Here is a 115343-nt window from a genome sequence, read left to right on the forward strand (position 1 = left end):
CGCCCTGGGCGAGGGCATGAACGTCCTCCAGCGCCGTTTCGATGCGCTTCAGCCCCAGTTCCAGCGCCGCGCGATAGCCGGAAAACTCCTGGCCGAGCGTCAGCGGCGTGGCGTCCTGCGTGTGCGTGCGGCCGATCTTGACGATGTCGTCGAACTCCGCCTCCTTGGCCGCGACCGCCTCGATCATGTGGTTCAGGGCCGGGATCAGCCGCCGGGCCGTCTCGACGGCGACGGCAATATGCATCGCGGTCGGGAAGGTGTCGTTGGAGGACTGGCTCTTGTTGACATGGTCGTTGGGGTGAACCGGATCCTTGGAACCGATCGTGCCGCCGAGCAACTCGATGGCGCGGTTGGCGATCACCTCGTTGGCGTTCATGTTCGATTGCGTGCCGGACCCGGTTTGCCAGACGGCGAGCGGGAAATTGTCGTCCAGGCTGCCATTCGCCACCTCGCCCGCCGCATCGACAATGGCAGCGGCGATCTCGCGGTCAAGGGTGCCAAGCCCCAGATTGGCAAGCGCCGCCGCCTGCTTGACGATGCCCAGCGCATGGATCAGCGGCACCGGCATCTTTTCGGTGCCGATCGGAAAGTTGACGAGAGAACGGCCTGTCTGCGCACCCCAGTAGCGGTCGGCCGGCACCTCGACCTCACCCATCGTGTCCGTTTCCTTGCGCATCGCTTCACTCATGGCTTTCTCCTTTGTCCCGATATGGGGCCTGGATGCGCGCGCGCCAACCGGTCGCCGCCGGATGTGTAACCGTCACGCCGCAGGAAAACCCGTTTCGCCGATTTCGCATCGGCCGGTCCGCCGACACGGCGCGACCGAAAAGCCGAGGCGCGAGTAAGCGCTACTTGACCGTCAGGACGGCGCAGGGCGCGAGCTGGGAGACCTTCGTCGTCGTCGAGCCGACCAGCAGCCCGGAAAGCGAACCGAGGCCACGGCGGCCCATGACGATGAGGTCGGACTTGTGCGCCTTGGCTTCCTCGACGATCGCATGGGCCGGATCGCCCGACACGAGCTGGCTGGTGAAGTCGGTGATGCCTGCTTCGCGCACCTCGGATTCGGCCGCGCCGATTACTTCGCGGCCGGATTTCTCTATCTCTTCCTTGGTCGGCGGCACGGGCACGGCGGTATAGCCGACGATCAGCGTATCGCCGATGGCTTGCGGCGTGTGAACGATGTGCAGCTTGGAATTGTATTTCTTCGCGAGATCGCAGGCGATCCGGATCGCCTCGCTCGCGTGATCCGATCCGTCGGTTGCGACAGTGATTTTCTCAAACATGATCTTCTCCAGTTCCGGGGTGCAGACACTCTCACGACGCGCGGGTCGCGACATTGATTTCTGTCATATGCCCGAGCAAGCCCCTCGGGCCTCAGCAATAACGTTCCGGACCGACCGACTGGCCGTCGGAATAGCGATCGCCATAGGCGAAGCCTACCGGCAGCAACCGGTCGATCTCGGCGATTTGCGCATCCGTCAGCACGACATCGGCGGCAGCGGCGTTTTCCGCCAGATGGTCAGGCGTCCGGGTGCCCGGGATGGCGATGACATGGTCGCCCTGGTGCAATACCCATGCATTGGCCATGGTCGCCGGCGACATGCCCTGACTGTTGGCATATTCGTTGAACTTCGAGATGATCGCCTTGTTGAGCGTATAATTCGGCTCGGCGAAACGCGGATTGGAGGTCCGGAAGTCGCTGTCCGGCAGTGCCGGTACGTCCGGCATCCGGTTGGAGAAAACACCCCGCCCTACCGATGAAAAGGAAACGAATGTGGTTCCGAGTTCCGCGCAGGCCTGCAGCAGGCCCAGTTCGGGTAGCCGGGTCCACAGCGAGTATTCGTTCTGGACCGCCATGACCGGGTGCACCGCCGCCGCCCGGCGCAGCGTGTAGGGTGCGATCTCCGAAAGGCCGATGCCGCCGATTTTGCCTTCCTGCTTGAGTTTCACCATCGTCTCCATGACATCCTCGATCGGGATGTCCTGCTGGCGGCGGTGAATATAGAAAAGCTCGACATGCTCGACGCCGAGCCTCTTCAGCGAGCCTTCCAGGGACTCGCGCAGATAGGCTTCGGTGTTATCGAAACGGCGCTCCGGCTTGGTGATAATCCCGGCCTTTGTGGCGATGCTGAACCGGTTCGGATGGTCCTTGATGAACGAGCCGATATAGCTCTCCGAAACGCCGCCGCCATAGAGCGCGGCCGTGTCGAGATGCGTGACGCCGAGATCGATCGCCGCTTCCAGGGTGCGGTGCGCCTCCGCCTCGGAAATCTTGCCATAGGCGCCGGCAAAACTCATACAGCCGAGCCCGATCGCTCCGACCGAAGGTCCGTCTCTGCCGAGTTTGCGCTGCTGCATCGATGCTCTCCGATTGTCATTTACGGGAATATGGCGGCCTTCATCCTATGCCGAAAGCGCGATTGCAACCCGTCATGATCGCGCAGGCGATGGCGACGTTCCTGACGATCTCGCCGGTTTTCGTCGCGACCGACAAATGGCTGCCTGCACTCAGAAGCTGACGCTTTACTCAGCAGCCAGAAGCGCGTCGAGACGGGACGGCCGTGCATCCGGGACACCATCCGGCTTCGGCCCGCCATAGGCCCAATCAAGCAGTTCGACCGTATGGAGGATCGGGATACCGGTGCCCGACCCGATCTGCGTGATGCAGCCGATATTGCCGGTGGCAATGATATCGGGTTTCGTCGCCTCGATATTGCGGACCTTGCGCGCCTTCAACTGATCCGCGATCTCCGGCTGCATGATGTTGTAGGTCCCCGCCGAGCCGCAGCACAGATGGCCTTCCGCCGGATCCCGAACCGAGAACCCCGCCGCCTTGAGAAGATTTTTCGGCGCTGCCGTGATCTTCTGGCCATGCTGCATGGAGCAGGCCGAATGATAGGCCACCGTCAGGTTCGCCCGCACTGCCGGGTCCGGCAGGTCGATGGACGCCAGATATTCGGTAATGTCCTTGGCAAGCGCCGAAACCCGCTTCGCCTTGTCGGCGTAGGCAGCGTCCTCCCGCAGCATCCAGCCATAGTCCTTGATCGTCGTGCCGCACCCCGATGCCGTGACGATAACGGCGTCGAGCCCGCCCGCTTCGATCTCCCGCGTCCAGGCATCGACGTTGCGGCGCGCGTCTTCCAGGGCCCGTTCCTCGCGGCCCATGTGGTGAACCAGCGAGCCGCAGCAGCCTTCGCCTTTCGGCACGACAACCTCGATGCCGAGCCGGGTCAGAAGCCGGATCGTCGCTTCGTTGATGCCCGGTTTGAGAACCGGTTGCGCACACCCTGTCAGGATCGCGACACGGCCGCGTTTTTCGGCGGTCGGCGCATGCGTGCCGGGCTCCGCGAAACGCGACGGCTTTTCGATCGTCTTTGGCGCCAGATCGAGCATCGCACCGAATGCCTTCAGCGGCGCGATCGCCTTGAACAGTCCGGCGAACGGACGCCCGAGACGCGCGGCATGGAGCGAGGCGCGAAAGCGGGCCGGATAGGGCAACACCAGCGCCAGCACATTGCGCGTCAGCCGGTTGAAGAAGGGCCGCTTGTAGGTCTTTTCGATATGCGCGCGGGCATGGTCGACCAGATGCATGTAATGCACGCCCGACGGGCAGGTCGTCATGCACGACAGGCACGACAGGCAGCGGTCGATATGGGTCACGACCTTCTCGTCGGCCGGCCGGTCGTTTTCCAGCATGTCCTTGATCAGGTAGATCCGCCCGCGCGGGCTGTCGAGCTCGTTGCCGAGCGTGACATAGGTCGGACAGGTCGCCGTGCAGAACCCGCAATGCACACATGTGCGCAGGATCTTCTCCGACGCGGCAACGCCGGGGTCCTGCAATTGTTCTGGCGTAAAGCTCGTTTGCATTGCGACCTGTCTTTATCGGTTCGTCAGATCCACCAGGACTGGGGATCGGCGATCGGTTCGTTCTTGTTGAGCGCCATCAGGCCCTTGACGACGCGGATGATGACCCACACCGCCACGGCAAACATCAGGATGAAGCCGATGCCGATGATGAAAAGAAGCGCCGAAACCAGAGACGCGAGAAGCGCGATCCAGAAGGTGCGGATCTGCCACGTGTAGTGGGATTCAACGAATCCGCCTGCCTTGTTGCGATTCAGATAGGCCATGACGATGCCGACGATCGCCGTGATGCCGATCACGAAGCCGACGAGATAGAGAATGTAGATGACCAGCGCGTTCTGCGGGCCGGGCTCAAGCCATCCGTCGGTCTGGCGCGGCGTGATGGGTGGCGGGGTCTGGGGGTCGGTCATGATGCTCTCTCCGGTTTTGGTTCATGCAGCCTTGCGGCCACCATGGAACACCATTCTTCCCGGATTGAAAACGCCTGCCGGATCGAGCGCCGCACGCACCCGTTCCGAGAGCGCGGCAACCGGTGCGGCTTGCGGCTGGAATACCGGCACCGAGCGTCGGACTGCTTCCGGGGCGCGCACCAGCGTCGCATGACCGCCGCCGCATTTCGCCACCGCGGCGCGCACCCGCTCGGCGCTGGCGTTGCTTTCATCGGCCAATTGCAGCCAGACAAGCCCGCCCTGCCAGTCGAAAAAGGCCTCTCCGTCGACATCCCGCAGGACGATCGCCGCGACGTCGTGGCCCGCCATCGGCGCGACCGAAATTCTCCAGAGCGGCGAGACCGATCCGGCAAATGGCGCGACATCGCGAATTTGCGCCCAGAGCGGCCGGGATTGGGCCTCCGGCAATTCATCGGCGTCCGCGCCTCCCGGCAGAGCCGCCCGCAGCCTGTCCAGCCGTGCCGCGACAGAATCGGCGAACCCCTCCAGCCTCAGCAGCGTGGCCGAGCCCGCACCGACGCCCAGCCGCTTCGCGACGGTTTCAGGCGCATGCGCCGCGCCGGACACTTCGGCGCTCGTCTGGAGGGCCGCGGCCATCAGATTCGCGCCGTCGCTGTCGGTTGCGCCATGGATGACCAGCGTCGCCTCGGTCTCCGTGCGTGGCAGCACCTTGAAGGACACTTCCGTCAGCAACCCCAGCGTGCCCCAGCTTCCGGCCATCAGCTTGACGAGATCGAGACCGGTGACATTCTTCATCACCCGGCCGCCATTCCTGATCACCTCGCCCGAGCCGTTGACGAAACGCACGCCAAGCAGCCCGTCGCGCGCCGCACCGGCGGAAATCCGCCGCGGACCCGAGATGTTGGCGGCGGCAACCGCGCCGATGGTCGGCACGCCGTTCGCGCCGGTCAGCCCGCGCCAGTCGCCCGGTTCGAACGCCATCATCTGGCCCGCTTCGGCCAGCGCCGCCTCGATTTCGGCGACCGGCGTCCCGGCTTTCGCCGTCAGCACGAGTTCGGCCGGGTTGTATTCCGTGATTCCGGAGAGCTTCGCCATCGACAGCGTCCGGTCGGCCTCGAAGGGCTGGCCGATGCCGCGTTTCGTGGCACCGCCGGCGATTTCCAGCGTTCCGCCTTTCGCCGCCGTCTCGCGGATGATCTCGGCGGCTTCGTCCTCCGAAGCCGGTGTCAGCACCTCATTGGTCATCATCATACCGCCTTGCGCATCGCGAGATCGAGCGGGAAGACCTTCGACGGATTGAGCATCCAGCCCGGATCGAAGGCGGCGCGCACGCGCATCTGCTGGTTGAGGTCGGTTTCGGAGAACTGGTGCAGCATCAGGTCCCGCTTCTCGATGCCGACGCCGTGTTCCCCCGTCAGGCATCCGCCCGCATCGACGCAGAGCTTGAGGATTTCCATCCCCGCGGCCTCCGCCTTTTCCGCCTCGGCCGGATCGTTGACGTTATAAAGGATCAGCGGGTGCATGTTGCCGTCGCCGGCATGGAACACATTGGCGACTCGCAGGCCGAATTTCTCGATGATATTCGACGTCTCCCGAAGCACGTGGGACAGCTGGCCGAGCGGCACCGTGCCGTCCATGCAGATATAATCGGCGATGCGGCCCGTCGCGCCGAAGGCGGATTTGCGGCCCTTCCAAATCTGGGCGGCTTCGAGCGCGGACTGGCTTTCCTTGACGCGCTTCACATTGTGCCTGCGCGCGATCTCGATGATCCGGGCAAGCATCGCATCCATCTCGTCATCGGACCCTTCGACCTCGACGATCAGCAGCGCCTCGACATCCATCGGATAACCCGCATGGGCGAAGGCTTCGCAGATGTCGATGGCCTCCTTGTCCATGAATTCGATGGCCACCGGAATGATCCCGGCGGCAATGATATCGGCGACGCATGCGCCGGCGACCTCCGAAGAATCAAAGCCGAACAGAACCGGTCGCGCGCCCTCCGGCTTGGCGATCAGGCGCACCACCGCATCGGTGATAATACCGAGCTGCCCTTCCGAGCCGCAGACCAGGCCGAGCAGGTCGTAGCCTTCCGCGTCGAGCGCCTTGCCGCCGAGTTCGACGATCGTGCCGTCATGCAGCACCATCTTCACGCCGAGCAGATTGTTCGTGGTCACCCCGTATTTCAGGCAATGCGCGCCACCGGAATTCATGCCGATATTGCCGGCGATCGTGCAGGCCAGCTGCGAGGACGGGTCCGGCGCGTAGAAGAAGCCGTCGGCGGATACCTCGTCGGAAATGCGCAGATTGGTGACGCCGGCCTGAACACGCGCCGTGCGGTTCTCGAAATCGACTTCCAGAATGCGCGTCATCTTGGACACGCCGACCACCACCGCATCCTCCTGCGGGATGGCACCGCCGGAAAGCGATGTGCCGGCCCCGCGCGGAATGACGGGAACGCCGCGTTCCGAGCAATATTTCATGACGGCGGCTACCTGCTCCGTCGTTTCAGGCAGGACCACGGCGAGCGGCACGCGCCTGTAGGCGGTAAAGGCGTCGGTCTCGAAGGGCACGAGCTCGCGCTCCTCGGTGACCAGACAATCAGCCGGGACCAGGTCGGCAAGGCCGGCACGAATCTCGTCGCGCCGGGCGACGACGTCGGCGCGCGGTTCGAGAAAGCGGATCTGGTTCATGCAGTCCTCCCGACAGTCACTCGGTGCCAAGTGGTAAAAATAACTTACCACTTGGCATTCCGACGCGCAACACGACCGGCGGATGCGAAACCGCCCCTCCGGCAAGAAGCAGTTTCGCCGTCCCGGAAAAGATGCCGGCGCGGTGCGCTAGCCGAAGACCTGCCGCGGCAGCCAGAGCGCCAGTTCCGGGAACAGCACGACGAGCGCGAGCGCCAGTAGCTGGATCAGCACGAAGGGAATGATCCCGAGATAGATCTTCTGGATCTTGATCTCCGGCGGGGCCACCGCCTTCATGTAGAACAGCGCAAACCCGAAAGGCGGCGTCAGGAATGAGGTCTGCAGGTTCACGGCTAGCAGGATCGCGAACCAGTAGGTGACCTCGCTGCGCATGACGTGATCGCCGAAATCGAGTCCGGCGACGACCGGCGCGAAGACCGGCAGCACGATCAGCGTGATCTCGATCCAGTCGAGGAAGAAGCCGAGCACGAAGACGATCGCCATCAGCATGAACAGCAGGCCCCAGGGGCCAAGACCGAGATGCTCGATGAAATTGTCCACCTGCGCCTCGCCGCCCAGCGCGCGGAACATGTAGGAGAACAGCGTCGCGCCGACGAAGATGCCGAACAGCATGGCGTTTGTCAGGCCGGTGCGAACGACGACATCCTTCAGCACGCCCCAGAAATGCGCGAGATCGGCGCCGGACCCCTGCCCCGTCGCGTGGTCGTCGAGATCGGCCTTCGCCTCACCCTCGAAATGGAATTCGGGGATCTTGAGCGCCGGAAGCAGCACGAGATTGATGAAAGCGAGGATCACCGAACCGATGGCGCCGACACCGGCGGCCTCGGTCGGCGTGGCGAAACCGCCGAGAATGGACCCGAGCACGCAGAAGATCAGGAAGACAGGTGGCAGGAAGGACCGCGCGAGCATCAGCACATAGGCGCCCGCCGATCGCGGCCCCAGCTCGGGCGGCAATTTCGGCGCGAGCTGCGGCTTCAGCATCGACACCACGACGATGTAGATCACATACATGAAGGACAGCATGAAGCCCGGGATCACGGCCGCGACGAAGAGATTGCCGACGGACCGCGACAGCAGGTCGGCCATGATCACGAGCATGATCGACGGCGGGATGAGAATGCCGAGCGTGCCCGACGCGGCAATCGTGCCGGTCGACAGCGTCTGCGCGTAGCCGCGCTGGATCATGACCGGCAGGGCCAGCAGGCTCATCATCACGACCGATGCGCCGATGATACCCGTCGTCGCGGCGAGGATTGTGCCCATCAGGGTCACGGCCAGCGCGAGACCGCCGGGAACGCGGCGCAGCAGCACCTGCAGGCAGTTCAGCAGGTCGCGCGCGACGCCTGATTTCTCGAGCATCGTTCCCATGAAGATGAACATGGGAATGGCGGTCAGGATCAGGTTCTCGGCGATCGCGCCGAAAATGCGAGACGGCAAGGCTCCGAACTGCGCGAGATCGAACAGCCAGGGGTCGATCCAGTAGGCGATGAAGCCGAAGCCGAGACCGATGCCGCCGAGAACGAAGGCGACGGGAAAGCCGGAAAACAGGAAGATCGCCAGCGAGGCGAACATCAGTGCCGGCAGGTAGGGACCGAGCCACTCCATCAGCCCTCACTCCCCAGCGTTTCGGCGATCATCTCCTTGGGCAAAACGCCCCGGAACCCGGCAAGCGCCTTGATGAATTGCGATATGGCGGCGAACCCCATCAGGATGAACATCAGGACGAGCGCCGACTTGACGATCCAGATGTTGGACAGGCCGATCGTCGACTTGGACATCTCGTGTTCGAGGAAGGAGGACAGCGCGTATTTGTAGGTGTACCAGGCACCGAGCAGCGAATAGGTGAACAGGAAGATGGTGATACCGACCATCTCGACAAGATATTTCACCTTGATCGGAAAGTTTTCGCGCACGAGGTCGATACGGACATGGGCCTGCCGCGTGTAGGCGTAGCCGATCATCAGCGCGAAGAGGAAAGTATGCAGCCAGTATTCGGATTCCTGCAGCTGCGTCGAGTTCCAGCCGAACGGTTTCGGCACACCGAAATAGCGTGTGACCACGTCGATGCAGACGGCGAAGATCAAAAGGAAGCCGGCCCAGGCGCCGACCTTGCCGAAAAAGGCAAGCATCTTGTCTATGGCCGCGCTGACGCCCAATAGCGATTGCATGAATTGTTTCCTCCCGATGCCGCGACATCCCGGAACAGGTGTTCCGGCCTCCCCGTCGCGGACCTGATCGCCAACGGCCGTTCGTGGCCGCCGGCTGGCGGGAACCGGCGCCGGAAAGGCGCCGATCCCTGTCGTCAGGCGATGCCGCCTATTTCAGGTAGCCGAGTTCGGCCCAGACCGCATATTCGGCACGGAAGGCCTGGAGCGATTCCCAGGTTTCCTTGAAGGTGGGATCGGCCGCGGCCTGTTCCGCGGCGACCTCGTTCCAGGTCACCTCGAGCGTGTCGAGGATTTCCTGCGGCCAGCGGTGGATCTGCACGCCCTTTTCCTTGAGCTCGGCAAGCGCCTTGCCCTGGATGGCCTCACCCTCGGCGAGACCGAGCGCGATGTTGGCGCGGCAGGTGGTCGTGATCAGCTTCTGCTGCGACGCGCTCATGGCGTTCCACTTGTCCATGTTGATCATCAGTTCGAACATGGTCGACTGCTGGTGCCAGCCCGGGAAGTAGTAATGCTTGGCAACCTGGTAGAAGCCGAGATTGAGGTCGATGGCCGGCATCGAGAACTCGGTCGCGTCGATCGTGCCGCGCTCGAGCGCCGGGTAGATGTCGGCGCCCGCGAGAAGCTGCGTGTCGACGCCGAGCTTCTGCATGACCTTCGCGCCGAGGCCGAAGAAGCGCATCTTCTTGCCCTGCAACTGGTCGAGAGAGGTGATCTCTTCACGGAACCAGCCCGACGCCTCCGGCGCGATGACCGCGCAGATGATGGAGTGGATGTTATGCTTGGCATAGACTTCCTGCATCCTGGCTTCGCCGCCGTCATAGAGCAGCCATGCCAGGAACTCGCCAGCCGACGGACCGAACGGAACGGCCGCGAACAGGGCCAGCGACGGCTCCTTGCCCTGCCAGTAACCCGGCGTGGACCACGCCGCGTCGACGGAACCGTTCTTGACGGCATCGAACACCTCGAGCGCGGGCACCAGCGCGCCCGGTTCGAAGAACTTCAACTGCACATCGCCGCCGGAAGCCTCGGTGACATTCTCCTCCAGAAGCTTGCCGAGAGTTCCGAGCTGGGTCAGGCTCGACGGATAGGTCGACGCCATCTTGAGGCGAACCGGTTCGGCTGTTGCCAAACCGGCAGTGAGAAGGCAGGCGGCGCCTGCCAGCAGCAGTTTCTTGAACATGTTGTCTCCTCCCATGTGCGAGCTTGAACGCTCGAAGACGAGGTTACGCTACAGAACAAGCGCCAGAAAGCAACAATTCGGTAACAAAAATCCGCGTCGCACGACTTTCATCTACGTAACCCTTTGCCTAAATAGAGCCTTCTTTTGATCCAGTTCGCGACCTGGATCGTAAGGCCCCCTCACAAAATGGAAAAAATACCTTCCCATTTACCTCAAAATGCGGCTAAATGAGTACCTGCCGTTAGGTAATGTGGCGGGACAGTCAGACGGAAAACGATAACAAAATGAGCAATTTCGGCGATCTTGAAATCTTTGCCCGGGTTGTGTCGGCGGGCAGCATGTCGGCAGCCGGGCGCGAACTCGGCCTGTCACCCGCCGTCGTCTCGAAACGGCTTCGCCGGCTGGAAGACAGGCTCGGGACGCGGCTGCTTCAGCGTACGACCCGGCAGATCGCGCTGACGGAGGCCGGCCAGGGCTATTACGAGCGCGTCGTGGCGATCCTCGCCGGCGTCGAGGAAGCAGAAGCATTTGTCGCGCGCCGATCGGCCACCGCACGCGGGACGCTGAAGGTTTCGGCGCCGACTTCCTTCGGCCGGATGCATATCGCGCCGCATCTCGGCGCATTCATGGAAGCCAACAGCGACCTCTCGATCAATCTCGTCCTGTCGGATTCCTTCGTCGATATCGTCGGCGAAGGGTATGACGTCGCGATCCGCATCGCCGAACTGGCCGATTCCAGCCTCGTCGCACGCAAGATCGCGCCGGTGCGGCGGGTGCTGTGCGCGTCGCCGAAATATCTGGAGCGCCGCGGCACGCCGCAAACGCTGAGCGATCTCGAAGATCACAACTGCCTGACCCATCTCGCCGGAGAGGCATGGCGGCTGGAAGGGCCCGAGGGTCCGGTCTCCATCCGCCCGAATGGCGCGCTCAGCACCAATTCGTCGGAGGTCGTGCGCGAAGCCGTCCTGGCCGGCATCGGCATCGGGTTGCGCTCGACATGGGATGTCGGCCCGGAACTCGCCAGCGGCGAACTGGTGCAAATCTGTACGGATTACGAGGGATCGCGAAGCATCGCCATCCATGCGATCTACCCGACCCGGCAGTTCCTGCCGGTCAAGGTGCGCCTGTTCATCGACTATCTGGCCGATCTCTATGGCGGCGTGCCCTATTGGGACGCCGGACTGGAACACGCCGCCGGCGAAACGGAACCGGCGCGTCTTTCGGTCGCCCGGTAGATTTTCGGCTGCGTCAGTGCGATCCGTCGCTGTGGGAGCGGCGGATTCGGCGGACGAGAAGCCAGATGACAATCAACACGATCGGCACGGCCATCGCCGTCACGGTCGAATCCTTCAGGCCGAAACGCTCCGCGCCCGCGCCCTTCGCCACATAGCCGATCAGCCCAACGACGTAATAGGACACGGCGGCGACAGACAGCCCCTCCACGGTCTGTTGCAAACGCAATTGCAGCTTTGCGCGCGTGTTCATCGAATGCAGCAGGTCGCGGTTCTGCTTTTCCACCGCCACGTCGACCTTGGTGCGCAGCAGCGTGGCGGCGCGCGCCAGCTTGAGTGACAGGTTGGCCAGCCGATCCTCGACGGAACGGCATGTTCGCATGGCCGGCGCGATACGGCGGCCGAGAAATCCTCGCCAGGTCTCGAAACCGGTCACCGGCTCCTCGGAGAGCGCATCAAGCCGGTCTTGCACGATTTCGTCATAGGCGCGGCTGGCGCCGAAACGGTAGAGGCTCGACGCGGCGTCGGCCTCGAGGTCGGCAGCGAGCGACGTGATGTCGTCGAGCAGCGGTTCCGCGTCCCCGGCCTCGACCGAGCGCATGCGATCGGTCAGGGCGGCAAGTTGATCCTCCGCCTTGCGCATGCGCGGCGAAAGCCGCTGCGCCAGCGGCAGGCCGAGCATGGCCAGCGTTCGATAGATTTCGATGTCGAACAGCCGTTGCGCGAGCGCGCCCGTGCGCTGCGGCGTCATGCCCTTGTCGAGAACCAGAATCCGCGTCAGCCCGGAGGCATCCTGCCAGAAATCGGTGACAACGGTCGCCAGCCCGCCCTCCACGGAGGAACAGCAGATCGTCGCCTGGTCGAAATGGGCGATCAGATCCAGCGACGGCTGCGAATGCTCGCGGATTTCCATGCGCACCCCGGCGATCAGCGTTCCCGGCGCGGGAAACTCCTCTCCAAAGGGATGCCCCATGAGCTGCGCGCCGAATTCCGCGGGCAGAGGTCCCTGCCACAGATAGGTCGAGGCCTCGGTATGGCGCTCCCATTGCAGCGTGCCGTTTCCGGTCACGATCGTGTGGTGGCGCGCCGATTTTTCGGGCGGCGCTGCGCCGTGCCGCCGTGACAATTCCGACAAAACGGCATGATCGACGGTGGAGCCGCCCTCGGTCATGAAACACAGCTTGACCAGCGCGCGCGGCGCGGAGACCGACGGTGCGGGGCGGGAGTGGATTTCCCCGAGCGCGGCGGAACGGTTCACATGCAGCGGAAAACCGAATGCACCGCGCCGTTCGACTCGCTGCGTTACATCGTCTCTTTCAGGTGTGGAGGAAGGCATGGTGGGGTCGTTCATAAGCAAGCCGTGACAAAATCGATCCGACTATAACGCGAGAACTTGCGAATGATACTGACGCAATGGCCGCACCCGGGACTTGCCGCGCGTTCCGCGGCTCATTCATCGGGATATCTGGCAGCGACATAATCCTTCAGGCCCGGTCGCGCTTCGTTGAGCGAGTTGAAAATCTGCGATTCCGGCCAGCGGGCGTCGGTTTCCTTCTGCCACGTCATGTGCACCCATGCGACGCGTCCGTCGCGCGCCATGAACAGCACGTCATCCAACCCGTCGACCCGTCCGATGGCGCGCCACCGGCCGGACCGAAGCCGGTGTTTCGGGGGAAGCTGGTCCTTGAGTGCGCCTGTAAAGATGGCCCCGGTCCAGGCGTCGATACCGATCCAGCCCTCGGCGGGATTCCGGTCGAAATCCTCGCGCGCATGGCGAACCCAGCGCGGTTCCATCCATGCCGCCAGCCTTTGCGTGAAACCCATCGTCGCCTCGCCATTTGCCGCCCCGCGATTGTCATGACGCATGCCAGACATGCAAGTCCGCACGTTGCTCACGCGGATTGGACAAGAAAATTGACCAATTAGCCCCACCCCCGCTACTTTGGTGGCCGTTGAGGAGCGCAGAGAATGTCCGAGGGCTTTTATTCGCCGATCGATCACGTGCGCACGGCTGACGAAGTCTGCGCCCAGATCGAAACGCTCGTGCTCGAAGGGGTGCTCCGCGTCGGCGACAAGCTGCCGGGAGAACGCGAATTGTCGCGCCGGTTCGACGTCTCCCGCCCGGTCCTGCGCGAAGCGATCAAGCAACTGGAAATGCGTGGCCTCGTCGTCACCCGCCACGGCGGCGGCACATTCGTCGCCGACGTCATCGGCGACGTCTTCTCTCCGGTGATGCTCGAACTGATCGCGCGCCACCCCAAGGCGACACATGACTATCTCGAATATCGCCGCGACGTGGAGGGCATCGCCGCCGCCTATGCGGCCGAACGCGCGACCGAACACGACAAGGCGCTGCTGGCCGACATCATGAGACGCATGGAAGCCGCCCACGCCGATGACGATACGCGCGAAGAAGCCGAGATCGACATCGAGTTCCACAACGCGATCTGCGAGAGCGCGCATAACCTGCTTTTGATGCACGCGCTGCGGTCCTGCTATCGCGTGCTCGCGAACGGCGTGTTCTTCTCGCGCGCCCTCGTCTACGGCCTGCCGGGTGCGCGCGACGAACTGCTCAAACAGCATCGCGCCGTGCATGACGCCATCATGGCCGGCGATGCCGCCGCCGCGAAACGGGCGGCGGAGGCGCACATGGAATTCGTCGAGAAATACAGCCTCGAAGCCGAGCGCGCGAAATCCCGCGAAACGGTCTCCCGCCTCCGCCGCGCACAGCGACTGCAGGGGGCGGACTAGCTCTCGGTTTTCTTGCTCGCCGGTTTGCGCCGCGCGGTTGTCCGTTTCGCGGTCGTTTTCGCGGCCGCGGCGGTTTTCGACTTGGCGGCAGCCGGCTTGGCCGCTGCTGGCTTGGCGCTCGGCTTTGCCGGTGCTTTCGCTTCCGGCTTGGCTTTCGGTACGAAGACCTTGCGGGCGGTCGCCGGCGGCGTCAGCAGGTTCTGATAGCCAACTTCGTTGATGTCGGTCTCACCGGCCAGCGCCATGGTCAGGTCGAGTTCCTTCTTCAGCAACTGGAGCGCCTTGGTCACGCCGGCCTCGCCGGCAGCGCCGAGGCCATAGACGAAAGCGCGGCCGATAAAGGTCGACTTCGCGCCGAGCGCGATTGCCTTGAAGATGTCCTGGCCCGACCGAATGCCCGAATCGAGATGGATTTCGATCTGGTCGCCGACCGCGTCGACGATCGGCGGCAGCATGTCGATGGTCGCCGCCGCGCCGTCGAGCTGGCGTCCGCCGTGGTTCGACACGATGATCGCATCGGCGCCCAGCTTGGCGGCGATCTTCGCGTCCTCGACGTCGTTGACGCCTTTCAGGATCAGCTTGCCGTCCCAGTGCTTCTTGATCCACTCGACCGATTCCCAGTCGAGTGTCGGGTCGAACTGGCTGTTGGTCCAGTCGCCGAGCGAGGACATGTCCTCGACGCCCTTCACATGGCCGACGATGTTGCCGAAGCTGCGATTCTGCGTTTGCAGCATGCCAAGGCACCAGGCCGGCTTGAAAGCCAGATTGATCAGGTTCGCGATGGTGGGCTTGGGCGGCGCCGACAGGCCGTTCTTCACGTCCTTGTGGCGCTGGGCGAGAATCTGCAGGTCAAGCGTCAGTACCAGCGCGGAGCAGCCCGCCGCCTTCGCACGGCCGATCAGATCGGCGGCGAAACCGCGGTCGCGCATCACGTAGAGCTGGAACCAGAACGGCTTCGACGTCGCCTTGGCGACTTCCTCGATGGAGCAGATGCTCATGGTCGACAGGGTAAAGGGCACGCCGAATTTCTCGGCGGCGCGCGCGGCGTGGATTTCGCCGTCCGGATGCTGCATGCCGGTCATGCCCACCGGCGCGAGCGCGGTCGGGATCGAAACATCATGACCGATCATGGTGGTCGATACCGAGCGGTTGTCGATGTTGCGCGCAACACGCTGGCGCAGTTTGATCTTTTCGAACGCGTCGGTGTTGTCGCGATAGGTCGATTCGGTCCAGGCACCGGAATCCGCGTAGTCATAGAACATGCGCGGCACGCGCCTGCGCGCGATCTTCTGCAGATCGTAGATGTCGGTAACCTTGTCGAGGGTCATGCGTGCGTGTCTCCAGCCTGGATGTTCGCACGGTCATAGCCGCAACGCGGCGCGAGGAAAAGACATCGCCCGGTCCGCGGATTGCGAAACGGGCGTAAAAAGAATCGAAATTTTGCGGAGGATGGCGTCAGTTGACGGAAACGAGTTCGCCCATCGAAACGCCGTAGCCATCGCTCGGAACCTTGCCGGCAAGCGCTCCGTCCGTATAGACCGCGAGGCCCCAGAAAGAGATTGCAAGCAGCGTGGCCGCCGACAGGAATGCAGCGCGGACGGACATGTCGAACTCCTGAAAGTATAATTTTCCTGGGGGCATGTAACCATGCCGGTCGGATAGGATCAGTGCTGTCCGTCACACATCAGAACCGCACGTGACTGCCTATAGGGATTACGTTGGGAAAACGCCATAGGCTTTTCTACGTTCCATAAAAATTTCACAAAGGAAAAAACGAACGGTTAAGGGCCGCCTCATGCCGCTGCAAAATCGTGTCACGCCCTTCGGCGAGATCGTCGCGCACCCCGCGCGCGGGCTCTTCACGGGCAATCGCGGCATCCTGCATGACGCCACCACCCGCACGCTTCATCCGCGCCGACGCTGGACGAACAAGGCGTGGATTTGCTGCCTGTGCGATTTTCGCGAGATCCGCCGCGACGTGATGGGGTTCAACGGACCGAACGGGCGTGAGGGATGGACCGAACTGTTCTTCCTTGATGAGGCGACCGCGCTGGCCGCCGGGCACCGCCCCTGTTTCTATTGCCGCCGCGCCGACGCGCTTCGCTTTCAGGCGACGTGGGCCGCAGGCAATGGCGGGGATGCGCCGAAGGCCGTCAATATCGACGCCATGCTGCACGCCGAGCGGCTCGACGGCCGCGCCAAACGTCTGCATGAGTTGTCGGTCCCCGCCGAATCGCTCCCGGACGGTGCGATGATCACCGATGGCGGTGATGCTTTCCTGCTCGCCGGGGGCAAGGCACGGCGCTGGTCGTTCGACGGCTATGGTCCGCCGATTCGGCCGCCACGTTCAGGCCTGTCTCTCCTGACGCCGCCCTCGACCGTCGCGGCGCTCGGCGCCGGCTACAGCCCGGTGCTGCATCCAACGGCGCGCGACGATTGACCTTTCGGGCCTGCCGGGCCATGCCTTCGCCATGCGCGCCAACTACCGAATGCAACGCCTTTTCATTGACGCTCCGCTCGCCGCGGGCACCGCCGTCGAGCCCGACAAGGCACAGTCGAACTATCTTCTCAACGTCCTGCGCCTGTCCGAAGGCGCAGAACTGCTGGTCTTCAACGGACGCGACGGCGAATGGCGCGCAACCCTGCGCCAGCCCGGCAAGAAACAGGCGGCGCTCGATCTCGCCGAACAGGTGCGCCCGCAGCCCGAACCGTCCGGTCTCGTCTACTGTTTCGCGCCGCTGAAATCGGGTCGGCTCGACTACATGGTCCAGAAGGCCGTCGAGATGGGCGCGGGCGTGCTGCAGCCGGTGATGACGCACCACACCCAGGTGCCGAAGATCAATGTCGAGCGCATGGCCGCCAATGCGCGCGAGGCCGCCGAGCAATGCGGCATCCTGTCGATCCCCGACTGCCGCGAGCCGCAGAAGCTGGGCCGCCTCCTCGCGGACTGGGACCCGGAGCGCCGGCTGATCTTCTGCGACGAGGACGCCGCGACGAACAATCCGCTGGCGATCCTGCAAGGCATTCCCGACGCGCCGCTTGGCGTTCTTATCGGGCCGGAGGGCGGTTTTTCGGACTTGGAACGCGAGCAGCTGCATGCCCTGCCCTTTGTGACGGCGATTCCGCTCGGCCCGCGCATCCTGCGTGCCGACACCGCCGCCGTCGCCGCGCTCGCGGTGATACAGGCGACAGCGGGAGACTGGGATTGATTCAATATATCTTGACGCTGGATGCGAAAAAACGCGCTTGCCCGGAGCAGCGCGAATGTCCATCTAGGCGACCGGACCAATGCGAAGGGCGGCCCGATGGCGCGTGATACCACAGACGAAACACCGATTTCCTCCGTCGAGGAACTGGCCGACTATCTGGCTTCGGGCTGTAAGCCGAAGGACGACTGGCGTATCGGGACCGAGCACGAGAAATTTCCCTTCTTCATCGAGGACAACAGCCCGGTTCCCTATGACGGCGAGCGCTCGATCCGCGCCCTGCTGGAGGGCATGAAGGAGACGCTGGGCTGGACGCCGATCATGGATGAGGGCCGCATCATCGGGCTCTACGAGCCGACCGGCATGGGCGCGATCAGCCTCGAACCCGGCGGCCAGTTCGAACTGTCCGGCGCGCCGCTGGAGACGATCCACCAGACCTGCCGCGAGTCCAACGCGCATCTCGCCCAGCTTCGCCAGATCGCCGATCCGCTCGGCATCAAGTTCCTCGGCCTCGGCGCAAGCCCGAAATGGACGCTCGCCGAAACGCCGCGCATGCCTAAGTCGCGCTACGACATCATGCGCAACTACATGCCCAAGGTCGGCAAGGACGGCCTCGACATGATGCACCGGACCTCGACGATCCAGGTCAATCTCGACTTCGCGTCGGAAGCCGACATGCGCAAGAAGATGCAGGTCTCCTACCGGTTGCAGCCGATCGCCACCGCATTGTTCGCCAATTCGCCCTTCACCGAGGGCAGGCCGAACGGCCTCCTCTCCTGGCGCGCCGACATCTGGCGCGACACGGATAACGACCGGGCCGGTGTGCTGCCATTCGTCTTTTCCGACGATTTCGGCTTCATGGACTACACCCAGTGGGTGCTCGACGTGCCGATGTATTTCGTGCTGCGCGAAGGCAAGTACCGCGACTGCACCCATGTCACGTTCCGCCAGTTCATGGACGGTGCGCTGGAGGGCGAAATCCCGGACGCGCGGCCCAATCTGGGCGACTGGACCAACCATCTTTCCACCGTCTTCCCGGAAGTGCGGCTGAAGAAATTCATGGAGATGCGCGGAGCCGATGGCGGCCCCTGGCGCAAGATCTGCGCCCTGCCCGCGCTTTGGGTCGGGCTGACCTATGACGAGAATGCGCTGGAGGCGGCCGACGCGCTGACCCGCGACTGGACCTTCGAGGACGTCGTCGCCGCGCGTGACGCCGTGCCCCGCGAAGGGCTGAACGCCAGGATCAGAAACCGCACGGTGCGCGAGATCGGCTATGATGTCCTGCGCATAGCCCGCGCCGGCCTGCAATCGCGCGCACGGCCGAATTCCGAAGGGTTCGACGAGACGCATTTCCTCGCGCCGCTGGAGGAGATCGTCGCGCGCGGCACCACCACCGCCGAACAGATGGTCACCGAATACCACTCGGTGTGGGGCGGCTCCATCGAGCCCGTGTTCATGGAATACGCCTACTGAAGGCATCGGGAACCGGCCGGCGCTTTCGTGATCGCGCCAGACCGGCTCCCTTGCCGGATTGCCGCAAGCGCGCCGCGTGTTATGGTCTCTCCATAGCCACGGAGGAATGCCCATGCTGCCGCTGTTCGATATGTTCGCCAATGCCCAGAATGGCGATGCGATCAACCAGATGGCCCGCCAGTTCGGCCTGACGCAGAAACAGACCGAGGATGCGCTTGCCGCGTTGATGCCGGCCTTTTCGACCGGGCTGAAACGCAACGCCTCCGACCCGATGGGCGTCGGCAATTTCCTGCAGGCGCTGGCCGGCGGCGACCACGCGAAATATTTCGAGGACATGACCCGCGCCTTCTCGCCCAAGGGCATCGACGAGGGTAACGGCATTCTCGGCCATCTGTTCGGCTCCAAGGAGGTCAGCCGCGCCGTCGCGGCCCAGGCCGCGCAGGCCACGGGCATCGGCCAGGAAATCCTCAAGCAGATGCTGCCCGTTATCGCTTCGACCATGATGGGCGGGCTGTTCAAGCAGTCGACGGGCCAGATGAACGCCATGTCCGGCTACGGAGCGGCGCAGGGCAATGTCATCGGTCAGGTGATCGAGCAGATGATGCGCCAGCAGGCGGAGATGGCGGAACGCATGCAGCCGCGCCGGCAGGAGCCGGAACCGGCGGCAAACCCGTTCGAGAACCCCTTCGGCAAGGCGCTGGAACAGATGTTCGGCGGCGCGGCGCAATCGAAACCGGAGCCGCAAAAGCGCGCGGAGCCGGATTTCGATCCGATGAACCCGATGAACAATCCGCTCGGCCGTATCTTCCAGGACATGATGAAGGGCGGTTTCGCGCAGCCGCAGGCGCGGCAACCCGAACCGGAGCCTGAGCCTGAACCCGAACCGACGTCAGGCAATCCCTATGGCGACCTGTTCGGCGAGATGTTCGAGGCCGGACGCAAGACGCAGTCGCAGTACCAGAAGTCGATGGAACAGATCTTCGACAGCTATCTGGACGGCATGAAACGGCGGTCGTGATCGCTCGCGACCGCCGCAAGTCGAGGCGTTACGGCTGACGCGGTTCCGGTGCGCCGGTCGCCATGTTGGTGCCGATATAGGGCAATCCCGCAGCCTTCCAGCCGCCGAATCCGCCTTCCATGTGGGCGATTTTGGAGAAGCCCGCCTCCAGGCACATCGTTGCGATTTTCTTCGAACGCACGCCCGACCCGCAATAGAAGACCACCGGGCGCTTTTCGTTGTCGGGAATGTTCTTGACCTTCAGGAAGGACATCGGCGCAAGCATCGCGCCGTCGACATGTTCGAACATGTACTCGGCCGGCGTGCGCACGTCGATCAGGACGATCTCGCCCTTGTCGTAGGCCTCCGCCACCTCGTTTGCGGTCCATGTGTCGAGCGTGCCATTGGCGAGTTTTTCGGTCTGCATGATGTCTTCCTCGGTTGGGGGCATATGTTGAAAACGACATATTCAAGAATGCTTATATAAAGAAGCCGCGCGCGGTTTCCAGTCCCGCCGAACGGAAAATCCGCAATGACGGCCGACCTTGACCGCGCGGCATCCGTCGGCGTTATTGGCGTCATGAACGATCAACCGGCACCCACCGATTCCCCACGCTCGAATGTCGCCGAATTTTCGGTCTCGGAAATCTCCTTCGCGGTCAAGCGGACGATCGAGGACCGGTTTGACCGCGTGCGGATTCGCGGCGAGGTGTCCGGCTGGCGCGGGCCGCATTCGTCAGGCCACGCCTATTTCACGCTCAAGGACGAAAAGGCGCGGATCGACGCCGTGATCTGGCGCGGCGCGTTTTCCAAGCTTTCCTTCCTGCCCGAGGAAGGGCTGGAAGTCATTGCCACCGGCAAGCTGACGACCTATCCGGGGTCCTCGAAATACCAGGTCGTCATCGACAATATCGAGCCAGCCGGCGCCGGCGCGCTAATGGCGCTGCTGGAGGAGCGGCGCAGGAAGCTCGCGGCCGAAGGCCTTTTCGCCGAGGAGCGCAAACAGCTTCTGCCCTACATGCCGCGTGTCATCGGCGTCGTCACCTCGCCGACCGGCGCGGTGATCCGCGACATCATGCACCGGATCAACGACCGCTTTCCGCTGCATGTGATCGTCTGGCCCGTGCGCGTCCAGGGTGATACCTGCGGCGCGGAAGTCGCCAATGCGATCCGCGGCTTCAACGCGCTCGACGGCAGCCAGGGCATCGCGCGCCCGGATGTCCTGATCGTGGCGCGGGGTGGCGGAAGCCTGGAAGACCTCTGGGGATTCAACGAGGAAGCCGTGGTGCGCGCGGCGGCGGAATCGATGATTCCGCTCGTCTCGGCTGTCGGCCATGAAACCGACTGGACCCTGATCGACCATGCGGCCGATGTCCGTGCGCCGACACCGACGGGCGCGGCCGAGATCGCCGTGCCGGTCAGGGCGGAACTCGAGGCCAACATCGCCCAACTCGGCGCGCGGCTCAAATCCGGGATCGGACGTCTTGCCGATCGCAAGCGCGACGCACTGCGCGCGGCTTCGCGCGCCCTGCCCGCGCCGGACGGCCTGCTGGCGATGCCACGGCAGAGTTTCGACAATCTGGAGCGGCGGCTCGCCCAGGGGCTCGGCACCAACGTTACCGCCAAGCGCAGCGCCTATGCGTTGGCCGCCGGACGGCTCAATCCGAACCGGCTCGCCGCGCTCGCCGATCGCGACCGGCGCTCGCTCGAGCGCTTCGAACGCGACCTCCCGCGCGCGCTGCGCCGCGTCGCCGACCGCAAGGGCGAGGCGCTCAAGCTGCGCGCGTCGCGGCTGACCATATCGGGGATCGACAGGCAGCGGCGCCTGGGTTCCGACCGGCTGGGCGACCTCTCCGCCCGGCTTTTCCGGGCGCTCGACCTGCGCCTGACGGACGCCCGCAACACGCTCGACCAAAAGGGGCGGCTGCTCAAGACGCTGTCCTACGAATCCGTTCTCGATCGCGGCTTCGCACTGGTGCGCGACGACAAAGACCAGCCGGTCAAACGGGCATCGGGCGTGAAGAAAGGCGCGACGCTCACGATCGAATTCGCCGGCCGCGAGCGGGTCGGCGTTGTGGCCACGGAGGGGTCCGGGTCCACACCGCCGAAACCGAAGAAGAAACCGCCGCAGCAGGGCGACCTCTTCTGAACGCGCAAGTGTCCCGGTACATTTCAGGTCTCGATAGAAACTTCAGCAGCGACATGCGCGGTCGAGCCAGAGGCGAGAGGCAGCGCATTTCGATTCCACTGCAACCGGAAGTACACTCAGACAATCTGCCCGACATTGGCGATCGGCGCACCCGCGCGGGACACCTTTGTCGCAAGATCCTTCGAGATGGCCGCGTCGAGCGCCAGATTGAAACGCGGGCTGCGTTTTGCCTTGCGCCGGAGGGTATCGACATCCCACTCCAGGACATCGCTTCCGGCGGCGAGCGTCGTGGTCGCCGATGCGGCGTTGCACGTCAGGTAGCCGATCTCGCCGACGAATATCCCGTCGGACAGCGAAAAACTCTGGCCGCGCTTGCAAGCCTCGACCTTGCCTTCGACAACGAAATAGAGCTTTCGGACCGGCGCGTCCTCCGCGGTCATCTCGATTTCGCTGTCCGCGACATACCGTTTCGACAGCCGCATCAGGGTGCGAAAGTCGCCGGGCTGGAGAACGGAAAACAGCGGATATATGTCCCGGTATTGCTGCGGGATGATCAGCTTCGAGCCGCGCAGCAACAGCATTGCGAGACCGGTCGAATTCGCGAGAAAGATGGCAAAATTGCTGAAAATCGCCGCCCAGAGCGGCACGTCCGCGACGATGAAGTAGTACCAGACGTAGAAGACTGATCCCACCAGCAGGGTGATGCGAAGGAAGATCTGGTTGATGATCAGGAAAGCGCACACGTAGATCACGCCAGCGCATGCAACCAAGTACTCGGGCGCTATTTCCACTCTGCCTCCAACACTCGGCAACCGCTGTTACGCTTCGCCCATGGCAGTCGCCGGGTTTCCGCGTGACGCGAATCCTTACCGTTTGGTCAATCCGCGCTCAACCATGCCGAGGGAAAAAATTACATCGCCAGCATTGCCGCCGGGACGCGAAAAGCTCGAATTCGGGACAAGGGAGGAGATGGTACGAACGGGTGGATTTGAACCACCGACCTCTGGAGCCACAATCCAGCGCTCTAACCAACTGAGCTACGTTCGCATGGGATCAGCGATACCGGCGCGTCGAATACGCGTTCATCGGCCGTTTTGCAAGACCGGATCGTCCGGCGGGCACGCAATTGCCAAAAGAAAAAGGCCGGACGAATCCGGCCTTTCTCTTATGCACTGGCCGCCGGGAGGAGATGGCGGCGATGTGCGATGCCTCAGGCAGCCTTGATGGACGCCATGGCCTTTTCAGTCGCGGCCTTGACCGGCGCGGACATCGCATCGACGGCTTCCTTGGAAACGGTCTGCATTTCCTTGGCCTGGTCGACGGCCATCTCGGCCTGCTTGCGAACGAAGGCGGTCTGGATCTCGAAAGCTTCGGCAAGCGTCTTCACGCCGAAGAGCTTTTCGAGATGCGCGAAGCCAGCTTCGGTGTTGGCGCGCATTGCGTTGAGAGCGGTGAGCGAAACCTTGGTGCCCTGCGTCTGTGCGGTTTCCATCGAGGTCTCGACAGCCTTCTGGGCTTCTTCCACGGAGGTCTTCATGTTGTCGTAGGCTTCCTTGGATTTCGACATGCCCTGCTCAGCGAAGGTGCGGAACTGGTCGGCGAACGGAGCGGCGTCGATACCCGGAAAGGCAAAGACGTCGGCGGTTTCGGTTTTCGGAGCGGCTTTGGCCATAATCATAATTCCTTCGAATTCGTGTGACTTGAACTGTGAGGCGTATATAGCACTTTTTTTGTGCATTGCAACATTATATTGCACTGCACAATAAGCATGGCTGCCCTGCGCGTTCATGTTAACTACATATGGAACTTGAAACGGCCGACCTGCCCGGTGCGCTGGACGCGCCGGGGCCGAAATGGCAATTAATCTTTCATTAACCGGAGCCTTCCGGGCATTTGCCGAGAGTGACACCATGGCCGACGCCAGCACCCGCTATTCCTTTATCGACATCGCCACATGGGACGGCGTGAGAGAAAACTTCCTGTCCGGCAAACCGATCGCCGTCTTCTCCGGCGACATGGAAGACCTCTTGTGGGCGAATGGAAGCGCGGCATCGCTGTTCGGCTTTTCCTCCATCGGCGAATTCGAGGCGGAGGGACCGTCCGGGCTCGGCACGGCGTTGCGCCAGATCAGGACCGCGGCGTCCCGCGTCACGGGAAATGCCGAGATAACAACGCATATTCGCGTGACATCGGGCATCAAGAGCAAGCTGCTTCCCGCAAAGGTCCGCCAGAGCCGCGGCAATGACGGCTCATCCTGCATCGTCACGGTTATCGAGACGGGCGAAACAAAAAGCGACGCGGACGATACAGCGCTTGCCTCGATTTCCGGTCTGGCGACGGAAGGCGCGGGCGCTGCCATCGTGGACGCCAATGGCATGCTCGTGGCCGCCGATCCGCTGTTCTCAGGCATTTCCTTTCCCGCCGATGCGATCAGCGCGCTCGTTCACGACGTGCGCGACGAGAAGGACCGGCTGGTCAAGCGTCTCGTCACGCCGCGCCCTGCTGTCCCGGTCGCCGTGGCGATCGCCCGCCTGACCGACACGCCACCGTTTCATCTGATCATGGCCGTCACCTCTGGCGATGCCTTCGACCAGCCTGAAAAAACGGCAATCGCTGCTCCCGAAACGAGCAACATCATCGACGAGACTCCGGAACCGGCTACTCCGGTTACGATCGAGGCGCCCGTCGTACCGGACGAGGCGGAAGCCGTTCCGGAAGCAGTCGCCGAACCGGAAGCCGTGGAGATCGAGACGGAGACGGAAGAAACACCCCGTTTCGAAGAAGAGGCCAAGGGTGCGGACGAAGCGGAAGCCCATGCGGCCGCTGCGGAGGAAGCGGAAGCCGAAACAGCGCCGGCTCCGGCATTCGTCGCCGACTTCGAAAACGCCCATGGCCCTGTCCGCTTCGTCTGGAAGACCGACAGCGACGGCACTTTCAGCGACATCTCGCCGGAATTCGCCTCGGCGGTGGGGCCCCATGCGGCCGACATCGCCGGCCGGACTTTCGAGGACGTTGCGCGCGTGTTCGAACTCGATCCCTCGGGTGAAATCAGCGCCTCGCTGAAACGCCACGATACCTGGTCCGGCAAGAGCGTGTTGTGGCCCGTCGAAGGGACCGCCTACCGCGTACCGGTCGATCTCGCCGCCCTGCCTTCCTACAACCGCCAGCGCGAATTCGAGGGCTATCGCGGCTTCGGTATCGTGCGCATGGGCGAACGCAAGCCGGATCCCGAGAAGCTCGGCCTGGCGCTCGTCGCCCAGGGCATGCCCGCCGCCCCCGAACATCAGTCCGAGCCGGTGAACGAAGACACCGTGAGCCCGGAAATCGAACAGGAGCCTGAATCCGCGCCGACATCCGAAGCGGGCGAGACGACGCCACCGGCCGATCCGTTCGGCGGCGAGGTCCCCGCCCTTTCCTCGGTCGCGCCCGTTCCCCTGCGGCGCGAAAGCGACAAGATCATCGATCTCCAAAGCAAGCGCCGCAGCCAGACCTCGATGGATGCGCTCAACGCCAACGAACAGGCCGCGTTCCGCCAGATCGGCGACGTGCTGGGATGGGCACGCAAGCAGGAGGGTGACGCGGAAGCTTCGGCCGGCCGTGAAATGCCGTCCGAAATCCGCGACGACCACATCAGCGAGGACGTTCCGGACGAAAGCACCATCGAAACGGACGCGACAGACGAACCGATCGCGGAACCGGAAAGCCCGGTCGAAAACGTGATTGACGAAGCCGATGCGGCTCCCGAACGTGATGAAGATACCGAAGCCGTTTCCGAGGACGAGAGCGAGGCGGAGACGCTGCACGACTACATGCCCTCGGCCTTCGCGACCGGGCCGCATGACGAGCAGGATCGCGACGGACTGACGCCGGGCTTCCTCGACGCCCTGCCCCTGCCGATCCTCATCCACCGCGACGACGTGGCGCTGTTCGCCAACGAGGCCTTCGTGGAGATGACCGGCTATCGCGATGCGGGCACGTTGAACGAAGCCGGCGGAATCGACGCGCTGTTCATGGGCGAGGCATCGGAAGACGGTGTGCTGGCGCTGCGCACCGCCAATGACGCCACCGTGTCGGCGCGGGCGCATATGCAGGCGGTGCCATGGCATGGCCGCACCGCGCTGATGTTCGCCTTCGAACCGCAGACCGATACGGACGACGACGCTGCGGATGCGACCGACAGCACCGTGTCGGAAGCCGAGGAACTGCGCGCCATACTCGACACCGCGACGGACGGCGTGGTGGTGCTCGCCAAGGATGGCGTCATCCGCTCGCTGAACGGCTCGGCGTCCGCCCTGTTCGGCTATTCGGGCGAGGAAATCGAAGGCAAGAGTTTCGGCACGCTGTTTGCCCAGGAGAGCCAGGCAGCGGCACTCGATTACATCAGCGGACTCGCCAATAACGGCGTGGCCAGCGTTCTCAACGAGGGGCTGGAAGTGCTCGGCCGCGAGAAGAATGGCGGCTTCCTGCCGCTGTTCATGACCATTGGCCGGCTGGAGACCTCGAACGGCTTCTGCGCGGTGGTACGCGACATCACCGCCTGGAAACAGACCGAGCAGGCGCTTCGCGACGCACAGCGCGAAGCCGAGAGTGCATCGAGCCACAAGAGCGAGTTCCTCGCCAAGATCAGCCACGAGATCCGGACCCCGCTCAACGCGATCATCGGCTTTTCGGAACTGATGGCAGAGGAACGTTTCGGCCCGATCGGCAACGAGCGCTACAAGAGCTATCTCGTGGACATCAACAAGAGCGGCAAGCACGTGCTCGACCTGGTCAACGACCTGCTCGACATCTCCAAGATCGAGGCCGGCAAGCAGGAACTCGAATTCGAGAGCGTGCCGCTCAACGAGGCGGTCAACGAGGCGATTGCGATGATCCAGCCGCAGGCCAACCGCAACAGGGTCATCATCCGCTCTTCGCTGGACGAGGATCTGCCGGATGTCGTCGCCGACATGCGCAGCCTCAAGCAGATTGTCCTGAACGTGCTGTCGAACTCGGTCCGATTCACCCATTCGGGCGGACAGGTCATCGTCTCCACGACCTACAATGCGCGGGGCGAAGTGGTCCTTCGCATCAAGGACACCGGGATCGGCATGTCGACCAAGGAAATCGAGACGGCGCTGCAACCGTTCCAGCAGGTCGCATCGCTCGGCCGGGCGCGCGGCGATGGCACCGGTCTCGGGCTGCCGCTGACCAAGGCGCTCGTGGAAGCGAACCGCGCGGAATTCGCGATCCAGTCGGAGCCGGGCCGCGGCACGGCGGTGGAAATCGTCTTCCCGCCTTCGCGCGTTCTCGCCAGCTGAACCGGCCAAAAAGAAAGGCGCCTCGCGGCGCCAAAAAAGTTGTCTGCTGGAATTTCGAGCGGCTCAATCTGGAACGCGGACGTCTCCAAATCTGTTAGGAGACCATTAACGACCGCTCCTTAACAGACCGTTAACGGCCGCCCCGCCTGTCCGATACCGGAACGAAACATTTGCGTTTGGTTAACGCGCGAGGCGTGCCCATTCACGATACCGCTCAGCCCTGCAGTTCCAGCAAATCCGCAAACAGGGCCAGCGCTTCCGGGTTGGCCAGCGCCTCCTTGTTCTTGACCGGCCGGCCGTGAACCACCTCGCGCACGGCGAGTTCCACGATCTTGCCGGACTTGGTGCGCGGGATGTCCGCGACCGCCACGATGCGCGCCGGCACGTGGCGCGGCGAGGCGCCGGTGCGGACCCTCGTGCGGATCGCCTTTTGAAGATCGTCATCGAGCACGACGCCCTCGGCGAGGCGCACGAACAGGACGACGCGCACATCATTGTCCCAGTCCTGGCCGATGCAGAGCGCCTCCAGCACTTCCGGCATCTGTTCGACCTGATTGTAGATCTCCGCCGTCCCGATGCGCACGCCGCCGGGATTGAGCGTCGCGTCGGATCGGCCATGGATGATCATGCCGCCGCGCTCCGTCCACTCGGCGAAATCGCCATGGCACCAGATATTGTCGAAACGCTCGAAATAGGCGGCGCGATATTTCGCTCCGTCCGGATCGTTCCAGAAACCGACGGGCATCGCGGTGAACGCCTTCGTGCAGACCAGTTCGCCCTTCTCGCCGACGACCGGTTTGCCTTCATCGTTCCAAACCTCGACCGCCATGCCGAGGCCTGGACCCTGGATCTCTCCGGTATAGACCGGCAGGATCGGCACGCCGAGAACGAAGCACGAGACGATATCGGTGCCGCCGGAAATCGAGGCGAGGTGCACGTCTTTCTTGATCGCGTCGTAGACGAAGGCGAAGCATTCGGGCGACAGCGGCGAACCGGTGGAGGAAATGACGCGCACCTTCGACAGGTCATGCGTCTCCATCGGCCGCAGGCCCTCCTTGCGGACGGCGTCGATATATTTCGCCGAGGTGCCGAAATAGGTCATGCCTTCGTCCTGCGCGTAATCGAACAGCACATTGCCATCCGGCGCGAAGGGCGAGCCGTCGAAGAGAAGCAGCGTCGCGCCGCTGGCGAGCGCGGAGACGAGCCAGTTCCACATCATCCAGCCGCAGGTGGTGAAGTAGAACACGCGGTCGCCCGCCTCGACGCCGGCATGATAGCGGTGTTCCTTGAGATGCTGCAGAAGCGTTCCACCGGCCGAATGGACGATGCATTTCGGGATTCCGGTCGTGCCGGAGGAGAACAGGATATAGAGCGGGTGCTCGAAAGGCAGACGCTCGAATTCCAGCGGCTTTTTCTCGTAGCTGCCGAGGACGGCGGCAAGCGGCTCGGCGTTGTCGAGGTCGGCCGCCACGGCTTCCGCATTGCCAAGATAATCGACAATGATGGCGTTCTTCACGGTCGGCAGGCCCGGCAGGATCTCCGCCAGCTTGCCGGAAATGTCCTGCTTCTTGCCGTTGTACCAATAGCCGTCGCAGGCGATGAAAATCACCGGCTCGATCTGCGAGAACCGGTCCAGCACGCCCTTCGGTCCGAAATCCGGCGAGCAGGACGACCAGACCGCGCCGATCGATGTCGCCGCCAGCATCGCGGCGACCGTTTCGGGCATGTTCGGCATCATCGCGGCGATCCGGTCGCCCTTGCCGACACCGAGCGCCCGGAAATGCTGCTGCAGGCGCGAGACCATCGCGTGCAGCTCCGCCCAGGAAACCCGCTTTTCATGCTTGTCCTCGCCGCGAAAGACCATGGCATCGCCCTCGCCCGCCTTGGCGAGCAGGTTTTCGGCGAAGTTCAGCCGCGCATCGGGAAAGAACCGCGCGCCAGGCATCCGGTCACCATCGACCAGCACCCGGTCTCCCTTGTCGCCCACGACGCCGCAATCATCCCAGACGAGCGACCAGAACGGCTCGCGATTTTTGACGCTCCATGTGTGAAAGGACTGATAGTCACCCGACGGCGCGCCGTAGCGGGCCTCGGCCGCTTGCATCAGCCGCATCATGGCGGACGCGCGCACGGCGTCCTCGCTTGGCGTCCAAAGGGGGGCTGGCGTCGTCATTCGGGCCTCTCTCGATCTTTCAGTGGGCGCTCTCTGGTAAAATGTCCGATTGCGGGCAGCAAGCCTTGAATTGACCTCACTTCCGTATAGGCTCCGGCGCAAAAAGGAAAACCGGGCGGTTTCGCACCGGCAGGATGGCGAATCAGGCATGACGGCAAGAGCGACGCGGATCGGTGTTTGGCTTGTCGGCCTTTCTGCACTCGGCTTTGTCGCGTTCTGGATGCTTCTGCCGGTCTTCGTCTCCAGCGAATTCGTCCGGACCGGCATCGAGCGGGAACTCGCCGACATCACCGGCCAGGAAATCCGTGTCGAAGGCCGCGTCGATATCGACCTTTTCCCCAATCCGGTCGCGCGCCTCAATGATTTGCGCATTCCGAGCGACACCCGACAACAGGGCGAAACCCCGTCCGATTTCCTCGTCGTCGACAGTGTCGAGGTCTCCATCCCCGTAACGAGCCTTTTGGCGCGCAAGCCGGAATTCACCCAGTTTCATTTCATTCGGCCGGTCATGCGCGTGCTGGTGGACGATCACGGCCGGATCGATCTCGGCGCGATCGGGGGTCGGCTCGGCCGGGAAATCACGCGCGTGCGTGAAGAAATCAGCGAAGCGGAAGACGCCGGTGAAACCCCGCCGCCGCAATCCACGGCTTCGGCGCGCCAGCACCTCGGAACAGTGACCATCGACAACGGCATCGTGGAGTTCGTGACGCCCGCCGGCGAACAGCCGGAACGCATCACGGCCGTCAATGGCGTGGTCTCATGGCCACGCCTCGACGACAGGCTGACCGCCACGCTGCAGGGCATCTGGCGCGGCGCGGCTTTCCAGCAGAAAGCCGAAATCGACAACGCCCTGATGTTCTTGTCCCGCCGGATCAGCGGCGTCCGGCAATCCATTACAAGCGACATCCTGACCTACTCCTTCGACGGCAGGCTCGGCATCGGCGAGGCCCCCTTTGCCGAAGGCGAGGTGTCGGTGAAAACGCCCTCGCTGCGGCAGTTGCTCGAATGGGTCGGCGCGGACATCACCACGGGCGGTGCGGTCGGCAGCCTCGCGCTGACCGGCGCCATTCGCGGCGACGCCAAGAAGATCCGGTTCGAAAACCTCAGCGTCACCATGCAGGAAAGCACCGGGACAGGCGTTCTGGAACTCGCACAGACGGAAACCGGCAAGCCTTTCGTCACCGCCACGCTGGATTTCGAGCAGATCGACATTCTCGCTTTCCTGTCCGCGTTCTCCGGGTTGCCGCGGACGCCGGAATCGATGGCGGAACCGGTCTACAAGGAAATCCTCGAACAGATGGATGTCGACTTGCGGCTGTCGGCAAAAAGCGCGGCGGCGGGAGCCCTGCAATTCACCGACATCGCGGCGGTGACCCAGATCCGCAATGGCGGCGCCGTCTTCGAACTGCCCGACGCGACGGCCTATGGCGGCCGGCTGCAGGCGCATCTCAAGCTCATGCCGGACGATGGGCAACTCGTCGGCATGCTCGGCGCGACATTGACCGACGTGAACGGCGGCGCGGCTGCCGACGCGCTTCAACTCAACGGCCTGTTCCCGCGCGGCACGACATCGGGCAACGTGACTATCCAGTCGCCCATTTCGCACTGGAGCGACCTGTTCAGGCGCGCCAATGGCGAGATGTCGCTCGTCGTGACCGGCGGGCAGTTGAACGGCGTCGCGTTCCGCACTTTCGGCGGTGAGGGAGAGCGCCAGACCTTTTTCCGCCTTCAGGACAACACCGTGACGAGCGAGGTTTTCGACCGCCTCGAAATCAACGCCGCGATCCAGGAAGGCGTCATCATCGTCGACAAGGGCGCTATCGATTATCCCAGCGGGACAGTGCAGTTGAACGGTGTCATTCCCTACGGCACCGCGAGCCTGGCGCTCACGACCATCGCCGAGCCGCGCAGCGAGGCCGAAACCCGGATACCGCCCGTGCAGCATTTCATCGGCGGATCGTGGGACAACCCCTATGCGACGCCGGTTCTGATACCGCACGAGCCCTGATCGCGTGCTTAACGGGCGGTTAACGCGACGCGACGATTTTTAAACAGTTTTTAGGCGTTTGGCCTTTAGGTTGCCCCGGGGTTTTTCAGGGGCTCGGAGCTTCGTGTTTCATATTCTGTCGATGTCGATCAAGATCGCGCTCGCGTCGCTTTTGTGCGGCGCGTTGCTGTCGGCCTTCGACATGTCGGCTGCCGAGATGCTCGCAAAGGTGGGCATGACACCCGAACACATCGCCGAACTCGCGCAGAAGGCGATTGCCTGGGCGCTTCCGAACATGGTCCTCGGATCGATGGTCATTATCCCGCTTTGGGCGATCGCCTACATGCTGCGCCCGCCACGCGGCTAGCGCTGCCCTACTCGTTGTTGCCCAGAAACGCCCGGCGCTTTTGCAGGAGCGCCGCGATCAGCACGCCGGTCGTCACGATGGCAATCAGGATCGTACAGACCGCGTTGATTTCCGGGGTCACGCCAAGCCGGACCTGGCTGTAGATCTTCATCGGAAGCGTCGTCGCGCCCGGCCCCGAGGTGAAAGAAGCGATCACCAGATCGTCGAGCGACAGGGTGAAGGCGAGCATCCAGCCGGAAATGACGGCCGGGAAGATCACCGGCAATGTGACCTTCATGAAGGCCTGGAAGGGCGGACAACCGAGATCCATCGCCGCCGCCTCCAGCGACTTGTCGAAACTGACCAGCCGCGACTGCACGACCACTGCGACGAAACACAGCGAGAAGGTGATGTGCGCCAGCGTCACGGTCCAGAAGCCGCGGGCGAAGTTGATCGCCACGAAGAGCAGCAGCAGCGACAGGCCGGTGATGACCTCCGGCATGACCAGCGGCGCATAGACCATGCCGGTGAAGACGGTGCGGCCGCGAAAACGCGTGTAGCGGACCAGCGCAACGGCGGCCAGCGTTCCGAGAACCGTCGCGACACTCGCCGAGATGAAGGCGACGCGCACGGTCACCCATGCAGCATCGAGAATGCCCTGGTTCTGGAACAGCTCGCTATACCACTTGGTGGAAAAGCCGGCCCAGACCGTGACCAGCCGGGATTCATTGAAGGAATAGACGATCAGCAGGACGATCGGCAGGTAGAGGAAGGCAAAGCCGACGACGACCGACGATATGTTGAACCATGACCAGCGTGCCGTCATCCGCCCGCCTCCGTTGCTTTCGCCTGCGCGTTCTGGAACCAGACGATCGGCACGACCAGGACGATCAGCAGGATGATCGCGATGGCCGACGCCACGGTCCAGTCGCTGTTGTTGAAGAACTCGGTCCAAAGGGTCTTGCCGATCATCAGCGTTCCGGACCCGCCGAGCAGATCGGGGATCACGAATTCGCCGACCGCCGGAATGAACACCAGGAGGCATCCGGCCATGATGCCGGGAACCGCAAGCCGCGCGGTCACCTTCCAGAACGCGCCGATGCGCGTGCAGCCGAGATCGCGCGCCGCCTCGACAAGCGATTCATCCAGCTTCTCCAGCGTCGAATAGATCGGCAGCACCATGAAAGGCAGGTAGGAATAGACGATACCGATATAGACCGCCTTGTTGGTCGATAGGATCTCAAGCGGCGCGTCGATGACGCCCAGCCAGAGCAGAAGCTGGTTGAGCAGGCCTTCCTGCTTGAGGATACCGATCCAGGCGTAGACGCGGATCAGGAACGACGTCCAGAACGGCAAGATCACCAACATCAGCAGGATCGGCCGCACTCCATCCGGCGCACGCGCCATGCCATAGGCCAGCGGGAAACCGAGCAGAAGCGTGAGGAACGTGGAGACCAAGGCGATCTGCAGGCTCGACAGGTACGAGTTGATATAGAGCGAGTCGCTGGCGAGAAAGGAGAAATTCTCAAAATCGAGAGCGGACAGCTTCTCCCAGATCACGCTCCAGCCGTCGGAGAAGCTGAATTGCGGCGTATATGGCGGCGCACCGTATTCGAGATCGGACAGCGATATGCGCAGCACGATCAGGAACGGCAGCAGGAAGAAGAACAGCAGCCAGACATAGGGGATCAGGATGACCAGCCGGTTGGTGAGCGCGCGCATCATGGTGCTCAGCGCTCCAGCATGATGCCGGAATCGGCGCTGAAGGAGAGCCAGATTCGCTCGTCATAGCCTATCGGGTCGTCGACGAGGCGCGACCGGTTGATCATCGCGGCCTGCACCACATTGCCGGATTCGAGCTTGACGTTGATGATCGTCATGTCGCCGAGATAGGCGACGTCCCAGACCTCGCCCTCCAGCGCATTGGCGGCGTCCGCCGGCTTCTCCCGGCTGACCTGCATCTTCTCCGGCCGGATCGCGAACCACACGGTCTGGCCGTCGGCAGGAGCCTTGCTCCCCCTCAGTCCCCCGACGATCCGGCCGTCGGGCCCTTCGATGGTGACATGCGCCTCATCCGAGGAAACGACCTTGCCCTCAAGGGTGTTCACCGACCCGATGAAGTCGGCGACGTAACGCGAATCCGGGGCCTCGTAGATTTCCGCCGGCGTGCCGATCTGCGCGATGATGCCCTTGTCCATCACCGCGATGCGGTCGGACATGGTCATCGCCTCTTCCTGGTCGTGGGTCACGATCATGAAGGTCAGGCCCAGTTCCTGCTGCAGGTCCATCAGTTCGAACTGGGTTTCCTCGCGCAGTTTCTTGTCGAGCGCACCGAGCGGCTCGTCGAGGATCAGAAGTTTCGGGCGCTTCGCGACAGCGCGGGCAAGCGCGACGCGCTGGCGCTGGCCACCGGACAATTGATGCGGCTTGCGGCGGGCGAATTCTTCCAGCTTCACGAGCTTGAGCATCTGCGCCACGCGCTCGTCGCGGGCGCCTTTTTCCATGCCGTCCTGCTTCAGGCCGAAGGCAATGTTGTCGGCAACGCTCATATGCGGGAACAGCGCATATGACTGGAACATCATGTTGACCGGCCGCTTGTGCGGCGGCACGCCCTTCAGCGGCTGGCCGTCGAGATAGAGTTCGCCCTCGGTCGGCTCCTCGAAGCCGGCCAGCATGCGCAGCAGCGTGGTCTTGCCGCAGCCGGACGGACCGAGCAGCGAGAAGAATTCGCGCTCGTAGACGTCGAGCGAGAGATTGTCGACGGCGACGAAATCGCCGAACCGCTTGGTGACGTTCTTGAAGGAAATATACGGCTTCGCCGCGGGATCGTCCCAGGGCGCGAAAGAGCGCCTAATGCTTCCAAGCGATGGCATGATGTCCCCAATCTGCCGTTGAAGGAAAACGGCTCCGGCGCATGCGCCGGAGCCGATGAGGATTACTGGCCCGACTTCACCGCGGTCCAGGTCCGGTTGAGCATGCGCTTCTCGCGGGCGTTTTCCGGAGAGACCGTATAGAGACGGTCGATCGTCTCGTCGCTCGGATAGATCGCCGGGTCGCCGATGACGTCCTCGGCGAGGAATTCCTTCGAGGCCGCGTTGCCGTTGGCGTAGTAGACGTAGTTCGACGCCTTCGCCATGACCTCCGGACGCATGATGTAGTTCAGGAATTCATGCGCTTCCTCGACATGCTGCGCATCGGACGGAATCGCCATGTTGTCGAACCACATCAGGGCGCCCTCTTTCGGGATGATGTATTCGACCGTCACGCCGGCATCGGCTTCGGCCGCACGATCGCGCGCCTGCAGGATGTCGCCCGACCAGCCCATCGCCATGCAGATGTCGCCATTGGCGAGAGCATTGATGTATTCCGATGAGTGGAACTTGCGGATGTCGGGCCGGATCTCGCTCAGCTTTTCCTTGGCCGCGTCGTAGCCTTCCTGCGTCTTCAGGTCCGGGTCCATGCCGAGATAATTCAACGTCGCCGGGATCGTTTCGGTCGGCGCGTCCAGCATGAAGATGCCGCAATCGGCCAGCTTGTCGGCCGTCTCCTTGTCGAACATCAGGTCCCATGTGTTCAGGACGGCGTCCTCGCCGAGGCGCTCCTTGACCATGTCGACATTGATGCCGAGACCGGTCGTGCCCCACATGTAGTTGATGGCATACTCGTTGCCCGGATCGTATTTCTCCAGGCGCTCGGAGATCGCCGGGTCCATGTTTTCCAAGTTCGGCAGCTTCGACTTGTCGAGCTTCTGGAACACGCCCGCCTTAATCTGGTTGGCGAGGAAGGTCCCGGTCGGCACGACGATGTCGTAGCCGGTCGAGCCGGCGAGAAGCTTGGTTTCCAGCACCTCGTTGGAATCGAAAACGTCGTAAACGACCTTGATGCCGGTCTCTTCCGTGAATTCCTCGAGGATGGATTCATCGATGTAATCGGACCAGTTGTAGATGTTCACGACGCGGTCCTGAGCGTCGGCCGTCACGGCCATCGTCGCAATGGCGGCAACGGTCGCAAGTAGCATTTTCGAACGGATCATCTCATACTCCCTGATGTTCGAGACGGAGCGGCGTGGTGACTGCCCCATGATAGTCCCGCCGAAAGACTATTGGGGATTTCGCGGACGCACAAGGAATTTCCAATCTTCGAAACTGCCGTAAAAACAGGCATTTTTCGGAGAAGATCAGAGATAGGTGGTGCGTTCGAGAGGCGTGATCTCGGCCCAGAACGCGAGGATTTCCGCACGTTTGAGGTCCTTGTAGATCTTCGACAGTTCCGGCCCGAGCGCGCGGTCGCAAAACGCGCCCGCCTGGGTCAGCTGCAGCGCCTCGTCCATGTCGTCGGGCAACTGCTCCGCCTCCAGATTGTCGTAGGCGTTGCCCGTCACCGGAGGTGGCGGGGGCGCCAGTTTTTCCAGCCCGTCCATCATCGCCTGCAGGATCGCGCAGAGCACGATATACGGATTGGCGTCGGCGCCGGCGATGCGGTGCTCGACCCGCCGGTTCGCATCCGTCGAGGCGGGAATGCGCAGCGCGACGGAGCGGTTGTTCTCCGCCCAGACCGCGCGCGTCGGCGCATAGGACCCCGGCTGGATGCGCCGGAAACCGTTCCACGTGTTGATGAACAGCAGCAAGGCCTGCGGCATGGTGCGGATCAGTTCGGAAATCACGCCTCCGAGGTTTTTTTCGCCCGCCTCGCCCGAAAAGACGTTGTTGCCCTCGGCGTCCAGCACCGAAGCGTGCACATGCATGCCGTTGCCCGCATATTCGATGAAGGGCTTGGCCATGAAGGTCGCCTGCAATCCATGCTTTCGGGCGCAACCGAAGACGATACGGCGCAGCATGATCACGTCGTCGGCCGCGCGCAGCGGGTCGTTGCGATGCTTCAGATTGACCTCGAACTGGCCGGGAGCCGCCTCCTTGACGAGGGTGTCGATCGGCAGGTTCTGGTCCTCGGCCGCGTTGCGGATATCTTCGAACAGCGCGCCATATTCGGCGAGATCGTCGAGACCGTACATGCGCTGGCGGTCCGGGCCGGAATTCGCGCCGACGGGTGCCGGCATGCCGTCATCCCAATCGGTGCCCGGCTCCAGCAGGTAGAATTCCAGTTCGAAGGCGACGACCGGATAGAAGCCGCGCTTGGCGAGCGCCTTGGTGATGCGCCCCAGCGTGTTGCGGCAATCGAAGCGCAGCGGTTCGCCTTCCGGCGTGAAACCGCGCAGCAGCACCTGCGCCGTCGGGCGACCGGCCCAGGGCACGAGGCTCAATGTTCCCGGCACGGCGCGGAAATAGCCGTCGCGGTCGCCGCTTTCGATATGCAGCCCGGTCTCCGAGACCTCGCGGCCCCAGATGTCCAGCCCGTGGATCGACATCGGGAAATTGACGCCTTCCTCGAAGGCCTTCTTCAGGCTGTCGGCGGGCGCCCATTTGCCGCGCATGACGCCGTTCGGGTCGACGAGCAGAAACTCGACAGCCTGCAAATCGGGATTTGCGGCCATGAAGGTCTCGTATTCTTCGATTGTCGGGGGTTGGTCGAAAGAGATGAGATCGGCGGGATCGAACGACGGCAATTTTGCACCGGCTGCTGTTGAAGTCGCGCCAAATTGGCGCGCCGTGTCGCGCAATGTCAACGTGGAGATGCGCGAAACATCCGACGGCTTAAGTCAATGTGCACCATTTCGTTAGAGCGGATCTTAACGCTGCGGGTGCTAGCGCTGTCGCGGGCCGCATGCAGGCCGGGCTCCCCGGTCATGAGGCCCGGCGCGTATAAAATCGAAAGCAAGCCGCATGACCGCTTCACCGGCCCATATCGATCCACGAAAGCTCAAGGCGCTTTCCCGCCTCTCACCATGGCGCACGGCGCTGGCTCTGGCGGCGGACTGGTCCGTCATCGCGCTTGCAATCGCCATCGCCGAATGGAGCGGCAACTGGCTCGTCTATTTCGCCATAATACCGGTCATCGCGGGCGGCATGCACGGCCTCGGCGCGCTGATGCACGAATTCGCGCATTTCCGGTTCGTTGCGAACAAACGGTGGAGCGACGCGATCGGCGACGTCTTCGTCGCATGGCCACTCCTCGCGACGACGGCGGGCTACAGACGCAACCATCTCGACCACCATCGCTACACCAGCACCGACAAGGATCCGGACTGGATCCTCAAGGTCGGGACGCGGCAATTCACCTTTCCGCAGGAAATGCGCTTCGCAGTGCTGAACGTCCTCGGCTATTTCGTCGGCGTCAGCTCGGTGCGCGACATGCGCGCGGCGCTGCACCGCATCCAGGCGGACAACCCCGCCAATCGCGGCTACAAGATCGCGCGGCTGTCCTATTATCTCTGCCTGATCGCGGCATTTGTCGCGTTGGGCTGGTGGCAGGAGGCCCTGCTCTACTGGCTCGTCCCCTATTCCACCCTGTTCTTCCTGTTCCTCTATGTCCGGGTCGTGGCGGAGCATTTCGGCCCGGGCCTGACCGGCGAAGGCGAACTGGGCAAGACGCGCACGGTCATCCCGAATTTTCTCGAAGCCTGGTTCCTCGCCCCGCACGGGCTCAACTATCACATCGAGCACCACCTCTATCCGAGCGTGCCGTTCTACCGGCTGGGCGACCTGCATCGGACCCTGATGCAGGACGAACACTTCGCCGCACGCGCCCACATCACCCGTGGCTACCTGACTGGGCTGCTCGGCGAGATCTGGCTGGACGGCTGGCGACGCCAATCCGGGCAAACCGGCCGGGCGATCCCGGCGGAGTGACGGGGTCTCTGGAGCGAACTCGCTGAGGGCACGCGCACAAGGCTGCCACCCTTTGGCATCCGTTGTTCCTTTGCAGGCCTAACCGAAATCGAAGGCGCTCAAGCCGGTCACCATCTCGTCGAGGCCGAGGGGGCGTGTGATCGGGGGTTCGGCGCGGGCAAGACAACCCGCCCTCTCGCAGACCCGGCAGGCAGGCCCGACCGGCACTGTGACAGGCTCGTCGGTCGGGCCGGCCAGCGCCGTTCCGTAGATCACCCGATCGCGGTGGGCGATATCGCAGCCGAGCAGCATCGCGGTGCGCCGCGGCCGCTCGTGAAAGGCGCCCTGCGGGCCTTCCAGCGTGCGCGCGATCACGAGGAAGCGGGCTCCGTCCGGCATCTCCACCGCATCGACGGCGATATGGCCCGGCTGCGAGAAAACCGAATGGACCGGCAGCTTCGGGCAGCCACCGCCGAAGCGCGCCTGCGGGTAGCCGGTCGCGCCCGCGCGGCGGAAGCGGTTTCCGGCATGATCGACCTCCAGCATGAAGAACGGGATACCGGCCGCGCCCTGGCGCTGCATCATCGTCAGGCGGTTCGCCGCCTGTTCGAAGGACACGTTGAACCGCGAGCGCAGGACATCGACATCATATTGCGTGCGCTCGCAGGCCGTCAGGAAAGGCTGGTAGGGCATCATCAGCGCATGCGCCGCATAGCGGGCGAGTTCAAAGCGGGCGATACGGCGCGCCTCGTCGCCGGAGAGTTTCAGCGCGGCCACCTCGGCATCGATGGCGACGCGCATGCGCAGCAGCGCGGCTTCCATGGCGACCTCGCGCAGTTGGTCGTGCGAGGACAGCCGCTCGGAGATGAAAAGGCGGTTGGAATGGCGGTCGTAGCGACGCCGCCATTGCGGCATGGTGGCGACCGGCAGAACCTTGACCGCGATGCCGTGATCGGCGCGCAGCCAGGATTTCAGCGCGCCGAGCAGGTCGTCGCCCGGCGAAAGCAGCTTGACGAAGGCCTCCGCCTCTTCCTCGATTCCGGCGAAATGATTGGCGCGCTTCTCGAACGCCTCCCGCGCTTCGTCCACCGGCAGCCGCGCGCCCGACAGGCGGGTCTCGTGCCCTTCCCGCGCCAGCAGGTCGGAAAGGTCCGTCAGCCGATCCTGTCCTTCCCGATAGGCGCGGTAGAGCTTCAGCATCGCGGAGGCCACATTGGGCGCGGCGTCGGTGACTTCGACGAGTTCCTGATCGCCGGGCAATTCGCCGACGAGAAGCGGATCGGCAAACATCTCCTTGAGCTGCGGCAGATGCGAGTCACCACCGGCCTGCAGTTCCTCGAGATCGATCTTGTAGACCGAGGCAAGCTTGAGAAGGAGTTGCACCGTCAGCGGGCGCTGGTTGCGCTCGATCAGGTTCAGGTAAGACGGCGATATGCCGAGATCGGCTGCCATCGCGGTCTGGGTGAGCCCGGCCTGATTGCGAATCCGACGCACGCGCGGCCCGGCGAATATCTTCTGTTCACTCATGAATTTGTCGTATTTTTTACACGTTTTTCCCGTTTCGGCGATTAGCCCGTTTTTACAAGATTTACAATCTCACAAACCAAGCCTGTGGCCGCATTGACAAGAATACCTCGTTTTTCGGGCTAAATCGCGCTTTGCGGTGGATTTTCCGCAGCGCAATGTCAAAGTCGTTAAAGACTGAGGAAGGAATACGCCCTTCACAGCATCGTCTGAAACCGGATCGGGAGAAGCAGGATATTGAACATGACAGGGATTTACAAACCTGCGCGGCGACAGTGCGTCGCTGACATGCTCGACATATCCCCGGCGCATGATCCGGCGCAGGCGTGAACAAACGAAAACAGGCGCGAACGGCCCTTGGCCCAAGCGAAGAAAACAAAGCGGAGAAGACCATGACGGCGCATGAAAGACCCAAAACCCATGTCAAGGAACGCGCCGAGGAGCAGTCCTCGGCGATGAGCACCGACCAGCAGGCCGCGATCCGGATGCTGGCCAACGATCTGCACCGGCTCAACCAGTCGGTCATGCGCGCGGTCGAGGCCGGGGTGTCGGTGGAACTGATCCGCTCCGCGCGCCATCACGGCGGCGACGGGACATGGGGCGACCTGCTGATCCCGGTCATCGTCACCAAGGGCGACTGATTGCGACAGAAACTCGCGGCGCATTTGCCGGACACCGATCCTCTCCCGTTCGCGGGGGAGGATTTTTTTGTTCATCTTCCGGCGGCGACGCGCATATCCCCAACAAAACACAGGCAAACAATCAGTCGGATAATCCATTGAAAAGCTAAATTTTTCGGGATTTTTCCAACCGCGCGCACACCCTCGGCGAACCATTGTCCTGCGAATTTGCACTCCAACATCCTTTAGGCTTCCAAATAATTGGGTAAGCGTTACAATCCCCCCATATGAGGGGGTTGGACGGATTTCGCCCATTTGGGGTTCACGTTCGACATGGACGCCCAAGTAATAAGAACGAAAACCGGCTTTCGATGGAAGATAAACCAGATTTGCTGAAGTCCGCCTACACGATCGTGGAGGACACGGAAGATGTCCAAAGCGTCATCGACCAGATTCGCGCCTTGTACGGACTTCATCACTGCGTGTTTCATCTCGGGCAGACCCAGATCGACACACTCGATCGCCCGTTCGTCAAAACGACCTATCCCGACAGCTGGATATCGCGCTATCTCCTCAAGGGTTACGTGAATGTCGATCCGGTCGCCAAGGAGGGCTTCCTGCGGATGCTGCCCTTCGAATGGCAAGATCTCGAAATCGACGAGTCGGCCATCGAAATGATGATGGACGCCGCGCAGCACGATGTCGGCCGGAGCGGCTATTCCATTCCCATCATCGACCGGCAGGCGCGACGATCGCTGTTTTCCGTCACCTCCAACATTGCCGGCGAAGAATGGCGCGAGTTCATTGAGGAACGCGGCGCCGACCTGCAGGAAATCGCGCACCGGGTCCACCGCAAGGCGCTGGCGGAGATCTTCGGCGAGATCGATCCGATGCCGCCGCTGGGGCCGCGCGAAATCGAGTGCCTGACATGGACGGCGCGCGGCAAGGACTACGCCGTCATCGCGGAAATCCTCAACCTTTCCGGGCATACGGTGCGCGGCTACCTGAAGAGCGCGCGCTTCAAGCTGGAGTGCGCCACGCTGCCCCAGGCGGTGGCGAAGGCGGTATCGCTGAAGATCATTTCTCCTTGATTTTCATCGGCTTTTTTACACTTCGATAAGGTTATCGACCCCCACCCCCCCAGATGGGCCGGCCCATCTGGCGGAATTGTCCGGATTGCCTGCTCGAACATACTGAACCCCGCATACACAACCACCAGCGGGGTACCCAGATGTTCTTTCTCGTACAGGCAACCGACTATCACCGTCACCGGAATCTGCTCGATCGCATGTACCGTCTGCGCAAGCGGGTCTTCCACGACGAGCTCGAATGGGACGTGCCGGTCATCGGCGAATTCGAGCGCGACTCCTATGACGATCTGAGCCCGGCCTATCTGCTGTGGACGGACGAGGAGCGCACGACGGTATACGGTTCGCTGCGGCTGCTGCCGACGACAGGACCGACGCTTCTCAACGACGTGTTCCGCAGGACCTATCCCAAGGACCTCGATCTCTGCCACCCGACGATCTGGGAAGGCACGCGGATGTGCATCGACGCCGACGAAATCGCGCAGGACATGCCCGAGATCGACCCGCAGCAGGCGATGTGCATGATGCTGCTGGCGCTGGCCGAATGCGGGCTGGACAATGGTATCCACACGCTGATCTCCAACTACGAACCGCATATGAAGCGCATCTACAAGCGGGCCGGGGCGCCGCTGACGGAAGTCGGCAAGGCCGACGGCTACGGACGCCGCCCGGTGTGCTGCGGCCTGTTCGAGGTCAGCCGCCGGACGATCGCGCAGATGCGCGAGAAGATGGAGTTGTCGGGCCTTTACGTGCGTGACGGCGCCAAGCGGCCGACGGGCGCGGCGAATGCGGCCTGGATGTCGGGCGGCGCAGGGGACCAGCGCTCAAGCTGGATCAATGCGGCATGACTTTCGCGGTTAGACCCATGTCCAATCCCGTCCAGATGCGGGACATCGCCCCGCAGTGGATGGTCGAGGCGCCCGACCGGGACGCCGTGACCGCCTCCATCGAGACCCTGTGCGAGCAATTCGGCGGAAGCAGCGCGGTCCTGTTCAGAATCACGATCGACCAGGCGGCGCCGAAAACCAAGCTGATCGCATCGACCGGCATCGAGGACCAGTTCCGCGACGCCTTCATCGACAGGGCGGCCGGTTCGGTCGCCGGCGGCGGCTACACCGAGATCCTCCCGCTGATGATCCCGGCCTGGAAAGTCGGCGGCGCGTCGGCCTTCATCTACGCCTTTCCGGGGTTCCCGCGCGCCCATGGACAGCTGGTCACGGCCATCCTGTCCATCGAGCAGAAGGGCTTCCAGAGCATCGCCACCACGGATCTCGCGTGCCGGTGCATCATGGAAGGGCTCGACCGCAAGCCCGTCGGCGAAATGGCCCCGCAGGACCAGCCGCGCATCACGGCGCGCGAACAATCCTGCCTGGCCTGGACGGCGGAGGGGAAGACCTCGGACGAGATCGGGATCATTCTCGACCTGTCACCGCACACGGTGAACCACTATCTGGGCAGCGCGGCCCGCAAGCTCGGGGCGACCAACAGGATGCATGCCGTCGCCAAGGCGCTGCGCATGGGCCTGATCGAGCGCCCTGTCTGACCCCGACCGGGCGGAGACGGCAAGGCCGCCTCCCCCCACACCGACCGGCGGGCAGGCCACGCATGCCCGCGCAACGCGATATCGCCGGCAAGCGCCGGTTGATCGCGGTCAATGAAAGCTCGCCGCCGGTCCGCAGAATGGCCCCGGACGCAAGGCGCGAGCGCGCCGCGAAAGGGAGGCGACATTGGCGATATCGGACCGGCTCTTCATCCTGCTGTTCTTTCCCTCCCTGTTCATCAGCCTCGGAGTGTTCTTCTGGGGCGTCGGGCAGGTGTGGCGGGTCTCTATCGAAGACCGCGAATTGAAGAAAAAGCGAAGCTAGTGCATTTCAGGTTGCAAGAGTGCATGCGCCATCGCTTTCGCGCTTCACCGCGAAACCGGCGTTTCAGACCATGTTCGCCTTGGTTCAAGAGGTGTCGGCGCAGGCCATGGCGTGACGCGCCAGGGCGTGGCACTCTTCCAGCACCCTATCGACCTCGAAACGCGGCCGCTTGCGGCGGCCGGGCGGACGGCCGGGCCGCATCGCCGAGAGGCGGATCGTCCTTCCCTGCGCGCGTCCTTCCCGCAATGCCTCGAGGGCCAGATCGCGCCGCGCCCGCCAGCGGGCAAGACGACGCGCCTGCGCGTCGAGATCGTCCAGCACCCGCTTCAGAACAGCCATGCGGCGGCAAAGACCAGCCGCATCGACCGCGTCGTCGGGCAGCGCGGGGTCGGGGACGGGACAGGGTTCGGAAAAGCCGATCGCGGTGATGCGCGGAAAGGACCGCGAATAGCGCCGGACCGGCCCGAGCGGGATCGCGGGCATCGGGTCGATCACCGGAAATGACGGCATCCGCTCGGCTTCGCCGTTGCGGCCCCGCGCCTTTCCGGCACGCGCCGGCGCATCGGAGCGCGCCGCCGGCAGCGCGTATTCCAGGTTCCGCGCGACAATCACGACCAGTCGCCGGACGGCGGATTCGGCGGGACGCAGCATGCGCAACAGATGATTGCGCATGTGGCGCGGCAGCGTGGCGGATGCCCCGTTTTCGTCGATCCCGGCCAGGGTGAACAGCATCGCGACAATGCGCAGCAGCGCGTCACGATTCCGCTCGATCGCCAGTGGCCAGTTCATGGTCGATTGTGCCACCCGTTCTCCTGACTACTCGCCCGACGCCGTCATCTGCCTCGAATTGCGATGGAGAATGCTAACAGCGGCCGCTGTGCTGGTGGATAAGTTCTGGATATACGGCCTTTTTCAGCTGATGCGCATTATCAACCGCTGAGCCGCGCATCGTTCCCTGCCCTTCGGTAACCCCGAACCCCCCGATTTACTTCAAATGCGCCGGATGCGGGAAGCACTGCTTAACCACGGTTTCAGATTTCCCCTGCGTCAGACTGAAGTTTCAGACTTTTTTCGCCAGGTGACGGCAAGATTTTGCAGAACAAGAACCAGGGGGCAGACCATGCGTCTCGTCAAGATGATCGCAGCGACGGCGTTCTTCGCCGTCATTTTCGCTTTCGGCCCGGCTTCGGCCGCCGATTGGACCGTCAACCGCGTAAGCCAGCCGGCCAAATATACCGCTGACGGCAATACGTGGCATCTCATCAAGCGCGGAACGACGATTCCGAACGCGTCGTGGATCAACACAGGCAGAGGTGGGCGCGTGGCGCTGCAGCGCGGCGGCGATACCATGATGATCACCGGCTATTCGCTGATCGCCCCCGTCGAGCGGGGCACCGACGCCCGCCCGAAGACGACGCTGATCCAGCGTTACGGCAAGATGACCGTGGATGTCGCGAAACGCGGCTACGACCAGATGACGGTCAAGACGCCCTTCATGGCCGCCGTGGTCAAGGGCACCAAGTTCACCGTGACCGGCACCAAACGGGCCTCCGACATCCGCGTCGCGCGCGGCCTCGTCGAGGTCGCCAACGTCAAGAGCGGGCACAAGGCCTATGTGGGCGCGGGCGGCAGGGCCGAGATCGGCGCGCGCGACCAATCGATCGAGATCTCCGGTCGCAACACCGAGATGCTCACCTCCTCGATCGCGGGCAGCAAGAACAATGCCGCCGAAGGCGCCGGCGCGAACGGTGCCGCCAACTCCGGCAACGCCAATGCGGGCCCGGGCAACAACAATGCCGGCGGGAACGGCAAAGGCAACGGCGGCGGCAAAGGCAATGGCAATGGCAATGGCAATGGGAACGGGAATTCCGGCTCGGGGAACAACAATGCCGGCGGCAATGGAAACGGCAATTCAGGTTCCGGGAACAACAATGCGGGCGGGAACGGCAACGGCAACGGCAATGGCAAAGGCAAAGGCAAGAACTAAACCGCGCCGCGCGTGACGAACCGCGAAGAGCCGAGGCGCCTGCCGATGCGGTGGACAGCAATCAGACGACGTGACCTGGTCTGCGCGGCGATGCTCGCGCTGATCCTCGCAGCCCAGGCATTGTCCATGCTGGCCCCGCTCGACCGGTTCCTCGCGGACAAGCGGTTCGGCTTTTCCGACCGCCCGGTCTCGGGCGAGATCGCCTTCGTGGCGATCGACAAGAAGAGCCTCGACGCCGTCGGCGTCTGGCCGTGGCCGCGCAGCATCCATGCCGACATGACCGACCGGCTGCGGTCGCTCGGCGCGCGCGACATCGTTTTCGACATCGACTTCTCGACACCCTCGACGCCGGAAAACGACGCCGCATTCGCGGCCGCCATCAAGCGCGCCGGCGGCACGGTGACGCTGCCGGTCTTCCTGCAGCATGACGACGCGGCATCGCACGAGGCCGGCGGGCTGATTACCGCGCCGATCCCCGAACTGGCGGAATATGCCTGGCTCGCATCGGTCAATGTCTTTCCCGACGCGGACGGCAGGGTGCGGCAGTTCCCGACCGGGCTGCAACTCGGCGAAGACCGTATCGACTCCATCCCGGCGAGCATCGCCGGGGCAGCGACAATCGACGACCCGGTCATCACCATCGATTTCGGCATCGACGCGGCCGGTTTCGACACGATCAGCGCGATCGACCTCCTGAACGGCACGATCGACAAGGCGCGGATCGAGGGGCGAACGGTGGTGATCGGCGCGTTCGCGACCGAGTTGCGCGACTTCTACGCCGTTCCGAAATCCGAATTCATCGCCGGGGCGGTGTTGCAGGGCCTGGCGGCGGAGACATTGCTGGCGGGCCGCAACCTGACATCGCTCCACCCGATGGCCATCGCGCTGCCCGTGTTCCTGCTGTTGCTCGCGCTGCAATTCGGCCTGCCGCGCATGACGCCGGTGCAGGCCGTGTTCGCCTATGCCGCGCTTCCGCTGATCGCGGAGCCGGCGGCTGTCGGTTTCTATCTTCTCCAGGGCCTGATGGTGCCGACGGCCTTCGTGCATGTCTCGGCGCTGACGGCGCTCGGCATGCGCTCGCTGGCGATGACGGCCTTCTTCCGCAGGCTGTCGAACGAGGCGAGGACGGACGCCGGCAACATGCGGCAGGTGCTGCAGCACGTCGTGCGCGAGAATTTCGACGCGATCATCGTCACCGACGAAAACGGGCGGGCGCTGCAGGTCAGCGAGGCGGTGCGCGAGATCTTCGACCTCGACGACCTGCCAAGGAACGGCGCGGCGATGTCGGATTTCCTACCGCCGGAGCTTTGCCGGGCCATCGGCAGGGCGATCGCGCGGGCGCGCGAGGATGACAGCCACCGGGCGGAGACCAGGACGCTGACCATGCCGATGGCGGGCGACGGATCGCTGCGCACCATCGAATACACGATCGGCATCTCGGAACTGCGCAAGGCGACCGAGAGCCGCCGCAAGGCGAACAGCGCGGGTCGCGGTCCGATCGTCGCCTGCCTGACGGCGCGCGACATCTCCGAGCGCCTCTCCTTCGAGGAGAAACTGCGCTGGCTGTCCGACCGCGACGACCTGACCGGCGTGTGGCGCCGCCACGCCTTCCTGCGGATCATCGACAGTGAGACGTCCAACACCGCGAAGGGCGGGTTCGCGATCGTCGCGTTCAACCTCCACCGGTTCAAGACGATCAATGTCACGCTCGGGCGCAATACCGGCAATGCCGTGCTGCGCAGCTTCGCGGAACGGCTGCAGGCAGCGGGCGGCCATGTGCTGGGCACGGCGCGCCTCGGCGGCGACACGTTTGCGGTTCTTCTCGGCGGCATCGAGAACGAGGCGGCGGCTTACGCCGCGGCGGAGACACTCGCCAATGCCGTCAACGCGCCCTACCCCGTCGACCGCGGCAACGCCCGCATCGGCGTGCAGGGCGGCGTTGTCCTGTGCGACGTGGGGCATGGCGAACCGGTCGCGGCGGAGATCCTGCTCGACCGCGCCGAGATCGCGCTCGACAAGGCGCGCATGACGGGCGGCTCGCGGATTGTCGCGTTCGACGAGGCGCTCGCGGCGCAGCGCATGCGCAGCCGGATCATCGAGCGCGACCTCTGGCATGCGATCGACCGCGGCCAGATCCACATCGCCTACCAGTTGCAGGTCGGGCTCTCCACCACAGCGCCGCACGGCGCGGAGGCGCTGGCGCGCTGGACACATCCGCATCTCGGCAACGTGGCGCCGGACGAGTTCATCGCGGTCGCGGAAGCGAACGGCTTCATCGGCGAACTCGGGCGCTGGATCCTGTTCACGGCCTGCCGCGAGGCCGCATCGTGGCCGGTCGGGATTCCGATCTCGATCAACGTCGCGCCGCAGCAGATCGCGAGCGACGCCTTTCTCGACCATGTGCGCGCGGCGCTGGAAGAGACGGGACTGGCGCCGGAACGCCTGACCATCGAGCTGATCGAAAGCGAGATGCTGGAAGGCGACGCCGGCCTGCTCGACCGCATCAAGACGCTGAAAGCGCTCGGCGTTTCGATCTCGCTCGACGATTTCGGCACCGGCTATTCGGGCATCGGCTATCTCTCCTGGCTGCGCTTCGACGAAATCAAGATCGACAAGCAGTTCATCAAGAACCTGACGACCAGCGTCGAGGCGCAGGGCATCGTCCGCGCTGTCGCCATGCTCGGCGACGCCTTCAACCTGAAGATCGTGTGCGAAGGCGTGGAGACCTACGAGCAGGAGGCATTCCTGCGGCTGATCGGATGCGATGTCGGCCAGGGCTATTACTATTCCCGCCCGGTCGATGCGGACACGTTCCGCGCATTGCTGGAAAAGAAGGACGGCCACGCGGCAATCGCCGTACCGGCCTGACAGCTCGGCGGGGCAAAACGCCCCCTTTCCCGCTCCGTTCGCCCGGCTTATAAGCAAACATCCGCAACCAACCGGTGATTGATGGCCAAGGACACGACGAAGACCGGCGGAGCAAAGCGCTCGGCCAAGGTGAAGACCACGCGCGCGAAGCCGCCCGCATTTATCGACAACAAATACGGCGTCGCCAACTGGAAGCAGGCCGAGGAATGGCTTTCCTGGCGCTCCATCGAGGATATCGAGTGCATTACGCCCGACCTCGCCGGCGTGCCGCGCGGCAAGATGATGCCGTCGAAGAAATTCACCTCGCAGACCTCGCTGGCGCTGCCCTCGGCGCTGTTCCGGCAGACCATCTCGGGCGAGTATCCCGAGGAAACCGGCGATTTCCGCTACGATCCGCATGACGGCGACCTGAAGCTGATGCCGGATCTCTCGACGCTTTCGGCGGTGCCGTGGGAGAGCGACCCGACGGCGCAGGTGATCTGCGACCTCGTGGGCGCCGACGGCAAGGACATCGCCTATACGCCGCGCAACGTGCTGAAACGCGTCGTCGCGGCCTATGCGGAGAAGGGCTGGAGGCCGGTCGTGGCGCCGGAGGTCGAGTTCTATCTCGTCGCGCGCAACAACGATCCGGACTACCAGTTGCAGCCGCCGGTCGGACGCTCCGGCCGGCCGATCGCCGGCGGGCAGGCCTATTCGATCGCCGGGGTCAACGAATTCGACGAGCTGATCGACGACATCTACCATTTCTGCGAGGCGCAGGGGCTGGAGATCGACACGCTGATCCACGAGGAAGGGCCGTCGCAGCTCGAGATCAATCTGCGTCACGGCGATCCGGTTCAACTTGCCGACCAGGTGTTCCTGATGAAACGCGCCATCCGCGAGGCGGCACTGAAATCCGACATGTTCGCCACCTTCATGGCAAAGCCTATGCAGGGCGAATCCGGCAGCGCGATGCATATCCACCAGTCGGTGGTCGATGCGAAGACCGGCGCGAACATCTTCTCCGCCGAGGACGGCTCGGAGACGGAACTGTTCCGCGCCTTTATCGGCGGCATGCAGCACTACGTGCCCAAGGCGCTGGTGATGATGGCGCCCTATGTGAACTCCTACCGGCGGCTGACGCCGGAAATGGCCGCCCCGGTGAACACCGCATGGGGTTATGACAACCGCACAACCGCCTTCCGCATTCCGACCTCGAATGCTGCCGGGCGGCGCGTGGAGAACCGGCTGCCGTCATCGGACGCGAACCCCTATCTGGCGCTCGCCGCCTCGCTTGCCTGCGGCTATCTCGGCATGGTCAACGGCATCGTGCCGACGAGCCCGACGGCGGAAACGGCGAATGAAGGGGCGATCTCGCTGCCGCGCGACCTGCTTTCAGCAGTGTCGCTGATGGAGGCGGAACGCGATTTCGACGATATCCTGGGCCGAGAATTCACCGCGACGCTGGCTGGCGTGAAACGCGGCGAGTTCGAGACCTTCATGCGGGTGATCAGCCCGTGGGAGCGGGAATTTCTGCTTCTCAACGTGTGAGCGAGTAGCGAGTAGCGAGTAGCGAGTAGCGAGTAGCGAGTATGCTGATTCCGATATTCTGAGCAGAACAAGCCTGGACCCACCCCTGTCTACAACACCCCATATGCCATTCGCCGGACTGCCATGACCTACCAATCTCCTATCTCTCCCGGCATTTCCTGGTACGAGGCGACGGCCGGCGAGCGGCCGGAATACCCGGCGCTCGACGGTGACCGCGCCTGCGACGTCGTCGTCATCGGCGGCGGGTTCACCGGTCTTTCGGCGGCGGCGCATTTGGCGAAGGCCGGCGTCAACGTGGTGCTGATCGAGCAGGCGCGCTTCGGCGACGGTGCATCGGGACGCAATGGCGGGCAGATGGGGACCGGACTGCGCGCATGGCCGGAGGATCAGGAAGGCGAGATCGGCTTCGAGCGCGCGAAAGCCCTGTTCGATATCGCCGAGGACGCCAAGCGGCACATGCACGATTTCGCGGCCGAACACGGCATCGATATCGGCTACAGCGCCGGACAGATATCGGCGGTCCACAAGAAGCGCTATGTCGGGGAATATCGCCGCCATGCCGAGATCATGGCGGAACGCTACGACTATCCGCACCTGACCTATATGGAGCGCGACGAGACCGCACAAAGCGTCGGCTCGACATTCTTTCATGGCGCGCTGCGCGACACGCATACCGGTCATATCCACCCGCTGCGGCTGGTCATCGGCACGGCACGCGTGGCGGCGGAAGCCGGCGCACAGCTTTTCGAGACGACGCCGGCCACGGCGCTCGGCCAGTCCGGCGGCAAGGTGACCGTGACAACGCCGCGCGGCACGATCACCGCCGACCGCGCGCTGATCGCCGTCAACGCCTATGGCAATGGCGGGCTGGAGCCGGTGTCGGCGGCGCATGTGATGCCGATTCGTTCCTTCATCGGTGCGACGGCGCCGCTTGGCGCGCTTTCGCGCAAGATCATCCCGGGCGGCGAGTCGATCGACGATTCGCGCTTCGTGGTGCGCTATTTCCGAAAATATGGCGACGACCGGCTGCTGTTCGGCGGGCGCGAGGCCTATACGGCGGACAATCCCCGCGACATCAGCACGCATATCCGCAAGCAGATCGCGGAGATCTATCCGGAACTGGCCGAGGTGGAGATCACCCATGCCTGGGGCGGGTCGGTCGGTATCACCATGCCGCGCGAGCCCTTCGTGCGCGACGTGAAGCCCGGCGTGACCGCGATCGGCGGTTTTTCCGGGCACGGGGTGATGCTGTCGAATTTCACCGGGAAGCTCTATGCCGAAGCGGTCACGGGCAATCGCGACCGGCTGCAATATTTCCGCGATCTCAGGGTTCCCGCCTTCCCCGGCGGGCGGCGTTTCCGCAAGCCGATGCTGACGCTGGCGCTGACCTGGTACGCCATGCTGGACAAACTCTGAAGCAACCGGCCGGTATCTCGCCACGAGACGATTCGTGATCGGCCGGCGGAACGATTGCCGCAATTGCGCATTCTGATCGACCAGACCCGCGCATCCGCGCGGGGCGCGAAGGGACGCGCTAACAGAGAAAAATGATGACCAAGAAAAGATTCTACCAGAATTCCACGGCCATCGCGCTTGCGTTGGCCATCACGCTGCCGGCACCGGCGCAGATCGCTTTCGCCCAGGACAGCACGCCGCCGGTCAATTGCGAGGAAACCCCCGATCACCCGGACTGCGCGGTAGCACCCGAGGCCCCCGCGGAGGAACCGGCGGCGGAAGAACCGGCCGCTGAACAACCCGCGCCCGACCAACCCGCAGCAGAGGAAGCGCAGCCCGCGCCTGAACCAGAGCAGCCTGCCGCAGAGGAGCCCGCACCGGAACAGCCGGCCGCAGAAGAGCCCGCGCCCGAGCAGCCCGCTGCCGAAGAAGTTCCGCAGGAGGCCCCAGAGCAGCCGGCTGCGGAGGAACCGCAAGCCGAACAACCCGCAGCGGAACAGCCTGCCGCCGAGGAGCCAGCACCAGCGGAGCCCGCTGCCGAGGAACCGGCACCGGAAGAGCCCACCGTGGAAGAAGAGCCCGCCATGGAGGAGGCGCAGCCGGAAGAACCGGCCGCCGAGCAGACCATGGAAGAGCCGAAGGCAATGGAACCGTCAGCCGAGCCCGAGCAGCCGGCTATGGAGGAAGGCGCGGCCGAGCAGCCTGAAATGCAGGACATGCAGTCCGGCGAGCGCAAGCGTCGCGGCGACGATCAAGACGAGACACGCCGCATGGGCGACCGTCGCGACGGCAAGAAGCGCGACCGCGCCGATGCCGAGCAGGTCGAGGAGCCCACGATCGTCGTGCCCGACGATGTGACCGAGGAACAGCGGGGCCGTATTCGCGCCGACGAAAAAGAACGACGCGAGGAAGCGCGCCGCAATCGCGGCGAAACAATCGGCGCGGCCGCCGTCGGCGCCATCCTGGGCGCTGTCATCCCCGCTCTCGGCGGACGTGTGATCCAGGACGAAGGCGACCGCATCATCGTCGAGCGTGACGGCGAATACTACGTGCGCAAGGACGAGAGCAGCTTGCTGCGCGATGGCGACGCCGAAGTGACCGTGCAGCGGCTTCGCGGCGGACGGACGCTGGAAACCGTTACGCGGCGCAACGGCGTGCGCATCGAGACCGTCCGCGACGAGGGTGGCTACATCCTCAAGCGGACCCGTATCCTGCCGAACGGGCGCGAAATTGTGCTGATCGACAATCGCGGCCGCGACGACCGCCGTCGGGTGGATTACGAGCGCAGGCTGCCGCCGATCCGCGTCGATATCCCGCGCGACCGCTACATCATGCCGGCGCGCCGGGCGAGCCGCCAGGATATCTTCGACACGATCACCGCGCCGCCAGTCGAACGGGTCGAGAACGACTACACGCTGCGCGAGGTGCGCGAGAGCGAGCGCCTGCGCGCCAAGGTCCGGCGCGTCGATCTCGACACGATCACCTTCGAGACCGGGTCGGCGATCGTGCGCGAAAGCCAGGTCCCGCTTCTCGAGGATATGGCGCGTGCCGTTCTTGCCCTGATCGAGCAGGATCCTTCAACAGTGATCCTTGTCGAAGGGCACACCGACGCGATCGGATCGGATGTTTCGAACCTGGCGCTGTCGGACCGTCGCGCGGAAACGGTGGCGCGCATCATGGTCGAACGCTACGGCGTGCCGCCGGAGAACCTGGTGACGCAGGGCTATGGCGAGCAGTTCCTGAAGATCGACACCGAGCGGGCCGAGGCGCAGAACAGGCGGGCAACGATCCGAAACATCACGCCTCTTCTCACGGCCAATAATCGCTGAGGCCCTGGACCGGAAACAACCATCCCGCGCGGCCTCGCGCGGGATGTGCCATGCGCAGAAAACCCGGATTTCCCGAACGTAAGAGAAGTCAAATGCGGTGCGGGTGACGGCGTTTACTTGAAAATTATTGCCGGCCGACCGAGAACCGGGTTAAATCGCCTTTTTAAAGGCGGATATAACAGGTATGGTCCCCCTGCTTGAACAGGGGCGCGCAAGCAAAAATGGATCTCTCGTCACTCATCGACGATTATCGGCACTGTGAAACCGCGCTCTCGCGCGCCATTCAGGTCGAGGACAGCGCGGCAATACGCGAACTCGATATCCGTATGCGGTGGTTTCGCAATTCGATTCGCGATGCGTCCTCCAAATGCATGTTCGAACGGCGCATGCAGATCGACTTCTTCATGGACCTCGTCTCCAAGACGACAGACCATTCGGCCGACAAACCGCCGCTATCAGACCTGCACGCCGTGATCGACCGCTATGTCGCAGACGGTGCGAAATCCCGAGGCAACGATCGGAACGCGCCGCCCGCGCTGGATGCAGAGCTCGGACGTCGCATCTTCGAAGACGGGCTGCCGGACCGGGAGGCGATGAGCATGATCGAGTTGACCAACCTTCGGATATCGACGGTCGGAACGGATTGGCGCATCGGCTACACCTCGCCGGCCAACGGGCGCTTCCACGGAAAGCCGCCGGACGCGATCCACGACCGGCACATCGTCGAGCTGATCGGCGACCGGCGTTTCGAAAAGCGTGCCAGAGCCTATCTCGAACGCTGTTTCGGCGGCGAAGACCTGAGCTATTGCTATTATCTCGACACCGAGGATCACGGCAGGCTTCTGCTCGAATGCCAGATGCTGACGCAGCGCAGGAGCGATGACGCGGTCGGCGGCGCGATCATCGTGATGCGCGACCTGACCGAGGATTTTCGCGATCCGATCCGTTCCGCCGAGGAAAACCGCGTCTAGCGCCGGTCTCCACGCAAAATCCCGAGCATCTCTACCCGCAAGAGGTTCCGGCGGCTTTCCGGGCGCTTCGCCGGGTTCTCGGCGAAGACGGCTTCGCGGCGATCACCTGCCATAAGCTGAGGCGCACCCGCTCAGGCAGCCTTGCGGACGATCACGCTGCCTGCCGAATAGCCCGCGCCGAAGGAGCAGATGACGCCGAGCGCGCCCGGTTCGAGATCGTCGGAATATTTCGAGAAAGCGATGATCGAGCCGGCCGAAGAGGTGTTGGCGTAGTCCTGCAGGATGTTGGGCTGCTCGCCCTTTTCCGGTGTCCGACCGAGCACGCGCGCGCCGATCATGTCATTCATGCCCTTGTTGGCCTGATGCAGCCAAAGCCGTTCGAGATCGCCCGGTTTCAAATCCTCGTCGGCGAGATGGCCGAGGATCAGGTCGATGACGATGGGCACGACCTGCTTGAAGACCTTGCGGCCCTCCTGGCGAAACAGCATGTCGCGGCGGTCCTGCATGTGGCCTTCGCGGGTGCGACGCAGGAAGCCGTTGTTGTTTCGGATGTTGTTGGAAAACTGCGTCAGGCAGCGTGTCGAGACGATTTCGAACCGGCCCGGCGCAGTGGCGAGGTCCGCGCGTTCGAGGATAACGGCGGTGCAGACATCGCCGAAAATGAAATGGCAGTCGCGGTCGCGCCACTCCAGATGCGCCGAGCAGATTTCCGGATTGACCATCAGGATAGCGCGCGCGGAACCGGAGCGGATCATGTCGGCGGCGGCCTGGATGCCGAAGGTCGCCGAGGAACAGGCGATGTTCATGTCGAAGGCGAAACCGTTAATGCCGAGCGCCTGCTGGACCTCGATGGCGATGGCCGGATAGGCGCGCTCGTGGTTCGACGCGGCGCAGATGACGGCGTCGATATCGGCGGCGGTGCGGCCCGACTTTTCCAGCGCCACCGTCGCGGCCTTCAGCGCCATCTCGGCCATGACCGAGAGTTCGTCGTCGGACCGTTCGGGCAGCACGGGGTGCATGATCTCCGGATCGAGCGTGCCTTTCTTGTCGAGGACATAGCGGCTTTCGATGCCCGACGCCTTGACGATGAAGCCTTCATCGGACTGCGGGACCGGCTCGCGCTCGCCGCGTTCGATCTCGTCGGCGTGCAGCGCGTTCTGCCGGTCGGCATATGCGTTGAAGGCGGCGACGAGTTCGGCGTTGGAAATCGTCTGTTCCGGCGTGAAGACGCCGGTTCCGGATATCGAGACTGCGTGCATTCGAAATGCCCTGGAAAATTCGAGGTGGCGAGGGCATAAGCCTTCCGACCCGGCAATTCAATGATGAGCGTCGCCGAAGCCACGGACCGGTCTGCCGGGCAAACGCCCGCGCATTACTTCAGCGAGGCGAGAAAATAGTCGACCATGGCGTCGAGCGATTCCGGACTTCGCTTCAAACGGCTGCGCAGCGCAGCACCTTCCCAGCAATCGACCAGCAATTCCGCCATCTGATGCGTATCGCAGCCGCCACGGATATCGCCATCGCGCTGTGCTTCGTCCAGGCAAATGGCAAGCCGTTCGGCAATCGAGGAGAAGCAGGCGTCGATCTTGCGGCGAAACGGCTCGCTCATGCCCGACAATTCCTGACCGAGTGCGCCCATGAGGCAGCCCAGATATCCGTCGGACTTGTAGCTTTCCTGTACGAGACCGAAGAAATGGCGAACACGATCCAGCGGGGGGAGTTCCTTCGCCTCGACACACTGGTCGAGAACGGTGTGGACATTCGCCAGATAGGTGTCGATCACCGTGAGCGCGAAGTCCTCCTTGTCGCGGAAGTGATGGTAGAAGGATCCCTTCGGGATGCCCGTCTCGTCCAGAAGCTCCTTGATACCAAGGCTGCCATAGCCCTGCTCCAGCAACATCCGCAAACCCGCTTCTATCAGGCGTTGCTTGGTCGAATGCACGTTCTGGCTTCTCGCGGCTGTCGGGGCGATCAGCCGCCGGGAGGCGTGTCCTCCCCGCGGCAGAGCGGATTGTTACCGGGTTTTCTCGATCATGTGATCGATGACCTCGGTGTGTTCATGCTGCGGACTGAACATAACGATTTCGGCATCGTCGTCCACATGGACATTGTGACCCGGCGGCCAGTGAAAAAGGTCATTGGCGCTGACGGTTTCCTGTAATCCGTCGGCATCCGTGGTCGTGATCCTGCCGCTCAGCACGTAACCCCAATGGGGGCATTGGCAGAGGTTGCCCTCCAGTCCCTGGAAGAGCGGCGTGGTGTCGACGCCGGCCGCCAGGGTGAAATACTCACCGCTGATCCGTCCGTATCCTCCCACATCACCGAAGTCCCTGTGCTGGCGCACGACCACGCCCGGCAGTTCCAGCTTGATCTCGACATCTTCCTTGGCGACACGCATGACGTCCTCCTTGTCATAAACTAGACCGATCGGTCTAATCGGAGGGTATGCCTAATCCCCGGACAGTCAAGCTGTTTATGGAAGCGCCCTTTCCAGGGCTGTTGGCGGGAGATGTCGCGCCGCCCTGGGGCAGCGCGATAGGATCAGAACGGATTGACCGCGTCGGCGACGCGCTTGACGCCGACGATGACCGCGCCGCCGACCTTGGCGGCACCGTCGGCGGCGACATCGATGGGCTTGGTCAGGGTTTCCTTGTCGGGCGTGAGCGCGCCGATCGCGGTGGCGACGCGGGCGAGCAGACCCGGCTCCTTTTCGGGCTCCGGTGGCGGCTCGGGATAGGGCTGGGCGAGATCGCCTGCCGGCAAGGCTTCGTCACCGACTTCGGCGGGCGTTTCCGGGGGAATCGGAACGGGGACGGGTTCGCCGGTTTCGGCGGTTTGCTGCATCGGCACCGAGCTTTGCGGCGAGCACACCGCGACGACCGTCGGATAATCGGCCTCGACGCTTGCCTGCAAGAGCGGCTCGGAGGCGGCGCGACAGGCTTCGACGGTCTCGAAGTGCTCGGTGCCAACGCGCACGAAATCGCATTGCGTGCCGCTGTCGTCGCAGCCGAGCAGGCTCAGAACTATAAGGGCTTCAGCGCCAGCCATGGATTACACTCCTTTTCGGGTGGCCGGACAGGCCACGATGTTGCGTGCTTGCGACGGCAATCCGACGAAGATGGGGCAATAACGGAGAATTCGGCAAGCTGCCATCACGCGGGCGCGAAATAACCGTGTACGCGGAATTTGCCGCGCAGAGTTTTCATGTTACGTTACGTAATGTAACGAGAAGCTCCCAACCCCCATCCCGATGCGGACCGTTACCAAGGCCGGGCTTTCGAGGGGGAGCCCGGCCGTTTTTGGGCCTGCCGAAAAGCCCGTCTTCCCGTTTCGGAAGACTATAACGGCCACACGAGCAGAATCGTCGGAATGGTGACGATCAGCACCAAGCAGCCTCTGACGAATGCTCAGAAAATCTCCATGACACGGGCACCGTCCTCGTTAATACCGAAATCGATAATCAATTCCTCAAAGGGGCTATCGTCACAAAAGAAGTCGACATAATCGCCAGAAGCGAGATTCATTCGTAGTGTGAATTTTGTGATAATTTCAAAGCTTTTCGGCACTTGCCCGACCAACAACCATACGGGAGCTTCGCAGAGCCCTCCGTTCCAAACATAATTCTTTTCACGCAGCGAAAATGCGACCTTTTTCTTCGCTTGTATTCTCTCGATTATTGAATAGCTGATTTGAAAGTCAAACATACTAAGAAGAATTGCATGGATGGGCTCGCCGTCGCACGTAGGCGAAAGATACTCCACGATCTTAGACTCAAGTGAACGCATCAGCCTTCTCGCTCGAATTTCAAGTATTTCTGCAAACACGGCAGCGCTGAGGAGAGCTCAGCCAAGCACATCACACCTTGTAGCAATCGTTAGAAACCACGGATCGAATCTCAAGATCAATGACCTGTTGGAATACAGGCCCTAAAGCGGCCAGACGAACAGGATCGTCGGGATAGCGACTATGAGGACCAAGATCTCCAGGAAAATGCCCATGCGCCAGTAGTCGCCGAATGCGTAGCCGCCCGGGCCCATGATGATGGTGTTGTTCTTGTGGCCGATGGGCGTGAGGAAGGCGCAGGAGGCAGCCACGGCGACGCCGATCAGGAAGGGATCGGGATTGACGTCGAAGGAATTGGCGACACCGACGGCAATGGGGGCGGCGATCAGCGTGGTCGCGACGTTGTTGAGGAAATCCGACAGCGTCATGGTGACGACCATCAGCACGGCGAGCACGACCCAGACCGGCGCGCCGCTGGTGGCCGACACGATGGTCTCGGCGATCAGTTGCGTACCGCCGCTGTCTTCCAGAGCGAGGCCGAGCGGGATCAGCGAGCCGAGCAGGACGATCACCCGCCAGTCAACGGCCTCATAGACCTCGGTGCCGTTCAGAAGGCCCATCAGCACATAGGATACGACGACGAGGCCGAGCGCGATGTCGAGCGTGACGAACCCCATGACGGAGGCCGCGATGGCGGCGGCGAAGGCGCCGATCGCCATGGTCGCCTTGCCGCGCTGGAGCATCTGCGTCTTGCCCTCGGCGAGCGGCAGGACATTGAGCCAGCCGGCGATCTCGCTGATACGCTCCTCCGCGCCGAGCAGGAGCAGCACGTCGCCCGGCTGGATCTTGACGTGGCGCACGCGCTCGCGGAACCGCTTGCCGTTGCGCGAGACGCCGAGAAGGGTGATCGCGTGGCGATACTGCAGCCGCAAATCCATCGCGGAACGGCCGACGATGCGCGACCCGTCCGGAACGATGGCCTCGATCAGGGTCAGCGACGGGCCGGCGACGCCACCCTCGTGTTTCTCGGAGCCGGAGAAATCGAACTCGGCGGCGCCCATGAAAGTCTCGATCGACTTCGGATCGCCCTCCAGGACCACGAAATCTCCCTTGGTGAGAGTCTCGTTGCGCGAGAAGCCCGGCAGGCGGCGGCCCCGGCGGACAAGGCCGATGACGGCGATGTCGTTGTCATTGGCGAGCGGATAGAGCTCGTGCACCTTCATATCGATGAATTTCGAGCCCTCCTTGACGCGAGCCTCGGCGACGTAGAGCCCGGCCTCCTCGCCGCTCTTGACCTGGGACGGCCTGTCGCGCGCCGGGATCAGCCGCCAGCCGACAAGCGCGACGAAGGCGATGCCGGCGATCGACACGGCAAGGCCGACCGGCGCGAAATCGAACATCGAGAACGGTTCGCCGAGCGCGCGGTCGCGATATTGCGCGATGACGATGTTGGGCGGCGTGCCGATCAGCGTGATCATGCCGCCGAGGATGGTGGCGAAGGAGAGCGGCATCAGGGTGAGTGCGGCCGCGCGCTTCGCCTTGGCCGACGCTTCGAGATCGAGCGGCATCAGGAGCGCCAGCGCCGCGACATTGTTGATGACCGCCGAAAGCGCCGCGCCGACGACCGACATGACGCCGATATGCATCGGCACCGAGCGCTCCGGCGCAACGACGAGACGGGCGATGCGCTCGACCGCGCCGGAATTGACCAGACCGCGCGAGACGATCAGCACGAGGCCGATGATGACGACGGCCGGATGGCCGAATCCCTCGAAGGCCGCCTCAGGCTCGACATGGCCGGCCACGACCGCGATGAGGAGCGCCGAAAAGGCGACGAGATCGTAGCGGACCTTGTCCCACACGAAGAACACGAAGGCCGCGCCGAAGAGCGCGAAGAGAAACATCTGGTCGCCGGTCATGGCTCTTCCGTATCAGAGGATTGCGGCAAGGCAAGAACGACGCGGGGCCTTCCGGGTTCCCGCTGGCCGCTCAAATGCAACGGCCACCATCGACTTCCAGCGCCACGCCGGTGATGAATTCCGCCTCGTCGGAGGCGAGCCACAAGGCCGCATTGGCGATATCGAGCGGGGTTGACAGGCGGCCGAGCGGGATGGAGGCGCGGAACAAGGCCCGCTTTTCCGGCGTGTCCTCGCCCATGAACTGCGCCAGCATGCCGGTTTCCCCGGCAACGGGGCACAGGCAGTTGACCCGAATGTTCTTCGGCGCGAGCTCGACGGCCATCGACTTGGTGGCGGTGATCGCCCAGCCTTTGGACGCATTGTACCAAGTCAGGCCCGGACGAGGGCGCAGACCGGCGGTGGATGCGGTGGTGATGATCGCGCCGCCGCCCTGTTTCTCCATCACGGGCACGACGGCGAGCGCGGAGAGGTAGATCGCCTTCATGTTGACGTCGGCGATACGGTCAAACGTTTCCTCGTAGACGCCCAGCATGTCGCCGTTGGGGTGGGTATAGCCGGCATTGTTGACCATGACGTCGATGCGGCCGAAACGCTCCAGGGCGGTCTCGGCCATGCGATCGACATCTTCCCTGCGCGCCACATCGACGGCCAGCGGAAGGGCCGCTGCGCCGATTTCGGATGCGACCCGTTCGGCGCCCTCTCCGTTCAGATCGGCGACAAGGACGTTCGCGCCCTCTTCGGCAAAACGCCGCGCCATGCCCTCACCGAAACCCGACGCCGCGCCGGTGACAATCGCGGATTTTCCTGCAAGCCTTGCCAATTCGCCTCTCCCTTCCCGTCGGACGCGCCTATTTCTTCGCGCCGGCGACCGGCTCGCCGATATGGTCGTGATCGACCAGGTTCCACTTCATTCCGGCATTGCGATAAATACGCTTCCTGAGCTTGGTATAGTCGCCCACGTCATGCGCCAGACGCTCGCCGACCACGATGCAGCGGAACGGCTCCGTGCCGGTATTGGTCATCGAATGTGCGAGCCCGCCCTTGCGATAACCGATGAAATCGCCGGCCTTTACCGGAAAGGACTCTTCGCCGATATGCGCCGTCGCCTCTCCGGAGAGGACGTAGACGCACTCATCCTCGTGGTAATGGACATGATGCTCCGTGGTATCGCGGCCGGGCTCGACCTCGATGATGTGAAAGCCGAACCCGGTCAGGCCCGTCTCGTCACCCAGCGACTTGTTTATGCGGATGGCGTTGGGATTGAGGAAATGGGTCTTCTTCAGGCCCGGCATTTCCTCGATCTCCTCGCGGGTCATCAGGTATTTCTCGTCCGACATGGATACCTCTCCGGAATGAATTGCCAAGCCGATGCAGATCAGCCGTGATTGAAAACGGTCGTCTTCGTCGCCGACATGTCCATCAGCGCCTCGAATCCTTTTTCGCGGCCATGTCCGGACCTGCCGAAGCCGCCGAAAGGCAATTCGATGCCACCGCCCGCGCCATAGGCGTTGACATAGACCTGGCCGGCGCGAATGCGCCTGGCGACGCGGTGCTGGCGGCCGCCGTCGCGCGTCCAGACGCCCGCGACCAGCCCGTATTCCGTGCCGTTGGCGAGGCGAACCGCTTCCTCCTCGCCCTCGAAGGAAAAGGCGGCGAGAACCGGACCGAAGACCTCCTCCTGGCCGAGCGCCGACAGCGGATCGACCGCGCCGAACAGGACGGGCGCCTGATAGTGGCCGCCTTGCGGCGCGTCGTCGGCGACGCTGCCTTTTGCCAGAACCGGAAAGCCCGCGGCCTCCGCCTCGGCGATCATCGCGGCGACGCGTTCGGCCTGACGGGTATTGATCAGCGGGCCGAGATCGCCGTCGCGGTCGTGCGGTTCGGCGACAAGCGCCTCGAACCGCCGGGCGAGTTCGGCGGTGAATTCCTCGTGGATCGGCTTTTCGACCAGCACCCGGCTTCCGGCCGAACAGGTCTGGCCGCCATTCTGGATGATCGCGTTGACGACGACGGGAAGCGCCGCGTCGAGGTCCGCGTCGGCGAAGACGATTTGCGGCGACTTGCCGCCAAGTTCCATGGTCACGCCGCGATTGTTGGAGGCGGCGGCCTGCTGGATCGCCGTGCCCGTGCCGGGCGAGCCGGTGAAGGTGACGTAATCGACGCCGGGATGTCCGGACAGCGCCGCACCGGCCTCCGCGCCATAGCCCGTGACGACGTTGAAGACGCCCGGCGGGCAACCGGCCTCAAGCGCCAGTTCGGCGATGCGGACCGTGGTGAGCGAGGCGTCCTCGGCCGGTTTCACGACAAGCGTGTTGCCCATGGCAAGCGCTGCGCCCGCGACACGGGCGAGGATCTGCAGCGGGTAATTCCACGGAATAATGCCGGCGACGACACCATGCGGCTCGCGCGTGGTGATGGCGGTGTAGCCCTCAAGGAACGGGATCTGGCTGCCATGCGCCTTGTCGGCGGCGGCGCCGTAATATTCATAGTAGCGGATCGCCGCGGTGACATCGGCGACGCCCTGGCGGGCCGGCTTTCCGGTATCGCGCGATTCCAGCGCCGCGAGTTCGTCGGCGTGCTGCTCGACAAGTCCGGACAGGCGGGTCAGGACGCGGCCGCGTTCCGTGGCGGTCATGCGGCTCCACGGGCCGACCTCGAAAGCATGGCGGGCGGAGGCGACGGCGGCATCGATATCGGCGGTCTCTCCCCGAGGGATCGAGGCGAAGACGCGACCGTCGGACGGACAGGCGACCTCGATGCGCGCGCCGGATTTCGCACCGACCATCTTGCCACCAATAACGTTCAACGCCGCGCGCTCCTCGGCCACCGTGCGCAGCAAAGTGGTGTCGGGCGTCTTGAGCATGTCGTCATTCCCTGCAAACATCGACGGATGCGACCGTCATCCTCCCACGGTCTAGCACACCGGAACCGCCAAGCGACAAAAATACAATTGCGATCTGGTCTTTTTAAATCGATTAGATTATAACGCCGCCGACTCCTCTCGCCAGACAGGAAACATCCATGTCCGCACAGATCATCCCCGTCGATCCCTTCGACTACATCGTATTCGGGGGTACCGGCGATCTCGCCGAGCGCAAGCTTCTTCCCGCACTGTATCACCGCCAGGTCGGCGGCCAGATCGTCGATCAGACCTGCATCATCGGCGCCTCACGCACCGAGATGACCGACGACGAATACCGCGCTTTCGCGCGCAAGGCGCTGGAACAGTTCATCAAGGAAGACCTCGACGAGGACGAGCTGCAAAAATTCCTCGCAAAGCTGCGCTACGTCTCGGTGGACGCCAAGTCCGACAAGGGCTGGGACGACCTGAAGGCGAAGCTGGACGGCGATCCGCACAAGAAGCGGGCCTATTATCTCGCCGTCGGCCCATCGCTGTTCGGCGATTTCGCGACCAAGCTGCGCGAGCACGGACTGATTACCGACGAGACGCGCATCGTCGTCGAAAAGCCGATCGGTCGCGACCTGGAATCTGCCGGCATCCTCAACGACACGCTGGGCGAGGTCTTCACCGAGGACCAGGTCTTCCGCATCGACCACTATCTCGGCAAGGAGACGGTGCAGAACCTGATGGCGCTGCGCTTCGCCAATGCGCTGTACGAGCCGCTATGGAACTCCGCCCATATCGATCACGTGCAGATCACCGTGGCGGAATCGGTCGGGCTCGAGGGGCGGGCCGGTTACTACGACCGCGCCGGCGCGCTGCGCGACATGGTGCAGAACCACATGCTGCAGCTTCTGTGCCTCGTGGCGATGGAACCGCCCTCCTCGATGGACGCGAATGCGGTGCGCGACGAGAAGCTGAAGGTGCTGCGCTCGCTCGGGCGGATCGACGAGAGCAATGTCGAGGAATTGACGGTTCGCGGACAGTACAGATCGGGCGCCTCGAACGGCGGTCCGGTGAAGGGCTATCTGGAAGAGCTGGAAGGCGGGGTCTCGAACACCGAGACCTTTGTCGCCATCAAGGCGGAAATCGGCAACTGGCGCTGGGCCGGCGTGCCCTTCTACCTGCGCACCGGAAAGCGGCTGGCACAGCGCGTCTCCGAGATCGTCATCGCCTTCAAGCCGGTGCCGCACTCGATCTTCGGCAGCGCGGCGGGCCGGATGGTCGCCAACCAGTTGGTGATGCGGCTGCAGCCGGACGAAGGCGTCAAGCAGTGGCTGATGATCAAGGACCCCGGACCGGGCGGCATGCGGCTGCGCCACGTGCCGCTGGACATGAGTTTCGCGGAGAGCTTCGGCGTGCGCAATCCGGACGCCTATGAGCGGCTCATCCTGGACGTGATCCGCGGCAACCAGACGCTGTTCATGCGCCGCGACGAGGTGGAGGCCGCGTGGCAGTGGATCGATCCGATCCTGAAGGCATGGGAGGGGAGCGAGCAGCCGGTGCGGCAATACACGGCGGGCACATGGGGGCCTTCGGCCTCCATCGCCCTGATCGAGCGCGACGGACGGACATGGTATGAAAACTGATCCGGACGACAGGCTCCACCGGCACGACTATCCCGACCGCGAGGCGCTCGCCATCGCGCTGGCGGCGGGCATCGCGGCGAAGCTTGCGGGCGCGATCGCCGAGCGCGGCGAAGCGTCTCTCGCGGTCTCCGGCGGCTCGACGCCGAAGCGGCTTTTCGCCGTGCTGTCGGAAACCGACATTTCCTGGGACCGGGTGACGGTCATCCTCGTCGATGAACGCATCTGCCCGCCCGACTCCGACCGCGCCAACCAGAAGCTGGTGCGCGAGACGCTGCTGCAAGGCAATGCCGCGAAAGCGCATTTCGTCGCCTACGAGACAGCGGCGGAACTGCCGATCGCAAATGCCGAGAAGAGCGAGGCGCTGTTCGCCGGCCTGCCCTGGCCGCTCGACGTCGCGGTGCTCGGCATGGGCACGGACGGGCACACGGCCTCGTTCTTCCCGGGTGGCGACCGGCTTTCCGATGCGCTCGATACGGCCGGCGAAACCCGCGTTTTGCCGATGCAGGCGGACGGCGCGGGCGAACCGCGGCTGACGCTTACCCTGCCCGCCCTTCTGGACGCGCGGTTCCTCGCGCTCCATATCGAAGGGGAAGAAAAGCGCGGCGTGTTCGATACGGCGCTTGCCGGAACCGACGCCAATGCCATGCCGGTGCGCGCCGTGCTGCACCAGGACAAGACGCCCGTACACGTGTTCTGGGCGCCATAACCGCTCTATAAATTCACATCACAGGGAGCCCTGACCCATGAGTGACGTGCAGAAATCGGTGGCCGAGGTCACGGAACGCATTCGCGAACGTTCGCGCCTGACGCGCGAAACATATCTTGAACGGCTGCGCGCCCGGGCCGAGCTGGGTCCGAAGCGCACGAAATTGTCCTGCGGCAACCTCGCCCACGGCTTCGCGGCCTGCGGACCGTCCGACAAGGAAGACCTGATGGGCGACACCGTGCCCAATCTCGGCATCATCACCGCCTATAACGACATGCTGTCGGCGCATCAGCCCTACGAGACCTTTCCCGCCCTGATCAAGCAGGCGGCGCGCGAGGCGGGCGGCGTGGCGCAGGTGGCGGGCGGCGTGCCGGCGATGTGCGACGGCGTCACGCAAGGCCAGGACGGCATGGAACTGTCGCTGTTCTCGCGCGACGTGATCGCGATGGCGGCGGGTATCGGCCTGTCGCACGACATGTTCGACGCGGCGGTCTTCCTCGGCGTCTGCGACAAAATCGTGCCCGGTCTGACCATCGCGGCGCTGACATTCGGGCATCTTCCCGCGATCTTCGTGCCCGCAGGCCCGATGACCACCGGCATCTCCAATGACGAGAAGGCCAAGACCCGCCAGCTCTATGCCGAAGGCAAGGTCGGCCGCGACGAGTTGCTGAAATCGGAGAGCGCCTCCTATCACGGGCCGGGCACCTGCACCTTCTACGGCACGGCCAATTCCAACCAGATGCTGATGGAGATCATGGGCCTGCACATGCCGGGCTCGTCCTTCGTCAACCCAAACACGCCGCTGCGCGATGCCCTGACCAGGGAAGCGGCGAAACGTGCGCTTGCCATCACCGCGCTCGGCAACGAGTTTACCCCGGTGGGCGAGATGATCGACGAACGCTCGATCGTCAACGGCGTGGTGGGGCTGCACGCCACGGGCGGGTCGACCAACCACACGATCCACCTGATCGCCATGGCGGCGGCGGCCGGCATCAAGCTGACATGGCAGGACATTTCCGACCTGTCCGACACGACGCCTCTGCTGGCGCGCGTCTATCCGAACGGTCTGGCCGACGTGAACCATTTCCAGGCCGCCGGCGGGCTGGGCTTCATGATCCGCGAACTGGCGAGCGAGGGGCTGCTGCACAGCGACGTGCGCACCGTCTTCGGCCAGGGGCTGGAGCCTTATATGGTCGAGGCGAAGCTGGACGGCGATACGGTGGTGCGCGACCCCGCGCCTGCAAAATCGCATGACGACCAGGTACTCGCGCCGATCACCGCGCCCTTCCAGACCAATGGCGGGCTGAAGATGCTGACCGGCAATCTCGGCAAGGCGGTCATCAAGATCTCCGCCGTCAAGCCGGAACGCCACGTCATCGAGGCGCCCGCCGTCGTGTTCCACAGCCAGGAAGCGCTGCAGAAAGCCTTCCGCAAGGGCGAGCTGGAGAAGGATTTCGTCGCCGTCATCCGCTTCCAGGGGCCGAAGGCGAACGGCATGCCGGAACTGCACAAGCTGACGCCGTCGCTCGGCGTGCTGCAGGATCGCGGCTACAAGGTGGCGCTGGTGACCGACGGACGCATGTCCGGCGCGTCCGGCAAGGTTCCGGCGGCGATCCATGTGACGCCGGAAGCGCTGGACGGTGGCCCGATTGCCAAGGTGCAAAACGGCGACATGGTGCGTGTCGACGCGACCAAGGGCACGCTGGAAGTGCTGGTGCCGGCTGCCGAATTCGACGCGCGCGAGGTGGTGATCGCCGATCTGTCAGCGAATGCTTACGGAACCGGACGCGAGTTGTTCGAGACCTTCCGAAATGTCGCGGGCCGCGCCGACGTGGGCGCAAGCGTCTTCGCCTGATGCCGCTGAAGCGCGCATTGCAGCCCATGCCCGCCTTCGTGGCGGCGGCGCTGGACGAATCCGGCCTGCGCGACGCCTATGAGGCGCGGCCGGATTACCAGCGCAACGACTATCTGGGCTGGATCAACACCGCCAAGCGCGAAACGACCAAACACAAGCGGCTGACGCGGATGCTGGAGGAGTTGCGCGAGGGCGACGTCTATATGGACATGCCGTGGGGCGGCTCCAGATAGAAGCGCCGCTCAGCCGCGCACCAGCATTTGCACCGTGATGGTGCGCTGCCATCGAAATCCGAGCGTTTCGTAAAGCCGGATCGCCGACGCGTTGGGCTCGTAAGCGTGCAGGAACGGGGTTTCCCCGTCGTGCAGGATGCGGGTCGCAACGATGCGCGACAGGAGACCCGCATAGCCGCGCCCCCGAAAATCGGGATGCGTGCAGACGCCACTGATTTCGCGATAGCCTTCCACATGCAGCCTTTCGCCGGCCATCGCCGCAAGCCGGCCATCGACGCGAATGCCGACGAAGCGGCCGAGCCGGTGCGTGTCGAGCAGGAAGGGGCCGGGCCGGGTCAGCGTCGCCAGCGCCAGCATTTCCTCCGCGTCGGCATCACCGAGCGGAGCGATCTCGCCGGCCGGATCGGCGGGCACGAGATCTTCCGCGTGCATCTGGACGATATTGGCCTCGGTCGCGATTTTCAGGCCGGGCGGAATTTCGCCGCCGCCCTTTCGGGCCAGGAGAATGCCGCCACCTTCGGGCACGAGGCCGGCAAGGGCGCGCAGGCAATCCTCGCCATCGTCGCGCGACGCGGCGAAGGGCGAGACATTGGGCGGAAAGCGCATCGCGTCGGGTCCACCCTCGGCCCAATGCGTCTGTCTGGAGGTCAAAGCAGCCCAGATCGGCCGGTCGAGAACATGATCAGCCATTTTCGCGCTCCTCCATCTTGCGCGCGGCGCGCCGGTCCAGCGGCAGGCTGTCGAGTTCCTCCTCGATCCGGTCGAGCTGCTGCAGGATCGGACCATCGAGGGGGGCGCACATCTCGCGAACCGCCGCCTCGACATGGGGCCACAGGTCACGCATGCAGCGTTCGACGACGGCTGCTCCCGCGTCGGTGAGCATGACCGGTTTGCGGCGCTGGTCCTCGCCCGCGGGCGCAGGCTTCACCATGCCATCGGCGGTGAGCTGGCGAAGGCTGCGCGTGACGCCGGGCTGCGAGACGCCGAGCGCCGTGGCCAGCTCACCCACGGTCAGGGCGCCTTCGCCGTGCAGCGTCTGGAGAAGCGGCCAGATGCCGGGCGGCTGCTCGATCCCCTCGCTTGCGAGGAAGCGGGCGGTTTCGGCCTGCATGCGCTCGCCGACACGTTTCAGCCGGCTGCCGAGCGGGAGATATCCCAACTCCTTCGTGAAATCCCTGACCATGACCAACCTCACTCAATAACACGTTATATAACGTGTTATGTTAATATGGTTTCGTCAAGCGGAAATCGGCATTCCAACCGGAATCGCCGAAATCAGGCGGCCATGTCGAGGCGGTAGCGCGCGGGTGTCGTGCCGGTCAGTTGCTTGAAGGCTTTCGAGAAATGCGGCTGGTCGGCGAAGCCGGTGGCGAACGCGGCCTCGGCGGGCGCGAGGCCTGTCTCGAGCAGATGACGCGCCTTCCGGATGCGGAACTGGCGAAGCCATGCATGCGGCGGTAGGCCTGTCGCCTTGCGGAAGGACCGGATCATGTGGCGCGGCGTGACGCCGGCGATGCGGGCGAGATCGTCGATGGTGACGCGCTCGCCGTAATGGGCTTCAAGGTGCCCAAGCGCGCGCGCCGCGGCAGCGGAACACGCCCGCTCCTCACGCCCCGGCCCGCGACTGGCGTGGCGGCCGAGACGGAACAGGCCTTCAAGCAGGTCCTCCTGCCCGGCGAGCGGATCGACGCCCGGCGCGGTCGCCCGCAACAGCAATTGCCAGCATTCCGGGTCGGTCACGACGCCGGAGACGAACCATGCGTCGTTTCCGAGCCCCGCTTTTTCAAGGAAGGATTGCGGCGCATAGATCCCCGTATAGACCAGCCGGTCCTCGCCGAAGCGGCCGCCGGTGTGGACATCCCCGGGATTGATGACGGTGATGCCGCCGGGCTCGACCGTGTGGGTCCTGCCCTCGCGCATGAAGCGCATCACGCCGTAGCGCATGATACCGAGCATGAGGCCGTCATGGGTATGCGGGGCGAAATGGTGATCGTGAAACGACGCATCCATCAGGTCGACGGCGGAGAAGCCGGGCATGCGGCGGAACCGCGCCCGGTCACGCGGCGACTCGAAAACGGGTTCGGTCGATAGCGCCTGCATGTCCGTTTCCAACACCATGTCACTTTTCGACAAGACCGGACCGCCTCGCGGCGGCAGGATCGCGGCCCGATGAAAACGGAAAGCCCGCGATGACCGGTTTCGACCTTCTCGTGTCCTATGTCACCTTCTGCGCGATCATGGCAGGAACGCCCGGCCCGAACAACATGATGATGCTGGCGTCGGGCGTGCGGCACGGCACGCGACGCTCGCTGCCGCTCTCCGCCGGCGTGGCCGTCGGCATGGCGGTGCTGTTCGGTGCGACCGGTTCCGGCCTCGGCGCGGCGTTCTCCGCGCTGCCATTGCTGGCGCTCGGGCTGCGCTTCGTGGCGGCGGCGTTCCTGTTGTGGCTGGCCTGGAAGATCGCGACCGCCGGCCCGCTCAGGCGCAATGACGACGATCTCGAAATCCTCGGCTTCGGCACAGGCGTCGCCTTCCAGTGGATCAATCCGAAAGCCTGGGCGGCGGCGATGAGCGCGGCGGCGACCTACCTGCCGGAGGGGGCCGGTTTCGGCACGGTCGGCGCGGGCGCGGCGATCATGGGGCTGGTGGCGCTTTGCGCGACGACGCTTTGGGTCGTCTTCGGGACATGGCTCAGCCGGTTCCTGCACGAACCGCGGCGCGCGCATGTCTTCAATTTCGCGATGGCCGCCCTGCTGCTCGTCTCGACGCTGCCGATCCTGTTCGGAAAACTTACGGTCTGATCTCTTCCGCGCCGGCGCGCATGACAAATCGCCCATGCCCGTTGATATCGATCAAGGCCGCGCTCCCCAACATATGCGCATTAGCGCATATGAACGAAACGGAAGCCGACATGCCCGATCCAGTCAAAATCCTTTCCGCGCTTGCCGAGCCGACCCGGCTTGCCGCCATGGCCATGCTGTCGGATGGCAGCGAACATTGCGTTTGCGAGTTGATGCACAAACTCGACGCCACCCAGTCGCGCATGTCGCGGCACATGAAGATCCTGAAGGACGCCGGGCTGGTGATCGACCGACGCGACGCGCAATGGGTGCGCTATCGCCGAAACGACGCGATGCCGGCACATGTCTCCGCAATCGTCGATGCGGCGCTGGCCTTGTCCGCATCGTCAACCGGCGGCGAAAGGATCGCCGCGTGAGTTCTCCGACCGATACGCTTCCCGCGCGCATGCACGGCCCGTCCGGCTGGCTCTGGACGCTCGGCGTGGCTTTGTTCGTCGCCGTGTGGTGGCTGATCTATCGCCAGCTCATACCGGTCGCCGAATGGCTGACCGGTCTGTTTCCCGTCGACCGGCACAGCCATACCGGCGAGGCATTGGCCTTCTTTTTCTACGACGTGCCCAAGGTTCTGATGCTGCTGACGCTGATCGTCTTCGCGATGGGTGTCATCCGCTCCTTCTTCTCGCCCGAAAAGACGCGTGCGTTGCTGGCCGGCAAGCGCGAGGGTGCGGGTAACGCGATGGCCGCCGGCCTCGGCGTGCTGACGCCATTCTGCTCCTGCTCGGCCATTCCGCTGTTCATCGGCTTCGTCTCGGCGGGCGTTCCGCTTGGGGTGACGTTCTCCTTCCTCATCGCCGCGCCGATGGTCAACGAGGTCGCGCTCGGTCTGTTGTTCGGGCTTGTCGGCTGGAAGGTCGCCCTCACCTATCTTGGCTTCGGCCTGGGCATTGCCATCGTCGCCGGCTGGGTGATCGGCAAGTTGCGGCTCGAAGGGTGGCTGCAGGACTGGGTGCGCGACATCCATGCGCGCGGCGTCGGCGACGTTCCCTCCGAAAACCTGACCCTGGTGGACCGCTACAGACAGGGGATCGAGGCGGTTCGCGATATCGTCGCGAAGGTCTGGATCTGGATCATCGTCGGCATAGGCGCGGGCGCACTCATCCATGGCTATGTGCCGGCCGACCTGATGGCGCGGATCATGGGCGCGGATGCCTGGTGGTCGGTTCCCGCCGCCGTGCTGATGGGCATTCCCATGTACACCAATGCGGCCGGCGTCATTCCCATTGTCGAAGCCCTGCTCGGCAAGGGCGCGGCGCTCGGAACGGTGCTCGCCTTCATGATGAGCGTGATCGCGCTGTCGCTGCCGGAGATGATCATCCTGCGCAAGGTGCTGACACTGAAGCTGATCGCCGTCTTCATCGGCGTCGTCGGCGCCGGCATCCTCGCGGTCGGCTTTCTCTTCAACCTCATTTTCTGACGGAGTAATGCAATGAAACACGTCAAGGTCTATGGACCGGGTTGCAAACGATGCAATGCCACTGAACAGATGGTGCGCGATGCCGCAGCGAAACTGTCGATCGATGTCGAGATCGAGAAGGTAATCGACTACGCACAGATCGCGATGGCCGGCGTCATCTCGACACCCGGCATCAGCATCGACGGCAAGCTCGTCCATTCCGGCGGGCTTCCCGATGCGGCGGCGCTTGAGACGTGGCTGGCTGCATGACGATCCTCCACGGTATGGTGGCGGCGGGGACGGTGCTTGCGGCGACACTATCCGCGTCTGCCGGCAGCCTCGAAATCCAGCCCGTCGCCGACGATGTCTTCGCGCTGGTCGGGGGCAAGGAGCAGCGATCGCCGAACAATCTCGCCAACAACGCCACATTCGGCCTCGTCGTCACGGATGACGGCCTCGTGCTGATCGACCCGGGCGGCAGCCGGAAGGGCGCGGCGGCAATCGACGCGGCGATCCAAACGATCTCGGACAAGCCGGTGCGCTATGTCATCGATACGGGCGGACAGGACCACCGCTGGCTCGGCAATGGCTACTGGAAGGACAAGGGTGCGACGATCATCGCATCGGCCGACGCCGTCGCCGACCAGAAGGAACGCCAGTCGATGCAGTTCACCATGCTGGATGCGCTGATCGGGGATGCGCTGGAAGGCACGGAGCCGGCTTATGCCGACGTGGTCTTCGACGACGACTATGTATTCTCGCTGGGCGGGCTGGAGTTCGAAATCGTCCATCCGGGCGCGGCGCATACGCCGGGCGACTCCTTTGTGTGGCTCGCCTCCCGCGACACGGTTTTTGCCGGCGACATCGTCTTCACCGAGCGCATTCTCGGTGTTCTGGAGATGTCTTCGTCAAGCGGATGGCTGGAATCCTTCGACAGCCTCGCGGCACGCGAGCCGGAACATGTCGTTCCCGGCCACGGCCATGCGACCACATTGGCGAAGGCGAAAGCCGACACCCGCGACTATATCGCCAATCTGCGCGAGAGGATCGGCGAGCATATCGACGCCGGCGGCGACATGATCACCTCCGTCGAGGTCGACCAGTCGACTTTTTCCTATCTGGAGCAGTTCGACGCGCTTGCCCGCCGCAACGCGCAGCAGGTCTTTTCCGAGATGGAGTGGGAATAGGCGGCGGGCGGACAGATGCCGCCACTCAGTGCTCGGTCTCGCACCGGCCGTGATCGGCGAGCACCTGCATGATATTGCAGTCGCCGGCCTGATCGGCATGGCAGTTCGCCTCGACGCGGGTCAGTTCCTTCTCCAGCCGTTTCAGCCGGGCGATGCGTTCGCGGATCGCGGCGAGATGCGATGTGGCGATGCGGTGCGCCTCGTCATGCGGCATGGCGGGGTTCTCGCTCAGGCGGACCAGTTCGCGGATCGCCTCCAGAGACAGGCCGAGATCGCGGGCATGGCGAATTAAGGTCAGCCTGTCGAGCGCCGCGCGCGTGTAGCGCCGCTGGTTGCCGGCGGAGCGCTCCGGCGCATCGATCAGGTTCATCTGCTCGTAATAGCGGATGGTCGGCACCTTGACGCCGGACCGGCGCGACATCTCACCGATGGAGAGCATGAGCGTCATCCTTTTTCAAAAGCTTCAGTCTCTGGAGATATCTTGTCGGCGACGTGAGATTCAAGCTGCGGAAATCCGAACATTTCGTTCCCTCCGTCACATGCCCGGTAACCGAATGCCGACCCTTGCCGCGCCCGCGTGAGACGCGCCGCCCTTGGCCGCGCGGGCAATGTCAACGACGTCCGTCAGCACGGCGCACACCTGTTTCAAAACGGGACGCTGGCCTGAAAAGACACGCCCAGTCCCGCGATATTACAGCGCGTCGGAACTGTACTTGACCGTTAACCACATCGCTTAAGCACACCTTATAAAAATAGCCGTAAGAGAACATGCATCGGAGCCAAAACGCGCCAATATCGAAGCGCGCTTCCAGAACAGGGAATCCAAGGCATGAACTCCACCATTCGCGACCTCCTGACCAAGCATGGCCGCCTGCCGGTCTCCGTCGACACGATTGCCGACGACGCGGACCTTTACGAAGCGGGCCTTTCCTCTTTCGCTTCCGTCCAGCTGATGCTGGGCCTGGAAGAGGCCTTCGATATCGAGTTTCCGGAAACCCTCCTGAACCGCAAATCCTTCTCGTCGATCAACGCGATCGCCGCGTCCGTCAGCCAGATCACTGAAACGCAGCAGGTGGCCTAAATGAACGTCGCCAGCCCGATTACGGCTCTCTCACTTGCCGAACGCACCCAAAGGGCTGCGAAGGTTGCGGCGGAATTCGCCGATACAGTCGACCGGGAAGCCCGCTTCCCGAAAGAAGGCATGGATGCCGTCAAGGCCGAACGGCTGATGGGTATCCAGATCCCCGTCCAGCATGGCGGCGAAGGCGCGACGATGAGCGAAGTCGCCGAGGTCTGCTCGATCCTCGGCAAGGCTTGCGCGGCGACGGCCATGACCTACGCCATGCACCAGATCCAGATCGCCAGCCTGTCGGATCATGCACCGGACAGCGCCTGGCACGAGACGTTCCTGAAATGCATCTGCGACGAGCAATTGCTGATCGGATCGGCGACCAGCGAGGCCGGCATCGGCGGCAATCTGCGCAATTCCGTCTGCGCCGTGGACGTCGAGGGCGACATCGTCCGGCTCGAAAAGAACGCCACCGTCATTTCCTATGGCGCCGATGCGGACGCCATCATGGTGACCTCGCGCCGTCACAAGGATTCACCGCCGAGCGACCAGGTCGCGACGCTGTTCACGAAGGACCAGTACACGCTTGAGCATACGGCGGAGTGGGACACGCTCGGCATGCGCGGCACCTGCTCGGACGGCTATATCTTCCGCGGCGAAGCGCTGGCGCAACAGATCCTGCCCAAGCCCTTCGCGGAAATCGCGGCGCAATCCATGCTCGCGGTATCGCATCTTCTTTGGGGCGCGCTGTGGTTCGGCATCGCCGCCGACGCCGTGAACCGGGCACAGTCCTACGTGCGCGCCGCCGCACGCCGGTCTCCGGGCCAGACGCCTCCCGGCGCGCTGCGCCTCGCCGAGGCCTCCAGCATGCTGCAGCAGGTGAAATCGAATGTCGTCGCCGGGCTGAAGCAGTTCGAAGCCGGCAAGGGCGATCCCGACGCGCTTTCGGCGATGGGCTTCGCGGTCGCGATGAACAACATCAAGATCGGCACGTCCCAGACCATTCTCGACATCATCAACCAGTGCATGCTGATCTGCGGCATCCAGGGCTACAAGAACGGAACGCCCTACAGCCTCGGCCGGCACCTGCGCGACGCGCATTCGGCGCAGTTGATGATTTCCAACGACCGCATTCTCGGCAACACGTCGACGATGCTTCTCGTCGGCAAACAAGAAACCAGCCTTCTGAGGTAAGCCATGGACAAGCAAGTCTCCTTTCTCGACCAGCTTTTCGATCAGGGCATCCTGCATGACAGCGGTGTCGACGGCCTCTATGCGCGCAGCGACCTCTTCGAGGAGGTCATCACGCGCTTCGAGGCATTGGCGAAGTCCTTCGGCAAGGACGAAACCAGCGAAGCGATGGTGTTTCCGCCGGGCATGCCGATCAAGGATTTCGAGACCAGCGGCTACATGAAGAACTTCCCGCATCTGGCGGGGACGGTTCACGCCTTTTGCGGCAATGATCACGACCATGCGGGGCTGCTGCAGTGTCTCGAAGTCGGCGAAGACTGGTCGGAGAACCAGAAGCCGACCGACGTGGCGCTGACCCCGGCCGCCTGCTATCCGCTCTACCCGATCCTCGCGCGGCGCGGCGCGCTGCCGGCGGAAGGCGCCTATGTGGCGCTGCAATCCTACTGCTTCCGCCACGAGCCCTCGCGCGACCCGGCCCGCATGCAGATGTTCCGCCAGCGCGAATTCGTGCGCGCCGGTTCCGCCGACCAGGCGATCGCGTTCCGCGAGACCTGGAAACAGCGCGGCCAGGAGATCATGAAGCTGCTGGAACTGCCCTGCACTGTGGATGTCGCGAACGATCCGTTCTTCGGACGGGCCGGCAAGATGATGGGGTCCAGCCAGCGCGAACAGGAACTGAAATTCGAGCTGCTCGTGCCGGTCAACTCGGCCGCGAACCCGACCGCCTGCATGAGCTTCAACTACCACATGGACAATTTCGGCAAGGCCTGGGACATCCGCCAGCAGGATGGCTCGCACGCCCATACGGCATGCGTCGGCTTCGGGCTGGAACGCATCGCCCTGGCGCTTTTCCGCCATCACGGCATGGATGTGGAAAGCTGGCCGGCAGGTGTCCGCAAGGCACTCTGGGGCTGACGTTTTGGCATCGATGACCGACCTTCCGGCGATCTTCCCGGCGCTCGACCCGACCGACTACGCGCGGCACGCATTGCATGCGGGGACGCGCGACTGGCCGGAGACGAACTGCTATCTCGACGTCTGGATCGAGGTGCTGCCGGCGCTCGGCCTGCCGCCGGAAGCCTGCCTTTCCTATGCCGTCACGCAGGATTTCGAAGGCGACCAGTTCACTTTCTTCAAGGTGCCGCTGGAAGACCTCGAACGCCTTTACGGCCTGCGGGTCACCGAACTGGCGATCTACGATCGGGTCGAGACCCATGTCGTCGAACAGATCGGTCGCGGCCGGCTGTCGCTGGTGGAGGTGGACAGCTTCTATCTGCCCGACACGCAAGGCACGTCCTATCGCAAGGAACACGGCAAGACGACGATCGCGCCGAACCGGATCGATCTCGAAGGCCGGTGCATGGACTACTTCCACGGGCTCGGTCTGCATCGGCTCGAAGGCGAGGACTTCGAGGGCGTTTTCCACCTGAACGCCGCCGAGGGCGCCCTGCCCTTCCTGCCCTACACGGAATTCGTGAAGTTTCCCGACGCGTTGCCGTCGCGCGACGAGATCGTGGCCAATGCCGAAGGGTTGCTGCGTCTGCACCTTGGCCGCCGACCGGCGAAAAATCCGGTGCGCGCCTTTGCCGAGGTGTTTCCGGGCCAGGTCGAGGCGATCGCGGAGCGCGATTTCGGCTTCTTCCATCTCTATGCCTTCAACACGCTGCGGCAACTCGGCGCGAATTTCGAGCTGTTCTCCAGCCATCTGGACTGGCTTGCCGAAAACGGCGTGACCGGCATCGGGGCGAGCGCCGACGAGGCGCGCAAGATCTCCTCGACCTGCAAGATCGTCCAGTTCCAGCTCGCGCGCGCAGTGATGCGCAAGAATTTCGACAAGCTGGCACCGGCGCTGATCCCGGCGATCGACGCCTGGGACGCAATGACGGAAAGCCTCGACACCATCGTCGGCAAGGCCACATCCAGGGCCGCCTGACCGATCAACATTCCCGCGGGACGCGCCATGAAACGCCGCATCATGTCATCCGACGGCCATGCATCACGGATCGAATCCGGCTGGTGGATGGCGCTGAGCGAGGCGGATGCCGTTGCGGAACCCTCCGATCTGGGCGTTCTCAAGGACTGGATACAAGCCAAGGTTCCCGGAACGGCGGCCGGTGCGCTTGCCGCCGCCGGACAGTTCAACGCCGAGGATCCGACGCCGCTGCACGACAAGGATACGTGGTTCATCGCCGGCATTCGCGAGGACGAACCGGGCGAACGCCTGCTCGTCTTCGAAGGGCTCGCGACCATCGCCGAGGTCTGGTGGAACGGCGAAAAGATCCTCGACAGCGACAGCATGTTCCTCGGCCATGAAGTGCGGGTGACCGCGCGCGAGGACAATGCGCTGGCGATCTGCTTCCGGGCGCTCGCGCCGCACCTCGCGGCGAAAGGCCCGCGCGCGCGCTGGCGTCCGCAACTGGCGGTGTCGCAGGGGCTACGGCTGGTGCGCACAACCCTGCTCGGCCACATGCCGGGCTGGTGTCCCGAGGTTCACGCCGTCGGGCCGTGGCGGCCTGTGTCGCTTTTGAAACCCGACGCGCCGAGCGTCCGCATCGACACGATGACCGCGACGCTGGAGAATGACGGGACCGGCGTATTGTCGCTGGCATTCTCGCTCGACAATGCGCCGGGCGTACCCATCATCCGCTGCGCGGGTGAAAGCGCTGAAGCGACGCGCGGGGATGACGGAAGCTGGCGCGCGGAACTGCGGATCGCCGATGTCGCGGCATGGTGGCCACACACCCATGGCGACCCGGCGCTGCATGCCATTTACGTCGATGCCGGCGGCGAGAGCTTCAGCCTCGGCAAGGCCGGCTTCCGCCGTATCGAAGTCGAGCGCGGCGCGGACGGCGAGGGGTTCGCGCTGACCGTGAACGGAACGCCCGTCTTCTGCCGGGGCGCGGTGTGGACCAACGCGGATATCGTCAATTTGCCGGGCGACGCCGAGAGCTATCGCCCGTGGCTCGACCTTGCCGCCGACGCGGGCATGAACATGCTGCGCGTCGGCGGAACGATGGTCTATGAGAGCCCGGATTTCTTCGCCTTGTGCGACGAACTCGGCCTGATGGTCTGGCAGGACTTCCAGTTCGCCAATTACGATTATCCGGTCGGCGACGACGCATTTGCCGGGGCGGTGCGCGATGAAGCGCGGCATTTCCTCGGTGCAACGATGGGAAGCCCGTCGCTCGCCGTTCTGTGCGGCGGAAGCGAGATCTACCAGCAGGGCGCGATGCTCGGCCTGCCGGAAAGCAAATGGCGCGGGCCGCTGACCGAGGAAATCCTGCCGGAAATCTGCGCCGAACTGCGCCCCGACGCGGTCTATGCCGCCAACTCGCCGGATGGCGGCGCGCTGCCGTTCTCGCCGGATGCCGGCATCGCGCATTATTACGGCGTCGGCGCCTATCGCCGCCCACTGGACGATGCGCGGCGCGCCAATGTGCGGTTCGCCGGCGAGTGCCTCGCCTTCTCTCATGTGCCGCAACAGCGCACGCTCGATGCCCACCTGCCGGTGATGCCGTGCCACGACCCGCGCTGGAAGGCCCGGGTTCCGCGGGACCGCGGCGCGGGATGGGATTTCGAGGATGTACGCGACCACTATTTCAAGCTGATCTACGGCCTCGATCCGATCGAGGTGCGCTACGGCGATCCGGCGCGCTATCTCGACATGTCGCGGGCGGTGACCGGCGAGGTGATGGAAGCGGTCTACGCCGAATGGCGGCGCGCCGCCTCGCCCTGCCAGGGCGCGCTGCTTTTCACCTATCAGGACCTGCTGCCCGGCGCGGGCTGGGGCGTTGTCGATTCCACCGGCGAACCGAAGCCGGCATGGTACGCGCTCAAGCGCGCGTTCCGTCCGTTGCAGGTGGCCCTGACCGACGAGGGCACCAACGGCCTTGCGGTGCATGTCGTCAACGAGACCGCGACGGCGCGGGACGTGGAACTGACGATCGATTCCCTGCGCGACGGCGCGACACGGGTGGTCGGCGGCGAACGCACGCTGACGCTCGCGCCGCGCGAAGTCCTCGAAATCCCGGCAACCGACCTGTTCGGGGCTTTCTTCGACACGACCAACGCCTATCGCTTCGGCCCGCCGGCCCACGACGTGACGGTTGCGCGGCTGCGTGATCCAGATTCGCATGTCGTGCTCGCCGATGCATTTCATTTCCCGGCGGGCTATCCCGCCGCCCGCGTGCCCCTCGCGATCGAGGCCAGTGCCGAACGCGACGAGCGGGGGAACTGGTGGCTGGCGCTTTCGACCGACCGTTTCGCGCAGTCGGTGCATGTGGACGACGCCAATTTCCGGCCTACCGACGACTGGTTCCACCTTGCGCCGGGCGCGAACCGGCATGTCCGCCTGATCCGCAGGGCGGATGCCGCAGAAAGCGCCGTGCCGGCGGGAACGGTCGCGGCACTCAACGGGACACGCGGTTTCGGGTTTGGGGGCTAGGCGCGAATGCTGGCGAACACACTCGTCCTGAACTTTCACGGGATCGGAGACCCGGCGGTGCCGCAAGCGCCGGGCGAAGACCGGTATTTCGTGACGGAAGACATCTATCGCCGGACCATCCGCGCGCTCGCCAAGCAAGAGGCGGACAGCCACGCGAAGATTTGCATCACCTTCGACGACGGCAATCTGTCCGACCTCGCGGTCGGCTTGCCGGCCCTGGCCGAAGTGGGCCGCAGCGCGCTTTTCTTCGTGCTGGCTGGCCGGATCGGGCAGAAGGGCTACCTGTCCGGACAGGACATCCGTGAACTGGTCGCTGCAGGCATGAGCATCGGCAACCATGGCTGGGACCATGTCGACTGGACGCAGTTGGACGAGGCAGGACGACAGCGAGAATTGTACGACGCGCGCATGCGCATCGCGGACGCGGCGGGTGTCCCGATCGACGAGGCCGCGATCCCCTTCGGGCACCTGGACAGGGCGCTGCTCGGCCACCTGAAAGACGCGGACTACAGCCGTGTCAACACGAGCAGCAGGGGCCTCGCGATGGACGGCGCCTGGTTCCGACCGCGCTGTTCGGTGACGAGCGATTTCGACCCGGATCGCGACATCGCGCAGCAGTTCAAACTGCGGAAACTGGTCCGCGGAACTTTATCCGCACCACTCCGCCGATTGCGTTTCGGAATATGAGGACGAGCACTTCATGAACGTTGCGAACGCTGCATTTCAATTCGCCCGCGACCTCTCCCCGCTGGAAACGGCGCCCGCGACCCCGTTTGCCTTCGACGGAATGGCCGGCTTCTTCCACGCGGCTGACGGCGATACGGCCGTATTGCTGCTGAGCCCGTGGGGTTATGAGGAACTGTGCACGCACAAGTCGATCCGGCTGCTCGCCGAGCGGCTTGCAGCGGCCGGTTTTCCCTGCCTGCGCTTCGACTATCCGGCGACGGGCCATTCGCTGGGTGCAAGCGCCGCCCTTGACGACGAGACCGCCTGGCGAAAAAGCGTGAAGCGGGCACTGGAGGAACTGCGCCGGCTGACCGAGCCGCGCCGGATCATCGTCATCGGCCAGGGTCTCGGCGGCGCGCTGGCGGGAGACCTTGCCCGCGACACCGATCTCGACGGACTGGTGCTGATGGCGCCGGTGATCCAGGGCCGGACGTATCTGCGCGAGCTGACGGCATGGACGGCGATGACCAAGCCGTCCTTCCTGGTAAGCGCATCCGACGGCCCGGAAGGCGGGCTGATGGCCGGTGGTTTCGTGCTGTCGGCGGCGACGACGAAGGAAGTTCGCGCGCTCGATCTGACCAAGGACTGGACGCCCCGCGCCGAGAAAATCCTGCTGGTCGCGCGCGACGACCATGGCGGCGATGCCATGCTGGCCGAAATCCTGGCGGATCGCGGGTTAACACCGGATACCATCCCGTTCGAGCGCTACGCGGATTATGTCAGCGACTCGGTCTTTTCGATTATCATCGACGACATCATCGAAAAGGTGGTCGCCTGGTGCTCGACGAATTTCCCTCTCGAGCAGGTGATGCCCCGCCGAGACCGGGACCTTCCGGCAGAGCTTTCCGGCCCGGACTTCCGGGAAACGCTGCTGCGCTTCGGCCCCGACCACGACATGTTCGGCGTGTTCACGGAGCCGACAGGAGCGCCCTCGGGAACGGCTTACCTGTTTCTCAATACGGGGCTGGACCACTCGATCGGCTGGGGCCGCATGGTGGTGGATTTTGCGAGAACGCTTGCCCGCGAGGGGCATGCCGGTTTCCGGATAGACGTCACCGGCATCGGCGAGACACGGCTCAGGCCGGGGCAGGCGCCCGAGGTGATGTACACCGATACGCATATCGGCGATGTCAAAGAGGCAATCGACTGGCTGCTCGACGGACACGGGATCGAGAGAGTGATCCTCGTCGGCCGCTGCAGCGGCTCATATCTTGCCGGGATTTCCGCAGCGGCGGACGAACGGGTTTCTGGCGTCGCGATCATCAATGCGCGACGGCTGGTCTGGGATACGCGCGCGGATTTCGAGAAGGAGTTCGGTCGTCCGGTACGGGCGCTGGAAGCATACAAGCGCCGACTGTCCGATGGAAAAACGCTCAGGAAGATCCTGACGGGGCAGGTGCCCGTTCGCAAGATCGTGGCAAAACTCACCGAGGGCGTCTATCGGGAGGCAGACCGAGCGTTGGCACCGCTGCTCGGCCGCCTCACCTGGCACGGGCAATTGGGCCACATATTGAACACCCGCTTGGCAACCCTGCGGGATCGCGGCACTGCCGTGGAGCTTATCTACTCGAACGAAGATGCAGGTCCGCGCGATCTGGAGATGTGGTTCGGCGACGCCTTCGACGGACTTGCGAAATATCCGAATATCAAGCTGTCATTCATTTCTCATGCCGACCACAACGTCACGCCGATCGACGCACGGGAAGCGGTGCTGGAGAAATTGCGCGACATCGCGAGCCGGGTCTGCGACTAACGCAGACCTGCCGGTTATTTCGCGCCGCTACCGACATTGAGCAGCGAGAAATCCGCGGACCCGCGGGAGTGGCGCGATGATGGCGTTCCGCTTGCGGACCGTTTCGCCTCGATGCGGTCGAACGCGGCGTCCAACCGGGACGCTTTTTGGGGATCGGGCTCGACTTCCATCCGGTTGGGCCGGTCGAATTCCGCGTAGACGGGACGGTCTTCGATGTAGGATGGTGGCTGCTCATATTCGGCGTCAGGTTCCGTCTCTTCGATCTCAACGGTCTTGTTGCGCATGATTGCGGCAAGTTGCCGGACGACTTCGCCGCCGATGACCAGCGCAACGCCAACCATCACGCCGAAAAACCCGCCCAGTATCACCAGGAGCTTCTTTTTCGGCCAGACCGGGCTCTTGGCCGGCAGGCCGGGGCCGATGATCCGCGCAGAAGGAATGACGACTTCGTCAAGCGTCGATATCTGATTGGCGCGCGACAAGGCGCTTTCGTAGATCGTTCGCGATGCCTGGGCGTCCGACTCAAGCTCGCGCAGTCGGATCATCGCGGCGTCGCCGCTGTCGCTTCGGTCACGCGACATTTCGATTGCGCTTGAGAGATTCGCCACACGCACCCGCGCAATACCCAGTTCGACCTTCGCCGCATCGGCTGCATCCTGCGCTTCCGCCTGCAACAATCCCTCGAGCCTGCGAACCTCGGAGCGCGCACCGATCAGGCGCGGATGTTGCGGAAGCAACTCCGCTTCGAGATTGGCGACGGTGCGCACGGCGGTCGTATATTGCGACCGCAATTCGGCGACATTCGGCGAGGTGGAAATCTCGTTGATGGAGTTGGCGCTGACACCGCCCTTGACGAAGGCGGCGATCTGGTCGTAGCGCGCCTGCCGTTCCGCTAGCGTCGCCCTGGCCTCAGTCAGTTGCGTACTCAAGCCAGCCAGTTCCTGGCTCGTGAGCAGGCCGTCCTCGCCCGTGCTCTGAAGCCGGTTAGCCGCCTTGTATTCCTGCGCGGCGGCCTCGGCGGTACGCATCCGATCGCGAAGCTCGGCAAGTCGTTCCTGGATCTGCTCGTCGATACCGGCAGACGAGAGCTGCTTGTCGCGCTGCCGATCAGCGAGGTAGCTTTCGGCGATACCTTGCGCGAGCTTCGCGGATTTCTCGGCGCTCCCGCTTTCCACGGACACGCTGATGACACGGGTGGTGCCGGCACGGCTGGCGGAGACCGCTTTTGACAACGCGCTGACCGCCGCGTTTTCGCGCGCGATTTCATCGGTCGGTCCGCTATCCGAGCTTCCGAAACCCAAAAGGTCGAGCAGAGAAGTGCTGGCGCCGCCATCGCCGAATTCTTCGTCAGCCTTGAGATTGAACTGGCGCACGACAGGCCGCAAGACCGAGTCCGATCCGATCACCGCGACCTGGCTTTCGATGTAGCTGCCCTCGTCGATCCCGCGCTTGGGTATATTCGGGTCATCGAAAGGCTGACGCGCGTCCGGATCGATCAACAGGCTCGCGGTCGACATGTAGACCGGCGTCGCCATCAGCGCATAAATGATCGTCACGACAACGAACGCGGCCGCCGTCAGCACGACAAAGTGCAGACGCCGGCGCAGCACGGTCAGAATGGCCCAGATATCGAGCCCGACCGGTCTTGACGGCATTTGGCGGGAAGCTTGCATACGCACGTCCTAGAGAGCCCAAATTATTCCTAACGATCCGTACACAAGTCTGGTTATTACTTCGCTAACGACGCCAGCGGCTTATCCCGGCCGGCGCAGGCGAGCGCCCACGTGCGGGGCCTGTTGACGGTAACTTAATCGGTTCGTGGTCCAATCCGTGTGGATCGCCAATCGATCCGTTCAGAAACAGCATCGGTCCAAGTGCAGGTGGGAAATCCCGAGATGAAGCCCAGTCGCATGCGACTTCACGCCGTTTGAAATATCCCGGCCAGGCAAGGTAATCCGCGTTGTTCTTCTTCAACATTCCCTTGAAGTCCCGAAAAGTCTCGAAAGACTGGGCGCTCGTCACCAGGTTTTTCGAGCAGACGCTGTCCTCGGTCTTCAACCAGAGCAACGACAGTTTCAGGGTCTTCGTGGCCTGCCACGACATTCCGGAAACGCGCTTCAACGATGATCCCCGGCTGACCTATGTACAGGTCGATTTTCCTCCGCCGCTCTACAAAGACGAATTCGTCGTCGACAAGCACAAGAAGCGCGAGGTTCTCGCCGCAAGGCTGCGTGCCGAAGGGGGTGGCTACGCGATGGATCTAGACGCCGACGACCTGGTAAGCCGCAGGCTTGTCGCTCATGTCCTGAATGACGCCAATCCCTACGGATATGTGGTCAAGGATGGATATGAATACGACTACGGTCGACAGCTCGTCAGGAAAGCCCCGCGCTTCAACAAATTGTCGGGAAGCTGCTCGGTGATCCGCTGGGAGGTGGAAGATCTGCCCGAGATTCCCTACCGCGACGAAACCACGCTCTTCAGGGAAACTATCAACAATTTTCACCCCACCCATGAAGCGCTGTTCGCCGGTAAGGGGCGTCCGTTGGCTCCGGTTCCATTTCGCGCCGTCGCCTACATGATGAACAATTCGGAAAACATCTCCGTACAGACCGGCAATGTCGGCTGGCGACGCGCATTGCTGCGAAGATTCACGCCGGCCGGACCTGTCAGCAAGGAATTCGCCGAGGAATTCGGATTGAAACGGACCGGATAGGCGGCGCGGCGACCTTAAAAACGGCATCCGTCAATTTATAAAAGCGCTCAGCCCCGCGGTTTCGCGTTCGCCGCGCGTTCGAAATCGCCGGCTCGCGGAAGAAATGCCGCGAACAGAAACAGCAGCCAAGCCAGCGAGTAGCTGCGAAACAGGCTGCTCTCCAGCATGTTGTGGCTGACGACGATCAACACCAGCGTAATCGCCAGCCAACAAAGCGCCGGTTGCCGCTCAAGGGATTTCGCAGCCGACAGAAGAGTGGCGACGATCAGCGCAAGCAAGATGATGAGGCCGATCAGGCCGGTTTCGACGAACACGTCCAGAAAACCGTTATGCGCCTGCTGCAGCCGGGCGACCAGCGCCGGCGCTTCAGTATCAACGATCGATCCCGCCCCGACGCCCCAGAACGCAGCGTATCCCTGTCCGACCAGCGGACTGCGTGAAATCACATCCAGCACGAATTCCCAGATAATCGTACGCCCGGTGAAGGTGGTATCGCCGAAGAGCAACATCGACATGTCGGCGAAGGTGTAGCCCGTGAGGGCAGAAATGTAGAACCACGCCGCGATGGCGAAAACGGCAGCAAAAAGAACAAACGCGGCTACGTTCATTCGCACCGGCCTCGCGATCGCGATTGCCATGAAGGTCAGGGCCGGCATCATGACTGCCAGGCCGAGCGAGGTTTTCGACCGACTTTCCACAAGCGCGACGAATGCCATGACGACGCACGCGAGAAACACGATGCGCAAAGTCCCGCGCCGGGTCGCCGCGCCATAGAGACAAAGGCAGATCGCGAACATCATCATCGAGCCGAGCGTGTTCTTGTGGTCGTAGATGCCCTCATGCCCGAGCGGACCGGGCGGAGTGGCCAGCACCACGACGAAATTGAGCACGACAGCCATTACGATCACCGCCAGAATACGCTCGAGCATCCGGTCACGGTCCGTCGCCAGCGCGCTCGGCAGGATGACGGACAGCACGACGATGACCTGCAGAACCAGCCTGCGAAAACTGATCGCGGGGGCGTAGGACCAAAGCAGGCTCATCGCGGCAAATGCGAGATAGGCGACAACGAGAACAACGACTGGATCACGGAGCAAGCGGAACGCAGCACCAAAGTCCCGCCTCACCGCGATCAGGGTCAGAGCGAGCATGCCGATCCAGAACAGCTGATTGGCTGGGTTCGATTGCGCGCCAGCCACGTTGACGTTGGTCGACTCCGACGGCGCCATCGCCTGAACGATCAAGGGCGAAAGCAGGAAGACATAGGCGAAGATGATTGCGGGTATCCAGTGCAACAGACGGCGCGAGTCCGCATCCGTAGCCGCTTCTGTCACCCTGGAGTAGTAGTCGTCCGCCATGCAGCCCTTTCAAGTGATTGGCGTCACGGCTAGGGCCGCGAGTCGCCCGAAACGATAGCATCGTTTTCGATTCGCGGCAGAGCCCTCCGCCGACTGTGCCGAACGGTTTGACGCAAGAAACGGCGTTCGTCAGTCAAAGGTGCTCGGCAGTCAAAATTCTTTGCATTTGAATTTTAGTCAAATATCGGATTTTTCCGTTAATCATAAATTTCCTATAGGGCCAATTTATATTGTCTTAGCCATATCTGTTCAGTACCTGACATCTCCGATCTTTATAAACAAGAGTTACGACTTGCTCGGAGGGGAAGCCGCAAGAGATACCCGAAATACGGAATGAACATCATCACCGCGTCAGCGATCCGGATCGCCGGGGAGCCGACACCGCCCATTGACGGAATCGCCACGGATTACATACGCGGCTGATTGGCATGAAGGACAATCCCTGCCCCCTCGCGGGCACAATCGGACGAAGAAGACCATATGATAGAGTTCGACCGCTACAAGCGCATCCTCAACGAGGATTTCCCCGTCTATCTGAAAGCCCGCGACCGAAAGCCAGTCATCCGACAGGCGATGGAGATCTACCGGCTGATGCGGATGTACCGATATCTTCCCTATCAGTACCTCAAGCACGGACTGTATCGACGCGGTTTCGACAAGGAAATCTACCGCTACATTCCGCCGGAATTGCTGCACCTCACCCGCAACAATCTGAACGCCCGAGGCGACAAGGAAGCGCTCCACGACAAGTTGCAACAGGAGAAGATGTTGTGCGACGGCGGGGTACCCACCACAAAGACCCTGTTTCGGTTGCAAAAGTCCGGCATCGTTGACCTCGAGGGCAATCAGGTCGAATTCAAGGATTTCATCGACAGGGTCGGCGAGATGGCACTGCCGAGAGGCATGATCGTGAAGCCGCGCGATGGCGGATCGGGAGCCGCGGTCTTCAAGATGGATGTCGAGGACGGCATCCTCATCCACGAGGGTGAGCCCCTCGATTTCGAAGCCTTTCGAACACTCGTGTACACGACGCGCCACGGCGAATTCTGGGAAGAGTTCGTCATCCAGGAAACGGTCGTCCAACATCCGGATCTCGACCGCCTCAACGCATCGTCCGTGAATACCGTCCGCATCGACACATTCATCGACGACGACGGCAAGGTGTCGTTCAATGCCGCCGCACTGAAGATTGGCGTACCGGGCAGCGTCACGGACAACGGTTCGAGCGGCGGGTACATGGCCGGTCTCGATCTCGCCACGGGACATTTTACCAGCGGCGCAAGGCGCTATGCCCATGACAGCGGCAAGAATTACGACGTGAGAGAGCTGTACGGAATCGATCCCGATACGTTCGCGGTTCCGTACTGGCAGGATCTGCTGACGACCGCGCGTAAGGCCGCGAAGTGCGTGGCCCCTTTCCGGTCGCTGGGTTGGGATATCGCGGTCGCCAAGGACGGCCCCGTGGTCATCGAAGCAAACCACGACTATGGTGTCTATGTGCTGCAGGATCTGGCCGGCGGCTATGCAGATCAGCCGCTGGGACGCGCGTTCCTGGAGCAGTTCCCCAATCGGGACAAGGTACTCGCAGCCTTGTAAGAGTTACTCTGCGGCGCGGCAGCTAGTTGCTCGGCGACGAAAAAGCGCTAAATGTCCGACTTCGACGAATTGAGAGCGGAGGCGCCGGCCTTCCGCTCCCGATGCGTACGGTCGCGCGCAAGTCGGGATCGGGGGAAGCGGCAAGAGTCCGCTGATGATCGCAAAGCCGGATCACCGTTCATCGTGGATGCCGCCGAAACGAGTAACCCGTCATGTCGAAATTTGACCGTTACAAACGCGTGCTGACCGAGGATTTTTTGGTCTATCTTAGGGCGCGCGACAAGAAGTCGATTCTGCGCCAGTCCATCGAGCTTTATCGACTGATGCGGCTCTACCGCTACCTTCCCTACCAGTATCTCAAGCACGGGCTTTACAGCCGGCAAGTCGGTAACGAAATATTCCGCTACCTGCCGACGGAATTGCTGCATGCGACCCGCGACCGCGCCAATGCCGATGGCGATCGCGGCAGGCTGCAGGACAAGCTGCAGATGGAAGACATGCTTATCGGGGGAGGCATTGCGGGCACCAATACGCTGTTCCGGCTCGACAGCGAGAAGCTGATGGATCGTGAAGGGAACATGGTGGCTTTTCCGGACTTCCTTGCCCGGGTCGAAGCGATGAACCTGCCGCGCGGCATAATCGTCAAGCCGCGCAGCGGCGGTTCCGGCGCGGCAGTTTTCAAGATGGCGGTAGAGGACGGCGCGCTTGTGCATGAGGGAGAAACGCTCGATCTCAGCGCGTTCCGAATGCTTGTCTTCACCACTCGCTTCGGAGAATTCTGGGACGAGTTCCTGATCCAGGAAACGATCGTCCAGCACCCGGATCTCGACCGCTTCAATCCGACTTCCGTCAATTCGGTCCGCATCGACAGCTTTATCGGCGACGACGGCGTTACGCGGTTCAACGCCGCAGCCCTGAAGATCGGTCCGCCGGGAAGCGTTACCGACAACTCGACCGGCGGCGGATACATGGCGGGGATCGATCTGGAGACCGGCAAGTTCTCGAGCGATGCGAAACAGGAAGCGCGCTACGGCGGACGCTACCACGACCTCGAGGTCTTGTTCGGGATCGATCCGCAAACATTCGTCATCCCTTTTTGGGAAGAGGTCATTTCCACGGCAAGAAAGGCGGCCGAATGTATGGTCCCGTTCCGCTCCCTCGGGTGGGATATCGCGCTGTCGCATGACGGCCCGCTGGTGATCGAAACCAATTACGATTACGGCATAGATGTGCTGCAGGAAGTCGCGAGGGGCTACGCCGAAAAGCCGCTGGGACGCGCCTTCCTCGACCGGTTCCCCAATCGGGACGCCGTGCTGAAGGCCCTGCAGTAGTCCCTATTCGGCCGGCTGGACTGCGCGTTTCTCCTGCAACAGGAACAGCCAGGTCGCCGCGATGAGCGCGACCTGCAACACGAGACGCGCCGCCGCCGCGCCGACGAGACCTCCGAGAACCGCACCGGTCCAGATCGCCGGCACCATCATCAGCGCCGTGACGACCAGCAGGAGGATCCGGATATGCTGCTTTCCGACCGCACGCAGAATGTCGGCGCCGATCCCTGAGATGCCGTGCAGCAGCGGATAGAGCGCGAACAGCTTGATGATCTGCGGCGTGCCGTCGAAGTCGTGACCGATCACATACGGCACGTAGTCTGCGCCAACGAACAGGATTACGGCGATCGCAAGAGACATGGCGAGCGAAAAGGGCAGCAGCTTCACGCCGAAGCCGACACTGTCGGCACGGCTTGCCGCGGCGTTGCGGAAATGCCGCGTATAGGTCGCGTAGAGGAGCGCCCTGATCGGAGCCGATGCGGCATCGACGATCTTCAGACCGGCGGCGTATGCGCCCGCCGCGCCAGGGCCGAGGAAGTGTGAAACCGTCGGTTTGTCCAGATCGCCGACGCTGTTGATCGCCATGAATTCCAGGCAGAATTGAAGTCCGAGCGGCAAGTCCGCCCGGATGATGGTCAGACGCGGCGCACCGCAAATTACGAGCACCAATATTATCGCGACAACCGCGCTGATTGCCGAGGCGGCCAGATACCACCAAGCCCAGATTTCGAGGGTCAGCTGATCGTGAAAGAGAATCGCCAGCAAGAGGAATGACGCGCGCATGACCGCCAGGCCGACATTGACCAGCATTTGCAATCGCGCGCGGTCAAAGGCCATGAAGATGCTGGAGCACAGCGAAGCGAGCCTGCCGCAAACGAGATGTGCGGATATGATCGCCAGAAACGCGGGAAAGGCGAGATGGTCACCAATGATCGAATGACCGATCACCATCACCGCAGCGGCCACGAGAGGCAAAGTCCCGCCCAGCAGCACCAGAGCGTGGCCGAAATATCTCGCGAAATTCGAGGGGGTGACCGCAACCCGCTGGATCAGAACATGATCGCTGCCAAGGCCCGTGATCGTGTTGGCGATACCGCTGACCGCCGACAAGGTGACAAAGACGCCATAGCTCACCGGTCCCAGATATCGGGAAATCATCATGAAATAGGTGAACTGAATAACCAGTTGGAGACCGAAGTTGAACGTATAGGTGACCGTGTTCCGCGCAAGCGCGGAAGATCGGTACCTGTTTGCCAATTCAAAAAGACGTCTCATTTTCGTTTCTGTTCAGCCTCGCGGGCGAGTTCATTTCGCGCGGACCAAGCCGCATTCCTTACCGACAAAGTTCAACTGGCCGCGTCGTAGCGCAATTTCGTTACGAATTGGCCCAACACCCCGACAGGTTCACTGGATCGCGCCGACCGTGCCGCGCAATTCCCATTGCGCAGTCGGTGCCGTATCGAGGCCAAGCGCCCTTGCCGACCCGATGTCGATCTCGCGCGTTTCATTGTCGAGCACGAAGCCGAAGCCGGGATAGCCATTGCCGCGCGTGTACTCCCAGAACGCCCAGCCGAAACCCGCTTCCTCGGCGACCCGCCTGACATCCTCCAGCCAGACGTAACGATCCGGATTGTCCGGCATACCGCGCACCGGCCATGCAGTGCCGAACTCTCCGATCAGGAGACGACCGGGATCAACGCCATGACTGCTGGCCCAGTCGCTCACGCCGCTGAAATGACCAGCGATAAAGTCCCGATCGACAGCGGGCGCAGCCTCGTAATAGGCGCGGATGCGCTTCTCGAGACGTTCGAACGCGCCGTCGGGAATGTCACGCCCACGCGCGATCAGCAGATCAATCAGTTGCCGCGATTGATCAAGTGTGGCTTGCGCGCTGTGGCCAGTCCCCGGATACCGGACACCCGACATGTACGGCATCGGATCGCCGGCGAAGGGTAGCCCCTGATGCGTGAATGAAATCGGCGAATAGAAATGCAGGTCGATGATCGTGTTATCGTCGAATCCGGCCATGTCGAGATATTTCAGGCCGTCGAACCCGGACCAGCAGCCGGTGGTGAGCACCACTGTCAGATCCGGTGCGATGTCGCGGACAGTCGCATAGAGAAGCGGCTGGACGTCCGTCCAGTCGGTGCCGAACTGTATATGGCAATCGCGTTGCGGTTCGTTCATCAGGCCGAGCGCCAGTTTCCGGTCATCGAGGCTCGCAAGCCTTTTCGCCACGTCCGCGAGCCAGTCCTTGTAGGCCAGGAACTGGTCGCCATCCGTCGACGCCGTGATTGATTCAGCGGTCCAGCGGGCTTTGCCGTGGACGGGGTGCGGATCGACGAGGACACCGAGGCCGGTCGCGCGAATGCGGCTGACCGACTCCATGAGAGTATCCATGAGGACGGCTCTCCTCGCCTCATCGATCTCGAGGAACGGAGCCGGGGCAACTGTCAGGCGCACGAAATCGAAGCCAAGCGCATGGAGGCGCTGCAATTCAATGTCGCTCACCTGCGACAGCGCTCCGCGGAAAGGCGGCCAGAGGAACTTGCCCGGATTCTCGCTGTCCCTTGCGGGTGATCCATACATGCGACCGATATTGATGCCCCGCTTGAACCCAGGATCCGCGAATGCGGAGGGGGATGCCGACAGGAGGGCCATGAGCATGGCTAGCCCGAGGACGGATTGAAGCGCGCGGCGGATCACAGCAGCACCAGTTCGGTTGAATGGACCCGTCCCAGGGTCAGTTTTCCCTCGAAGCGCAATTGCCATGTCGGCAGCTTTACGCCGAAGCGCGGCGACAGCCAGCCGAGCTTTTCATCCTCGTCGCCGCGGACAAGGCGCGGGGCTGGTCCACCCGTGCCCGACAGCCGCATGAGCGCGATGTCGCCGGAGACGAACTCGAAAACGCCCTCGCCGGCCTGCCGGATTGATACGCCCTCGCCCGCGAGAAATCCGATCGCCACGTCCAGCGCTTTTTCGTGTTCGCCTTCCAGACGGTCCTCGACGACGAAGCGGTCCGGCGACACGCGCTTGAGAGCGCGGTGATGGCGGACGGAAAAGCGCTCGAGATAGCCGTCATGGCTGGCCTTGCAGGCGAAGCGGTCGACCGCCGTTTCCACGGCATCGAGGGTGGAGACGGCTTTCGTCTTCCAGTTGAATGCGCCGGAGATCCGGCTGGAGTCGACGCCCTCGACAGTCATGGTGTTGTGGAGGGCCGTTCCCCGGAACGCGTCGCGCCACGCACCACCGGAATGGTAGAGATAGGTGCCGGCATCGGCCAGGAGCGGCTTGCCGCCGTAACGCATCCACAAGGCCAGCGCATCGGCGTGGCCGTGGGCCGCGATGGAAAGATAGCCGAGCGGACCATGATCCATGGCCAGGATCAACTCCTTGCCGTGCACCGTGTCGCGCAGAACCGTGTAACCGCCATCGTTCAGGGTCCGAACGCCCCGCGGCGCGTTTTCCGCCACGAGCCGACCGAGCAGCAATCCACGCAGGTTCGCCGGCGCCACCGGCGGCGCGATATCCTCGCGGTCGCAGATCGCGGCGACAGAAGCGAGGACGGATGACGCGTAGAACGGCTCGCTTTCGGGATCTTCGCCGACAACGCGGCCTTCGTCGTCATCGCCAATCCGCAGGGCATGGCCGTTTTCGTCGATGAAGAGACGCAGCGCCTCACCTGCCTTGGCAAGCCGGTCATAGATGGCGGGCGAGAACGGCTTTCCGAGCGCCTCGGCCGCCCTGACGGCGACTAGATAGAGTTCCAGCGTGAAGGAGGCGTAGGTCGGAGACTGTTCGGCTCCGACGCCGTCGGCGAATATCTGCTTGCCGATTTCCCTTTCGAGCACCGCGCGGCCACGCGCCTGCCATTGGGCCGAACGGGGATGGTCTGCATATGCGGCGCCGATGACAAACAGGCCGACCGCTTCGGCGACGAGGTGGTTGTTGGCGGAGGAAAAGCCCGACGGATAGCGCTGAAGCCATTCGGCGCTCGCTGCGAGAAAGGCCCTGATCGCGCTCCGGGCCCTGTCCGAAAAGGCATTCGGGCCGAGCATTCGCGTGGCTGTCAGGACCGAGACGGCGCGCAAGGCCAGTTCTATTCCCGACGTCCAGTTGATGCCGAGATATGGCGGGTTGGCCTCGATCCAATCCATGATCTCGGCGGCGGCGAAATCAGCGAGTTCCTGATTTGCGGTCGCTTTCGCCAACGCCGCGACGGTCTGGATATGCTGGAGGCGATTGACCTCCCAGACATATTTCACGTCGCCATATTCGGCCGTGTGGCGGTATTCGATGGCGAAGCAATAGCGGTCGCTCGGCCACAGACGGCCCGATACGGGATCGAGATGCCAGTCGAAGCGGTCGCCGGGCCATTCGACGCCGAGGCAGGAAAACCGGCGCGCCATCGCCCGCTCGGCAACGTCGCGCCATCGCGCCAGAACGTCCTCGTCCGCGTCGGAAACGTCACATGCGGCCGGAAGAACTGGCAGCGGCCCATCCGGTTGCGCATGGGATGCCCAGCCCGGGCTCCAGCGGCTCGCGGCACGCTTCTTCCAGGATTCACCGACCCGATGGACGATCTCCGGACCGCTCATCGCCGAAAGGCGATTGGCGTACCAGGCAACGCGCCCCAATGCGCCCTGTGTTGCCATCAATGGGACTTCTCCACGGTCTTGCTATAGAGCGGGCGCTCCGGCGTCACCACGGAGGGGGCGGGATAGTCCTTTGCGCGTGCGCCCGGGTGGACCTTCTGACCGATTTTCTCGAACATTCGATCATAGGCAGCGAGCAGCATCGGGACCGAGTGATCCCAGGAATACATGTCGATGATGCGCTTGCGGCCGATTTCGCCCATGGCCCGGCGGCGCTCGGGATCGTCGATCAACTCGACGATCTTGTCGCCGAAATCGCGGGGATCGTTCTTTGCGGCATAGACAGAGGCGTCACCGGCGGAGACCCGGCCCTCATGCATGTCGAACTGCACGATCGGCTTCTTCAGCGTCATGTATTCGAGGATCTTGTTCATCGTCGACAGGTCGTTCATCGGCGTGACCCGGTCCGGATTGACGCAGATATCGGCCGTGTTCAGCATGTCGAGCAGAAGAGCGTCAGGGGCACGCCCCGTGAAGGTGAAATATTTCTCCAGTCCGCGCTGATGCATGTCCGTCTGGATGGTTTCGAGTTCAGGCCCGCCTCCGACGATCCCGAAATGGATGTCGTCACGGCCCAGGTCGCGCACGACATACTCCGCAGCGTCGATCAGGAGGTCCATGCCCTCCTGCGCCCCGATTACACCGACATAGCCGACGAGATGCTTGAAGCCCTTCTTCAGTTCCGGCTTCGGCTCGCGGATCTGCAGCTTCTCGATCTTCGGTCCGGAACGGACCACGAAAACATCGTCGGGCTCCATGCCGCCGCGCCGCACGGCGATATCCTTGTAGGAATCATTGGTGGCGATAGAGACCATCGCGGATTTGAAGGTCAGTTTCTCGAAGAAGCGGGTCACTCGGTAGAGCAGGCCGCGCTTGCCGAACTTCGCCTCGAAAAGCTCCGGGCTGATGTCGTGGTGATCGAACAGAAAGCGCACGCCGAACGGCCGGAACAGCCACGCGACCAGGAAGATGAGGTCAGGCGGGTTGCAGCCGTGAATGACATCGAAGCCGTGCCGGCGCTTCACCTTGAAGGCCAGCCGCGCCTCATGGAAGAGCGCGGAGGAATATTCGCGCAGATAGCCAAGCGCACCGCGCGCATCGAGCGGAAGCGTATGGCGATAGATATGGATACCGTCGATTTCCTCGTAAGGCGCGTCGAAGCCCTTGCCGGTCGGACAGATGACCGACACGGTGTAGCCCGCCGCGCGCAAGGTCGTTGCTTCCGACCAGACCCTGCGGTCGAACGGGACGGGCAGGTTCTCGACGACGATCAGTACCCGGCGATCGAACGACCTGTCGGTTGTCGCTTCCAGTTCTTTGCTGGCAATGAATTTCACGGTTGCACCTGTTGAACGATCCGGTTAGGCGCTCCCCACTGCGCTCGCATTCCACCCGTCCGCCACGCCGGCGTTCGGGCTGTCTGGACATCAAGGATTTCCCGGTCTTTATTCAACGAGAGACCCCCAAATACGCGGGTTGCGCTACCGAATTCGGTTACCGAAACATTAATCGGATCATTAAAATTGAAGGCAGTCCCGCCGCGGGATAGGACGCGGCCGGGATGCCCGGCGACTACCAATTGACACCCTCATATTGCGCATCGGCGTGCATGCGTTTTTTCAGGCGGACGAGGTCGTAAATCCGCTGCTCCGGCGCGACGCGGTCGGGCAATTCCTCGAACTCCGGCGAGGCATTGCCGATGACCAGCGTCTCGCCATGGGCGAGCACGGCATCGAAATCGTCGAGCAGGATCGAGGAGATGTGCGGGATCTTGTTGAGGATGAAATCGCGGTTCGCGCCGTAGAGGCGGGCGAAGTTCACGTAGCGGTCGTAGATGCGGACATCCATGCCCTTTCCGAGAAGCTTCTCGACCAGCGTCACCTGCGGGCTTTCGCGAAGATCGTCCGTGCCGGCCTTGAAGGAAATGCCGAAGACGGAAATCTTGCGGTTGCCATAGGCCATGATGTCCTCGAAGGCCCGGTCGATCTGGTTCTCGTTGGAGCGCATCACGCTTTCGAGCATCGGCAAATCGAGATCGAGCGAGCGGCCCTTGTAGGACAGGGCGCGCACATCCTTCGGCAGGCACGATCCGCCGAAGGCGAAGCCCGGCATCAGGTAGCGGGGCGAGATGTTGAGCTTTTCGTCCTTGCAGAAGATGCGCATCACATCGTGGCTGTCGACGCCAACCGCCTTCGAGATGTTTCCGATCTCGTTGCCGAAGACGACCTTCACCGCATGCCAGGCGTTGTCGGCATATTTCACGAGTTCGGCGACCTCGACGGAGGTCAGGAAAAGCGGCGCGTCGATGTGTTCGTATATCTCGGCGATCGCGGCGGCGTCTTCTTCCGTCTCCGACCCGACGACGATCTTCGGGGGATTGTCGTAGTCATAGACAGCCGTCGCCTCGCGCAGGAATTCCGGGTTGTTGCCGATGACCAGTCCCGGCGCGTTTCCGGCGTGCTCGCGCAAGGTCGGGATCACGATGCCGCGCATCGTGCCGGGCAGCACCGTCGAGCGCAGGACGACCGCGTGCGGCCGGTTCTTTTTCGCGATGGCAGCGCCGATCTCCTCGCAGACGCGCATCACCGCATCCGTATCGAGCGAACCGTTCCTGCGGCTCGGCGTGCCGACGCAGATCAGCGACATGTCCGTCGCCTCGATGGCTTCCTGCGTGTCGGTGGTCGCGCGCAGCTTGCCGCTGGCAACGCCATTGCCGATCAGCTCTCCGACATAGTCCTCGACGACCGGCGACTTGCCGCCATTGACGATGTCCACCTTGACCTGCTGCCGGTCCACGCCGACGACAAGGTGGCCGTCGCGTGAAAGGCACGCGGCCGTAACGGCGCCGACATAGCCAAGTCCGAACACTGAAATTTTCATTCGTCTGCCACTTCCGATCCCTGTTTCGGTTTCACGGCGAGGATGGGGACTGCGTTTCACCCCCGCCGCGTGTTTCTGCGTCACTCAAAGGTCCGCGCTGCGCACCACGAATGGCTGCTTGCCCTCCGGCTGGCGGGGAATGGCATCGCAGAATTCAACATCCACGCGCATGCCCGCAGGCAGGCGCGACGTGACCCGTTCGGCGATTTCCCGGCCCAGCGCTTCGCCGGGCTTCGCGCGCGGCACGGCCAGGACGCGGATATGATCCGGCGCGTCCTGGCGAAGCTGCATCTGGAGAAGGCCTTCGATGCCGCGCGGTATGTGGTTCATGCCGATCAGCCGGGTGCCGTCGGGGGCGAGGAGATAGTCGCTCTCGCGCCCCTCGATGCGGGCGAACGATCTCAGCCCAAGGGCGACTTCCTCACGCTCGCGGCGGCCTGTCGCGCCGTCGAGGACAGCGACGTCGCCGGTGCGGTAGCGCACCAGTGGCTGCGCCGCATTGCGCAGATTGGTCGCCGAAATGGCGAACCGCGCGCCGGAGTCTCCATCCAGCGCATCGAGTTCGACGGCCCCGTAAGCGGGCATAAAGCGATACTGGCCGGCTTCGAGCGCGTAGGCGAAACAGACGCGCTCGGCCTGGCCGTAATAATCCGCCACCCGCGCCTGGAACAGGCTTTCCGCGCGGGCGCGCAGGTCGTCGGTCAGCACTTCGGAGGAGGTCAGGATGACAGGAACCGTCAGGCGGCTTCCACTGTCCTCCAGGATGTTCACGAGCAGTTCGAGCGCCGAGGGATAGGCCCAGAGCACGCCCGGACGAAACTCGCGCAAAGTATCGAGGAACAGGCCCGCGCGGTCGCGATGGAGATGAGCCACCGAGAAATTCATGACACGGCCGCCGCTTTGGACCCGCCAGAAGGGCGGTTCGCTGTCGGACGGATCCTTGATCGCCTCACCGCGGAAGACGGCCACACGGTCGCGCGCGAAATCCCCTCCGGCCAGCGAAACGACGTGATCGATGGCCGCCTGCTCGAAGACGACGGAGGCGAAGCTGCGCCTGACGGAGAGGGGCACGCCGGACGAGCCGCTGGTCTGGGCGTTCGTCGCGAACAACCCGCCGGCAGTTTCGAAATCCGCCTGCGCCGACTGGAGCATCATCTTGTCGACATGCGACCATTCGCAAAGCGGCAAACCGTCAAAGCGCGCATAGCCCGGAAGCCTTGCCGCGCCGGCGAGCGTCTCGTCGATCAGGCGCTGCAGGAGGCGGCTGCGTTCTTCGAAACCGGCGCGGTCGAACAGTGCGAGTTCGCGGCGGAAACCGGAATAGAGCGGCGCAAAGCGGCGGACGAACCGGTCGCCGAGGCCGGCACTCTTCAGGTGGGCGGTCACGGCGTTCATCGCGCACCTCCCGGCGCCGGAACGATCCGGCTCACGAAACCGTCAAAGGCTTCGACCATCTGCCCGATGCGCAGGCTCTCGCGCGTCTTGCCGGCATTGACCGCGAGACGGGCCTGTTCGTCGGGCGATGCGGCGAAGGCGGCAAGACCTTCGCAAAACGCTTCTTCGTCGCCGCCGATCAGCAGGGCGTCGTAGCCTTCCGTCAGGTACTCGATCTCCGGGCTGTGGAAATCATGCTTTTGCGTGACGACGGGGCGGGCATGGGCGAAGGCGTGATTGATCGCGAGACCCAGATATCCGGGAATGACGACGGCGCAGGCGAACTTCATCACTTTGGCGATCCGAATGTCGGACGGGTCGATGGCGCCCGTGAAGTGGACATTGTCCGTTCCGCTCGCCTGCTCCCGGAGCTTCGGCATCTCTTCGCCGTCGCCGACGACGAGAACCTCGACGGGTTTGCCATCGACATCGGGAAAGCGTTTCGCGAAATCGATCAGCATGTCGACACGCTTCCGGGGCACCAGACGGCCGACATAGAGAAACACGGTCGAATCCGGCTTCAGGCCGAATTCCGCCCTGATCTCCCGGTCCGGCATGTCGGCGACGGCCTGCGCCAGCTTCACCTGCTCTTCGACATCGATCGTGTTGCGAACGACCTGGATCCGGTCCTCGGCCATGCCGATGGACAGGAGATGGTCGCGGCCCTTTTCCGTGTAAGCGAGATAGCCGTCGCCAAAACGCGCCAGACGGTCGGCCGCCCAGATGGCGAGACGGTCCTTCAGTCCCGGTCCGCCACCGCCCTGCCAGGAGCCGTAGGCCTTGCGGTAGCCGAACCCCCACCAGATGACCGGCCTGCGCAGAACCCTGGAACAGGCGACCATGACGAGGCTGGACAGGAACTTGAACTCATGGCCGACGATGAGACCGTCATATCCGCCCGTGAGATATCGCCAGACAGCCGGCTGCCAGACGGCGATGCTGCCGCCGATCTTCAGCTCGCGATTGTTCAGCGCGACATTCTCGAAGGCGAAGGGCGGCTTCGCGGCCTGGAGGGAAATGTTGGAGGGCGGCGCGCCGTGAAAGACCGTGTAGCGGTTTGCGGACATGCGCGACAGGTGCTCGAAGAAGCCGCGCCGATAGACGGGCACACAGCCCTGGTGGAAGACCGCGATACGGCGCGGTTCCGGATGATTTCCGGTCATGCGCCCGCCTCTCCCGCACCGCCGTAATAGCGCGCGCGCTTCCAGTAGGTGATCTTGCCGAGGGCCGACATGACATGCATGCGGAAACGCGCGGAAGGCTGCCGGCCAAATGGCGCGCTCAATGCGGCCAGCGGGGCAAATATGGCGAGTTGTACGAGCGCCTTCGCGCCGATGCGCACAGTCGCGATCAGCGGATTGCGATCGTTGACGATATGGACATAGGTGGAGTTGCGCGCCGAAATCAGCTTGCGATGCAAGAAGGCCGGCAGCATAGCCTTGGCGTTCGGCCAGAATTCATGAACGACCGCATCGGCGACCCAGATGATCTTGCGCCCCTGCAGATGCAGGCGGTAGATCAGCTGCGTATCCTCACCACCGGATAATCCCAGCTCCGGGTCAAAAGGCGGCGCGACGTCGAAGCAGCGGTCAGGGCGAAACATCACGTTTCCGCCACGGGCGAATTGAACCCTGTGCCCGGTCTGCATCGCCTTATGCGTGCTGAAAATGAAGGGTTCGGGGTCCCAACCGAGCGTCTCGCGATCCTCGAATACCGGAAAGACCGGACCTGTCGCGACATCTGCATCGTGCTCGATCATCGCCCGGTAGAGATTTTTCAGCCAGTCCGGCTTGGCCATCTCGTCGTCGTCGATGAAGGCGACATAGGCTCCCCTCGCCGCTGCAATACCAGCATTGCGCGCATGGGAGATACCGGCCGCCCGCTCGTGGACATAACGCAGCTTTTCCCCGAAGGCCGGATGAGCGGATATCCAGGGATGGGCCGATCCCTCGCCGGAATTGTCGACGACGACGATCTCCAGTCCGGTTTCACTCTCGAGAGACTGTCCAAGGACGGAATCGACGGTCTTTCGCGCCATCTCCTCGCGATCGACGGTGCATATGACGACCGAGATCAGCACCACCGGATCGAGCCTCCGCACGGCGTGAAGTCGTCGCTAGACGTATCATTTCGATATGCCGACATGCTGGCGAATTTCCCCGGTCCAATCGACTGCCGATCGGCGCTAACGCGCTGACTTCGTTCAACTCAAGTCGCCGATCACGCCAGATCCGGGCATGACAATTCGCATCCGGCCTTACCCGGGAAATGTCGCCGATACCCTGAACACTCACGGCAAGGGGGACGCTAGCAGGGATGCTTTAAGGGCCGTTTACAGGAACCCAGAAAATTTGAACGAAAAGCGTTTCAACCAGCCCCGTCCGTCTGTCGAAAGCGGGCACAACCGCTTGAATTTCCGCTCTTTTCAGGTGTATCGTGCGGCGACAGGGATTGTCTCGCACCGGGAAGACCCGGAACTGCCAACGTGCCATAAATAGAACGGCTAAACATCGGATCCCGCAATTAACGAAGCGTAAACCATAGTTTCGCTCGTGGCGTCTTCCTAAGGGATGTGTTCATTGATCAGGGCACATTGATCACGTTGATTATCCGGTATGGCCGGCTTGCCAGGCAATCAGGCATGCCATCGCGAAAGGTCGAGGAGAGGCCAGTATGAAAATCACGATGATCGGGGCGGGCTATGTCGGACTGGTGTCCGGCGCATGTTTCGCCGATATCGGCCATGATGTGATCTGCGTCGACCGCGACGAGACCAAGCTCGACGCGCTGCGCGCCGGATCGATCCCGATCTACGAGCCGGGACTGGATCAGATCGTCACCGAAAATGTCCGCGCAGACCGACTGTCCTTCAGCGCCGATCTCGAAGCCTCGGTACAAGGCGCCGATGCGGTCTTCATCGCCGTCGGCACCCCGTCGCGCGCGGGTGACGGCCTCGCCGACCTGACGCATGTCTATACGGTCGCCCGAACACTCGCGCCGATGCTCGCCGACGGCACCATCGTGGTGACGAAATCGACGGTGCCGGTGGGAACCGGCGACGAGATCGAGCATCTCATCCGCAGCGGAAACCCGACGGCCGACATTGCGGTCGTGTCCAATCCGGAATTCCTGCGCGAGGGATCGGCCATCGCCGACTTCAAGGAACCGGACCGGATCGTGATCGGTACCGACGACGTGAACGCGCGCGGCGTCATGCGCGATCTCTATGCGCCGCTGGGCCTCGACAAGGACCGCATTCTGATGACCGGCCGTCGCACGGCGGAGCTGACCAAATACGCCGCCAATTCCTTCCTCGCCATGAAGGTCACCTATATCAACGAGATCGCCGATCTTTGCGAGAAAGTCGGCGCCGACGTCCTCGACGTGGCGCAAGGCATCGGCATGGACAACCGCATCGGCCGCAAGTTCCTCAATGCCGGTCCGGGGATCGGCGGTTCATGCTTTCCGAAGGACACGCTGGCGCTTGTCAGGACGGCGCATGACGCCGACAGCCCGATGCGCCTCGTCGAGACCACGGTCACCATCAACGACCAGCGCAAGCGCTCCATCTCCAAGAAGGTGATCCGCGGCTGCGGCGGGTCGGTGCGCGGCAAGACGATCGCGGTCTTGGGTCTGACCTTCAAGCCGGATACGGACGATGTCCGCGAATCTCCGGCACTGCCGCTGATCAGGGCGCTTCAGGATGCCGGCGCGCGCATTCGTGCCTTCGATCCGGAAGGAACCGAACAGGCGCGCGACCTGCTCTCCAACGTGACCTATTGCGACGATGCCTATCACGCCGCCGAGGGCACGGACGCCGTCGTCATCGTCACGGAATGGGCGATCTTCCGCAATCTCGACCTGACGCGGCTCAAGGAAGCCATGGCCACTCCGGTCATGGTAGACCTGCGCAACATCCAGAACCCCGACGTGGTTCGCATGGCCGGGTTCAGCTACCACGGCGTCGGACGGGGGGAGAGCGGCGACGGTCTCTCACCGCTGCTCGTCCAGGCGGCGGAGTAGGTTCGATCGGTGCCGTGACCGCCGTGGAGGGCGGACCCAGCATGCTGAGGGAAGCTTTCCTGGACGCGATGAGCCTGACAGCGGCAACGGTGACAGTGGTGACGACGGACGGACCGGCGGGTCGCGCCGGCGTGACCGTTTCCGCGATGACACCCGTCGCCGCCGATGGCGACAGCCCGACCATCCTCGTCTGCATCAACGCGGCGAGCCGCTCTGTGGAGTCCATTCTCGAAAACGGGCGCTTCTGCCTGAACATCCTGCGCGAAGACCAGCAGGCGGTCGCGGACGCCTTCGCGGGGCGGCTACCGGAGTTCAGCGAAGACAAGTTCGCCTGCGCGCACTGGCTGGACACACCGACCGGCTCTCCGCGCCTGAAAGGCGCCCTCGCCGCATTGGATTGCCATGTCGGAAGCGCGCATCGCCAGGACACGCATCACGTCATTTTCGGCAGCGTCGGCACGATCACCCGCGGCGCGCATGGCGACCCGCTGGTTCACTGCAACCGCGCCTATCGCACACTCGGCGGCCACGGCGCCGGGATCGCGCGGCGCAAGGCGTCGTGAGACGCCTCGCGCGTTGATCGAACGCAATCAGTGTTGCATGTCCATCTTGAGCTTGTCGGGCGTGACGACGCTGAAATCGACCTCGACCTCACCCGCTTTCTCGAAGACGAGCGTTGCCTTGCGGCTGGTCTCGGGCTCGAGCTGCTCCTTCATCTGCATGAACATGACATGATAGCCGCCGGGCTTCAGCACGACCTCGCCGCCGGGCGGGATTTCGAGCCCGTTTTCCAGCTGGCGCATCTTCATGACGTCACCGTCCATGGCCATTTCATGGACTTCGACCTTGCCAGCGAAGTCCGCTGACCCGCCGATCAGCCGGTCGGCTTCCCCGCCGGTGTTGCGAAGCGTCATGTAGCCGCCGGAGACCGGCGCGCCGGGCGGCGTGGCGCGCGCCACGGGATGGACGATTTCCAGGTCGCCGGCTTTATAGTCATGCGCATTGGCCACGAGCGTGGCGGTGAAGAGCGCGGCGCCGGCCGCAGCGGCGGTGAGCAGTTTTTTCATGTCTGTTTTCCCATCTGATCGAACCGCGGCGCGTAAGCGCGCGGCCATTTTCTGTTTTCGGAATTCGATTGCGCCCGAAGGCGTCAGACAGAAATCGACGGGGGGCCGCGTTTCGACGCGGTGGCGAGTTCGACGGCTGCGATCGGCGGTGCGGTCTTCACCGGCATCATGACGGCCAGCAAAAGGGGAAGAGGCCGTGAGAGTGCCGAGACCGCGGGCTGTGCCGGCGCGGATGCACCGGCGATCAGGCAGAAATCGCAAAACGCATGCTCGTGAACCGGCGCGCCGTCCTGATCCGTCGCGCAGAGATCGGGCAATGTGCCATCGGGCAGGACATATTGCGCCAATTCATAGGACGACGGTGCGTTGACGGCCGGACGGTGCGCAAACGCCGAAAGGATCACCGCCGCCAGAACGAAGAGGCGAAGCCAGAGGCCGCGAACCGGCCGGATTTCGATGCGCGAAACCGTCATGACGTCCACTTGGCAATTCCATGGAGAATGGTCAAGCGACGGCTTGCCGCATGCGATCAGAAGCTGGTGCGGCGCTCGTCGCTGGGCGCGCGGCCGAATTGCAGCCGGTAGCTCTGCGCGAAATAGCTGTGCGAGGTGAAGCCCGTGGACAGCGCGACCTCGAGGATCGGGATGTTGGTCTGGCGCAGCAACTGCCGCGCGCGCTCCAGCCGCAACGTCATGTAGTAGCGGCCGGGCGTCGAGTTGAGATGGCGCAGGAACAGGCGCTCGACCTGGCGCACGGAAAGATGGACCGAGCCGGCCAGTTCGCCGGCCGTCAGCGGGAGTTCGAGATTCTCCGCCATCAGTTCGGTGACCTTGCGCAGCTTGTCCGACTTGCCGGTCAGGTCCGGTTCCTGGCCGACGCGCTGGCGGTCCTCGTGGCTGCGGATGCGTTCATGCTGGAACTGGTTGGCGACCTTGTGGGCGAGGTCCGGCCCGAAATCGGAGCGCACGATCTCCAGCATCAGGTCGACGGAGGTGGTGCCGCCCGCCGAGGTGTATCGGTTGCGGTCGATCTCGTAGACGTTGCCGGTGCATTCGATATGCGGGAAGGCCTCGCGGAACGAGGCGCGGTTTTCCCAGTGGATCGTGCAGCGGCGCCCCTCCAGCTGACCGGCCTCCGCGAGCGTGTGACTGCCGATGGAAATGCCGCCCAGACCGACGCCGCGCCGCCCGAGGGATCGCAACGCCGCGACGATACGCGCCTTGCCGGGGAACTCCGTGGTCAGGCCGGCCACGACGAAGACGATATCGCTTTGCGGGATGTCGTTGACGCCATAGGCCGCCTTGATCGCCAGCCGGTTGGAGGCGTCGACCGGCTGGCCGTCATGCGACACGGTCGACCAGCCGTAATACTGGGTGTCGGACAGCCGGTTCGCCGAGCGCAGCACGTCGATCGCCGCCGCCAGGCAGAACATCGGGAAGTACTCTGCCAGGATGAATGAGAAATGGCGCTTGGGCGTCTCGTCGTCCGCGATCATGACGGCGCGCTATAGCCCAGCCGGTACGCCGCGAAAAGCGAAATCAAAAGCGCGGCGGCTCCTCGCCGGCACTGCGATAGGCGGAGGTCACGGCATTCGCCATCAGCATGGCGATGGTCATCTTGCCGACGCCGCCGGGAACCGGCGTGATGGCGGATGCGACCTTCTCGGCCTCCTCGTAATCAACATCGCCGACGAGCCGGGTCTTGCCCTCGCCCTTCTCCGGCGCGGGAACGCGGTTGATCCCGACATCGATGACAACGGCGCCGGGTTTCACCCAGTCGCCCTTGATCATGAGCGGGCGGCCGACAGCGGCGACCAGGATATCGGCGGTACGGCACAGCGCCGGCAGGTCGGCGGTGCGCGAATGGGCGACGGTCACCGTGGCGTTGGCGGCCAGAAGCAGATTGAACATCGGCTTGCCGACGATGTTGGAGCGGCCGACGACGACGGCGTTCTTCCCTGACAGGTCCTTGCCGAGAACGCGCTCGATCATCAGCATGGAGCCGGCCGGCGTGCAGGGCACGAAAGCGTCGCCGACCTGACCCGTTCCGAGCTTGCCGACATTGATGAAAGAAAAGCCGTCGACATCCTTGTCCGGATCGATCGCCTGGATGACCTTGCCTTCGTCGATGTGTCCCGGGAGCGGAAGCTGGACGAGGATGCCGTGGATCGTGTCGTCGGCGTTGAGATCGTCGATCAGGCCAAGCAGGTCCGCCTCCGACGTGTCTTCGGCAAGCTTGTGGGTGACGGACTTGAAGCCGCATTCATTGGCGCGCAGGCCCTTCGAGCGGACATAGGCCTGGCTTGCCGGATCCTCGCCGACAATGACGACCGCAAGGCCGGTCTGCACGCCCTTTTGGTCTTTCAGCCTGTCGGCCGCCGCCTTGACCTCTTCGAGGACTTCGCCGGCAAGCACCGCGCCATCGATCCGTTCCGCCATGTGATTTGTCTCCCGCTGCGAGATTGCGGGCGGACATTTGCACGGCTTGCGCGCGAAAGAAAACCTCGGATGCGCCGATTTCTGGCGGAATCGGATAAGTTTCCCGCGATGCCCGCGACGGGCGTCAGGCCACCCGGCGCAGGTGCCCGGAGCGGCGGGTGATCAGCCCTTCCAGAGTCTCCCGGATTTCGCGAACCTGCTGGCGCAGTTCCTCCAGTTCCCGGGGATCCTCAGGCGTGTAGACCGGCGCCTCGACGGCATGGATCTGTGCGGGTTGGTGCGCCACGGGCTGCGGCGGCGGGATTTGCGCCGGCGCGGGCTGAGCGTACGCGGACGGCGCATGGGGCCAGCCGGGGGCCTGCGGTGCGGGCCAGGCGTACCAGGAGGGAGCCGGCGGATAAGCCATCTGCGGCATCGGGGGGGCCGGCCAATAGGCAACCGGCTGCGGCTGCGCAACGGCCTGTTGCGGCGCGAACGGATAGGGCGCGGGCTGCATGGCGGCGGGCTCCTGCGGCTGAATGAACGGATAGTAGGCCGGATAGGGATGCATCGGGTTCTCGCTTTCGTTTTGTTCCGGCCCTGATCGGGCCATGCCGGGCACAGTCTCCGGCCCGGTTGCCTTGCGGACGGCATCGACCGCCTTGCGGAAGTCATCGGGTTTGTCGGCCACTGCATTCGGGGCATCGCGCTCCGCGCGTCCAGCCACTTGCCGTGCAACACCGAACACGATGCCGCGAAGCAGGGCCACGAGGGACAGGACGATCCCGAGCGCGAGACCGGCAAAACCGAACTGCGCAACAATGGCGGCGGGCGATATGGAGGATGGCGCGTCAGGGATGCGCGCCGGGGTGATCAGTTCTATTTCGGCTTTCGCGAGCGACGGCTCTTCGACCGCCGATCGACCGGTGTCGCGGCGGGACATCGAGGCGCTGGTCGCCGCTTCCGCCTTCTCGCGCTTCAATTGCTCGACCAAGGCGCCGGCAAGCGCATTGGCGAGCGTTGCCGATTTCTCCGCGTCTCGCGTGGTCACACCGACATTGACGATGAAATTCGCCGAGGTCCGTTCCGCATGAAGGCTTTCGCGCAGGCGGCGGACAACCGTACGGTCCTGCACTGCGTCGCCCGGCGAGAAAAGGGACAGAAAGCCCCGGATCGATCCGATCAGCCCCAAAGCGCCGTAGTCGCCGCGAAATTCGGGGTCCTGATCCAGTTTGGCGCGCTCGATCACCCGTTCCAGAACCACCGGGGACCGGACGATGCCGATTTCGCCATCGACAATATCGAAGGCACGCTGGCGAAGAATGAAATCGGCCGCGGCGTCGCCGGTCTCGCCGCCGGCCGGCCTCGGATCGAACAGGATTTCAGCCTGCGAGGTGTAGAGTTTCGGCATCCAGGCGGCAGCCACACCGCCGATCAGAAGTCCGCCGATGGTCAGTGCGATGACGGGCTTTCGCCAGGCTTTGAAGGTCGAACCGACGGCAGCGGACAGGCGATCCAGTTCCCTGCCGAACATGTCCGCCTTCTCGTCGCGCGCGGCTCTCGCCGGGCGTCCGGCGGAAGCGCCGGCCCGCGATGGCGACACCTTTGCAAGGCGTCCCGGACGATTGTGATCGGCTTCGTACATCGGCCACCAGGCTGGATTTGCCCGCCTCGCGACAGTCGCGAGTGGTAAAGAGAGACTAAAATTTCATGGGTAACAAAAGGTTAATTTCGGGCTGCCGGATCGGGGAAATTCGCCCGGAAAAATGTGATGTCAGCCGGAAAACCGGGCCAGAGCATCCGCGATCACACGATCCGCCCGCGCCTGCCGCTCCGCATGGAAAGAGGCACCGTCCGCGTCGGTCAGGCTTTCCGTGCGCTGGCTGACGACAAGGTCGTGCAGGGCGGCGGCGAAGGTCTTCGGCTCGTCAGCACGGACGATGCTGACCGGCAGATCCGGTATTGCGCGCAGCGCCTGCGGTGTGGCGACGGCGGGCAGGCCAAGTTCGCATACGCGCAGCGTCGCGGGATAGAGGCCTTCCCGGGCGCGCGCGGTCAGCGCCACAATCCGGCATTGGCGCAGGAACTCGTCATTGTCCATCACCGGCCCGAGAAACAGGACCCGCCGGGACCGCCGCGCCAGGCCGCGCGGCATCCTGCCGGCAATAGCGACGGAAACCTCCGGGCGCAGCAGGGGCACGATTTCCGTCAGGAACCACTCCAGCCCGGCGCGCATACGCGGATGCGTCCAGTCCCCGAGCATGCCGACGTCGAAGGCCGGGAGGCGAAGACCCGACGGTTCGGGCGGCGCGCCGACGGGCGGCAGAATGCCGGAGCGGTCCGCATCGAGACCGAGACGCTCGCCGTCTTCCCCGGACGGGGTCAGCACATATCGTGCGTCGGCGGCCAGTTTTCGTTCGAGCGCGTCCAGCGCCTTCGCTTCACGGGCGACAAGGAGACGGCGGAGAAAAGCCGGAACGGCGTTTTCCTCGCCGAAGAAAGGTCGTTCCCCGACATCGCCCGGCAGCAACATGAAGGGCTTTTTCGCGAGCAACGGATACGCGCCGGCAAGGGCGACGCCGTCGAGGACGATACCGTCGGAGGGGCCCAGGGCCTCCAACGCGGCGCGCAGCTCGGCGTCAGGCGCGATACGCAATGCGGCGGAGGAAAGCGGCATGCCGCGAGACATCGCGGTCAGGAGCGTGCCCGGACGCAGGGAAAGCTCGTCGATCCCGCCGATTTCGCCAAGGCTGACCGCATCGTCTCCGGGCGAAGGCGCGCCGACCCTTGAATAGCCAAGCCGCGTGACCCGGACGCCGGCGCGCTGCAGGCCATCGACGATCGCGCGGCCGGCCATGCCGGAGATGCTGTCCGGCGAAGCGGCGGGCAGGACAGGCGTGGCGAAGACAAGATGCATGACGGTTCCCGTTGACCGGCGAGCGATAACACGGTTGGGACGCGACCGCACCCGCCGGATTTGCCGACAAAGCCAGCTTGCGCGCGCACGGCAGCGCCGTTATCCCGGACACAGGAAAAGGGACGAGAGATCATGTCGACAAACGGACGCGTCGTGCTCGCCGGCTGCGGAAACATGGGATTCGCCATGCTTCAGGGCTGGCTTCAATCGAAGAAACTGGCGGCCGACGATGCGTTTGTCGTCGAACCCAACGATGCGCTTTGCGACCGCGCCGCCGGGCTCGGCGCGATTGCCGTCGCATCGGCCGAGGATCTGCCGGACAACCTCGCGCCGGCGCTGATCATCATGGCGGTCAAGCCGCAGGTCATGGATTCCGTGCTGCCGGCCTATGCCGGCCTCGCCGCCGAGGGCGCGGCGATCGTCAGCGTTGCGGCGGGCATCACCATCGACCGGTTCGAAAAGGCCTTCGGTCCGCAAACTGCCGTCATCCGCGTCATGCCGAACACGCCGGCTGCCGTCGGCGCGGGCATGATGGTCCTCTGCGCCAACAAGGCGACGCGCGGGGAGCAGCTCGATTTCGCTCAAAACCTGATGGCGGCGAGCGGCGAGACCGCGGTGGTCGAAGACGAGGCGCTGATGGATGCGGTGACGGCCGTTTCCGGCTCGGGCCCCGCCTATCTGTTCCACATGATCGAGGCGCTGACCGAGGCGGCGAAGACCGCCGGATTGCCGGACGACCTGGCCGCCCTTCTCGCCGGACAGACGATCTACGGCGCGGCCGTCTACCAGAAGCAGAGCGGCGTGGAACCGGGCACGCTGCGCGAACAGGTAACCAGCCCGGGCGGCACCACCGCCGCGGCCCTCTCCGTCCTGATGGGCGAAGACAGGCTGACGAAGCTCATGACAGAAGCGGTCGAGGCCGCGCGCAAGCGTTCGGTGGAACTCGGGGGCTGACGATGATCGTGCAGGCTTGCCTCAACGGAGCGCGCCCGGCCGATTTTCACCCGAAACTGCCATTCGACGCTTCGGCGGTCGCGCGCGACGCCGTGCAATGCATAGACGCCGGCGCGGCGGAACTTCATGTCCATCCGCGCGATGCAAACGGGCTGGAAAGCCTGTTCGCGGTCGATAAGACCGTGGCCGCGCTGCGCGCCGCCTGCCCCGGCACGCTGATCGGCGTATCGACCGGAGAATGGATCGAGCAGGACCGGGACCGAACGCGTGCCGCACTCGAAAGCTGGACGGTGCTGCCGGACTACGCCTCCGTGAATCTGTGCGAGCCGGATGCGCCGGAAATCATGCGAATCCTGGCAAGCCGCGGTGTCGGTATCGAGGCCGGACTGGCGACAGCCGAGGATGCCGAGCGCTTCGTCGGCCTGCGCGGTCAACCGCCTGTTCTGCGCGTCCTGATCGAGATCGAAGAACAGGAAGCCGGCCCGGCCTTCGCCGCGACCGATCGGATTTCGAAAATCCTCGACAGGAACGTCGTTGGAAAGCCGATCCTGCTGCATGGTATCGACGCGATGATGTGGCCCCTTGCCGAACATGCGTTCGAGCGCCGCTGGTCGACACGGATCGGCCTCGAGGACGGGAGGCTCCTCCCCGACGGTCAGATGACACCGGACAACGCCGAACTCGTCCGTCACGCCGTCGCCCTGCGCGCCGGTTCGGCCGGATGACGCGCAAAACCCGGTAAACCCGTCGGTTCCATTGATCTTTAGGGGCAAAACCGGCGTGAAACGCAGGAGAATATTGCCTTTCGCGGTTGGAAGTGCTTGAGACGCCGGAAATCAGTGGTCCGGGACGTCATGATCGAAGTCAAATCCGTGTACAAGCTGTTCGGTGGCGTTCGCGCCGTCGACAACGCGTCGCTGAAAATCGAAAAAGGGTCGATCACCGGCTTGATCGGTCCGAACGGCGCCGGCAAGACGACGCTCTTCAACATCATTGCCGGAAACCTTTCTCCGACGAGCGGACAGATTCTTCTCGACGGCGAGGACGTTTCGGGCCTGCCGCCGCATCTGCTGTTCAAGAAGGGCCTGCTGCGCACCTTCCAGTTGGCGCATGAGTTCTCGACGCTGACCGTGCTGGAAAACCTGATGATGGTTCCGGACCACCAACTCGGCGAGAGCCTGGTTTCGAGCTGGTTCAGCTTTGGCGAGGTCAAGCGGCAGGAAATCGAGATCCGCCAGCGCGCAATGGAAGTGATCGACTTCCTCAATCTCGGGCATGTCGCGCAGGAACTGGCGGGCAATCTCTCGGGCGGGCAGAAGAAGCTCATCGAACTCGGCCGCACCATGATGGCGGACGCCAAGGTGGTGCTGCTCGACGAAGTGGGCGCCGGCGTCAACCGCACCCTGCTGGCGGAGATCGGCGACGCCATCGTGCGGCTCAACCGCGAACGCGGCTACACGTTCTGCATGATCGAGCACGACATGGATTTCATCGGCAGGCTCTGCGACCCGGTGATCGTGATGGCCGAGGGCACCGTGCTGGCCGAAGGAACGGCGGAAGAGGTCAAGAACAACGAGGCGGTGATCGAGGCCTATCTGGGCCGCGGCCTCAAGAACAAGACGCCGGGCCAGACGCAAGCGCTTGAAACCGGTGACACGGAGGCCGACGCCTGATGTATCTCATCGGAGAAAGCATGACCGGCGGCTATGGCGGCGCGGACATTCTCAAGGACTGTACGGTCGGGGTCGAGAAAGGCGAGATCGCCGTTATCGTCGGCCCCAACGGCGCCGGCAAATCGACCGCGATGAAGGCGATGCTTGGCATGCTGCAACTGCGGCTCGGCCGGGTCGTGCTCGACGGCAAGGAAATCACGAAGCTAACGCCGCAGGCGCGCGTCGCCGAGGGCATCGCCTTCGTGCCGCAGACCAACAATGTCTTCACCTCGATGAGCGTCGAGGAAAACCTCGAAATGGGCGCCTATCTGCGCCGCGACGACATTCGCGCGACAATGGAACAGGTCTATACGCTGTTCCCGATCCTCAAGGAAAAGCGACGGCAGCCGGCCGGCGAACTGTCGGGCGGCCAGCGCCAGCAGGTGGCGGTGGGCCGCGCGCTGATGACACGGCCGACCGTGCTGATGCTCGACGAACCGACGGCGGGCGTTTCGCCGATCGTCATGGACGAACTGTTCGACCGTATCCTCGAAGTGCGCGATACCGGCCTCGCTATCCTGATGGTGGAGCAGAACGCGCGCCAGGCGCTCAATATCGCCGATCGCGGCTATGTGCTGGTCGGCGGCGAAAACTGGCGCACCGGAACCGGCCACGAATTGCTGGCCAATCCCGAAGTGCGCAAATCATTCCTGGGTGGATAGGTCATGCCGGAGACAATCGACATTCTCAACGCGCTGACCCTGATGACGAATTTCGTCTTCGTGCCCGCCCTCGCCTATGGCTCGCAGCTGGCGCTGGGCGCGCTCGGCGTGACGCTCGTGTTCGGCATCCTGCGCTTCGCCAACTTCGCCCATGGCGACCTGATGGCCTTCGGCACGACGATGACCATCCTGTTCACCTGGGCGTTGCAGGCGCAAGGCATCACCTTCGGCGTGCTGCCGACGGCGCTGCTGGCGCTGGTGCCGGCGATCATCGTTACCGCGGTGGCGGCGATCCTGATCGACAAGTCGGTGTTCTCCTTCTACCGCAAGCGGAAGGCCGCACCGGTGGTGCTCGTCATCGCGTCGGTGGGCGTGATGTTCATGCTCAGCGCCATCGTGCGTTTCATCATGGGCACCGAGGACCGCCGTTTCACGGACGGCGAACGCTTCGTGGTGCGGGCGCTCGATTTCAAGAAATGGAGCGGGCTCGACGAGGGTCTGGCGATCCAGACGACGCAGGCGATCACCGTCGTCGTCACCCTGATCGTGGTCACCGCGCTGTTCATCTTCCTGAACCGGACGCGCACCGGCAAGGCGATGCGCGCCTATTCCGACAATGAGGACCTTGCGTTGCTGTCGGGGATCAATCCGGACCGGATCGTGATGATCACGTGGATCATCGCGGCGGTGCTCGCCACCATCGCCGGCACGCTCTACGGCCTCGACAAGAGCTTCAAGCCGTTCACCTATCTGCAATTGCTACTGCCGATCTTCGCGTCGGCGATCGTCGGCGGCATCGGCCAACCGATCGGCGCTGTGGTGGGCGGCTACATCATCGCCTTTTCCGAGGTGATGCTGACCTACGCCTACAAGAAGTTCGGCACCTATCTGCTGCCCGACGATCTTGCGCCTTCGGGTCTCGTGCAGTTCCTCGGAACGGACTACAAATTCGCCATTTCCTTCATCATCCTGGTCGTCGTGCTGCTGATCCGCCCGACCGGTATCTTCAAGGGGAAGGTGCTATGACCGACACAAGCCTGAACACCGGACCCGAAAAGACCGACGCGGAAAAGACCTCCGCGCCGATGCCGACCGCCATCGTGCAGAAACGGCAGAGCCCGTGGCGCGCACCGCTGGTCTTCCTCGCCATGGCCGCGGCGATTGCCGCGGTGGGGTTAGGACAATCCTGGTCCGTCGCGCTCGCCATCGTGAATATGAGCCTGGTCTCGGCGCTGATGGCGATGGGGCTGAACCTGCAATGGGGCTATGCGGGCCTCTTCAATGCGGGCGTGATGGCGTTTACCGCACTGGGCGGCCTCGCCGCCGTGGTGGTGTCGCATCCGCCGGTATGGGAAGCGCTGAACGCCGGCGGGCGCGGGCTGACGCTCTCGGCGGTCATCGTGGTCGCGATCATCGCGACGACGGCATTCGTCGCGGCGAACTTGAAGGGCAAGCTGCGCTCCTTCACGATCTTCGTCATCGTGGTCGCGGGCTACATCATCCTGCGTCCGGTCTTCGGCGAGGCGGTGTCGGCCGTGGAAGCGGTGGATCCGGCACGGACCGGCTTCATCGGCGGGCTGGGCTTGCCGATCATGGCATCGTGGATCGTCGGCGGCATCTTTGCGGCGGCCGTCGCCTGGCTGATCGGCAAGGTGGCGCTCGGGCTCAGATCCGATTATCTCGCCATCGCGACGCTGGGCATCTCGGAGATCGTGATCGCCGTCCTGAAGAACGAGGACTGGCTGGCGCGCGGCGTCAAGAACGTCACCGGGTTGAAGCGCCCTGTCCCCTACGAGATCGACCTGCAGCAGACTCCGTGGTTCATCGACCTCGTCAGCCGGTTCCATGCGGATACGCTGGCGACGGCGGCCGACGCGGCGGCGCGCGAATCGATGCTGCGCCAATTGCTGATCGAGGCGTCCAGCGCCTTCGTGAAGATCGCCTATGCGGGGCTTTTCACGGTTGTTCTGCTGATCATCCTGGCGCTGTGCGTGCGGGCCCTGAACTCGCCCTGGGGGCGGATGATGCGCGCCATTCGCGACAACGAGGAAGCGGCCGCGGCGATGGGCAAGGACATCAAGGCGCGCCATCTGCAGATCTTTGTTCTGGGATCGGCGATCATCGGGATTGCCGGCGCGATGATGACGACGCTGGACGGGCAGTTCACGCCGGGCACCTACAACCCGCTGCGCTTCACCTTCCTGGTCTGGGTTATGGTGATCGTCGGCGGCTCCGGCAACAATCTGGGCGCCGTGATCGGCGGTTTCCTGATCTGGTTCATCTGGGTCGAGGCGGAGCCGGCCGGGCGCTTTATCGTCGAGATGCTCAGCGCCAACATGGATCCGGAGACGCCGCTCTACAGGCATCTGCAGGACATCGCCGCGCCGTTCCGGCTGTTCGTGATGGGCCTTGTGCTGCTGATCGTGATGCGATTCTCGCCGCGCGGGATCCTGCCGGAGAAGGTGCGCCACAGCTAGCGCGCTTCCCGATCGAACAAGGCCGGCGGATGCGCCGGCCTTTTCGTTTCATCTCAAAGGCGCGACCCCGCCCGCCAGCGTTCGGGCAGGACGAACCGTCCCTGCCACATGCCACGCGAACGGGCCTCCGCTTCCATTTCATCCCAGACGTAGTCGAGACCGATCGAGCGGTCGGGCAGCGCCCATCCGGCGGAAATCAGGCGCGAGCCGATGTCGCGGCCGGCGAAGTCCTGGCAGCGGACCGGGCCGCCATCGGCGGCATCGCTTTCCACCAGATCGCAGGTGAGTATGCCATCGACCATGCCGGCGAGCGCGGTTCGGGCCTGCTCGCCGCAGGAATATTCCGCGCCGTCGGCACCGAGGCATTGCTGTTCCAGGTCAGGCGCGTCGATCGCGTGCAGGCGAAAGCGCCGGCCGTCATCCGCGACGATCGTCCTGCCGTCGATGGCCTCGGGATGGGAGAGAACGACATAATCGCCGCCTGCCCGGGCCACGCCTGTCAGCGAGAGCGCAATGGCGACGCCCGCAAGTGTCATCAGAGTGTGCTTCATGTTCTTCTTCGATGCCCTCCTTGCCTGTCCAAGCAGTCATGCGCGAAGCGAAAGCGAACCGGCCCGTGTCAGGTTTTCGCGGCGCATCCAGCAGTCCGAAACGCTCCGATCCAGAACCAAAAAACGAAGGTTTTCGGACCTCGGCATTGTGAGCCGGCTACACAAAAGCTAACAAGTATTTTGCAGTTTTTCCACAGGGCGGGCACGCAGAGAATGCGAGATGCCGACGCGGCTCGGGCTCATTGAGGGCGGCAAGTCAGATTGACGATGAGCCGCGACGCTCTCATTTCGGCATTATTTTCAAAGAGTTATTTTTATCGCTCGGCAGTTCGGCCGAGCGCCACGATCAGCCGGTTTTCATCTCGCGAAAATCTGCCTTTCGCGGAATAAAAAATGCTTCAGAGGATTATGAAATCCATGTGACAGGCGAGAAAGGCGAATCGCCGACGCTGATTCAGGCACGGCGGCGGACGACTTCGGCTGAAAGCGGCAAAGAAAAACCCCGGACCGCGATGCGACCCGGGGCTTCGTTTCGTTTGTAACCGTGAAGCGGCTTAGCGTACCGCGACCGTCTTCCAG

At 63.5% G+C, this 115343-nt stretch carries 105 protein-coding genes, 1 tRNA gene and 1 pseudogene (2 of these 107 running past the window's edge); 50 read left to right on the forward strand and 57 right to left on the reverse strand.

Annotation, left to right across the window (positions count from 1 at the left end):
* The 10 genes from fumC to ACQK2M_RS21655 form a co-directional block, all read right to left on the reverse strand.
* A protein-coding gene (fumC, locus tag ACQK2M_RS21610; RefSeq protein WP_425419513.1) for a class II fumarate hydratase crosses the window boundary here: on the reverse strand, window positions 1-688 show its 5' portion. Its footprint begins 698 nt before the window's first position; only the first 688 of its 1386 coding nucleotides appear in the window; it begins with the start codon at window positions 686-688; its stop codon lies beyond the left edge, outside the window.
* A 160-nt stretch (window positions 689-848) separates the two neighbouring features.
* Window positions 849-1283 (reverse strand): universal stress protein, encoded by a 435-nt coding sequence (locus tag ACQK2M_RS21615; protein WP_425419514.1) that lies wholly within the window; start codon window positions 1281-1283, stop codon window positions 849-851.
* A gap of 91 nt (window positions 1284-1374) precedes the next feature.
* Window positions 1375-2358 (reverse strand): aldo/keto reductase, encoded by a 984-nt coding sequence (locus tag ACQK2M_RS21620; protein WP_425419515.1) that lies wholly within the window; start codon window positions 2356-2358, stop codon window positions 1375-1377.
* Window positions 2359-2523: 165 nt separating this feature from the next.
* A complete protein-coding gene (gene glcF / locus ACQK2M_RS21625) occupies window positions 2524-3867 on the reverse strand; it encodes a glycolate oxidase subunit GlcF (protein WP_425419516.1) in 1344 nt (447 codons plus the stop codon).
* Window positions 3868-3890: 23 nt separating this feature from the next.
* Complete coding sequence (locus ACQK2M_RS21630; RefSeq protein ID WP_223476285.1) at window positions 3891-4274, reverse strand: DUF4870 family protein; 384 nt, start codon at window positions 4272-4274, stop codon at window positions 3891-3893.
* 21 nt (window positions 4275-4295) lie between these two features.
* Window positions 4296-5519 (reverse strand): glycolate oxidase subunit GlcE, encoded by a 1224-nt coding sequence (gene glcE / locus ACQK2M_RS21635; protein WP_425419517.1) that lies wholly within the window; start codon window positions 5517-5519, stop codon window positions 4296-4298.
* A gap of 2 nt (window positions 5520-5521) precedes the next feature.
* Complete coding sequence (locus ACQK2M_RS21640; protein ID WP_425419518.1) at window positions 5522-6964, reverse strand: FAD-linked oxidase C-terminal domain-containing protein; 1443 nt, start codon at window positions 6962-6964, stop codon at window positions 5522-5524.
* Between the two features lie 147 nt (window positions 6965-7111).
* Window positions 7112-8587, reverse strand: coding sequence for a TRAP transporter large permease (locus tag ACQK2M_RS21645; RefSeq protein WP_223476287.1), 1476 nt, complete (start codon window positions 8585-8587; stop codon window positions 7112-7114).
* Window positions 8587-9150: a TRAP transporter small permease subunit gene (locus ACQK2M_RS21650; protein ID WP_425419519.1), complete on the reverse strand. Its 564-nt coding sequence runs from the start codon at window positions 9148-9150 to the stop codon at window positions 8587-8589. Before ACQK2M_RS21650 ends, ACQK2M_RS21645 begins: the two co-directional genes overlap by 1 nt.
* A gap of 148 nt (window positions 9151-9298) precedes the next feature.
* Complete coding sequence (locus ACQK2M_RS21655) at window positions 9299-10330, reverse strand: TRAP transporter substrate-binding protein (protein ID WP_223476289.1); 1032 nt, start codon at window positions 10328-10330, stop codon at window positions 9299-9301.
* Between the two features lie 284 nt (window positions 10331-10614).
* Between ACQK2M_RS21655 and ACQK2M_RS21660 the strand changes: the two genes are divergently transcribed.
* The gene (locus ACQK2M_RS21660; RefSeq protein WP_425419520.1) at window positions 10615-11565 is read left to right on the forward strand and encodes a LysR family transcriptional regulator; all 951 of its coding nucleotides are present in this window, start codon (window positions 10615-10617) and stop codon (window positions 11563-11565) included.
* A 13-nt stretch (window positions 11566-11578) separates the two neighbouring features.
* Here the strand turns inward: ACQK2M_RS21660 and ACQK2M_RS21665 are convergent, their stop codons facing one another.
* Window positions 11579-12913 (reverse strand): DUF3422 family protein, encoded by a 1335-nt coding sequence (locus ACQK2M_RS21665; RefSeq protein ID WP_425419521.1) that lies wholly within the window; start codon window positions 12911-12913, stop codon window positions 11579-11581.
* Between the two features lie 98 nt (window positions 12914-13011).
* On the reverse strand, window positions 13012-13437 hold the full coding sequence (locus tag ACQK2M_RS21670) for a hypothetical protein (RefSeq protein ID WP_425419522.1): 426 nt from the start codon (window positions 13435-13437) through the stop codon (window positions 13012-13014).
* 93 nt (window positions 13438-13530) lie between these two features.
* On the opposite strand from ACQK2M_RS21670, the gene ACQK2M_RS21675 reads away from it, so the two are divergent.
* Window positions 13531-14313, forward strand: a complete 783-nt coding sequence (locus ACQK2M_RS21675) for a FadR/GntR family transcriptional regulator (RefSeq protein ID WP_425419523.1) — start codon at window positions 13531-13533, stop codon at window positions 14311-14313.
* A 194-nt stretch (window positions 14314-14507) separates the two neighbouring features.
* Here ACQK2M_RS21675 and ACQK2M_RS21680 read toward each other — a convergent pair.
* A pseudogene (locus ACQK2M_RS21680) lies at window positions 14508-15641 on the reverse strand (alpha-hydroxy acid oxidase); the annotation flags it as partial.
* A 127-nt stretch (window positions 15642-15768) separates the two neighbouring features.
* The gene (locus ACQK2M_RS21685; RefSeq protein ID WP_223476294.1) at window positions 15769-15918 is read right to left on the reverse strand and encodes a hypothetical protein; all 150 of its coding nucleotides are present in this window, start codon (window positions 15916-15918) and stop codon (window positions 15769-15771) included.
* Window positions 15919-16108: 190 nt separating this feature from the next.
* Here ACQK2M_RS21685 and ACQK2M_RS21690 point away from each other — a divergent pair, with 190 nt between their 5' ends.
* The 4 genes from ACQK2M_RS21690 to ACQK2M_RS21705 all read left to right on the forward strand — a co-directional run bounded on the left by ACQK2M_RS21690 (window position 16109) and on the right by ACQK2M_RS21705 (window position 20010).
* A complete protein-coding gene (locus tag ACQK2M_RS21690; protein ID WP_425419524.1) occupies window positions 16109-16753 on the forward strand; it encodes a hypothetical protein in 645 nt (214 codons plus the stop codon).
* 31 nt (window positions 16754-16784) lie between these two features.
* Window positions 16785-17522, forward strand: coding sequence for a 16S rRNA (uracil(1498)-N(3))-methyltransferase (locus ACQK2M_RS21695; protein ID WP_425419525.1), 738 nt, complete (start codon window positions 16785-16787; stop codon window positions 17520-17522).
* A 96-nt stretch (window positions 17523-17618) separates the two neighbouring features.
* Window positions 17619-18992: a glutamate--cysteine ligase gene (locus tag ACQK2M_RS21700; protein ID WP_425419526.1), complete on the forward strand. Its 1374-nt coding sequence runs from the start codon at window positions 17619-17621 to the stop codon at window positions 18990-18992.
* A 112-nt stretch (window positions 18993-19104) separates the two neighbouring features.
* Window positions 19105-20010, forward strand: coding sequence for a DUF937 domain-containing protein (locus ACQK2M_RS21705; RefSeq protein WP_425419527.1), 906 nt, complete (start codon window positions 19105-19107; stop codon window positions 20008-20010).
* A 28-nt stretch (window positions 20011-20038) separates the two neighbouring features.
* On the opposite strand, the gene ACQK2M_RS21710 is transcribed toward ACQK2M_RS21705, so the two are convergent.
* Window positions 20039-20416: a rhodanese-like domain-containing protein gene (locus tag ACQK2M_RS21710; RefSeq protein ID WP_425419528.1), complete on the reverse strand. Its 378-nt coding sequence runs from the start codon at window positions 20414-20416 to the stop codon at window positions 20039-20041.
* Between the two features lie 153 nt (window positions 20417-20569).
* On the opposite strand from ACQK2M_RS21710, the gene xseA reads away from it, so the two are divergent.
* A complete protein-coding gene (xseA, locus tag ACQK2M_RS21715) occupies window positions 20570-22138 on the forward strand; it encodes an exodeoxyribonuclease VII large subunit (protein WP_425420110.1) in 1569 nt (522 codons plus the stop codon).
* A 116-nt stretch (window positions 22139-22254) separates the two neighbouring features.
* Here the strand turns inward: xseA and ACQK2M_RS21720 are convergent, their stop codons facing one another.
* The 3 genes from ACQK2M_RS21720 to ACQK2M_RS21730 form a co-directional block, all read right to left on the reverse strand.
* A complete protein-coding gene (locus ACQK2M_RS21720) occupies window positions 22255-22929 on the reverse strand; it encodes a hypothetical protein (RefSeq protein WP_425419529.1) in 675 nt (224 codons plus the stop codon).
* A 179-nt stretch (window positions 22930-23108) separates the two neighbouring features.
* Window positions 23109-23185, reverse strand: a tRNA-His gene (locus tag ACQK2M_RS21725).
* Between the two features lie 163 nt (window positions 23186-23348).
* Complete coding sequence (locus ACQK2M_RS21730) at window positions 23349-23810, reverse strand: phasin (RefSeq protein WP_425419530.1); 462 nt, start codon at window positions 23808-23810, stop codon at window positions 23349-23351.
* Between the two features lie 238 nt (window positions 23811-24048).
* Here ACQK2M_RS21730 and ACQK2M_RS21735 point away from each other — a divergent pair, with 238 nt between their 5' ends.
* Window positions 24049-27438: a PAS domain S-box protein gene (locus tag ACQK2M_RS21735; protein WP_425419531.1), complete on the forward strand. Its 3390-nt coding sequence runs from the start codon at window positions 24049-24051 to the stop codon at window positions 27436-27438.
* A gap of 214 nt (window positions 27439-27652) precedes the next feature.
* Here ACQK2M_RS21735 and ACQK2M_RS21740 read toward each other — a convergent pair whose 3' ends face one another.
* Window positions 27653-29611 (reverse strand): acetoacetate--CoA ligase, encoded by a 1959-nt coding sequence (locus ACQK2M_RS21740; RefSeq protein ID WP_425419532.1) that lies wholly within the window; start codon window positions 29609-29611, stop codon window positions 27653-27655.
* 148 nt (window positions 29612-29759) lie between these two features.
* Between ACQK2M_RS21740 and ACQK2M_RS21745 the strand changes: the two genes are divergently transcribed.
* Both ACQK2M_RS21745 and ACQK2M_RS21750 read left to right on the forward strand, forming a co-directional pair.
* Window positions 29760-31619, forward strand: coding sequence for an AsmA family protein (locus tag ACQK2M_RS21745; protein ID WP_223476305.1), 1860 nt, complete (start codon window positions 29760-29762; stop codon window positions 31617-31619).
* Between the two features lie 103 nt (window positions 31620-31722).
* Complete coding sequence (locus tag ACQK2M_RS21750; RefSeq protein WP_425419533.1) at window positions 31723-31965, forward strand: DUF6460 domain-containing protein; 243 nt, start codon at window positions 31723-31725, stop codon at window positions 31963-31965.
* A gap of 7 nt (window positions 31966-31972) precedes the next feature.
* On the opposite strand, the gene ACQK2M_RS21755 is transcribed toward ACQK2M_RS21750, so the two are convergent.
* The 5 genes from ACQK2M_RS21755 to ACQK2M_RS21775 form a co-directional block, all read right to left on the reverse strand.
* On the reverse strand, window positions 31973-32770 hold the full coding sequence (locus ACQK2M_RS21755) for an ABC transporter permease (RefSeq protein ID WP_425419534.1): 798 nt from the start codon (window positions 32768-32770) through the stop codon (window positions 31973-31975).
* Window positions 32767-33669: an ABC transporter permease subunit gene (locus tag ACQK2M_RS21760; protein WP_425419535.1), complete on the reverse strand. Its 903-nt coding sequence runs from the start codon at window positions 33667-33669 to the stop codon at window positions 32767-32769. The genes ACQK2M_RS21755 and ACQK2M_RS21760 overlap by 4 nt, the downstream gene beginning before the upstream one ends.
* Window positions 33670-33674: 5 nt before the next feature.
* Window positions 33675-34817: an ABC transporter ATP-binding protein gene (locus ACQK2M_RS21765; RefSeq protein WP_425419536.1), complete on the reverse strand. Its 1143-nt coding sequence runs from the start codon at window positions 34815-34817 to the stop codon at window positions 33675-33677.
* 62 nt (window positions 34818-34879) lie between these two features.
* On the reverse strand, window positions 34880-35977 hold the full coding sequence (locus tag ACQK2M_RS21770; RefSeq protein ID WP_223476309.1) for a polyamine ABC transporter substrate-binding protein: 1098 nt from the start codon (window positions 35975-35977) through the stop codon (window positions 34880-34882).
* 144 nt (window positions 35978-36121) lie between these two features.
* Window positions 36122-37435 carry a glutamine synthetase family protein gene (locus ACQK2M_RS21775; protein ID WP_223476310.1) on the reverse strand — a complete coding sequence of 438 codons (1314 nt, stop codon included), beginning with the start codon at window positions 37433-37435 and terminating at the stop codon, window positions 36122-36124.
* A 289-nt stretch (window positions 37436-37724) separates the two neighbouring features.
* Here ACQK2M_RS21775 and ACQK2M_RS21780 point away from each other — a divergent pair, with 289 nt between their 5' ends.
* Window positions 37725-38690: a fatty acid desaturase family protein gene (locus ACQK2M_RS21780; protein ID WP_425419537.1), complete on the forward strand. Its 966-nt coding sequence runs from the start codon at window positions 37725-37727 to the stop codon at window positions 38688-38690.
* Between the two features lie 78 nt (window positions 38691-38768).
* On the opposite strand, the gene ACQK2M_RS21785 is transcribed toward ACQK2M_RS21780, so the two are convergent.
* Window positions 38769-40196: a helix-turn-helix domain-containing protein gene (locus tag ACQK2M_RS21785; RefSeq protein ID WP_223476316.1), complete on the reverse strand. Its 1428-nt coding sequence runs from the start codon at window positions 40194-40196 to the stop codon at window positions 38769-38771.
* A 389-nt stretch (window positions 40197-40585) separates the two neighbouring features.
* On the opposite strand from ACQK2M_RS21785, the gene ACQK2M_RS21790 reads away from it, so the two are divergent.
* The 5 genes from ACQK2M_RS21790 (at window position 40586) to ACQK2M_RS21810 (ending at window position 43766) form a co-directional block, all read left to right on the forward strand.
* Window positions 40586-40834 (forward strand): hypothetical protein, encoded by a 249-nt coding sequence (locus ACQK2M_RS21790; RefSeq protein WP_193177156.1) that lies wholly within the window; start codon window positions 40586-40588, stop codon window positions 40832-40834.
* Between the two features lie 350 nt (window positions 40835-41184).
* Window positions 41185-41904 carry a LuxR family transcriptional regulator gene (locus ACQK2M_RS21795; protein ID WP_223476317.1) on the forward strand — a complete coding sequence of 240 codons (720 nt, stop codon included), beginning with the start codon at window positions 41185-41187 and terminating at the stop codon, window positions 41902-41904.
* 140 nt (window positions 41905-42044) lie between these two features.
* Window positions 42045-42749: an acyl-homoserine-lactone synthase gene (locus ACQK2M_RS21800; protein WP_425419538.1), complete on the forward strand. Its 705-nt coding sequence runs from the start codon at window positions 42045-42047 to the stop codon at window positions 42747-42749.
* Between the two features lie 17 nt (window positions 42750-42766).
* Entirely contained in the window at window positions 42767-43444 is a 678-nt protein-coding gene (locus ACQK2M_RS21805; protein ID WP_425419539.1) for a helix-turn-helix transcriptional regulator, read from the forward strand.
* Between the two features lie 184 nt (window positions 43445-43628).
* Window positions 43629-43766: a hypothetical protein gene (locus ACQK2M_RS21810; RefSeq protein ID WP_223476320.1), complete on the forward strand. Its 138-nt coding sequence runs from the start codon at window positions 43629-43631 to the stop codon at window positions 43764-43766.
* 84 nt (window positions 43767-43850) lie between these two features.
* On the opposite strand, the gene ACQK2M_RS21815 is transcribed toward ACQK2M_RS21810, so the two are convergent.
* Window positions 43851-44570, reverse strand: coding sequence for a hypothetical protein (locus ACQK2M_RS21815; RefSeq protein ID WP_425419540.1), 720 nt, complete (start codon window positions 44568-44570; stop codon window positions 43851-43853).
* Between the two features lie 316 nt (window positions 44571-44886).
* On the opposite strand from ACQK2M_RS21815, the gene ACQK2M_RS21820 reads away from it, so the two are divergent.
* The 6 genes from ACQK2M_RS21820 (at window position 44887) to ACQK2M_RS21845 (ending at window position 54406) form a co-directional block, all read left to right on the forward strand.
* A complete protein-coding gene (locus ACQK2M_RS21820) occupies window positions 44887-45753 on the forward strand; it encodes a FecR domain-containing protein (RefSeq protein ID WP_425419541.1) in 867 nt (288 codons plus the stop codon).
* A 45-nt stretch (window positions 45754-45798) separates the two neighbouring features.
* Complete coding sequence (locus tag ACQK2M_RS21825) at window positions 45799-48621, forward strand: EAL domain-containing protein (protein WP_425419542.1); 2823 nt, start codon at window positions 45799-45801, stop codon at window positions 48619-48621.
* A gap of 81 nt (window positions 48622-48702) precedes the next feature.
* Complete coding sequence (locus tag ACQK2M_RS21830) at window positions 48703-50151, forward strand: glutamine synthetase family protein (protein ID WP_425419543.1); 1449 nt, start codon at window positions 48703-48705, stop codon at window positions 50149-50151.
* 123 nt (window positions 50152-50274) lie between these two features.
* Window positions 50275-51567, forward strand: a complete 1293-nt coding sequence (locus ACQK2M_RS21835; RefSeq protein ID WP_425419544.1) for an FAD-dependent oxidoreductase — start codon at window positions 50275-50277, stop codon at window positions 51565-51567.
* Between the two features lie 134 nt (window positions 51568-51701).
* Entirely contained in the window at window positions 51702-53435 is a 1734-nt protein-coding gene (locus ACQK2M_RS21840; protein ID WP_425419545.1) for an OmpA family protein, read from the forward strand.
* 221 nt (window positions 53436-53656) lie between these two features.
* Window positions 53657-54406, forward strand: coding sequence for a PAS domain-containing protein (locus ACQK2M_RS21845; protein WP_425419546.1), 750 nt, complete (start codon window positions 53657-53659; stop codon window positions 54404-54406).
* Window positions 54407-54537: 131 nt separating this feature from the next.
* Here the strand turns inward: ACQK2M_RS21845 and ACQK2M_RS21850 are convergent, their stop codons facing one another.
* The 9 genes from ACQK2M_RS21850 to ACQK2M_RS21890 form a co-directional block, all read right to left on the reverse strand.
* Window positions 54538-55665 (reverse strand): beta-ketoacyl-ACP synthase III, encoded by a 1128-nt coding sequence (locus ACQK2M_RS21850; RefSeq protein ID WP_425419547.1) that lies wholly within the window; start codon window positions 55663-55665, stop codon window positions 54538-54540.
* 113 nt (window positions 55666-55778) lie between these two features.
* On the reverse strand, window positions 55779-56348 hold the full coding sequence (locus ACQK2M_RS21855) for a TetR family transcriptional regulator C-terminal domain-containing protein (RefSeq protein ID WP_425419548.1): 570 nt from the start codon (window positions 56346-56348) through the stop codon (window positions 55779-55781).
* A 72-nt stretch (window positions 56349-56420) separates the two neighbouring features.
* Window positions 56421-56804: a hypothetical protein gene (locus tag ACQK2M_RS21860; RefSeq protein WP_425419549.1), complete on the reverse strand. Its 384-nt coding sequence runs from the start codon at window positions 56802-56804 to the stop codon at window positions 56421-56423.
* Between the two features lie 143 nt (window positions 56805-56947).
* Window positions 56948-57454 (reverse strand): hypothetical protein, encoded by a 507-nt coding sequence (locus ACQK2M_RS21865; protein WP_425419550.1) that lies wholly within the window; start codon window positions 57452-57454, stop codon window positions 56948-56950.
* A gap of 359 nt (window positions 57455-57813) precedes the next feature.
* Window positions 57814-58191, reverse strand: coding sequence for a hypothetical protein (locus ACQK2M_RS21870; RefSeq protein ID WP_425419551.1), 378 nt, complete (start codon window positions 58189-58191; stop codon window positions 57814-57816).
* Between the two features lie 141 nt (window positions 58192-58332).
* A complete protein-coding gene (locus ACQK2M_RS21875; RefSeq protein ID WP_425419552.1) occupies window positions 58333-60108 on the reverse strand; it encodes an SLC13 family permease in 1776 nt (591 codons plus the stop codon).
* Window positions 60109-60178: 70 nt separating this feature from the next.
* Window positions 60179-60928 (reverse strand): SDR family oxidoreductase, encoded by a 750-nt coding sequence (locus ACQK2M_RS21880; RefSeq protein ID WP_425419553.1) that lies wholly within the window; start codon window positions 60926-60928, stop codon window positions 60179-60181.
* Window positions 60929-60956: 28 nt separating this feature from the next.
* A complete protein-coding gene (locus ACQK2M_RS21885) occupies window positions 60957-61445 on the reverse strand; it encodes a cupin domain-containing protein (RefSeq protein ID WP_425419554.1) in 489 nt (162 codons plus the stop codon).
* A gap of 38 nt (window positions 61446-61483) precedes the next feature.
* Entirely contained in the window at window positions 61484-62971 is a 1488-nt protein-coding gene (locus ACQK2M_RS21890; RefSeq protein ID WP_425419555.1) for an aldehyde dehydrogenase family protein, read from the reverse strand.
* A 158-nt stretch (window positions 62972-63129) separates the two neighbouring features.
* On the opposite strand from ACQK2M_RS21890, the gene zwf reads away from it, so the two are divergent.
* The 4 genes from zwf to ACQK2M_RS21910 are packed head-to-tail and all read left to right on the forward strand — an operon-like array spanning window position 63130 to window position 67393.
* Window positions 63130-64599, forward strand: coding sequence for a glucose-6-phosphate dehydrogenase (zwf, locus tag ACQK2M_RS21895; protein ID WP_425419556.1), 1470 nt, complete (start codon window positions 63130-63132; stop codon window positions 64597-64599).
* Complete coding sequence (gene pgl / locus ACQK2M_RS21900) at window positions 64589-65305, forward strand: 6-phosphogluconolactonase (RefSeq protein ID WP_425419557.1); 717 nt, start codon at window positions 64589-64591, stop codon at window positions 65303-65305. Before zwf ends, pgl begins: the two co-directional genes overlap by 11 nt.
* Before the next feature lie 37 nt (window positions 65306-65342).
* A complete protein-coding gene (edd, locus tag ACQK2M_RS21905) occupies window positions 65343-67160 on the forward strand; it encodes a phosphogluconate dehydratase (RefSeq protein ID WP_425419558.1) in 1818 nt (605 codons plus the stop codon).
* The gene (locus ACQK2M_RS21910) at window positions 67160-67393 is read left to right on the forward strand and encodes a YdeI/OmpD-associated family protein (RefSeq protein WP_425419559.1); all 234 of its coding nucleotides are present in this window, start codon (window positions 67160-67162) and stop codon (window positions 67391-67393) included. Before edd ends, ACQK2M_RS21910 begins: the two co-directional genes overlap by 1 nt.
* Before the next feature lie 9 nt (window positions 67394-67402).
* Here the strand turns inward: ACQK2M_RS21910 and ACQK2M_RS21915 are convergent, their stop codons facing one another.
* The 3 genes from ACQK2M_RS21915 to ACQK2M_RS21925 form a co-directional block, all read right to left on the reverse strand.
* Complete coding sequence (locus ACQK2M_RS21915; RefSeq protein ID WP_425419560.1) at window positions 67403-68083, reverse strand: GNAT family N-acetyltransferase; 681 nt, start codon at window positions 68081-68083, stop codon at window positions 67403-67405.
* Window positions 68076-68576, reverse strand: a complete 501-nt coding sequence (locus ACQK2M_RS21920; RefSeq protein WP_425419561.1) for a MarR family winged helix-turn-helix transcriptional regulator — start codon at window positions 68574-68576, stop codon at window positions 68076-68078. Before ACQK2M_RS21920 ends, ACQK2M_RS21915 begins: the two co-directional genes overlap by 8 nt.
* A gap of 92 nt (window positions 68577-68668) precedes the next feature.
* The gene (locus tag ACQK2M_RS21925) at window positions 68669-69511 is read right to left on the reverse strand and encodes a helix-turn-helix domain-containing protein (RefSeq protein WP_425419562.1); all 843 of its coding nucleotides are present in this window, start codon (window positions 69509-69511) and stop codon (window positions 68669-68671) included.
* A gap of 71 nt (window positions 69512-69582) precedes the next feature.
* On the opposite strand from ACQK2M_RS21925, the gene ACQK2M_RS21930 reads away from it, so the two are divergent.
* The 5 genes from ACQK2M_RS21930 to ACQK2M_RS21950 all read left to right on the forward strand — a co-directional run bounded on the left by ACQK2M_RS21930 (window position 69583) and on the right by ACQK2M_RS21950 (window position 72834).
* Window positions 69583-70194, forward strand: coding sequence for a LysE family translocator (locus ACQK2M_RS21930; protein ID WP_425419563.1), 612 nt, complete (start codon window positions 69583-69585; stop codon window positions 70192-70194).
* A 110-nt stretch (window positions 70195-70304) separates the two neighbouring features.
* Window positions 70305-70610, forward strand: a complete 306-nt coding sequence (locus tag ACQK2M_RS21935) for an ArsR/SmtB family transcription factor (protein ID WP_425419564.1) — start codon at window positions 70305-70307, stop codon at window positions 70608-70610.
* Between the two features lie 29 nt (window positions 70611-70639).
* Window positions 70640-71668 carry a permease gene (locus tag ACQK2M_RS21940; RefSeq protein WP_425420111.1) on the forward strand — a complete coding sequence of 343 codons (1029 nt, stop codon included), beginning with the start codon at window positions 70640-70642 and terminating at the stop codon, window positions 71666-71668.
* A 12-nt stretch (window positions 71669-71680) separates the two neighbouring features.
* A complete protein-coding gene (locus ACQK2M_RS21945; protein ID WP_425419565.1) occupies window positions 71681-71917 on the forward strand; it encodes a thioredoxin family protein in 237 nt (78 codons plus the stop codon).
* A complete protein-coding gene (locus ACQK2M_RS21950; RefSeq protein ID WP_425419566.1) occupies window positions 71914-72834 on the forward strand; it encodes an MBL fold metallo-hydrolase in 921 nt (306 codons plus the stop codon). Before ACQK2M_RS21945 ends, ACQK2M_RS21950 begins: the two co-directional genes overlap by 4 nt.
* Window positions 72835-72859: 25 nt before the next feature.
* On the opposite strand, the gene ACQK2M_RS21955 is transcribed toward ACQK2M_RS21950, so the two are convergent.
* Complete coding sequence (locus ACQK2M_RS21955) at window positions 72860-73273, reverse strand: MerR family transcriptional regulator (protein ID WP_425419567.1); 414 nt, start codon at window positions 73271-73273, stop codon at window positions 72860-72862.
* Window positions 73274-73663: 390 nt separating this feature from the next.
* Here ACQK2M_RS21955 and ACQK2M_RS21960 point away from each other — a divergent pair, with 390 nt between their 5' ends.
* Genes ACQK2M_RS21960 through ACQK2M_RS21990 form a run of 7 tightly spaced genes read left to right on the forward strand, consistent with a single transcriptional unit; the run spans window position 73664 to window position 82017 of the window.
* Window positions 73664-73915 carry an acyl carrier protein gene (locus ACQK2M_RS21960; RefSeq protein ID WP_223476346.1) on the forward strand — a complete coding sequence of 84 codons (252 nt, stop codon included), beginning with the start codon at window positions 73664-73666 and terminating at the stop codon, window positions 73913-73915.
* Window positions 73916-75097 (forward strand): acyl-CoA dehydrogenase family protein, encoded by a 1182-nt coding sequence (locus tag ACQK2M_RS21965; RefSeq protein ID WP_425419568.1) that lies wholly within the window; start codon window positions 73916-73918, stop codon window positions 75095-75097.
* A gap of 3 nt (window positions 75098-75100) precedes the next feature.
* Window positions 75101-76009: an amino acid--[acyl-carrier-protein] ligase gene (locus tag ACQK2M_RS21970; protein ID WP_425419569.1), complete on the forward strand. Its 909-nt coding sequence runs from the start codon at window positions 75101-75103 to the stop codon at window positions 76007-76009.
* Window positions 76010-76022: 13 nt separating this feature from the next.
* Window positions 76023-77027 (forward strand): DUF1839 family protein, encoded by a 1005-nt coding sequence (locus ACQK2M_RS21975; protein ID WP_425419570.1) that lies wholly within the window; start codon window positions 76023-76025, stop codon window positions 77025-77027.
* Between the two features lie 27 nt (window positions 77028-77054).
* Window positions 77055-79538 (forward strand): glycosyl hydrolase 2 galactose-binding domain-containing protein, encoded by a 2484-nt coding sequence (locus ACQK2M_RS21980; protein ID WP_425419571.1) that lies wholly within the window; start codon window positions 77055-77057, stop codon window positions 79536-79538.
* A gap of 6 nt (window positions 79539-79544) precedes the next feature.
* The gene (locus ACQK2M_RS21985; protein WP_425419572.1) at window positions 79545-80225 is read left to right on the forward strand and encodes a polysaccharide deacetylase family protein; all 681 of its coding nucleotides are present in this window, start codon (window positions 79545-79547) and stop codon (window positions 80223-80225) included.
* 13 nt (window positions 80226-80238) lie between these two features.
* Complete coding sequence (locus tag ACQK2M_RS21990) at window positions 80239-82017, forward strand: alpha/beta fold hydrolase (RefSeq protein WP_425419573.1); 1779 nt, start codon at window positions 80239-80241, stop codon at window positions 82015-82017.
* 14 nt (window positions 82018-82031) lie between these two features.
* On the opposite strand, the gene ACQK2M_RS21995 is transcribed toward ACQK2M_RS21990, so the two are convergent.
* Window positions 82032-83690: a GumC family protein gene (locus ACQK2M_RS21995; protein ID WP_425419574.1), complete on the reverse strand. Its 1659-nt coding sequence runs from the start codon at window positions 83688-83690 to the stop codon at window positions 82032-82034.
* A gap of 308 nt (window positions 83691-83998) precedes the next feature.
* Here ACQK2M_RS21995 and ACQK2M_RS22000 point away from each other — a divergent pair, with 308 nt between their 5' ends.
* Complete coding sequence (locus ACQK2M_RS22000) at window positions 83999-84733, forward strand: hypothetical protein (RefSeq protein ID WP_223476352.1); 735 nt, start codon at window positions 83999-84001, stop codon at window positions 84731-84733.
* Window positions 84734-84780: 47 nt separating this feature from the next.
* On the opposite strand, the gene ACQK2M_RS22005 is transcribed toward ACQK2M_RS22000, so the two are convergent.
* Window positions 84781-86091 carry an O-antigen ligase family protein gene (locus tag ACQK2M_RS22005; protein WP_425419575.1) on the reverse strand — a complete coding sequence of 437 codons (1311 nt, stop codon included), beginning with the start codon at window positions 86089-86091 and terminating at the stop codon, window positions 84781-84783.
* A 480-nt stretch (window positions 86092-86571) separates the two neighbouring features.
* Between ACQK2M_RS22005 and ACQK2M_RS22010 the strand changes: the two genes are divergently transcribed.
* Window positions 86572-87687, forward strand: a complete 1116-nt coding sequence (locus ACQK2M_RS22010) for a sugar-transfer associated ATP-grasp domain-containing protein (protein ID WP_425419576.1) — start codon at window positions 86572-86574, stop codon at window positions 87685-87687.
* Window positions 87688-87899: 212 nt separating this feature from the next.
* On the forward strand, window positions 87900-89018 hold the full coding sequence (locus ACQK2M_RS22015; protein WP_425419577.1) for a sugar-transfer associated ATP-grasp domain-containing protein: 1119 nt from the start codon (window positions 87900-87902) through the stop codon (window positions 89016-89018).
* 3 nt (window positions 89019-89021) lie between these two features.
* On the opposite strand, the gene ACQK2M_RS22020 is transcribed toward ACQK2M_RS22015, so the two are convergent.
* The 8 genes from ACQK2M_RS22020 to ACQK2M_RS22055 form a co-directional block, all read right to left on the reverse strand.
* Window positions 89022-90290, reverse strand: a complete 1269-nt coding sequence (locus ACQK2M_RS22020) for a lipopolysaccharide biosynthesis protein (protein ID WP_425419578.1) — start codon at window positions 90288-90290, stop codon at window positions 89022-89024.
* A gap of 129 nt (window positions 90291-90419) precedes the next feature.
* On the reverse strand, window positions 90420-91526 hold the full coding sequence (locus ACQK2M_RS22025) for a glycoside hydrolase family 5 protein (protein WP_425419579.1): 1107 nt from the start codon (window positions 91524-91526) through the stop codon (window positions 90420-90422).
* 191 nt (window positions 91527-91717) lie between these two features.
* Window positions 91718-93670 carry a heparinase II/III domain-containing protein gene (locus ACQK2M_RS22030; protein WP_425419580.1) on the reverse strand — a complete coding sequence of 651 codons (1953 nt, stop codon included), beginning with the start codon at window positions 93668-93670 and terminating at the stop codon, window positions 91718-91720.
* Complete coding sequence (locus ACQK2M_RS22035; RefSeq protein WP_425419581.1) at window positions 93670-95007, reverse strand: glycosyltransferase family 4 protein; 1338 nt, start codon at window positions 95005-95007, stop codon at window positions 93670-93672. The genes ACQK2M_RS22030 and ACQK2M_RS22035 overlap by 1 nt, the downstream gene beginning before the upstream one ends.
* Before the next feature lie 235 nt (window positions 95008-95242).
* Window positions 95243-96550 (reverse strand): nucleotide sugar dehydrogenase, encoded by a 1308-nt coding sequence (locus tag ACQK2M_RS22040; protein WP_425419582.1) that lies wholly within the window; start codon window positions 96548-96550, stop codon window positions 95243-95245.
* Window positions 96551-96634: 84 nt separating this feature from the next.
* Complete coding sequence (locus ACQK2M_RS22045; RefSeq protein WP_425419583.1) at window positions 96635-97945, reverse strand: hypothetical protein; 1311 nt, start codon at window positions 97943-97945, stop codon at window positions 96635-96637.
* Entirely contained in the window at window positions 97942-99147 is a 1206-nt protein-coding gene (locus tag ACQK2M_RS22050; protein ID WP_425419584.1) for a glycosyltransferase family 4 protein, read from the reverse strand. Before ACQK2M_RS22050 ends, ACQK2M_RS22045 begins: the two co-directional genes overlap by 4 nt.
* A complete protein-coding gene (locus tag ACQK2M_RS22055) occupies window positions 99144-100085 on the reverse strand; it encodes a glycosyltransferase (RefSeq protein WP_425419585.1) in 942 nt (313 codons plus the stop codon). The genes ACQK2M_RS22050 and ACQK2M_RS22055 overlap by 4 nt, the downstream gene beginning before the upstream one ends.
* A 572-nt stretch (window positions 100086-100657) precedes the next feature.
* Here ACQK2M_RS22055 and ACQK2M_RS22060 point away from each other — a divergent pair.
* Complete coding sequence (locus ACQK2M_RS22060) at window positions 100658-102007, forward strand: UDP-glucose dehydrogenase family protein (RefSeq protein WP_425419586.1); 1350 nt, start codon at window positions 100658-100660, stop codon at window positions 102005-102007.
* Window positions 102008-102048: 41 nt separating this feature from the next.
* Window positions 102049-102570, forward strand: coding sequence for a flavin reductase family protein (locus ACQK2M_RS22065; protein ID WP_425419587.1), 522 nt, complete (start codon window positions 102049-102051; stop codon window positions 102568-102570).
* A 27-nt stretch (window positions 102571-102597) separates the two neighbouring features.
* On the opposite strand, the gene ACQK2M_RS22070 is transcribed toward ACQK2M_RS22065, so the two are convergent.
* The 6 genes from ACQK2M_RS22070 to ACQK2M_RS22095 all read right to left on the reverse strand — a co-directional run bounded on the left by ACQK2M_RS22070 (window position 102598) and on the right by ACQK2M_RS22095 (window position 108408).
* Window positions 102598-103074: a copper chaperone PCu(A)C gene (locus ACQK2M_RS22070; RefSeq protein WP_425419588.1), complete on the reverse strand. Its 477-nt coding sequence runs from the start codon at window positions 103072-103074 to the stop codon at window positions 102598-102600.
* A gap of 83 nt (window positions 103075-103157) precedes the next feature.
* Window positions 103158-103556, reverse strand: coding sequence for a hypothetical protein (locus tag ACQK2M_RS22075; protein WP_223476367.1), 399 nt, complete (start codon window positions 103554-103556; stop codon window positions 103158-103160).
* 47 nt (window positions 103557-103603) lie between these two features.
* Window positions 103604-104569, reverse strand: a complete 966-nt coding sequence (locus tag ACQK2M_RS22080) for a GlxA family transcriptional regulator (protein ID WP_425419589.1) — start codon at window positions 104567-104569, stop codon at window positions 103604-103606.
* 43 nt (window positions 104570-104612) lie between these two features.
* Window positions 104613-105512 carry a bifunctional methylenetetrahydrofolate dehydrogenase/methenyltetrahydrofolate cyclohydrolase gene (locus ACQK2M_RS22085; RefSeq protein WP_425419590.1) on the reverse strand — a complete coding sequence of 300 codons (900 nt, stop codon included), beginning with the start codon at window positions 105510-105512 and terminating at the stop codon, window positions 104613-104615.
* Between the two features lie 124 nt (window positions 105513-105636).
* Window positions 105637-107136, reverse strand: coding sequence for a hypothetical protein (locus ACQK2M_RS22090; RefSeq protein ID WP_425419591.1), 1500 nt, complete (start codon window positions 107134-107136; stop codon window positions 105637-105639).
* Window positions 107137-107265: 129 nt separating this feature from the next.
* Window positions 107266-108408, reverse strand: coding sequence for a glycosyltransferase (locus ACQK2M_RS22095; protein ID WP_425419592.1), 1143 nt, complete (start codon window positions 108406-108408; stop codon window positions 107266-107268).
* A gap of 132 nt (window positions 108409-108540) precedes the next feature.
* Here ACQK2M_RS22095 and proC point away from each other — a divergent pair, with 132 nt between their 5' ends.
* From proC to ACQK2M_RS22125, 6 genes are all read left to right on the forward strand, one after another.
* A complete protein-coding gene (proC, locus tag ACQK2M_RS22100; RefSeq protein ID WP_425419593.1) occupies window positions 108541-109362 on the forward strand; it encodes a pyrroline-5-carboxylate reductase in 822 nt (273 codons plus the stop codon).
* 2 nt (window positions 109363-109364) lie between these two features.
* Window positions 109365-110087 carry a 3-keto-5-aminohexanoate cleavage protein gene (locus ACQK2M_RS22105; protein ID WP_425419594.1) on the forward strand — a complete coding sequence of 241 codons (723 nt, stop codon included), beginning with the start codon at window positions 109365-109367 and terminating at the stop codon, window positions 110085-110087.
* 129 nt (window positions 110088-110216) lie between these two features.
* Complete coding sequence (locus tag ACQK2M_RS22110) at window positions 110217-111035, forward strand: ABC transporter ATP-binding protein (RefSeq protein WP_425419595.1); 819 nt, start codon at window positions 110217-110219, stop codon at window positions 111033-111035.
* Window positions 111035-111736, forward strand: coding sequence for an ABC transporter ATP-binding protein (locus ACQK2M_RS22115; RefSeq protein ID WP_425419596.1), 702 nt, complete (start codon window positions 111035-111037; stop codon window positions 111734-111736). Before ACQK2M_RS22110 ends, ACQK2M_RS22115 begins: the two co-directional genes overlap by 1 nt.
* Window positions 111737-111739: 3 nt before the next feature.
* The gene (locus ACQK2M_RS22120; protein WP_425419597.1) at window positions 111740-112762 is read left to right on the forward strand and encodes a branched-chain amino acid ABC transporter permease; all 1023 of its coding nucleotides are present in this window, start codon (window positions 111740-111742) and stop codon (window positions 112760-112762) included.
* The gene (locus tag ACQK2M_RS22125; RefSeq protein ID WP_425419598.1) at window positions 112759-114213 is read left to right on the forward strand and encodes a branched-chain amino acid ABC transporter permease; all 1455 of its coding nucleotides are present in this window, start codon (window positions 112759-112761) and stop codon (window positions 114211-114213) included. Before ACQK2M_RS22120 ends, ACQK2M_RS22125 begins: the two co-directional genes overlap by 4 nt.
* Before the next feature lie 53 nt (window positions 114214-114266).
* Here ACQK2M_RS22125 and ACQK2M_RS22130 read toward each other — a convergent pair whose 3' ends face one another.
* Window positions 114267-114764: a thermonuclease family protein gene (locus ACQK2M_RS22130; RefSeq protein WP_425419599.1), complete on the reverse strand. Its 498-nt coding sequence runs from the start codon at window positions 114762-114764 to the stop codon at window positions 114267-114269.
* Between the two features lie 242 nt (window positions 114765-115006).
* On the opposite strand from ACQK2M_RS22130, the gene ACQK2M_RS22135 reads away from it, so the two are divergent.
* Window positions 115007-115306 carry a hypothetical protein gene (locus ACQK2M_RS22135; RefSeq protein ID WP_425419600.1) on the forward strand — a complete coding sequence of 100 codons (300 nt, stop codon included), beginning with the start codon at window positions 115007-115009 and terminating at the stop codon, window positions 115304-115306.
* Window positions 115307-115318: 12 nt separating this feature from the next.
* Here ACQK2M_RS22135 and ACQK2M_RS22140 read toward each other — a convergent pair whose 3' ends face one another.
* Window positions 115319-115343 carry the 3' end of an ABC transporter substrate-binding protein gene (locus ACQK2M_RS22140; protein ID WP_425419601.1) on the reverse strand. 1157 nt of this gene lie beyond the right edge of the window, so only the last 25 of its 1182 coding nucleotides appear in the window; its start codon lies beyond the right edge, outside the window; the stop codon is at window positions 115319-115321.

It is taken from the genome of Oricola indica (assembly GCF_965227485.1).
GTDB classification, from domain to species: Bacteria; Pseudomonadota; Alphaproteobacteria; order Rhizobiales; family Rhizobiaceae; genus Oricola; species Oricola indica.

Coding starts and splice junctions, on each gene's coding strand:
- ACQK2M_RS21615 (WP_425419514.1), bottom strand. CDS start 1,283: ATGTTTGAGAAAATCACTGTCGCAACCGACGGATCGGATCACGCGAGC.
- ACQK2M_RS21620 (WP_425419515.1), bottom strand. CDS start 2,358: ATGCAGCAGCGCAAACTCGGCAGAGACGGACCTTCGGTCGGAGCGATC.
- glcF (WP_425419516.1), bottom strand. CDS start 3,867: ATGCAAACGAGCTTTACGCCAGAACAATTGCAGGACCCCGGCGTTGCC.
- ACQK2M_RS21630 (WP_223476285.1), bottom strand. CDS start 4,274: ATGACCGACCCCCAGACCCCGCCACCCATCACGCCGCGCCAGACCGAC.
- glcE (WP_425419517.1), bottom strand. CDS start 5,519: ATGACCAATGAGGTGCTGACACCGGCTTCGGAGGACGAAGCCGCCGAG.
- ACQK2M_RS21640 (WP_425419518.1), bottom strand. CDS start 6,964: ATGAACCAGATCCGCTTTCTCGAACCGCGCGCCGACGTCGTCGCCCGG.
- ACQK2M_RS21645 (WP_223476287.1), bottom strand. CDS start 8,587: ATGGAGTGGCTCGGTCCCTACCTGCCGGCACTGATGTTCGCCTCGCTG.
- ACQK2M_RS21650 (WP_425419519.1), bottom strand. CDS start 9,150: ATGCAATCGCTATTGGGCGTCAGCGCGGCCATAGACAAGATGCTTGCC.
- ACQK2M_RS21655 (WP_223476289.1), bottom strand. CDS start 10,330: ATGTTCAAGAAACTGCTGCTGGCAGGCGCCGCCTGCCTTCTCACTGCC.
- ACQK2M_RS21660 (WP_425419520.1), top strand. CDS start 10,615: ATGAGCAATTTCGGCGATCTTGAAATCTTTGCCCGGGTTGTGTCGGCG.
- ACQK2M_RS21665 (WP_425419521.1), bottom strand. CDS start 12,913: ATGAACGACCCCACCATGCCTTCCTCCACACCTGAAAGAGACGATGTA.
- ACQK2M_RS21670 (WP_425419522.1), bottom strand. CDS start 13,437: ATGTCTGGCATGCGTCATGACAATCGCGGGGCGGCAAATGGCGAGGCG.
- ACQK2M_RS21675 (WP_425419523.1), top strand. CDS start 13,531: ATGTCCGAGGGCTTTTATTCGCCGATCGATCACGTGCGCACGGCTGAC.
- ACQK2M_RS21685 (WP_223476294.1), bottom strand. CDS start 15,918: ATGTCCGTCCGCGCTGCATTCCTGTCGGCGGCCACGCTGCTTGCAATC.
- ACQK2M_RS21690 (WP_425419524.1), top strand. CDS start 16,109: ATGCCGCTGCAAAATCGTGTCACGCCCTTCGGCGAGATCGTCGCGCAC.
- ACQK2M_RS21695 (WP_425419525.1), top strand. CDS start 16,785: ATGCGCGCCAACTACCGAATGCAACGCCTTTTCATTGACGCTCCGCTC.
- ACQK2M_RS21700 (WP_425419526.1), top strand. CDS start 17,619: ATGGCGCGTGATACCACAGACGAAACACCGATTTCCTCCGTCGAGGAA.
- ACQK2M_RS21705 (WP_425419527.1), top strand. CDS start 19,105: ATGCTGCCGCTGTTCGATATGTTCGCCAATGCCCAGAATGGCGATGCG.
- ACQK2M_RS21710 (WP_425419528.1), bottom strand. CDS start 20,416: ATGCAGACCGAAAAACTCGCCAATGGCACGCTCGACACATGGACCGCA.
- xseA (WP_425420110.1), top strand. CDS start 20,570: ATGAACGATCAACCGGCACCCACCGATTCCCCACGCTCGAATGTCGCC.
- ACQK2M_RS21730 (WP_425419530.1), bottom strand. CDS start 23,810: ATGGCCAAAGCCGCTCCGAAAACCGAAACCGCCGACGTCTTTGCCTTT.
- ACQK2M_RS21735 (WP_425419531.1), top strand. CDS start 24,049: ATGGCCGACGCCAGCACCCGCTATTCCTTTATCGACATCGCCACATGG.
- ACQK2M_RS21740 (WP_425419532.1), bottom strand. CDS start 29,611: ATGACGACGCCAGCCCCCCTTTGGACGCCAAGCGAGGACGCCGTGCGC.
- ACQK2M_RS21745 (WP_223476305.1), top strand. CDS start 29,760: ATGACGGCAAGAGCGACGCGGATCGGTGTTTGGCTTGTCGGCCTTTCT.
- ACQK2M_RS21755 (WP_425419534.1), bottom strand. CDS start 32,770: ATGACGGCACGCTGGTCATGGTTCAACATATCGTCGGTCGTCGTCGGC.
- ACQK2M_RS21760 (WP_425419535.1), bottom strand. CDS start 33,669: ATGATGCGCGCGCTCACCAACCGGCTGGTCATCCTGATCCCCTATGTC.
- ACQK2M_RS21765 (WP_425419536.1), bottom strand. CDS start 34,817: ATGCCATCGCTTGGAAGCATTAGGCGCTCTTTCGCGCCCTGGGACGAT.
- ACQK2M_RS21770 (WP_223476309.1), bottom strand. CDS start 35,977: ATGATCCGTTCGAAAATGCTACTTGCGACCGTTGCCGCCATTGCGACG.
- ACQK2M_RS21775 (WP_223476310.1), bottom strand. CDS start 37,435: ATGGCCGCAAATCCCGATTTGCAGGCTGTCGAGTTTCTGCTCGTCGAC.
- ACQK2M_RS21780 (WP_425419537.1), top strand. CDS start 37,725: ATGACCGCTTCACCGGCCCATATCGATCCACGAAAGCTCAAGGCGCTT.
- ACQK2M_RS21785 (WP_223476316.1), bottom strand. CDS start 40,196: ATGAGTGAACAGAAGATATTCGCCGGGCCGCGCGTGCGTCGGATTCGC.
- ACQK2M_RS21790 (WP_193177156.1), top strand. CDS start 40,586: ATGACGGCGCATGAAAGACCCAAAACCCATGTCAAGGAACGCGCCGAG.
- ACQK2M_RS21795 (WP_223476317.1), top strand. CDS start 41,185: ATGGAAGATAAACCAGATTTGCTGAAGTCCGCCTACACGATCGTGGAG.
- ACQK2M_RS21800 (WP_425419538.1), top strand. CDS start 42,045: ATGTTCTTTCTCGTACAGGCAACCGACTATCACCGTCACCGGAATCTG.
- ACQK2M_RS21805 (WP_425419539.1), top strand. CDS start 42,767: ATGTCCAATCCCGTCCAGATGCGGGACATCGCCCCGCAGTGGATGGTC.
- ACQK2M_RS21820 (WP_425419541.1), top strand. CDS start 44,887: ATGCGTCTCGTCAAGATGATCGCAGCGACGGCGTTCTTCGCCGTCATT.
- ACQK2M_RS21825 (WP_425419542.1), top strand. CDS start 45,799: ATGCGGTGGACAGCAATCAGACGACGTGACCTGGTCTGCGCGGCGATG.
- ACQK2M_RS21830 (WP_425419543.1), top strand. CDS start 48,703: ATGGCCAAGGACACGACGAAGACCGGCGGAGCAAAGCGCTCGGCCAAG.
- ACQK2M_RS21835 (WP_425419544.1), top strand. CDS start 50,275: ATGACCTACCAATCTCCTATCTCTCCCGGCATTTCCTGGTACGAGGCG.
- ACQK2M_RS21840 (WP_425419545.1), top strand. CDS start 51,702: ATGACCAAGAAAAGATTCTACCAGAATTCCACGGCCATCGCGCTTGCG.
- ACQK2M_RS21845 (WP_425419546.1), top strand. CDS start 53,657: ATGGATCTCTCGTCACTCATCGACGATTATCGGCACTGTGAAACCGCG.
- ACQK2M_RS21850 (WP_425419547.1), bottom strand. CDS start 55,665: ATGCACGCAGTCTCGATATCCGGAACCGGCGTCTTCACGCCGGAACAG.
- ACQK2M_RS21860 (WP_425419549.1), bottom strand. CDS start 56,804: ATGCGTGTCGCCAAGGAAGATGTCGAGATCAAGCTGGAACTGCCGGGC.
- ACQK2M_RS21865 (WP_425419550.1), bottom strand. CDS start 57,454: ATGGCTGGCGCTGAAGCCCTTATAGTTCTGAGCCTGCTCGGCTGCGAC.
- ACQK2M_RS21870 (WP_425419551.1), bottom strand. CDS start 58,191: ATGCGTTCACTTGAGTCTAAGATCGTGGAGTATCTTTCGCCTACGTGC.
- ACQK2M_RS21875 (WP_425419552.1), bottom strand. CDS start 60,108: ATGACCGGCGACCAGATGTTTCTCTTCGCGCTCTTCGGCGCGGCCTTC.
- ACQK2M_RS21885 (WP_425419554.1), bottom strand. CDS start 61,445: ATGTCGGACGAGAAATACCTGATGACCCGCGAGGAGATCGAGGAAATG.
- ACQK2M_RS21890 (WP_425419555.1), bottom strand. CDS start 62,971: ATGCTCAAGACGCCCGACACCACTTTGCTGCGCACGGTGGCCGAGGAG.
- zwf (WP_425419556.1), top strand. CDS start 63,130: ATGTCCGCACAGATCATCCCCGTCGATCCCTTCGACTACATCGTATTC.
- pgl (WP_425419557.1), top strand. CDS start 64,589: ATGAAAACTGATCCGGACGACAGGCTCCACCGGCACGACTATCCCGAC.
- edd (WP_425419558.1), top strand. CDS start 65,343: ATGAGTGACGTGCAGAAATCGGTGGCCGAGGTCACGGAACGCATTCGC.
- ACQK2M_RS21910 (WP_425419559.1), top strand. CDS start 67,160: ATGCCGCTGAAGCGCGCATTGCAGCCCATGCCCGCCTTCGTGGCGGCG.
- ACQK2M_RS21915 (WP_425419560.1), bottom strand. CDS start 68,083: ATGGCTGATCATGTTCTCGACCGGCCGATCTGGGCTGCTTTGACCTCC.
- ACQK2M_RS21920 (WP_425419561.1), bottom strand. CDS start 68,576: ATGGTCAGGGATTTCACGAAGGAGTTGGGATATCTCCCGCTCGGCAGC.
- ACQK2M_RS21925 (WP_425419562.1), bottom strand. CDS start 69,511: ATGGTGTTGGAAACGGACATGCAGGCGCTATCGACCGAACCCGTTTTC.
- ACQK2M_RS21930 (WP_425419563.1), top strand. CDS start 69,583: ATGACCGGTTTCGACCTTCTCGTGTCCTATGTCACCTTCTGCGCGATC.
- ACQK2M_RS21935 (WP_425419564.1), top strand. CDS start 70,305: ATGCCCGATCCAGTCAAAATCCTTTCCGCGCTTGCCGAGCCGACCCGG.
- ACQK2M_RS21940 (WP_425420111.1), top strand. CDS start 70,640: ATGCACGGCCCGTCCGGCTGGCTCTGGACGCTCGGCGTGGCTTTGTTC.
- ACQK2M_RS21945 (WP_425419565.1), top strand. CDS start 71,681: ATGAAACACGTCAAGGTCTATGGACCGGGTTGCAAACGATGCAATGCC.
- ACQK2M_RS21950 (WP_425419566.1), top strand. CDS start 71,914: ATGACGATCCTCCACGGTATGGTGGCGGCGGGGACGGTGCTTGCGGCG.
- ACQK2M_RS21955 (WP_425419567.1), bottom strand. CDS start 73,273: ATGCTCTCCATCGGTGAGATGTCGCGCCGGTCCGGCGTCAAGGTGCCG.
- ACQK2M_RS21960 (WP_223476346.1), top strand. CDS start 73,664: ATGAACTCCACCATTCGCGACCTCCTGACCAAGCATGGCCGCCTGCCG.
- ACQK2M_RS21965 (WP_425419568.1), top strand. CDS start 73,916: ATGAACGTCGCCAGCCCGATTACGGCTCTCTCACTTGCCGAACGCACC.
- ACQK2M_RS21970 (WP_425419569.1), top strand. CDS start 75,101: ATGGACAAGCAAGTCTCCTTTCTCGACCAGCTTTTCGATCAGGGCATC.
- ACQK2M_RS21975 (WP_425419570.1), top strand. CDS start 76,023: ATGACCGACCTTCCGGCGATCTTCCCGGCGCTCGACCCGACCGACTAC.
- ACQK2M_RS21980 (WP_425419571.1), top strand. CDS start 77,055: ATGAAACGCCGCATCATGTCATCCGACGGCCATGCATCACGGATCGAA.
- ACQK2M_RS21985 (WP_425419572.1), top strand. CDS start 79,545: ATGCTGGCGAACACACTCGTCCTGAACTTTCACGGGATCGGAGACCCG.
- ACQK2M_RS21990 (WP_425419573.1), top strand. CDS start 80,239: ATGAACGTTGCGAACGCTGCATTTCAATTCGCCCGCGACCTCTCCCCG.
- ACQK2M_RS21995 (WP_425419574.1), bottom strand. CDS start 83,690: ATGCAAGCTTCCCGCCAAATGCCGTCAAGACCGGTCGGGCTCGATATC.
- ACQK2M_RS22005 (WP_425419575.1), bottom strand. CDS start 86,091: ATGGCGGACGACTACTACTCCAGGGTGACAGAAGCGGCTACGGATGCG.
- ACQK2M_RS22010 (WP_425419576.1), top strand. CDS start 86,572: ATGATAGAGTTCGACCGCTACAAGCGCATCCTCAACGAGGATTTCCCC.
- ACQK2M_RS22015 (WP_425419577.1), top strand. CDS start 87,900: ATGTCGAAATTTGACCGTTACAAACGCGTGCTGACCGAGGATTTTTTG.
- ACQK2M_RS22020 (WP_425419578.1), bottom strand. CDS start 90,290: ATGAGACGTCTTTTTGAATTGGCAAACAGGTACCGATCTTCCGCGCTT.
- ACQK2M_RS22030 (WP_425419580.1), bottom strand. CDS start 93,670: ATGGCAACACAGGGCGCATTGGGGCGCGTTGCCTGGTACGCCAATCGC.
- ACQK2M_RS22040 (WP_425419582.1), bottom strand. CDS start 96,550: ATGAAAATTTCAGTGTTCGGACTTGGCTATGTCGGCGCCGTTACGGCC.
- ACQK2M_RS22045 (WP_425419583.1), bottom strand. CDS start 97,945: ATGAACGCCGTGACCGCCCACCTGAAGAGTGCCGGCCTCGGCGACCGG.
- ACQK2M_RS22050 (WP_425419584.1), bottom strand. CDS start 99,147: ATGACCGGAAATCATCCGGAACCGCGCCGTATCGCGGTCTTCCACCAG.
- ACQK2M_RS22060 (WP_425419586.1), top strand. CDS start 100,658: ATGAAAATCACGATGATCGGGGCGGGCTATGTCGGACTGGTGTCCGGC.
- ACQK2M_RS22065 (WP_425419587.1), top strand. CDS start 102,049: ATGCTGAGGGAAGCTTTCCTGGACGCGATGAGCCTGACAGCGGCAACG.
- ACQK2M_RS22070 (WP_425419588.1), bottom strand. CDS start 103,074: ATGAAAAAACTGCTCACCGCCGCTGCGGCCGGCGCCGCGCTCTTCACC.
- ACQK2M_RS22080 (WP_425419589.1), bottom strand. CDS start 104,569: ATGATCGCGGACGACGAGACGCCCAAGCGCCATTTCTCATTCATCCTG.
- ACQK2M_RS22085 (WP_425419590.1), bottom strand. CDS start 105,512: ATGGCGGAACGGATCGATGGCGCGGTGCTTGCCGGCGAAGTCCTCGAA.
- ACQK2M_RS22090 (WP_425419591.1), bottom strand. CDS start 107,136: ATGTACGAAGCCGATCACAATCGTCCGGGACGCCTTGCAAAGGTGTCG.
- ACQK2M_RS22095 (WP_425419592.1), bottom strand. CDS start 108,408: ATGCATCTTGTCTTCGCCACGCCTGTCCTGCCCGCCGCTTCGCCGGAC.
- proC (WP_425419593.1), top strand. CDS start 108,541: ATGTCGACAAACGGACGCGTCGTGCTCGCCGGCTGCGGAAACATGGGA.
- ACQK2M_RS22105 (WP_425419594.1), top strand. CDS start 109,365: ATGATCGTGCAGGCTTGCCTCAACGGAGCGCGCCCGGCCGATTTTCAC.
- ACQK2M_RS22110 (WP_425419595.1), top strand. CDS start 110,217: ATGATCGAAGTCAAATCCGTGTACAAGCTGTTCGGTGGCGTTCGCGCC.
- ACQK2M_RS22115 (WP_425419596.1), top strand. CDS start 111,035: ATGTATCTCATCGGAGAAAGCATGACCGGCGGCTATGGCGGCGCGGAC.
- ACQK2M_RS22120 (WP_425419597.1), top strand. CDS start 111,740: ATGCCGGAGACAATCGACATTCTCAACGCGCTGACCCTGATGACGAAT.
- ACQK2M_RS22125 (WP_425419598.1), top strand. CDS start 112,759: ATGACCGACACAAGCCTGAACACCGGACCCGAAAAGACCGACGCGGAA.
- ACQK2M_RS22130 (WP_425419599.1), bottom strand. CDS start 114,764: ATGAAGCACACTCTGATGACACTTGCGGGCGTCGCCATTGCGCTCTCG.